Below are 113,232 nucleotides of genomic sequence, written 5' to 3'. Positions count from 1 at the left end.
CCTGCCGACTACCTCGTGCATTGTGGCGACATCACCACGCCTGACACTTGGTCCTATTTCATGCAGCACGACAACTTTTTGTGCGTGCGTGGCAATTGCGACTGGGACCCTCAGCTTGTGGACATGCTGGAGCCCATGCTCACCGCACAGGTCGGTCCCCTGACCCTTGGTGCAACGCACGGGTGGGGGCCCCGTTCGCAGGTGCCCGTCAAGGTGGCACAGGCCTTTGGCCCTGAATATGATCTGGTCTGCTACGGCCACACTCACGCCCGCGACTGGTCTGTCATCGAGGGTGTTCAGCTTATCAATCCCGGCTCTCTCGGAGAGTCCCGCTCCCTCGCCATCGTGACCGTTGAAGAAGACGGCTCCATGGCCTGCGAATTCATCGACGCCTAGTTCCCCGACGTAGTTTGAGACTCAGGAACGCTTGTTGCTGAGTACCCTGTGTCATGCCCGGGAAAGGGCGAAATCAGGGGTGGATTCGTCCACAAATTGCTCACGGTGCGCAATGGGTGCGCTTGGAGCCCGTCACACTCTCTCTGGTGGAGCCTTTCCCGGCGTGACAGGCGAACCTCATGAAGAAAGCAGGCACCCGGGAGGGGGGATACCTGCTTTATTCCACTATCCCGGGCCACTCCCGAGAAATTCATTTTTTGTTTATTTGCCCTTGGCCTCATCAATGAGAGCTTCTGTTGCCTCCATGGGCTGGGCGTGTCCTGCCATGACCTTGGCGGCCATGGCCCAGACTTCGAGCATCTCGTCTTTGGTCAGGTCGTAGCCTTTGGAAGTGATGTACGCCTCCATGGCTGCCTGATCCGTGATGCTCATGGCTTCAGCGATCATGGCCGGATTGGACATGACATCGCTCACGAGGCGCGAAAGTTCTTCTTTGCTCATCTTCTCTCCTGTCCGTCAGTTAGTGCCATTATTCAACCTTGACGACGGTGACGCTGTTTTTGGGGGAGCCTTCCACCACGCGGTCGCTGTAGACCATGTAAATGAGTACGTCGCGCTTCTTGTCATAGAAGCGGACCACCTGCATGGACTTGAACACGAGGGAGGTGCCTTTCTTGAAGACACGCTTGCCGTCGCGCTTGCCCTTGCGAATCTCATCCGGAACGCTGATGGGCCCGGTGCGGATACACTCGATGGAGGCGTCCGACGGGTCTTCGGCCACGCCGATCATGCCCTTGACGCCGCCTTTGCGTGCCCGGCTCAGATAGCAGGTCACGCCAGGAATGTCGGGATCGTCAAAGGCCTCAACCACAATGTCGTCGTCGCGCGAGAACATGTGGAACACGGTGTCGACAGTCCCTATGACTTCCGATGCTACAGGAGAAGGTACGATGGCGCAGAAGATGAACGCGAGAAAGAGAATGCGGGAAAATTGTCCAAGGGACGAACGCTGCTTTTTCGGGAAAAAGTCTAGAGAATTCATAATTACAGGTTTAGCAGGGGCTGACAGTTAATGCAAGGTTGTGCACAAATATCTATAAGTTGTCGTAAGGTGCCGAAAACATGTGCATCATTGTGCATTAACTGATTGGTTGATAACGAACATAGTGTGTTGTAGGTTTTGGCACCATGGCAATACAGACGGGGAATTTCAGTGATTTGGGGGTATCGTATGAGAGCGGTACCAATGCTGCGTTGCTCACGGCCATTGCCCGGAGCGCTGAATTGTTATCCGGCAAAGGGTGGCCCGATGGCGTGAACGACCTTTTGGAAGCGCTGGGGCGCGTGACCAATGTGAGCCGTGTGTGGATTTTTCAGACTGTCAGTCTGACTGACACCCATATCACCCAGAATTATACTTTTGAGTGGGCTGCGGCTCCCAAGTACAAGCAGATCGGCATGCCCATGTTCAGCATGTCCACCAACAAGATCGACCGACCCGAGTATCGGGCGCTTATCGATAGCCGCAAGCGTGGTGAGTGGCAGAAGACCATTGTTCACGAGCTCGAGTCGGGGTGGCTGCGCGATACGCTTGAGGTGCAGCGCATCAAGTCCATGTTGACTATTCCGGTCATGGTCGAAGGCGAGTGGTGGGGCACCCTCGGGTTCGACGATTGCGAGCGGGCGTATGACTGGTCGGATGTCGAGGTCGCCCTGCTCAAGACCGCAGGCTACCTTCTCTCCAATGCCGTCCTGCGCGATCGGTTGAATGCAAAGCGTAAGCAGTTCGACATCGTCAAGCAGATTACGGACAGCAGTCCATGGGCCTATGATTTCAGAACTGGACAGGTCTGGTGTGCGTCGGATCTGATCCATTCCGTTCCCATGCCCACCGATAATTTCCGTTTGTCATTGCGCAGTGCGCTGAAGTTGGTGCATCCCGAAGATCGCGCTCATCTGCTCGAGACTGTCCGCAGCTATCTGAGCCAGAAGCGAGATGTGTTTCGGTGCGACGTGCGTCTGTTCACCGACTGTGGTGATCTGCGATGGGTGGAGCTGATGGGCAACGTTCGCTGGAGTGAGGATGGTACGCCCAAACAGTTTGCTGGTATTGCTGTGGATATCCGTGCCCGCAAGCGAGAAGAAGAGCGGCTCAAGCAGGAGGCGACCACAGACCCGTTAACCGGGGTCATGAACCGCCGTATGTTCGAGCGGACGCTGCAACGACATATTGAACTGTCCGTTGACGAAGGCGTTCCCTTTGCCTTGTTGCTGCTGGATATTGATTGCTTCAAGGGGCTGAATGACAAATATGGCCACAGTCTCGGAGATCAGGTCCTGCGAAATTTCACATCCATATGTCGGCGAGTCTTGCGGGCCGACGACTGTCTGGCTCGCATGGGGGGGGACGAGTTCGCCGTGCTGTTGCCCGGGATGAGCTGGGATTCTGCCCGTGAAGTAGGAGAGCGGATTCGTCGTAATGTCCTGACTACCCCATATTACTTCGAGTCGACGCAGGTGCTTATGAGTACCAGTGTGGGTGTGACCGTACATGAAGGGGGCGTGACTTCCCCTACCCGCGTCTTGGATAACGCTGATATCGCTCTGTACGCCGCCAAAATGAATGGGCGCAATTGCCTCGTCACCACTGCTGATACGAATTGTCGGATGAAGGATGGTCGTGGTCCTGCAAGCTAGGGATTCGGGCGTTCTCTCTCAATGGTTTGCGGTTTTTTCGTCTCCCTAAATAACTCGACTTCCCACACCCCCCGTGCTACGGAATCCACAAAAAAAGAGGGGGGCTTTCCGGTTTCTTTCTTTTTTCCCGCCCGGCACCCTGACTATGTTGGTCAAGGCCATTTCCCACCGGGCGGTTTTTTCCGTTTATAAATGGGAGGTTATATGAGCGAGAAGTATCAGAAAGCGGCTCTTCAGGTCGCCAAGGAAGTGGTCATCAAATTTATTGAAGTCGGCCGCATTTCCCCCAGCAATTTCGGTCAGCATTTCGACGTCATCTACAAAGACGTTGTCCGCACCATCTCCGGCCAGACCATGGGCGACGGTTCCCGTGAGGAAGAGTTGGCTCAGCGAGAAGGCAAATAGGGCGGCGCCATGAGCAAACCCGAAATCAAGTCTGCCACCGGTGCCACGACTCATGATGAGCACGGCGAGCGCGTGGCCGCCATGTTCGGCCGTATCGCCAGTTGGTATGATTTCCTCAACCACGCCCTGAGCGCAGGACAGGATATCTACTGGCGCTATCGCCTTGCAAAGGCCGCTCGTCCCAAAGCGGGCGAAACCGTGCTGGATCTCGCCGCCGGAACCATGGACGTCTCCGTGGAGCTGCTGCGCCAGTATCCCGACTGCAAGGTTGCAGCCCTCGACTTCGCCCTTCCCATGCTGGAGAACGGCAAGGAGAAAAAGCTCAACCTCAGCCGCAGTAAAAAGATTTTCCCGGTGCAGGCCGATGGCCGAGCACTGCCTCTGCCCGATGAGAGCATGGGCGCCGCCACCATTGCCTTCGGCATCCGCAATATCCTGCCGCGCGAGGACGCCTACAAGGAGTTCTTCCGCGTACTCAAGCCGGGCGCACGCCTCTGCATTCTCGAGTTCGGCACCGGCTCCAAGCGGGTGTGGAAGGGATTCTACAATTTCTATCTCGACAAGCTGCTGCCGTTCATCGGTGATCGCATCTCCGGTGACCCGGGCGCGTACCGCTATCTTGCCGAGACCATCAAGACCTTCCCGGACGAAAAAGCACTGGCCACTGAGCTGTGGGATGCCGGTTTCGAGCGCATCTACCACGTCCCCATGATGTCCGGCATCGTCTATCTGCACGTGGCCGAGAAACCGCTGACGGCAGCCAAGCCTGCTGCACAGGTCAAGGAGGCAGCCCCGAAGAAGGCAGAAGCCGCCGAGACAGTTGCTGTCGAAAAGGTCGCTCAAGAAGAGCCCAAGGCAAAGAAGGCTGCATCCAAAAAGAAAGCTGCCCCTAAAAAGAAGGCCGCTGCCAAGAAAACGGTTGCTAAGAAAACCGTAGCCAAAAAGAAAGCCGCTCCGAAAAAGGCGGCTGCAAAGAAGAAGGCCGCTCCTAAAAAAGCGACCAAGGCGAAAGCCAAGAAGTAAAGAGCCGCCCATGCGGGCGGATGAAGAATAAACGAGCAGGGCTTCCCGCCCTGCACCCGGCCAAAGGCCGAGGGCCTTTGGAATCCCGTCTGCGCCTATCGGCGCAAAGGGTAATATAATTGAGAAGCACACCTTCTTGAGTTAGCTAAGCTTCGAGCGAAGCGAGCTACAAAAAGTTAAGGAGGGTGTCGAGCTTCAGCCGTTAGCGAGTCTGCGAGCTTTACGGATGTAGATAGCAGAGATAGACGCCTCCTCGACGAGGGGCCGCTGGCGGCAAAAACGCTACATGATCAATGATCGGCCCAGCGAGATGATCAACAGGCCGAGGATCATGGCGACGAGCCCGATGTAGCGCAGAAAGCGGGGCGGTTGTTCCGCGAGTTTGACAAGCACGAGCGGCATGCGCTCGGCAAAGAGAAAATAGGGTATTCCCTCGAAAACGAGAGCGAGTCCCACAGCACATATAAGAAGCGACCAATCTATGTTCATAGGGCTTTGATAGCCGGGATACAGGGTCGTGTCCACCCGATCGGGTGAATAGGAGTAGTGAATGAGCTTGGTTACGTTTGAGCAGTTGCAGAGCAAGGAAGACGCCGTTGCCGTTGTTGGCCTTGGTTATGTTGGCCTGCCGTTGGCAGTTGCCCTCGGCCGCCACTTCCGCGTGGTGGGCGTGGACGTCTCTCAGAAACGCGTTGATGAACTCAATGATCGGTTTGATCGCACCGGTGAAGTGGACTTCTCCACCGTTGGCGACGATGTTGATTTGACGTTCTCCGCGAATCTGGAAGACCTTGCCAAAACCCGTGTCATTCTGGTGGCCGTGCCCACCCCCATCGATGAATACCGTTCTCCTGACCTGCGTCCCGTAACCGGGGCCAGCGCCTCTGTTGGCGCGCATCTGCAGAAGGGCAGCGTGGTGGTCTACGAGTCCACCGTGTTCCCCGGCCTGACAGAAGATATTTGCGTACCCATCCTGGAAGAGAAATCCGGCCTGAAATGCGGTGAGGACTTCTGGGTGGGCTACTCGCCCGAGCGTATCAACCCGGGCGATACCGTTCACCGTCTGGAGACCATCGTGAAGGTAGTGGCCGGACAGGACGAGGCTTCCGGCGAACTGCTGCAGAAAGTCTACGGCTCTGTGGTCGAGGCTGGCATTCACGTGGCTGCGGATATCCGCACCGCCGAGGCCGCCAAGGTCATCGAAAACACGCAGCGCGACCTGAACATCGCCCTGATGAACGAGCTGGCCATGATCTTTGATCGTATGGGCATCGACACCCTCGATGTGCTGGAGGCGGCTGGCACCAAGTGGAACTTCCTGCCGTTCCGTCCGGGTCTGGTGGGTGGCCACTGCATCGGCGTGGACCCGTACTACCTGACCTTCAAGGCCGAGGCCGAGGGCTTTCATCCGCACGTCATTCTGGCTGGCCGCGAGATCAACGACGGCATGGGCAAGTTCATTGCCGAGTCCACGGTCAAGCGCATGATCCGTAACGATCGCAAGATCAAGGGCGCTCGTGTGGGCGTACTGGGCGTGACCTTCAAGGAAAACGTGCCCGACCTGCGCAATACCAAGGTGACCGACATCCTCGAAGAGCTGGAAGACTACGGGGTGGACACTCTGGTGCATGACGCCATGGCCGATCCCGAAGAAGCTCGCGAAGAACTGGGTGTGGAGCTGTGCTCCCTTGACGAGTTCAAGGAGCTGGACGCCCTGATCCTGGCTGTATCCCATGAGCAGTACCGTGAGCTTGGTCTGGCAGAGATCAAGTCCTGGTTCGCCAATCCGGATGCTACCCTGATCATCGACGTGAAGTGCTTCTTTGATCGCGCTCAACTCGAGGCTGAAAATATCGATTACTGGCGACTCTAGGTCGTCTTGACGAAAGGGAAGACATGTTCCTCATTACCACTGCCACGACCAAGGAAATGAAGGCCGCCTTCGGCCACGCCGGTGCTCCCGTAGTGGAGCAGCGCGAGGTCAAGGAATTCGAGCTGAATGGCCATCAACTGCTGCTGAGCGTCACAGGCGTGGGCCTGGTCAATACAGCTCTGGCCGCTGGCAAGCTGCTGGATACGCCGGGGCTCAAAGGCGTGCTCAATATGGGCATCGCTGGTGCCTATGACGTGGAAGAATTTCCGCTAGGAACGACCACCTATGCGTGGCAGGAGACGTGGCCTGAATACGGGCTGCTGGATGAGGAAGGACGCGTGGACCCCAAAGCCATCGGTTTTGCTCAGGGCAAGGTCAACGGTGAGATGGTCTGGAATCGCGTCAAACTCAACCCGACAAATGATGCTGAAACCATGGGATTGCCGCTGGGCGAGAAGTGGTGGCGGGCATCGAGTATTTCCGTGAGCGCCGTGACTGGCGACGCGCAGCGGGCCGGTTGGCTCAAGACCGCGTACAATGCGGATATCGAGAACATGGAAGGGTTCGCTATCGCCTTTGCAGCCATGCAGAAAGGGCTGCCGTTTTTGGAGGTGCGCACCGTGTCTAATTTGGTGGGCTCGCGCTACGAGGAGGACTGGGACCTCAAGGGTGCGCTGGCAGGCCTTGGCGAGGCTACGAAACAACTTTTCACCGACAGGTAGAAGCCTTTACTACCGCGCGGCAAACTGTAATAGTGATCGGATATGAACGAACTGCTTCGATACTTTCAGCGGGAACTTCCCGCCATCAATAATTTCCTCGACGCGGAAGCGGACCAGCTCAACGGGCTGGTGCGTGACGTCGCCAAGCACATCATCGGGTCCGGCGGAAAACGCATTCGCCCGATGCTGACCCTGCTCTTTGCTCGCGCCATGGGCTACAAGGAAGATGACTACCACGCCATCGCCTGTTCCCTGGAGCTGCTGCATTCGGCAACCCTGCTGCATGACGACTACCTGGACGACGCCGAGCTTCGTCGAGGCAAGGCCGCGTCTCATCTGGTGTTCGGCCGCACTGAGACCATCCTCGCTGGCGACGCGCTGCTGGCGCTGGCCAACGAGATGGGCGCCCGCTACGGCAATGCCCGCCTCTCCTGGCTGCTGGCCCGTGGCATCATGGAGACCGCTGTCGGTGAGATCGAAGAGATCGAATTTTCCAAGAATCCTTCCCTGGACCGCAAACGGTACATGGAGATCATCATCGGCAAGACCGCCAAGCTCATCGAGTGTGCCTGCCGCTGCGGCGCAGCCCTGGCCGGAGCCACTCCCGAGCAGGAGGACGCTGCCGGTGAATATGGCCTGAACCTCGGCATCGCCTTCCAGCTGGTGGACGATGCGCTGGATTACGCTTCCCCGACTTCCGAGACCGGTAAGCCCGAGGGCGGCGATCTCAAGGAGGGCAAGGTGACCCTGCCGTTGATCCTGCTCATGGAAGACGGCGACGAGGCCGGAGCCGAAGTGCTGCTGGAAGGTTTGAAGGACTGTTCGCTAACCGGCGACCAGTGCGAGGCCATTCTCAGCCAGGTCAAGGAAGGACGTTATTCCGAGAAGACCCGCGATGAAGCTGCGGCCTATGTTGAGAAGGCCAAGGCGTGTCTGGATGCCTTTACCCCCGGTGACGAGGTGACGGTACTCAAGCAGGCTGCGGACTTCGTACTGACCAGAACCAAGTAATTTCAGGCCGGTCCCTCGGGGACCGGCCTTCTGCTTTAGCAATATAAACATGCTGCCGGGAGTGAGAGCCGGGCAGTTGATGAGGAGAGAGAAATATGCTGTGCCGCGTGATCGTCGGATTGAAAGAAGGCGTTCGTGACGTACTGGGCGAAAGAGTCGCCCGTAAGATCAAGCATGAATTGGACATGGATGTGCGCGACGTGCGTATCGTCAATGTCTTCACCCTGGATGGTCTGGATCAGGAGCAGGTGGACCTCGCTCTTGAGCGTGCCGCCCTGCATGACCCGGTTCTGCACGATGTGGCGCTTCAGCCGCTGGCCCGTGACTTTGACTGGATTCTCGAAGTTGGTTTCCGCCCCGGCGTAACCGATAACGAAGGCCGTACCGCCAAGGAAACCCTCGGCGTGGTTCTCGGTCTGTCCAAGGCTGAGATGGAAAACGTCAAGGTCTACACCTCCAAGCAATACCTCATCAATGCCGATATGGACGAGGCTGGCATCCAGCACGTCGCCAAGGACCTGCTCGCCAACGAGCTGATCCAGCGTTACGAATACAAGTCCGCAGATGTCTGGGCGTCCGATCCCGGCTTCGAAGCCAAGGCTGCCCGTGTTACCGGTCAGGCTTCCGACGAAGTGGCCATCATCCCGCTGTCCACCATGTCCGACGAAGAGATGATGGACTTCTCCCGCGCCAACACCCTGGCCCTGTCTCTGAACGAGATGCACATCATCCGCGACTACTACGCTGACCCTGCAGTGTTGGCCGAGCGCAAGGAAATGGGCCTCACCGAGAATCCCACCGACGCGGAAATCGAAGTTCTGGCCCAGACCTGGTCCGAGCACTGCAAGCACAAGATTTTCTCTGCCAAGATCAAGTACAAGAACAAGGAAACCGGAAAGACCTCCGAGATTTCCAGCCTCTACAAGACCTTCATTCAGGGTTCCACCAAGCAGATTCGCGAGCGCAACGCTGCCAATCGCGAAGGCGGCGACTACTGCCTGTCCGTGTTCAAGGACAACGCCGGTGTCATCTCCTTCTCCGATACCATCAACGTCTGCGTGAAGATGGAGACACACAACTCTCCCTCTGCTCTGGACCCCTACGGCGGAGCACTGACCGGTATCGTCGGCGTTAACCGTGACCCCATGGGCACCGGTATCGGCGCGAACCTGCTCTGCAACACCGACGTGTTCTGCTTCGCCTCTCCGTTCCACGAGGGCGAACTGCCGCCTCGCTTGCTCCATCCCCGCCGCGTCTTCGAAGGCGTTCGTGAGGGCGTTGAGCACGGCGGCAACAAGTCCGGTATCCCCACCGTGAATGGCTCCATCGTTTTTGATGAGCGCTACCTCGGTAAGCCGCTGGTTTACTGCGGCACCATCGGCACCATGCCGGTGACTGTGGCAGGCAAGCCTTCTCAGGACAAATGCGCCATGCCCGGCGATGTCATCGTCATGTCCGGCGGCCGCATCGGCGCGGACGGAATCCACGGCGCAACCTTCTCTTCCGAAGAACTGCACGAAGGTTCCCCGGCCACCGCAGTCCAGATCGGTGACCCCATCACCCAGCGCAAGATGTACGACTTCCTGATGCGCGCCCGTAACATGGGCCTGTACAACGCCATCACTGATAACGGTGCAGGCGGCCTGTCCTCCTCCGTTGGTGAGATGGCCGAAGACTCCGGCGGTTTCGAGATGGATCTCGCCAAGGCGCCCCTCAAGTACGACGGCCTGCGTCCGTGGGAAATCCTCATCTCCGAAGCACAGGAGCGCATGACTTGCGCCGTGCCGCCCGAGAATCTCGAAAAATTCATGGCCCTGTCCGCGGAGATGGATGTGGAATCCACCGCCCTCGGCCACTACACTGACTCCGGCAAGTATCTGGTCAAGTACAACGACAAGATCGTCACCTGCCTCGACATGGAATTCCTGCACAACGGTGTGCCGCAGATGGAACTCGACGCCATCTGGGAACGCCCGGTCATCAAGGATGACGCCGTGCCGACTCCCGAGGATCAGGCCGGACTGCTCAAGTCCATGCTGGGTCGCCTCAATATTTGCTCCAAGGAATACGTGGTGCGTCAGTACGACCACGAGGTGCAGGGCCGCAGCGCGGTCAAACCCATGGTTGGCGTCAAGGCCGACGGTCCGTCCGATGCGGGCGTTGTCCGTCCCGAGCTCGGCACCGATCAGGGGCTGGTCATCTCCCACGGTATCTGCCCGCAGTATTCCGATCTGGACACCTACTGGATGATGGCCAACGCCATTGACGAAGGTATCCGTAACGCGGTGGCTGTCGGTGCCGACGTGAACTACATGGCTGGTTGCGACAACTTCTGCTGGTGCGATCCCGTCCAGTCCGAGTCCACCCCGGATGGTCACTACAAGCTGGCCCAGCTGGTTCGTGCCAATCAGGCGCTGGCTCACTACTGCCTCGGCTTCGGCGTTCCCTGCGTGTCCGGTAAGGACTCCATGAAGAACGACTACAAGGGCGGCGGTCAGAAGATCTCCATTCCGCCGACCGTGCTTTTTTCGGTCATCGGTGTGATCCCCGACGTCAACAAGTGCCTCACCTCTGACTTCAAGAAGGCTGGCGACAAGATCTACGTGCTCGGTCTGACCAAGCCGGAGTTTGGCGGCAGCGAAATCAGTCAGGAGCTCGGCTTCTCCAACTCCCGCGTGCCTCAGGTGGACCTGCTGTCTGCCAAGAAACGCTACGAGACCATGTTCGAGGCCACTCAGAACGGTCTGCCCAATGGGGCCCATGACTGCTCCGACGGCGGCTTCGCTGTTGCCGTGGCAGAAATGTGCCTTGGCGGTCGTCTTGGCGCGGACGTGGACCTGTCCAAACTCCCGGCCAATGGCGAGTTGAACGAGACCGGTCTGATGTACGCTGAATCCGCCAGTCGACTGGTGGTTTCCGTGCCTGCGGACAAGGCTGGGGCCTTTGAAGCCGCCTTTGCTGGCCAGGTTTGCGCTTGTGTCGGTGAAGTTACTGATTCCTCTAAACTTATTATCCGCATGGCCGATAAGACAGTGCTGGATGAGGGTGTGGAAGAGCTGGCAACGGCTTTCAAGTCCACACTGGATTGGTAGAGGGGAGGAAACACCCGTTTAAAAGCGACCAACCCCTTTACCTGTCTGTAAAAACCATTTATAGCTCATTACACGTCATAGGTAGAAAACTATGACAAAGGCATATGGTTTCATCGAATTACGGGGGTTGGTTCATGCTGTTTCAAACAAGTTGGTCAAAAGGCTGCCTGATGTTTTTCATGGTGGCCTTTTTTGTTGCCATCGGAATGACGTCCACGGGGCGGACGAATTCCGGGCAGTACGTAGGTTCCGAGGCGTGTGCTGATTGCCACGAATTGGAATACGAAAACTATAAGAAATTTTCCAAGAAAGCACATTCCGGTGACTCGGTGAAGATCATGGCCGGTGATCTTACCCGTCAGGAGCTGGAAGAGTGCTTCGAATGTCACATGACCGGTTTTGGCAAACCCGGCGGTTTCGTCAGTTTTGAGGAAACCCCGAACATGGCTGATGCTGGTTGTGAGACCTGCCATGGTCCTGGTTATGATCACATCGAAAACGATGGCGATACCGACCTGATCAAGGGCAAGCTGACTATTCAGGACTGTGAAGGGTGTCACAACCCCGAACGCGTGGACGCATTTGACTTCAAGCCGCTGCTCTTCGGCGGAGCCCACTAGGAGGTCCACGTGAATTTCATCAAACAATCGCTTGGCGTCAAAGTCATTCTCCTGTCCTCGCTGCTGACCATTATCGCGTTCACGGGACTCTTCGTTTACAATTCTTACTCCACCTATGAGCACACCTTGGCAGAAGTGGAACATGCCTCTGCCCGCGTTGCGGATATGCTCTACATGGCCATCGAGGACCCCATGGGTACCGGTGACAATGAGGGCACTGAACATAAGTTCCAGGAGATGGCAGAACGGTACAGCGATTCCATTGTGTATCTGACCGATTACAACGGAGAGATTACCTATTCCACCCAGGAAGAGACTGTGCGCAAGTCCATTTTCGACATCCGTACAGAAAATGGGCTGCCAGCCATGATCAAGAAAGGGCTGAAAGAAAAAATCGTTGAAGGCGAACTCATGGAAATCGACGGCAAGCTGCAGTTTGCCGAGGTGAAGACCATCCCCAACGAACCGTCCTGCTACCATTGTCATGGCCGGTCTCGTGAGATTCTGGGCGCCATGGTGCTGGCCGTTGACGTTAGCCCACAGTTCGCAGCTCTCAAGGAAAATCAGATCAAGTCCGCAGCCATCTCCGTCATTGGCGTGATGGCCCTGCTGACTGCGCTGATCATCTTCATGCGCCGTTCCGTCGTCAATCGAATCACCACCATCGCAGCCACCACCGAAGAAGTGAGCAAGGGTAACCTTGACGCCAAATTCTCGGTCAAAGGCTCTGATGAGCTTGGTTCCCTGTCTCGCTATCTCGGCGAGATGGTTGACCAGATCAAGGATCAGCTCCAATACAACAAGAGTGTGCTCGAAGGCATTTCCGTGCCCCTTTTCGTCACGGATGCCAGCGAACGCCTCAACTATGTGAACCCGCCGCTGCAGGCCATCCTCGGCTTTGACGAGGAAGAGGCCAAGGGCCAGACCGTGTCCTCCATTTTTGAATGTGATGAGGGCGACGATACCTGTGACGCAGCCCATGTTATCTCTGCTGGCGTAGCTATCTCCGGTAACTTCCACTACACCCGCAGTGACGGCGTAGTCATTCCACTGCACTTTGAGGCTTCTCCCTTGGAAGATGCCGAAGGCGACGTAGTGGGTGCCATCTGCGTGCTCATCGACCTCACCCGTGAGGAAGAGGACAAGCGCAACATCGAGGCCCAACGTCAGAACCTGCTGGTGGTTGCCAACGAAGTTACCGAAGTGGCCCAGAAGCTCAACGAGGCATCTGCCATTCTCTCCGATCAGATGAACAACCTGGCTCGCGGCGTGGACACCACTGCCGATCAGACCAGCCAGGTGGCCACTGCCATGGAAGAGATGAACGCCACCGTGCTTGAGGTTGCCAAGAACGCATCCGAAACTGCGGACGCATCCAACCGCTCCAACTCGGTAGCGGCAGAAGGCGGCGTGGTTGTTGGCAGAACGGTTGAAGAGATCAACTCCGTGGCCAAAACCACCGAGCATCTGGCAGAAGCTCTCGGCTCCCTGTCCAGCCGCGCTGAAAACATCGGAAAGGTCATGGCCGTGATTAACGACATCGCTGACCAGACCAACCTCCTCGCGCTCAACGCTGCCATTGAGGCCGCCCGCGCCGGTGAGGCAGGCCGTGGATTCGCGGTTGTTGCTGACGAAGTCCGCAAGCTGGCCGAGAAGACCATGGATGCCACCAAGGAAGTTGAAGGCGCCATCTCCCTGATCCAGCAATCCACCTCGGATGTTGTGAAGGAAATGGACCACGCCAAGGAGAGCGTGATCAACACCTCGGGCATGGCCCAGGAAGCGGGCAGCGTGCTCGATCAGATCGTGGATCACTCCAACTCTATCGCCGACATGGTGCGCGGCATCGCAACCGCTGCAGAGCAGCAGTCGGCCACCTCAGACGAGATCAACTCCTCTGTGACGCACATCAACGAGCTGTCTCAGGAAGTCCTCTCCGGCATCCGTGAGTCCAATCAGGGCATTCAGGAAGTGTCGGAAATGGCATCCCACCTCAGCGAACTGGTGGCCAAGTTCCGCAACTAATCTGCACTATAAGAAAACCAAAGGCGGCCTGACATTTGTCGGGCCGCCTTTTTTTTGCGTGATGATGTGGAGAAGGGGGGCTATTGGGATACTTCGCCTGCCAGCATGGCTGCTTCATTGAGTATGGTCCAATCCCTGGTATCAGGATTAATGACACCACATGAGACGAGTGCTTTTCGGATAAAGCCTTGGGCTTGAAGTTTTTGCAGTCCTGATTGTAATGCGTGGAAAACCTCTCTCCCGCGAGGATGGTTTTTGGAAACAAGGTAGTGTCTACTCTCCAGAAGCGACAGTTTGATTTGAGGTACTGGAACAAGAGTGACGCCATCGTAGGTGATGGCCTTGTCTTTTGTGTTGGGGATTTCGAGTGGCGCCCAGTCAGCCCTGCCCGCCCCAATCATTTTGATGATGGATTCGTATGTTGGTGTACGAATGATGTCTCTGACTCCCATGTCCTGCAGCACCTTGGCATCATTATTCCAATGCAAGCCAATGATTGCGGTGCCAGCGTCAGCCAGTTCTTTGGACGAGGTGACAGCCAGAACATTCAGGTTGTGAGGGAGGCAGTATATGCCTTTCTGAAATTCGCCAAATCGAGTGATCGCGTCTCTGACATAAAGCTTCTTATCGTAGCCTTGAACAATCAAAGTGTCCTTGTTCAACTGTTGAGCGAGGCCGATGACATGGCCTTCGGCCATGAGTTCGGTTCCGCGTCTGGCATTGGGGACAGGTTCGAACTCGATGGGGGCAGTGATGCCTCCCAGACGCATTGCTTTTATCTGAATAACGAGGTCCATGGCGCATCGGTTCAATGCCCCATTCGGGATCGCCTCTACCAGCGTCACGTCGCCATCATACGGTTTGAGAAACTTTCTGTATTCATAGATTGTATGTTGTCCTGCCGCAAAGGTTAGCGCGGACTCTGCTCGCACATTATTGGGCAGTATAAATCCGGACACCCCACATATAGTTGCGATCATTACAACGATCTGGCACAAGGATATGTTACATATATGCATGGTGGCTGCTTACATGTTTGTATGTAATGTGTCTACGCGAGACATTCTCATGTCATGAGCAGAATTCGGGATAAAGCGCCTAACAAGGGGATTTGCAGCAAATTGATTTCTGCGCTAGGAAGATTTTTGCGTTACATATTCGTTAATGCGAAGTCTTGACTTTAGGTCTGTTTTAAAATAGTAATTATTGTCATAAAGACATTTGGAGGTGGCCAATGGCTTCCGATATGGGATTCAGGCTTTCCAAACAGCGGAAAGTAATTCTAGAAGAATTGAGAAAGGTTAAGTCTCATCCAACGGCGGATGAGGTTTATGACATGGTACGCAAGATCATTCCTCGCATTAGCCTTGGAACCGTGTACCGTAACCTGGAATTCTTGAGCAACAAGGGGTTGGTCCTCAAGCTTGGCGCACCCGGTGAGCAGAAACGCTTTGACGGTACTCCCGAGCCGCATCCCCACATTCGTTGTGCAGTTTGCACTTGTGTTGTGGATGTGGACTTTGAAGTTGAAGTCCCTGCCATCCCCGCAGAGCATGCTGCAGGCTTCAAGATCCTCAGCACCAACGTGGAGTTCGTGGGTGTTTGCCCACAGTGTCAGGAGACACAGCAGTAACCCCTCGTTAGATTTTTAATGAAAGGCCCGGTAGCGATTGTCGCTGCCGGGTTTTTTCTTGTTTTTGAGGTAAAAATTCTTTGGTTACACTTGACATCAAGTCAATCTCTAAATAGTAATAGTTCTCACATTGGCCGTAACTGGCTAATTTAGTATACAAGATGTTACGTTAATGTCACATAGGGAAAATGTGAAAATAATTCGCCCCCGCCATAAGGATAATGTACAGTGTTGCAGCGTCTGTTATGGGTGGCGCGATGAATCGGAATCAAATTTCATACTCAACCTGTAAGGAGAGAATAGAATGTCGTTGAAAGGAACCCAGACCGAGAAAAATATTTTGACCGCCTTTGCCGGCGAATCCCAGGCCCGTAACAAGTACACCTACTTCGCAAGCGTGGCCAAGAAAGAAGGTTACGTCCAAATTTCCAAAGTTTTCGAAGAGACCGCCAACCACGAAAAAGAGCACGCCAAGCGCCTGTTCAAGTTCCTCGAAGGTGGCGATGCTGAAGTGACCGCTACTTTCCCGGCCGGTGTCATCGGTTCCACTCTGGAGAATCTTCAGGCAGCCGCTGACGGTGAGAACGAAGAGTACACCCATATGTACCCTGACTTCGCCCGTATCGCTCGCGAAGAAGGTTTCCCCGAAATCGCCGCAGTGATGGAAAACATCGCTGTAGCAGAAGCCTACCACGAAGAGCGCTTCAAGGCCTTCATCAACAACATCAAGACTGATAAGGTCTTCGTGAAGGAAGAAGAGATCACCTGGCGTTGTCAGAACTGCGGCTACAATCACAAAGGCACCACCGCTCCGGTGAAATGTCCTGCTTGTGATCACCCCCAGGCTCATTTCGAAAAGCGCGACTGCAACTGGTAAATCAATACTATTCTAAGGAGATACAACATGGCTATTACTCTTGGTGAAGTTTACAAATGTGAGGCTTGCGGCAACATGGTCATCGCTATCCACGAAGGCGGCGGCGATCTGGTCTGCTGTGGTTCCGAGATGGTACTGATGAAAGAAAACACCGTGGACGCCGCTGTTGAAAAGCACGTTCCGGTCATGACCAAAGACGGCGACAAGATCACCGTCAAGGTCGGCGATGTTGCTCATCCCATGGAAGAAAAGCATTACATCGAGTGGATTGAAGTCATGGTTGGCGACACCTGCTTCACCAAAATTCTCAAGCCCGGCGATGCCCCCGAAGCTGAGTTCTGCGCATGCGGTCTCTCCGGCGACATCACCGTTCGCGCCTACTGTAACCTCCACGGTCTGTGGAAGGCGTAAGCTCGGCTTGCGATAGCGGCGCATCTGCGTCGTTGGAAAGGTTGAGTCTGTCCTCGCTGTACTAGGATACAGCTGCGGGAGACTCGAAACTTTCCGCCTGGCAGCTACACCACTCTCAAAAGCCTCAAGGTGATGAGAGTGGAGGAGTGAAAGGCAAAAAAAACTGAAAAAAGTTGCAGGGGCGGGCTTGCCCGCCCCTGTTTTGAAAAGGATTGTTAACGTTTACAGTGAGGTTGTGGAGAAAGGTTCAAGTGCAAGGCGACAGCCACAAAGCAGCCGCAGGCGTAGCAGCGCTACGTCGAGGACTGGTTTGCGGCTGGCAACGAAGCAATTGGACCTTTATCCGCAACCGGCGTGAGGAGATATCATGGCTCGACCGGAAGACATGTGGCAATGTCAGACTGTAAACTGTGGATATATTTACAATCCCGACAAGGGAGATCGGAAAGGCAAGATCAAGAAGGGCGTTTTGTTCCAGGATCTGCCGGACGAATGGCGGTGTCCGATCTGTGGTGGCACCAAGAAATGCTTCCGTCCCTTGATGGGAGAAGGCTCCACTAAAGCGGATTGTGAACTCCCTGTGGAAACAGACCCAGATAAGTTGACAGCAGCCGTCTCTGCTGCAAAAGTGACCGATCAAAAGGAGAGAGACCCCATGCAGAAATATGTTTGCGAAATTTGTGGCTACGTTTACGACCCCGAGCAGGGCGACCCGGATAACGACATCGCACCCGGCACCAGCTTTGACGATCTGCCGGACGATTACGCCTGTCCCATCTGTGGCGCTCCCAAGGACAACTTTGTCCCTGAAGACTAAAAAAATATTTGGCCCGATCCCGGGCAGGGAGCGCGCGCCTCGGCCCGCGCTCTTTTTTGACACTTGGACTGATTGAAAAATCAATTTTTGGAGAAACACCATGAAGCCTTATGAACTTAAAGACGGAGTATTCTGGGTCGGCGCCATCGATTGGAACCGCCGCAACTTCCACGGCTACTCCGTGTCCCACAAGGGTACCACCTACAACAACTTCCTGATCAAGGACGAGAAGGTTACCCTGATCGATACCGTGCCCGAAGAATTCTGGGGCGCCCTGCAGTGCAACCTGGCCCACGCTCTCGATGAAGGTCAGAAAATCGACTACTTCGTCATCAACCACCTGGAACCCGACCACGCCGGTTGTCTCGCTCTGGCTGTTGAAAAATACCAGCCCGAGAAAATCTACACCTCTCCCATGGGCCAGAAGGCCATGAAGGCTCACTTCCACTACGAAGACTGGCCGGTAGAAGTGGTTCCTACTGGTACCGAAATTTCTCTGGGCAAGCGCACCCTGCAGTTCGTTGAAACCCGCATGCTGCACTGGCCTGATGCCATGCTGACTTACTGCCCCGAGGAAAAGATCGCCTTCACCAACGACGCCTTCGGCCAGAACTGGGCCACCTCCGAGCGTTGGGCCGACGAAGTTGATCGCTACCCCCTCGAAGACCTCATGAAGCAGTACTATGCCAACATCGTGCTGCCGTACTCTCCGGTCGTTCTCAAGACCCTCAAGGCTCTGGAAGAAATGAATCTGGACATCGAGATGGTCTGCCCCGACCATGGCCTCATGTTCCGCGGCGAAGACTGCGCATGGGCCATGAAAAAGTACGTCGAGTTCGCTGAGCAGAAGCCCAAGAACAAGGCTGTCATCGTGTACGACACCATGTGGCACTCCACCGAGAAGATGGCGCTGGCCACTGCTTCCGGTCTGGCCGATGCCGGTGTGTCCGTAAAGGTCATGTGCATGAAGAACAACCATCATTCCGAAGTCATGAGCGAAATCTATGATGCCGCTGCCGTGGTCGTCGGTTCCCCGACCCACAACAACGGCATCCTGCCCCTGATGGCTGACATGCTGACCTACATGAAGGGTCTGCGTCCTCAGAACAAGATCGGTGCTGCCATCGGTTCCTTCGGCTGGTCCGGTGAGTGCGTCAAGGTGCTCACCCAGTGGCTGGAAGACATGAGCATGGAGATCGTTGACCCTGTCAAGGTCAAGCACGTTCCTACCCATGACACCATGAAGCAGTGCTACGAGCAGGGTCAGGCCATCGCTGAAGCCATCAAGGCCAAGCTGGGCTAACTCACTGTTCGCCGGTTCGAAAAAGCAAGCGCTCCCGGCTGATGTCGGGAGCGCTTTTTTATGGTCACGATTTCTAATGGGATTGAGCCGCAGGTTTGTGTAGCAAGTGATGAAGATGCGTAAAAATGTATGCCATATCATTCTGGGCTTTTGGCTGCTGTGTATGGCTGCCGGACTTGCTCATGCGCAATCGTCAGGATCGGATTTTGCCGCGTCACGCCCACGGTTGGAGTTCTCCACTTTCAAAGGCGGGATGGGGCAGCTATTCGAGTCTGTAATCAGCGAAGCCTACAGTCGACTCGGTTATGATATTGTTATCGATCACTTCCCGGCCCAAAGAGCGTTGGTCATGGCCAATGAGGGTTTGGTGGACGGTGAAGCGGGTCGAGTCGCCGTCATTGAGGAGCACAACCACAATTTGATTCGCGTGCCCACGCCCATCTACATCAATACCGTGGTGGCCTATGGCCGCAAGGGTGCGTATGACCCGAAGTCGGGTTGGAAAGGGCTTGGAACCTGCAAGGTCGGCACGGTGCTCGGCTATAAATTTATCGAATCCAAAACCCGGGGAGTGCGCCGGGCACAGGTCACTTCATACACCCAATTATTCGACATGCTCATGGCCGATCGTGTTGATGTGGTCGTGGCTGAGCGGCTGGAAAGCCTGGAGGCGTACAAGGGGTGTGATCACAGTTGTATGCACATGCTGTCACCGCCCTTGGCGCAGAAACCCATGTATCATTATCTGCATAAGCGCCACGCGTCACTGGTTCCGGCCGTGAACAAGGTGCTCATGGAGATGTATGAAGATGGCACCATGGCCGCCATTCATGAGAAGCACGGTGTTCAGCTTTCTGCCCAGTAAATATCTCTTCCCTCTACGATTTGGCGTGTTGTGTCAGATACTTATCCAACTGATTGGTAAATTCCTGTTTGTCCTTCGGTCCGAACGGGGCCGGGCCACCTCCGGCCATGCCGCCGCTGCGTAGTTCTTCCATGAGGTTGCGCATGCGCAGGATGCCCTTGATGTTGTCCTCGGTGTAGAGTTCGCCCCGAGGATTCAAGCCCGTTGCGCCCTTATCGACAATAGCGTCGGCCAGCGGAATGTCCGCCGTGATGACCAGATCACCGGGGGAGACCTTCTCCGCAATGGTGTCGTCAGCTTCATTGAAGCCATTGCCCACCTGAATGGTGTCGATGAACGGAGATTGCGGAATGGAGAGGTAGGAGTTGGCCACCAGTGTCATCTTCACTTCGCGGCGAGCGGCGGCCTTGTACAGCACTTCTTTGATCGCCTTGGGACAGGCGTCGGCGTCGACCCAAATCTGCATTGGTTACCTCTATTCTGCCGAAAGGATTTCTTTCACACGACCGACCTGGCCGTCTTCCAGGCGCACTTTGATGCCATGGGTATGTGTCGGCGACTTGGTCAGCAGATTTTTGATCACGCCTTCGGTCAGTTTGCCGGTGCGCTGGTCTTTCTTGAGTACGATATTTACCCGCATGCCGGGCTTGAGGTCTTTTCTGGTACGTCCATCCATGGTGTTGTTCCTTGTTTTATGAGCAATAGAAGAAATAAGGATGCCGCTACGCGGCGTTGTCAGGTGATTTCGCCTCCGGCGGCCAAAGGGCTATACCCTTTGGAATCCCATCCTGCGCCTTCGGCGCAAAAATTCTTCGCGCCGAAGGCGCATATGAGGGTTCCAAGGGCGCGAGTCCTTGGCCGCCGGAGGCGAAGTCACCCATCAATGGAGCCGAAGGCGACTTCCCCTTTTGACTTTCACATAGTTCCCATCCCGTCAAAAACAAAAAGGGCAGACCGTGAAGTCTGCCCTTTTTTCTGTCGTGAAATTCGTTCTACTGCCAACGACCTTTCTTGAAACTGAAAATGTGGCGGTTGGGAATGATGGCCACCGGGATGAACTCGGCCTTGCGGCAGGCATCGGGGCTGGCTCCCACTGCTTCGTACACTTTCTCCTTGTAGGAGAGGATGGCTACGTAGGGAATGGTCTTGGACTTGGAGCGACGCACCTTGCAGACCAGAGACTGGTCATCGATGGAGTGGTAGCGTGCGCGATAGGTGCCGTCAGGCTGGGGGATAATCTGCATCCGGCTCTTGGAGAGACGGTGGTTCCGGTTCAGGCTGGAAACCTTGGTTTTGGCAAAGCTGGAAAAATCAGCGTGTTTGCTGGCCAGATCTTCATCCAGATAGAGCGGCAGATTTTTACTGGTGACGGGAGTTTTGGCATTGCCGGGAGCTGCCGCGGCCACATCAACAGGAGCCTGTTGGGCCTCCTGGGCCTGGGCGGACAGGGGTAGGCAAAGCGCAGCCGTGATGACGGCACAAATGATATATTTGGTCATGTTTTGATTCCTTGCTCGGAGCAGTCAAAGCAGCCCTGATAGTAGGTCCAAAAGTGGTCCCGGTCAACTCTCTGCTACCGGCTTGTAATCCCTGAATAATACGTCTGCCAACGGTTGAGCCGTCATGACGGACAATGAAAAATGAACAAAAAAAGGCCGGGCAACGTAAATTACCCGGCCTTGTATTCAAGCCTTACTTGGTCTGGATTTCGACGCGACGGTTCAGCTTGCGTCCTTCCTTGGTGTTGTTGTCATACTTGGGGCTGAGTTCGCCGTAGCCCTTGGCTTCCAGGCGGGAAGCGGGGACACCGTTGGCGACCAACCAGTTCTTGACGGAAGCGGCACGACGCTCGGACAGGCCCTGGTTGTAAGCTTCAGGACCGGTGGCGTCGGTGTGACCAGCGACTTCGAACATGGCGTTGGAATCTTCTTCGAGGATCATCTTGGCCTGCTCCAGAACCGGGATCATCTCGTCGGTGATCTGGTACTTGTCAAAGCCGAAGTGCAGGCTGAAGGTGATGGTTTCCTTGGCCATGGGGACCGGTGCTGCCTTGGGTGCGTCAGCAACTTCTTCGTAGAAGACGTCCTTGGCGTACTTGTCCATGGCACCGGGAGCCATCAGGGAGGCGTAGTCGGCAACCACGGTGCAGGAAGACAGGGCACGGATTTCATCGATGACCATCTTGCCATGCGGGGTGTCGGCGTAGCTGACAACGTGGATGCAGAGCTTGTCGCCGTACTTGGAGTACAGGGCCTTGGCCTGGGCGATGGGGTCTGCGCCGTAGTTGGCGTTACCGTCGGTGAAGATGATCAGACCGGTTTTGCCGGAGAGACCAGCGATGACCGGGTCGATGTCCATGAGGCCGCCGCCCATGTCGGTGCGGCGATTGAAAATGTCAAAGTCGGTGCCGATGCCACCAATGGCATTCATCATGCCGGACTGATTGTAGGCGCCGGGCTGGGAGACTGCCTGGAACGGGGCGAACAGGAACGTGCCAGCGGTGTAATCCAGCGCGGGAACGGCCTTGTTCATGGCTTGCATGGTCTCAATGGCCATGTCGATTTTCTTCTTTCCGGCATCTTGGTGCTTTTGGGCCATGGAACCGGACTGATCAAGGAAGAAGATAAAATTATCGACCTTCTTGACCATCTTTGCGCTGGCCGGACCGACCAGGGCAAAGGACAATGTCATTGCGGCAACCAGTGCCAGCAAAAGCAGCTTCTTGTTTTGTTTCATGATCTCACTCCTTTAGGGCTTGTTTCCAGAACATGTAAACGGCATTATGCTCTTACAGGCTGTTAATATACGCTAGCCGATGTACTGAGGCAAGGGGGTGATTAAAAAAAATATGATAAATATTCATGCGTTCCGTTTAGGAAATACCATGGCGCGCAGGTTGCTTCTCAGGCGCGAACACAGTATAAAGAAGCGTTTACCGTTCAGTTGAACGGTTTGATTTGCGAAATTCAAGGAGCATACATGTATATAGTCACCGGCGGCGCAGGGTTTATCGGCAGCGCCATGGTCTGGAAGCTCAACCAGATGGGCATCACCGACATTCTGGTGGTGGACAATCTTTCCACTAGCGAAAAATGGAACAATCTCGTTGGCTTGCGGTACGAGGATTACCTGCATCGCGACCAGTTCCTGAAGTACATTGTCGAGGGTGACGATGTCTTTGAGACTGACGCCATAATTCACATGGGTGCCTGTTCCGCCACCACAGAGCTGGATGCGGACTTCCTCATGGAGAACAACTACCGCTACACCCAGTACGTGTGCAAACACTGCCTGACCAACGACGCCCGTTTCATCAACGCCTCCAGTGCCGCCACTTACGGCGACGGTGAGTACGGCTTTGACGATGACCACGAGGGCATCGATCGTCTCCGTCCGCTCAACATGTACGGCTACTCCAAGCAGCTTTTTGATTTGTGGGCCAAGGACGGTAACATCCTCGACAAGATCGTCAGCCTGAAGTTCTTCAACGTCTACGGTCCCAACGAGTACCACAAGAACGATATGCGTTCCGTCATCTGCAAGGCGCACAAGCAGATCACCGAGACCGGCAAGCTCAAGCTTTTCAAATCCTATCATCCCGATTACGCCCACGGCGCATCCAAGCGCGATTTCGTCTACATCAAGGACGTGGTCAACATCATGGCCTGGTTGCTGGAAAACAAGGACGTCAACGGTATCTTCAACGTCGGCACCAGCACTCCGCGCTCCTGGAATGCGCTGGCCGACGCTGTCTTCTCCGCCATGGGCAAGGAGACCAACATCGAATACATCGAGATGCCCGAGTCCATCCGCGACAAGTATCAGTATTACACTGAGGCGAACATGAGCAAACTGGCCGCCGCCGGTTGCGACGTGGAGATGACCTCCCTTGAGGATGGCGCAAAGGATTACGTGCAGAACTATCTGGCTCAGGACAACCCCTATCTCAGGTCCCGGTAGACAGAGGTTTATTTGAAACGGAAGCGCACCATATTCGGGGTTGGGACCCTGGTCTTGATCTTTACCCTCTGCATCCCGCTGACGCTGTTGGGCAAGAATCCCCTGCTCAACAATGTCAGGAGGTATGTGCCCGATACGCCCAAGGAAACCCCTAAGCAGAACGAGTGGACTTTCACGGCAGACCGCGTGGTAGGAGACTATACCAGCGAGTATGTGGAGGCCTTTGGCAACTGCACACTGGCGCTGGGTAAGGATCAGTTGCGCGCTGATTTTGCCCGCTACTATCAGAACACTGGCTGGGTTTTCCTCAAGGGGAACATCCGCGCCCAGTGGGGTGGCGATTTCCTGCAGGCGGACGAAGGCGAGTTCGACCTCAACAATATGACCGGTTGGCTCAAGAACGGAAAACTGTTCATGGCCAAACCGCACATCTATGTCGAGGCCGAGCGCGTGGGCAAGGCAAAGGGCGACTCCTACACCTTCAAGAACGCCAAGGTGACGGCTTGTGAAGGCGAAACGCCTGCCTGGTCCGTGACCTCCGAAGAGGGTGACATCCAGCTGGACGGCAAGGTTCAGTTGTATCGCTCCGCCTTCCGTATCAAGGACGTGCCAGTCTTTTACTGGCCATACATGTCCCTGCCGGGTCGCCAGAAACGGGAATCCGGCTTCCTCATGCCCTCCATTTCCAACAGCAAGAAGCTCGGCTTCCAGATGAACCTGCCGTATTATTGGGTCATCAGTGAGGAAGCGGACATGACTCTCTATCAGAACTTCATGTCCTCCCGTGGGTATCAGCAGGGTATTGAGTTCCGTCACGCCAATGACTCCTCCACTAAAGGCTTGTGGATGGTGGATGTGATGAAGGACAAGCGTCGTGCCAAGACCGAGGCGCAGGAATGGGAAGATTACAACAGCGACGGACTGGTGAGGCCCAATAGCTCTCGCTGGTGGGTGCGCAGCAAATATGACGGTTGGCTCGGCAGTCCGCAGCTTCAGGTCAAGCTCGACCTCGATCTGGTATCCGATCAGAACTACCTGCGTGATTTCGAGAACGGCCCCAACGGATTTGACCAGACCCGCGAGAATTTTCTGGATACATTCGGCCGCGGCATCGACAATATTGACTCCACCACACGTACTTCCACAGCATTGCTTTCGCGTAGCTGGGATCGCTTCGGCCTGACCGGCAAGATCGAGTACATTCAGAATCTTGAGTATATGAACGGCAATGGTGATGATGAGGACAACACCACTGTCCAGACCTTGCCCGAGTTGGAGGCCTTTGCCTTCCAGCAGAAACTCGCAGGCACGCCGTTCGAAGTGGCCGCTGAGACCAAATATGATTACTTCGCCCGCAACAAAGGGCACACCGGCCATCGCTTCCGGGCTACGCCGGAACTCAAGATGCCCCTGTCCACTGATTACGTGACATTCACTCCGTTCGTGTCGGGTGATTACACCTATTACAATGTTGATTACGATGGATACGGCAACCAGACCTACGTGGATTCCGGTGGTCGCACGCAGAATATCGATACCAACGCTACCAAGAACGGCAGCCAGTCACGGTTTGCCTACACCACTGGTTTTGATGCTTTCAGCGAGATGACCCGTGTCTACTCCCTGTCTGACGAGGTGAAGGCCGAGCCTTCACTGGCCGGAACTTCGCGTTGGACGCGCCTCAAGCACTCCATCGTGCCGCGTGTGGCCTATAAATATACGCCCACCATCACTGGTCAGGATAAGTACGCATACTTTGACGAGTTTGACCGCATTCAGGCCAAGGACGAAGTGACCTATTCCATCACCAACGTGTTGGACCGTCGCCGTGAGACCGTGAAGCTGTCGCCCGGCAAGGAAGGTTCGCCCAAGGCTGCCGTTGTGTCGGATTACCTCGATTTCTTGATCTTCCGTCTGGAGCAGTCCTATGACAGGAATGAGGCGAATCGTAAGGATTCCCTCGGTGAATACGAGCGTCGTCCGTTCTCCGATGTCATGGCTGAACTGACAGTGCGGCCTGAGGATTATATCGATTTGATCTCCCGTACCTGGTTCTCGCCCTATAAGGCGGGGCTGACCAAGAGTGAGAGCACCATCAGGGTCTTCAAGGAAGGACTGGGTGAGTTCTCCATTGGCTACGACTATCTGGTCAAGATCGACGAATACAAACGCTATCGTGACAGCACCATGTCCATTATTGAGTTGGGTGGTAAATGGAACGTGAGCGAGGACTTTCTGCTCTCTGCCAAGTGGCGGCATGATTTCAACAAGGAACGGGATCTGGAACGCGCCCTTCGTCTTGAATGGTCCTCCGGTTGTTACGTCCTGAACCTTGGGTTCATCATGAAGCCCAACGATCAGCGTTTCGAGTTCGGTTTCAACCTCATGAATTTCTAAAGGAGGCAGTTGAAACGCATCCGATCGCGTCGTTGCCAGGCACAAATCCATCCTCGACGTAGCGTTGCTACGCCTTCGGTGAATTTGCACCTGTCGCCTAGCGCTCGAATGCGTTTGAACCGCCTCAGGTCAGCAGGATAATTTGCAAGAAGGAACTATGGATAATCTCCCTGTCATTCAGGTGCTGCCTCCGGGGCTGAAAAACCAGATCGCTGCGGGCGAGGTGGTTGAGCGCCCTTCGAGCGTGGTCAAGGAATTGGTGGAGAATTCGCTCGATGCCGAGGCTACCCGGGTGGACGTGACCGTGGAAAAGGGCGGGCGTTCGCTGATTCTGGTGCAGGATAACGGTGTGGGCGTGTCTGCGGACCAGCTCAATCTGGCCGTGACCCGTCATGCCACCAGTAAGATCCGTAGCTTCGAGGATATCGCTTCCATCGGTTCCTTTGGTTTTCGTGGCGAGGCGTTGCCATCCATTGCTTCGGTTTCCCGTTTCACCATGACTTCCTGCCAGAAAGGTGCTGACGAGGCCGCCTTCATCGAGGTGCGCGGAGGTGAGGTGGCTGAGGAAGGTCCGGCAGCGCTGGCGTCGGGAACACGGGTTGAAGTTCGTGACCTGTTCTCCAACACTCCGGCCCGGCTCAAATTTCTCAAGACAGAATCCACAGAAAACAAGCGGTGCCAGGACACGCTCATGCGTATCAGCCTGGCCCATCTCAAGGCGGGTTTCTCCCTGACCGTGGGCGGGCGCGAGATGTTTCGCCTGCCGCCCGGGCAGGATCTGGCCACCCGTCTCCAGACTTTCTGGCCTCCGGCAGTATGCGAAGGGCTCAATCCATTCGATTTCGAGCGCGAAGGCTATCGCGCCCACGGTGTTGCCGGGTCGCCTGCCACGGCACAGGGACGTGGCGACCGCATCCTGCTGTACGTGAACGGTCGTCCCGTGCAGGACAAGATGATGCTCAGCGCGGTGCGGCAGGCATATAAAGGGATGCTCATCTCCCGCGAGTATCCCCAGATCGTGCTTTTCCTTGAGTTGCCTAACGAAGAGGTGGACGTGAACGTGCATCCGGCCAAGCTGGAAGTGCGGTTCATCGAGGAGAGCCGTGTGTTCTCCACCATTCGTGGCGGTATCATGCAGGCCCTGTCTTCTATTAATGATGTAGATACCACTCCGTCCATGTCGTCCTTCTCTCCGTCGTCCGGAGGTTCGCCCATGGGGTCTCCTGTCGGAGTGAACACCGACAGCATCGGCAGTTCGTCTCCGGCCAAACGGAGCCATCAGCCTGCGAGTATGTCGAGCGGGTCCAAGTTCTCCACCTACCGGGAATATCAGTCCGAATACAATCCGCCCAAGGATATCCCGCTGCCCGTTGCGCCGTCGGTGCGATCCACTGGAATGGCAGATATGGGTGGCGCAGATATGGGTGGCAATGAAGATTACACCATCACTGAATCCGCAGCTTCTCAGCCCATGGCAGCACCCAGGCCGGGAGCCACGCAGGGCGTGACGCTTGCGGGAACGAATTTCACCTATCTCGGCCAGGTGGCCGATACCTATCTGGTCCTCCGACAGGACGATTCGCTGGTGCTCATCGACCAGCATGCTGCTCACGAGCGGGTACTGTTGGCCGCCATGCGCGAAGAACGCACCAAGGGCGACTCGCAGCCGTTGGCGCTGCCGCTGGAGATGAGCCTGCATCCCAGTGAAGCCGAAGTCTTGCGGGAGCTGTGGGACGGCCTGCGTTCCATGGGCTTCATGCTCGAGATGGACGGTGGCTCCAAGCTGCTCGTGCGGGGTATCCCGCCGACCCTCGACACGGGCAAGGCGCGGGAATATCTTACCGATGCGTTGGCCCAGAAGGCCAAGACCATCGATGATCTCTGGATCATGATGTCCTGCAAGACCGCCATCAAGGCGAACCAGCCGCTGGCCGTGGACGAGGCGTTGGCGCTGTTGGAGGTCTGGTTGCAGACTCCGGAGCGCGAATACTGCCCCCATGGCCGTCCCATTGTGGTGAAGTGGAATCCGCTGGACCTCGAAAAGCTCTTCAAACGGAAATAGACATGATCGACTACAACAAGATCGAGGTGCAGATCCGACTGGACAATCTGCGCCACAACCATCGCCTGTTCAAACGCATCTGCGACAACGTCATCCCGGTCATCAAGTCTGATGCCTACGGTCATGGCGTGGCCGAAGTGGCGCGGGCGCTGGATGACGAGGCAGGCACCTTTGCGGTTGGCTTTGTGAACGAAGCTGCCAAATTGCGTGAGTCCGGTTGCGACAAGCGCATCGTGGCGCTGCTCGGCCCCCATGATGACGGTGATTTCGAAGCGCTGTGGCAGCATCGTATTCTGGCAGCCATGGCGAATATGGGACAGCTGGAAAAGGCTGCGAAGATGGCCGAGACCAAGGGCGAACTGGAAGTGTCAGTCAAGTTCGACACCGGCATGCGTCGCCTTGGCTTCCGTCCTGAAGGCGTTGGCGAGGTCATCGAATTTTTCAAGGCCCACCCCAAGCTCAAGCCTGTGATGGTCACTTCCCATCTGGCCAAGGCGGACATGCCTGAACACAAGGCGCAGGTGCAGGAGCAGGGGACCCTGTTCCAGAGCATCGTGGACGCGTTCCGTGAGGCCGGATTCGCGGTGGAGGCGAACCTGTCCAACTCCGCTGGCTCCATGGCCCATGAATACTGTCATTACGACTCGTTGCGTCTGGGTATTTCCATGTATGGCGGGAACCCTTTCCACGGCACTGACTGGGCCGATCTGGGCAAGGAACTCAAGCCCGCCATGGACGTGTCTGCCCCGGTCATGCAGGTGCATCCCCTCAAGAAGGGCGAGGGCATCAGCTATGGCTGGACCCATGTCGCCGAGCGCGACTGCACCGTCGCCATCATCGGCGTGGGCTACGCGGACAACTACAGTCGCGGCCTGTCCAATACCGGCTATATGAACATCAAGGGACATCGTGTGCCCATCCTTGGCCGCGTCTGCATGCAGATGACGGCGGTTGACGTGACCGACGTTCTCGGCGTAGGGACCAAAGTCGAACCCGGTGATCGGGCATGGCTTCTCGGCGGACCTGAGCCGGGAATCATCACACCCGAAGACCTGGCCGGATGGTGGGGCACCATCACGTATGAAGCTTTTTGTCTGCTCGGAATGAATCCGCGGACATATATTTAATGGATAACGATTAAAGTGAGGCTGCTCAAAAGCGTGTGAGTGCAAGGCGACAGCCATAAAGGAACCGGAGGCGTAGCAGCGCTACGTCGAGGATTACTTTAAGGCTGGCAACGCAGCAATCACGCGGTTTTCAGCAGCCGGCGAGGAGAAGCGATATGCCTGCAGTACAAGACGATGAATGGACGATTGCCGAGAGCTATACTCGTAAGGAAATGGACGAGAACGGCGTGACCTCTGAGTGGTTGATGGGCAAATGGTTGAACGTGGCCGAAGATATGGCCCTGATTCCCGAGAACAACGTTCGCCTTGCCGAAGAAAACGGCGTGGTGCGCATTGAAGTCTCTGTCTACCTGATGGAGTGCATGCGCGGCTTCTAGCAGCGAATCGATCAAATGTTTTTTTAAGGGAGGTGTGCTTCGGCGCACCTCCCTTTTTGATTTTGACAGCTTGAACACTCTCGGTCGGTAGGCAGTGGGTGTACGGCGAACAATAGATTCGCCGTTCATTGCGTCGTTCATGAAATGAATTTTGTGAAATTATCATGGCGTATGAGAATGTTGTGATTCATATGCATGAAGGTTGGCTTGTCCCCGAATGTGTGGCTTTTGTCTGTGACACAATTGGGTGTAAAAGTGTCACATATCTGTTGCAATGGTTTGATATATTTGATGAATATCTATTGTAACAGAACCGTAACATTATAAATCGTTACATTTGCGGAACGATTATGTTACAGAGCCAACGCGTTGTGGGGAGGGGTGTTCGACCATGTCGAGCGCTCACAAGCTCACAACCGACAAGGAAACGAAATGAAATTGCGCTCCTTTCAAATGCGGATCCTGCTGTGGTCGTGGGGATTGATCCTGGCGGCTTTGGTGGTGGTCTTTTACTATTCCTCCGAACTGGTGGGAGATGACCTGTTGCAGGAAACCGAGCAGCGCTCCATGAGCGAGCTTGATTCCGTGCTATGGCTTATCAAGACTCACGGCCTGTTCGAGAATGAGCAGGATTTTGCCAAATGGGTGGATGGTTTGGGGCAACGCCTGGGAGCGCGCATTACCTATATTGCCAAGGGCGGCAAGGTGCTGGCCGATTCCGAAGTAGGATACACCGGCCTCGACACCATGGACGACCACAGTGAACGCCCGGAGGTCGTACAGGCGCATGTGGAAGGGCGTGGCATCAATATCCGTTACTCGGATACCCTGCGAAAGGAGATGCTGTACGCTGCCGTGAAGCTCAAGGGCGAGAAAAACGTGCCGGACGGCATCCTGCGATTGGCCGTTCCCATTTCCGCCGTGAGTGACCGCATCGACTCTCTCAAACTGAATTTTATCTGGATTTTCCTCATAGTGCTGGCGGCTGCCACGGTCATGAGCCTGATCATGTCGCGCAACATGAGCCGCGAAATCACATCCTTTTCCGAATTGGCCAAATCCATTGGCGACGGGGATTACTCCACCCGCATCCGCGTGCTGCCCGGTGGCGAGTTCATGTCCCTTGCCCAGTCCATCAACACCATGGCCAAGTCCATTGAGCGTAATGTCCGCCTGATTGAAGATCAGAAGGGACAGTTGCAGGCCATCTTTGAAGGCATGCGCGAAGGCGTCATGTCACTGGATTCCTCTGGGCGCATCGAATCTTTCAACTCCGCCCTCGATGAAATGTTCAATCTGGCAGAAAGCTCCATCGGCCGAACCCCTATCGAGGTGACGCGCCGGTTTGAGATACAGGATCTGGTGGATGAACTCATGGAGAATCCGGACGAGAGTGACAAGTCGATCCAGATTGACCTGATGGATTCCCGCACCGTGGAAGTGTCGGCCGTACCGTGCTTTGACCACAAGCGGATGCGCAAGATGATTCTGGTCTTCTATGACATCACGGAGATGAAGCGCAGTGAGAAGGGGCTGAAGGATTTCGTGGCGAACGCCTCCCACCAGCTCCGTACGCCGCTCACTTCCATTAAAGGATATACCGAGACCTTGCTGGACAATCCTCCGGCAAAGATGGACGATGCCCGCTTCTTTATGGAGATTGTGCTCAAGAACGCCGACCATATGGACAAGGTCATCTCGTCCATGCTGGCTTTGGCGAAATCAGAACAGATGGGCAAAAAGTTGCGTCTGGAGCCCATGTCCGGCAGAATGCACATGAGCCGGGCAGTGAATGACGTCACCCCGTGGGCCACGGAGCGTAATATCTCCATAAAAACCCGCACTCCAGATGACGAAATGATGGTCATGGCCGAAACAGACGGACTGCTTCACGTCTTCCACAATCTTCTGAACAACGCAGTGAAGTACAGCCCGGATGATGGGGTGATAACCGTCTCCGCCGAGGACGATGGCGAGTCCATCGTGTTCTGTGTGGAGGATCAGGGCCCGGGAATTTCCCGAGAGCACAGCACCAAAGTTTTTGAGCGGTTTTACCGCGTGGATGAGAATACCATTGACGGTTCAGGCAGTTCGGGGCTCGGCCTCGCCATCTGCCGTCGTATTGTGAAGAACTTCGATGGTGAAATATGGCACGATGGGTACGGTGAAGGGACGGTGGGAGCGCGTTTTTGCTTCCGCCTGAACAAGCCGCAGTCAGCCGACACGTAGCAACGTTTTAACCAACTCCCTCGGAAGAGGGGCCTAAAAATGGATATCTACGATCTGTTCTTTTACATGTCCCTGGGGGCCGGGTTTCTCATGGCCTTCAACCTCGGGGCCAACGATGTGGCCAACTCCATGGCCTCGGCAGTGGGCGCAAGAGCCATCACCGTGCGCCAGGCCGTGTTCATCGCCAGTATCCTGAACTTCGTAGGCGCGGTTTTCCTGGGCTCCCAGGTTACGTCTACTATCAGTAAAGGTATTATCAATCCGGCGGCCATCACCGATCCAAAGTTGATCATGATAGGTATGTTCGCAGCCCTGCTGGCTGCAGGTGTCTGGGTGCTTGTTGCCACTCTAACATCGCTACCTGTTTCATCAACACACTCAATCGTGGGTGCCATCACCGGTTTCGGACTGGTGGCAGGCGGTCCCTCCGTGGTTAACTGGCTCAAGATGGGCGGCATTGTCATGTCGTGGATCATTTCGCCGTTTTTGGCCGCAGGTATTGCGTTCTTTATCTTTTCTCACATCAGGAAATATATTCTATTCAAGCATCACTTCATTGAACAGGCGAAACGGTGGGCTCCCATCTGGATCGCCCTTGCCCTGTTCATGATCGCCTTGTCCTTCCTGTACAAGACGCCGGCAGGAAAAAGCCTGCACCTGCACTGGAGCCTGTCTCTGATGGTCGCTTTGGGCGTGGCCTTTGCCGCCTGGGCCATCGGTCGCTTGTTCACCTCCCGCATTGTTATTGATGAGGAGGAGGGAGCAGAAGGCGTTGAGCGTATCTTCCGAAAGATGCAGATCGGTACCTCCTGTTACGTGGCCCTTTCTCAGGGCGCCAACGACGTTGCCAACGCCATTGGTCCCGTGGCTGCCATCTACCTGATCGCCAAGGAGCATCAGCTGCTGGCAAAGGCCGATGTCCCCACCTCCATGCTGGTGCTGGGTGGCTTCGGTATCGCCGTGGGTATCAGCGTGCTCGGCCACAAGGTCATGAAGACCGTTGGTACCAAGATCACCACGCTGACCAACACCCGTGGCTTTGCCGTTGATATCGGCGCCGCCTCCACTGTATTGGTCGCTTCCAACCTTGGGCTGCCCGTATCCACCACCCATGCTGCTGTCGGTGGCGTGGTTGGCGTCGGTCTTGCCCGCGGCTTCCATGCAGTTGACTTCCGCGTGCTTCTGCGCATCGTGGCATACTGGATCGCCACTGTACCCATCGCCGCTCTGACCAGCATTGTTTTCTTTGTGCTGCTCAAGTGGTTGTGTTACAGCTAGAATACAAAAATTTAATAGAACAATACTCTCAAGAGGTTATAGATATGATTCTCAAGATTCCCTTTTTCGGTCTTCTGGCCAAGCGCAGCCCCATGGATGGTCTGGTTGAACACTACGACAAGATCGCTGAGTGCGTTGCCACTATTGACGAGTCTCTGGAGTGCTACGTCTCCGGCGGCGTGTGTCGCGAGTTCGAGGAACTGACCCGCACCATCGATGCAATCGAGAACCACGCTGACTCCATCAAGCGTAATCTCCGCAACCACCTGCCCAAAGGCCTGTTCATGGCAGTGGAGAAACCCTTGTTCCTGAACTACACCAAGTTCCAGGACAACATTCTGGACTCCGCACAGGATGCCCTGCACTGGCTTGCCATGCGTAAGGTTATCATCCCCGAGTCCATCCAGAAGGACCTCATCTACCTGCTGGACGGCGTGTCCCGCACCACGGTTCTCCTCGGCCCCGCGCTGAAGGCCACCATCGCACTGGTTCACGGCGAGTCCCTGGACCGCGAAGGCACCAAGGCCTGCTACCGCAAGGTCCGCGCCGAGCGCGACAGCGTCCGTAAGCTCAAGAACGCACTGCACCAGAAGCTGTACGCCATGGACCTTGACTTCAAGGATATCTACCAGCTCATGCACTTCATCGATTGTCTCGATGACATGTGCCACAACACGGAAAACTGCGCCGACCATCTCCGCGCCATGATCGCAAGATAGTCTGCTTTTCCCAAAGGCAATACAAAGGCCCGGTCCAACGAAAGTTGGGTCGGGCCTTTTCCGTTCACACAATTGGGAGCTCTGATTTTCGACTTCATTTCCCCAATATACCGAGATTGTTTGCCTCTGTGTTGCATGCGTGGTAATTAGAGCCAACTCCTGAATTTATATCCGGAAAGGTCGCGCCCATGTCTGACACCGCCACAGCCCTTGCACGCACACTGATGCCCCTTGGAGAACTGTCCAAGCCCGTGCCGCCCGGCGGCGACTTTGTTTCGTTGCCTCCTGCCGAATTGCTTGCCACCAAGGAGGGCCTTGAGGATATTTCGTATCCGCCTGTTGTGGCGGATAATCCCGGTTGCCGGTTCAACGGGCAAACGAGTGCGTTGCAGGCCACGGTCTGGGGACGGGTGGTGTTTACCAATGCCGGCATTCGGGTCAAGCCGTGTTGGATGATGTCCAAGGACAAGATGTCACTGTCCATGGAAGTGGATCATGAAGATTGCTTTGGCAAACCTGTGACCATGGATCGTTTGTTGAGGACGATACCTAAGGCGTTGGAGGGCATTCCCCTTGATCTGGATTACGGTGCGCTGGAAGAAGGGTTGAAGCAGGCCCAGGCGACAGGGGAAACCGTCACTGTGACACTCGCCCAAGGAAACTACCCCGGGGAAGGCCGGGATGCCATGCTCAGTCTGGCGTTCAGTGCCGGGACTTCCGCGGGCACGTTGCGCGACGACGGGAGCATGGATTTTCGCGAGCGGGCGGATATCTACTCCGTAGCCGAAGGGGATGTGATCGGTACACTGTATCCTGCCATGGTGGGCGATTATGGCAGCGACCTCTATGGGAACCCCATCAAGCCACCTGAAGTGAAGACCCTCAGACTCATAGTGGGCGACGGGATTGAGGCCACGCTTCAGGAAGACAACTCGGTGGTTTACACCGCCACGCGGGTTGGCGTGGCCCGCTTCCGCAATGATGTCCTTGAAGTGGTGGACATGCTTGAGATCCCGGGGGACGTCGATTTTTCTGTTGGAAACATTCGTGCGAAGGAAGGTTCCGTTCACATCAAGGGCGACGTCAAATGCGGCTTTGTCGTGGAGTGCGCCGGAGACGTCGTCGTGGACGGCGTGGTGGAGGAAGCGGACATCCTCGCGGGCGGTCTCGTCGTTGCCGGTGGCGTGATCATGAGCGGCAACAACGTCATCAAGGCAGAAGGTGACGTGTCCGCCCACTTTTTCCGCAATGCCATTGTGGAGGCGGGGGGCGATGTGCATGCCGATCAGGAAATGGCCCATTGTACGGTAACGGCCAAGGGTAAGGTGCAGGTCCTTGGCGAGCAGGGCATCATCAGCGGCGGGCATATCATCAGTTACGACTCCATCCACGCATCCGTCATCGGCAACAAGTCCGGCGTGGAGACCTGTGTGGAGATCCGGTTCGAGTGCCCCGAGTGCGACAAGCTCGATGCTGCACGGAAACAATTCAAGCAGGAACTGGCCGAGCTCGACAAAACCATTGGCGTGGACTTTGACCTGTCCAAGTTGATGAAGGCGCCGGAGGAGGATCGAAGAATTCTGGCGGAGCTCATCAAGGTGCGCGGCAGAATCCAGAAAGAAGAGCGCAGCATTGTCGAGGCCAAGCAGGCGCTGGTGGAGGACAATCGGACCAACATGGCCAAGAAGCGAGTGTCGGCAGATAAAATGGTTTATCCCGGAACAACCGTGGTCATCAGCGGCAGGCATGAGAAGGTGATCAAGGATATGGTGGCCCCCATATTCCGTCTTGATGCAGACACCAATGAGATAGTTTCGGACTAGCGGGAGCAGGAAATGTCTATACCCATCCTATTCGTGGATGACAGCGATGCGGAACTGAAGAAGCTGGAATGCAAGCTGCCGGTCAAGTGCAGGATGCTCCTTGCCGGGTCCTATGCAAAGGCCGTGGCCTTGCTCAAGGAACACAAAGAGTGCCCTGTCGTGATCGCCGAACTGGGGCTTGGTGGTGAGAACGGGCTGGATTTCCTTGAATACGTTCGCAGGAAGCATCCCCGGACTATGCGTATCATTCTTTCAAAGCGGGAGTCCTTCGAGGACGCCGTGGCTGCGATGAACAGTGACGTTTTTCGTTACTTGACCAAGCCGTGTGAGCCGAAGGCTCTTGCTGATGCCGTGACTCAGGCAATGCGGCGGCGACGGGATGAAGGGGGCCAGCGTAAGACGCTGCTCGGCAGCATTCGCGCCATGGTGGATATTCTGGACATGGTCAACCCGGTTGCCATGGGTTTTGCCAAGCGCATCCGACCCATGGTGGTGGATGCGGGCAATACGCTGGGCGTTTCTCCCATGTGGCATCTGGAGATGGCGGTCCTGCTCTCCCATATCGGTTGTGTGGCCCTCCCGGAGGAGATTGTGGCCAAGGTTGCCGACAACGAACCCCTGTCTCCTGAGGAGAAGCAGATTTTCGGAATGCATCCAGCCATTGCCTCCAACCTGCTGGAGAACATCCCTGGCCTCGAGCCCGTGGCAGGAATTATTGCGCACCAGCATGATACCGTGAACGATGATCAGCCGCTTGAGGCGAGGATCATCAAGGTCGCTCTCGATGTGGATCACTATGACCGCGGCGGGCATGACCCGGTGGATGTGCTTCTCAAGATGGAAGACAAGGACACCAAATATGACTCCAGAGTGGTGGAAGCCATGCTGGACAACCTGCGTAAGAAGGGTGTGTACATCGAGAGCAAGCAGGTCGCCGTTGAAGAGTTAAGAGAGGGTATGATTATCGCCCGAGATCTGGTGAACAAGGACGGTACGACATTGCTCTTGCGTGGACACGCCGTGAGTAAGGCCTCCCTCACACGGTTGCAGCGCTTCCACGTCGCCCTTGGTGTGGTCGATCCCATCCATGTGGCGGAGAGTGGCTAGAGCCTTTCACATGTGGTAATGAGGGAGTATGCACATGCGTCTTCTCCTTTCCATCCTGCTTCTTTTGTCCTTGACCCTTCCGGCCTTGGCAGGGGAGATGCGCGTCTATACCGAGCTTACCGGCAATGCACTGGTCAAAGCGAGAAAGGTTGCTTTGCCCAAGGGCGAGTCGCTGCCCATTGTGCAGGAACTGATGCGCCGAGCCGGTGTTGAGAGCGAGATAATGGTTGTACCGTGGAAGCGTGGGTACAACGCAGCCTTGAACGAAGCCGACGTGGCCCTGTTCCCCACCACCTATACCAAGATACGGGAAAAACTGTTCAACTGGGTGGGGCCGTTATTCCGCCTGAAGTGGCTTCTCATCGCCAAGAAAGGCTCCGGAATAACCATCAATTCGCTTGAGGACGCCAAGCATGTCGGCTCTATTGGTACTTACCACATGGACGCCCGGGAGCAGTTTCTGAAACAACAGGGCTTCAGGAACCTGCACAGCACAATCGGCAGTATCAACAACTACCGAAAACTGGTGGATGGGCGCCTCGACCTGATGGTCACGTCGTCGCTTGGCATTGTTTCTGCCGCAAAAATGGCGGGAGTATCCACGGACGAACTGGAGGTCGTGTATACCATTCGCGAGGTTGACCTCTACGTGGCTATCTCCAAGAAGACCGACCCGGAAGTGGTCCGCGTCTGGAAGGAAGCCTACCAGTCCATGATCGATGATGGGACGTATCAGCGACTATACAAAGAGTGGCAGCCCCTTGAAGAGCCGCCACTGAATCCGCTGCCGCCGCAATAATATTCTTGAGTCCTACCGCTCTACCGGTACCACTACTATCTCTACGGTCTCACCTGCCGGTCCTGTAAAAGGATCGATATGTGTGTCGCTGGTGAATAACAGGTTGTTGTTCTCAGTGATGCGTGCGCGCACCGCATAGCGAGCCGAGTCGCTCAGGCGGGAGGCGTCATAGGGTACGCTCACCATGAAGGGCGGCGGGCCTTCGGCCAGGATGGTTCCCTTGCCGAGCTCCACAGAAGGGGCGTCCATGCGGGAAACATCTTCCAGCGTGACGGTCAGGATTGCCTTGGGCGGCAGCACGATGCGCTGGGTGTAGGTGACAGATGTTTTCAGCTCATCCTGATAGCGCTGGTTCTTTCCGTACTTGCAGCCGGGCAAGGCGAAGATGAGCATGATGAGGAGGGCGGCGACAGTCAGCAGATGAAAGGGGCGAAAGGGCATGGTTGCTCCCGGTTAAAATCGTTGTACTCATGTTTATGATTCTCACATGGAATCATAGCTAAATCAGATCATTTGCAAAACCCGGTAGTTCCACCATTGTTGTAGCGAAAATATAGTGGTGGTGGAAATAAATTTGAAAAGCTGTAAAATAATCCTTGAAATTGAAATTCAATATCAATAAAGTCTGCCGATGCAGATCAGGACTGTCGATCGATCCTTCCGATGGGTTGGATACGTCAGGACTGACGGAACAGGAATCTCAAGGAGTACGATATGAGCCGTTTAAGAACGTTGGGTATATTGAATCGAGAAGGAATGAAGGCCGCCAATGCAGGCAGGGTTGCTGACGCCATGTTTCAGTTGGCGCAGGCTGCCCAGATCGCCGAGACCATGGACTCTCCCCTGCATATGGCCAAGGTTCGGAACAATATCGGGCTGGTGAATCAGCAGGCAGGCAAGTTCGATGAAGCAAAGGCCTGCTTCCTTCTGGCAGAGCAGTCTGCCGTGGAAGGCGCTGGTGAAGGTAACATCCTGCAGAGGGCCATCGTGCGCAATATGGCGCATCTTGATCAGGCACAGGCAGGGCTGGGTGCATAGATGCTGTTGGACAATCATTCCCCAGCAGCTGCCTCATCACGGGTGCCGGAGAAAAAAACGTGCTCTCCATCCCAGTTTGTAACCACGATTCTTCATCAGTTTGCTGAATCGTTGGGGAACGCCATCGATGCCAAGGATCCTCACACCTCTCGTCATTCAGACGAGGTCGCGCAAGTGGCCCACACGCTGGCTCTGGCCATGGGGCTCTCCCCCCGCGAGGCTGATATCATCCATGTGGCGGGCCATCTGCATGATATCGGCAAGATCGGTGTGCCGGATGCTGTTCTGCAAAAGCAGGGCCCGCTGAGCACCAAGGAGTGGCAGGCCGTGCGCAAACATTCCGAGGGTGGTGCCGCCATCCTTCGCCCCGTGGCCGCGCTGGAGAAACTGGGCATTGTGGACATGGTCCTGCACCATCATGAGCGCTATGATGGCAAGGGGTATCCCAAGGGATTGAAGGGAACGGAGATCCCCCTTGGGGCGCGTATCATCACACTCGCCGATGCTCTGTCTGCCATGTTGCAGAACCGCCCCTATCGTGGTGCCATGGATTTCGACGTTGCCTGCAAGGAGATCGAGCGGTGCTCGGGAACCCATTTTGACCCGCGCGTGGTGGAGGCGTTTCGTCGATCCGCTGAGCCTATTCGCGCTCTGGTCGAAGCACTGTCAGGCGATGACGCTGCAGCGTGATCGGGCATACAAATTTTTGGTCCTGAACAGCCCCAGATGGTGAGAAGTTAAATATTTTGTACCCAAAGGCATGTTTGGAGAGAGTGTTGGGTCAATGTTTACTCCACCGTAACACACTGAAATAATGCGAGTAAAAAATAATTTTGAAGTTGCACAATTCTTTGGCACGCCGAATGCTATAAAGAAAGCATCTTCCTTTTATTTGCACACGAGAAAACAACAAGCCTCCTCCGGGAGGCTTTCTCGTTTTTGGCGTCTGGAGCATTCACTGCATTCCTGTCCCGTCTTCAACATTTCGGTACTCGATCGGATCTGTCGATATGAAATTGGTCCGGTGTCACTTTCGACATTGTCGGTTGTATGATGATGGAACGGTGAAAGGGTATGCTTCTATTTTTTGGAATCACACTTTCCCCCCTGAGAGAATACAAATTTTCGGCCTCAACACTTCCTAATCGGCCGCAAGTACAATTGTTTGTACCAAAAGCCGTTTTTCATCTTGATGATGTTGTTGGTAGATCATCCTGTAAGTTGCTGAAAATATACTGTAAAAACATTTATCGAAATTCTGTGCGCGGTTGGCACGGCGTATGCTTTATAGAAATCATCTTCCTTTTATTTGCACACGAGAAAACAACAAGCCTCCTTCGGGAGGCTTTCTCGTTTTCTTGCCTACGATGAAATTTGGATCCACCTTTTCGTTTTGCCTCTACCGACTAGAATCACTTTTTGCGTCGCGTGGTGAGAATACAAATTTTTAGCCTCGACACCTCGTAATACGCTGGAAGTTCAATTGTTTGTACTTTTGGGCGTTGTTTTGATGTATCAAGAATGCAGAGAGGACATGTCTAAACTACTGAATTGATGCGATAAAATTTTTATTTGAAATTGTGTGAGTGTTTGGCACGACGTATGCTTTATAGAAAGCATCTTCCTTTTATTTGCACACGAGAAAACAATAAGCCTCCTCCGGGAGGCTTTCTCGTTTTCTGGGGTCAGTGTTCCGTAGAGAAAAAATATGCCCCTCGCGAATTTGAATCGCGAGGGGCTTTGTCTTGTCGATAGCGAAAGAGGATGACCTTAGCGGGTCGCCTGCTCAATGATCGCTCGGCAGAAGGCCGGGAGGTCGTCCGGCTTGCGGGAAGAGATCTGATTGCGGTCCACCACGACTTCTTCATCGACCCAGGTGGCACCGGCGTTTTCAAGGTCGTCCTTGATTCCGGGGGTGGCGGTGCAGGTGAAACCGTCCATGATCTTAGCGGAGATGGGGATCCATCCGGCGTGACAGATGTGGGCGACGATCTTTCCAGCTTCGAAAATTTCACGGGTGAGCTCCAGCACCTTGGGATCGCGGCGGAGCTTGTCCGGCGCAAAACCGCCGGCAATGACGAGCAGGTCGAAATCGCCAGCCTGCTGATCGGCAATGGCGGCGGTGGAGCGGAAAGGATAGCCATGCTTGCCCTTGTAGACCGCACCGGCTTCCGGCCCGGCCACGACAACTTCAGCGCCTTCTTCGATCAGGCGGTAGTAGGGATACAGCAACTCCATATCCTCAAATACATCGTCCACAAACATCAGGACGCGTTGACCTTTCATTTTCATGTGACCCTCCGTTCTTCAGAGTCATGTCGTTAATATTGTAGTGGATACTGCAACTGTGGCGTCCTCAGTACAATTATTAATTGTGAGGACAAAAAAGCGGGGCTGGCAGCATCAGCTACCAGCCCCGCTCGATTAATTGCTTCAGCGCTTACTTCTCGTACACGGCACCGCGGGAGGCGGAGGTGACGAGCTTGGCATAGCGGCGCAGGAAGGCAGACTTCACCGGCTTCTCAACCGGCTTGAAGGTCTTCTTGCGTTCTTCCAGTTCGGCATCGTCTACCAGCAGGTTGATCTTGCGGGCTGGGATGTCGATCTCGATCTTGTCGCCTTCCTGAATCAGGCCGACCGGGCCGCCAGCAGCAGCTTCCGGGGAGATGTGCCCGATGGCAGCGCCGCGGGTGCCGCCGGAGAAGCGACCGTCCGTGATCAGCGCAACGGATTCGCCCAGACCCATGCCGGAGATGGCAGAGGTGGGGGTGAGCATCTCGCGCATGCCGGGGCCACCCTTGGGGCCTTCGTACAGGACAACAACCACGTCGCCGGGCTTGATCTGGTTGCCCAGAATCGCCTCGACGCATTCTTCTTCCGAATTGAACACGCGGGCCACGCCGGTGTTCTGCATCATCTCGGGAGCCACGGCAGACTGTTTTACGCAGCAGCCCTCGGGAGCGATGTTTCCGTACAGGATAGCGATGCCGCCTTCCTCGGAGTACGGGTTGTCGATGGGACGAACAATGTTGGTGTCAGTGACCTTGGCGTCGAGGTCCTTGAGGTTCTCGCCCAGCGTCTTACCGGTGACGGTCATGACGTCGAGGTTGAGCAGGTCGCGTTTGACCAGCTCGCTCATGACGCCGGGGATGCCGCCGGACTCGTTCAGGTCCTCCATGAAGTGAGGGCCTGCCGGGGAGAGCTTGCACAGGTTCGGGGTCTTTTTGCTGATCTCGTTGAACATCTCGAGATTCAGGTCGAGGCCCGCCTCGGCGAACAGGGCCGGGAGGTGCAGGGTGGTGTTGGTGGAGCAACCCAGCGCCATATCCATGGTCACGGCGTTGTGCACAGCCTTCTCGGTGACGATGTCACGCGGGCAGATGTTGCGCTCCAGCATTTCCATGACCTGCATGCCTGCCTGTTTGGCAAGGCGCGTACGGGCGGACATGACCGCCGGGATGGTGCCGTTGCCGGGCAGTGCCAGGCCGATGGATTCGGAAAGACAGTTCATGGAGTTGGCAGTGAACATGCCCGCGCAGGAGCCACAGGTGGGACAGGCGGACTTTTCAAAGTCTTCCAGCTCTTCCATGGTCATTTTACCTGCTTTGACCTTGCCCACGCCCTCGAAGACGTTGATGAGGTCGGCGGTCTTCTTGCGACCGGCCAGCATGGGACCGCCAGAGACGACCACGGCCGGGATGTTCATGCGCAGGATGGCCATGAGCATGCCCGGGACGATCTTGTCGCAGTTGGGAATGCAGACGATGGCGTCGAACGGGTGCGCGGTCGCCATGATCTCCACGGAGTCGGCGATGATTTCGCGGCTGGGCAGGGACATCTTCATGCCCTCGTGGTTCATGGCCAGACCATCGCAAACGCCGATGGCCGGGAATTCCATGGGGGTACCGCCCGCGATGCGGATGCCGGTCTTAACGGCCTCGGTAATGGTGTCTAGATGCACATGACCGGGGATGATTTCGTTGGCGGCGTTACATACGCCGATGAGCGGCCTGTCCATTTCTTCTTTGGACAATCCGGTCGCGTAAAGCAGCGACCTGTGAGGGGCCTTTTCCAAGCCACCAGTCATTTTCTTGCTTCGCATCTATTCTCTCTCCTTAATGCGTAGATATGATTTGGAGGGGTAGTTCAACTCTATTGTCTGCGCCTGTCAACTCTTTTGGACTGGAGCAGCTGTTTGAATACCACGCCCCACGGGCTTTTCCCATGATAGATGCACCCTTTATCGCGATGTGTTAAAATACATCCAGATAGGTCTCTGTCAGGATTTTTCGGCAAAGGAGGCGGCTATGTCGAATGTATGCGGTGGTCAGGGGTGCGTCTGTTCCAAGGATCGGTATCGCGAACCCGAGGCAAAGATTGTTGCCCGTGATCCGGTGTGTGGCAAGAAGCTGGATTGCAATAGCGAAGGCGTGCGGCAGTTGAACTGGGAAGGGGCAGTGTTTTACTTCTGCGATACCCGGTGCATGACGAAGTTTGTGCAGAATCCCAAGAAGTATGTGGGGAAGAAGGGAATCTGGAATTTTCTCAAGTTCTGGTGATTGTGGGGATTTGAGGGAGTGGGGAGCCGCCCGGGGACGGGCGGCTTTTTTTTATGGAAGAGGCGCCTTTGGCACTGAAGGCAGTAAGAGAGCTGAGGTCGGCCTGCGGCCTCCGATTGCTGGCAAGATTCCTGCCGGGGGCGTCCTGCGCGGACGGCGGTTCTTTCTATCTCTGCTGTCCTCATCCGTAAGCCTCGAAGACTTGGCAACGGCTGAGGCTGCCTGAGCCGCCCCAAGAAAGAACCAAAGAAACGCGGCTTTTGTGTGATTCCCGCCTTATGAATCAAGGGCTGGTGCAGGGCTTCGTTTTGGGGAAGGGGGATTGAGCGATAGCCAAGTAATTAGTGGCCCCCCGAGCGAAGCGAGCGCAAAAAAGTTTAGGAGGGTGTCGGGAACCCTTTACAAAGGGTTCCTGACCCGTCGGAGACGCCCGCCCGGCGAGGGCACGCCGTAGGCATCTTCCTTCTATTTTCCCTTGTCTCCCAACCGTATTCGACGTAGAAGAGATTTGAGTCTCGACATTTTCTAGACTTGTTTTCGCAGGGCTAAAATTCGGCCCTTAAATTCAAGAGGTTGGCAGTTTTACGTATGGTCAAGCAATCCGTTTTTGCAGGCATTCCTGATGTATTGGATGAGCAGAAGTTCGCCCATGGTGGCAACTTGCGCAAGATGGCCGAGATGGCCGGATGCCTTCCCGAGGAAATCCTCGACTTCTCCGCCAATGTGAATCCGCTGGGGCCGCCGCCGTGGCTCGGGCAGGTGGTGGGGCAGGCGCTGCAGAGCGTGGACTCCTATCCGGACCCGGATTCGCATGACCTGCTCATGGCCGCATCCGAGGTCTACAAGGTGTGGCCTACGCAGGTGATCGCGGGTAACGGCGCATCGGAGCTGCTGTTCACCATCGCCGGACTGGGCGGATATGGACAGGCCATCATTCCTTCGCCTGCCTATGTGGATTACGCGCGCGCTTGCAAGGCGCACCGGGTGAAGACCGTGGAAATGCCCATGACCGAGGACTTTCACGTGGACTTCCCGGCCATGGGATCGCTGCTGCGCACACCGTCGCTGGTGTTTTTGTGCAGCCCGAACAATCCCACGGGCACGACCTTTTCCGCTGCCGACCTGCGCGAAGTGGCGGAGATGTTCCCGAAGTGCCGCTTCATCGTGGACGAATCCTTTGCGGACTTCCTGCCTGACGGTACGGACCGCCTCATCAGAAACAGGCCGTCCAATGTGATCACGGTCCTGTCCATGACCAAATTTTACGCCATCCCCGGCATCCGTCTGGGGCTGGCTTTCGCGGACCCGGACGTCATCCTCAAGATCAAGCAGGCCATGCCCGCGTGGTCGGTCAACGTGCTCGCCCAGAAGGTGGGCGCACGCTGCCTGCGCGATGTGCAGTATGGCAAATACACCCGCGAACAGACCGCGCTGCTGCGCGAAAATCTGGCGGCAGGACTGCGCGAAATCCCGGGCATCAAGGTGCTCCCCGGCACGGCGAACTACCTGCTCTGCCGCGTGGACCGCATCGGACAGGATGCAGTGCCACTCTATGAACGGCTGCTGGCCGAACACCACATCGCCATCCGTCTGTGCGGCAACTACGAGGGGCTGGACAACAACTGGTTCCGCGTGGCCGTGCGTAATGAGAAGGACAACGAGCGCCTCATCAATGCCATGGAAGCGGTGAGCGGCACGGCCCGCGCGCCCATCATCAAGCGCACCAAACGCACCCCGGCGCTGATGCTGCAGGGCACCAGCTCCAACGCGGGCAAGTCCGTGCTGACAGCGGCCTTTTGTCGAATTTTCCTGCAGGACGGCTACTCGGTGGCTCCGTTCAAGGCGCAGAACATGTCGCTCAACTCGTTCGTCACGGATACGGGCGGCGAGATGGGCCGTGCGCAGGTGACGCAGGCCATGGCCTGTCGCCTCAAGCCTGATGTGCGCATGAATCCGGTGCTGCTCAAGCCCGGCTCGGATGTGGGCTCGCAGGTCATCGTCATGGGCCAGCCCGTGGGCAACATGTCGGTGCAGGAATACGTGCGCTACAAACCGCGCGCGTGGGAAGCGGTCAAGACCGCCTACGACTCCCTTGCCAACGAGCATGACATCATCGTGCTGGAAGGCGCGGGCAGCCCGGCCGAAGTGAATCTCAAGCACCATGACATCGTGAACATGGCCATGGCCAAGTATGCTGACGCCCGCGTGCTGCTGGCGGGCGATATCGACCGCGGCGGCGTGTTCGCCTCCATTGTCGGCACCATGAACCTGCTCACCCCGCAGGAACGCGACCTTGTGGAAGGGTTTATCATCAACCGCTTCCGGGGCGACGCCAGTCTGCTGGACCCCGCCTTCGGGCAGATGTTCGAGCACACGGGCAAGCCGGTCATGGGCACCATTCCGTACATCCAGTCCCTTGGATTGCCCGAGGAGGATTCGGTTTCCTTCAAGGAAGGATTCCGCCCCGAGGGCAGCAAGATGCCCGAGGACGAGTGCGTGGATATCGTGGTCATCGACCTGCCGCGCATATCGAATTTCAATGACATCGACCCGCTCCATGCCGAGCCGGATGTGCGCATCCGCGTGGTGAGCGACGCCCATGATATCGGCAAGCCGGACGCCATCATCATCCCCGGTTCCAAATCCACGGTGCCGGACATGAAGGCGCTGAAAGGTTCCGGCATCGCCGCCGTGATCCGCGAGCTGTCCAATGGCGGCCACAAAACCAAGGTGGTCGGCATCTGCGGCGGCTTCCAAATGCTCGGCGAGATCGTGGACGACCCCTACGGGCTGGAGTCCGAAACCACCCGCGTGGACGGCTTTGGTCTGCTCCCGGTCCAGACCACGCTGCTGCCGCAAAAGACCCTCACCCGCACCTGGGGCCAGCACTCCAAATCAGGCCGCCGGGTCCACGGCTACGAAATCCACCACGGCGAAACCAAACCGCTGTCCGAGAATCTCCGCATCGCCCTGCGCGACAACAGCGGCGATCCCCTCGGCTTTGCCCGCCCCGACGGCCGCGTCTGGGGAACCTACCTCCACGGCCTGTTCGACGCCGACGAATTCCGCCGCTGGTTTATCGATCAGCTCCGAATGGACAAAGGCCTGTCGCCGTTAGAGGACGTACAGGTGCGCTTCGATCTGGAAGACGCCTTAGATCACTTGGCGGGCGTCGTCAGGGAAGCCGTGTGTATGGAAACGGTGTATAAATCGCTCGGCTTCAGCGGGTGTTGTACACAGGCGAGTTTGTTTTATCAGTTTGGCGGGTAGACGCTACGCTAGGTTTATTTGATTGAAGAGAAGAAAAGGCCGCTCCGATGGAGCGGCCTTTTTAGTTGGAAGAATTTAGAGGAGGTCGCCTTCGGCTCCGATTGATGAACCATCGCTGCCGGGTGGCGTCCTACGCAGACGGCGGTTCTTTCTTGGCTGAGCCGCCCCAAGAAAGAACCAAAGAAACTCGGCTTCCCTAGCTTGGCCGCTGCCATCCACGCCCAAGAATCTGATCCAATCGGCTCCGCTCCCCGAATCGATGGTGTGCGATCTCGTATGGCTCGTAACGATTCGAAAGAGTCGCTCCATCGATTGGTCAGCTTCTAAGGCTTTGGTGGTTTGATGCTATGCCTAGGGATTAATGGGAAGACGCAGATGTTGTTACAGCATTCTTTGCATCTTGTGTTTGATGCAAAGTGGAAGAATGGATCATCTCCTTTCGGATCGTGCATCTTACAGAGTTCGAAGTGGTCATTAGAGAAAAGGTCTTCTTTGCTATCTAGATCACACATGACTGACTTAAAGCACTTATGAGGAACAGTCATTTGTTTGCAGACTATTAAGAGTCTTCTGTCACAGCTAAAAATTTCACATGTCGTTTGTGCTGCATAGGCCACTGCTAATAAGTCATAGATGTCACCCGTCTTTGAGTCGACATCATAGATTCGCTCAAGTTGAACTTGATCATTGCAATTGATCCAAAAGTCGATTGCATCTTCCTCAGAAACTTTATCTTCTAAAACAGCACAGTAGTGATCTGATTGATTACATTTTCCTTTGTAAAACTGGTCCGTTGAAACTAAACATTCTTTTTCTAATAATGTGGGAATCCATGCTAGCAGTTCACAAGTATCGTCTACTCTATACAGCTGGGAAACAAAAGAAGAGTCTAAGAAGTGTTCTGTTGTCATAGTCATAGCTCAAGTTCAGATTCAATACGAGAATAGACAGATTCTGAGAAAGAGTCTTTATTGTCACTAATGATATTAGAAAATCTTTGTTTGTTCCGTTTTAGAAGAGTTAAGATGTCATCGTCACTACTTGAGTAAAGGTGAGAAAGTTTCTCTTTGATGTTCTTGTATTGTTCTGTTTTTCCAGAAATGTACAATAAATCATATAAAGCATTGATAGCTACATCAACACTGGTTTTGTTCTCAAAGATAGTTCTTTGTACATCATCGAGGTCAATATTATTAGGCCACTGCATGGCCCAACGATTAGCCTTTTCAAATGGAATCAAAAAGAATTGAGCAAACTTTGTTGCAAGGAATTCAGGAATATCTTTCTTGTCAATATTCTTTGAATATGGATTGAACTTCAGGTTGTCGGAGCTGACTGCGGCGTCATGGTCGAATAATAGGTGTGACAACTCATGTGCGATGGTGAAACGTATTCTGCACGGTGGATAGTTTGTATTTATGTATATTGCATTTTTCGAATTATCAGTAAGATAAAAACCGTCTACATCAATATCAGATTTGGAAGTGAAGAAAGTAACATTGAGCATCGTGCATGCCCAACTTAACGAATTGTTGTATTCTTTTTTTACTGCATTAACGTGATTCCTTGCAATAACGATAAGTTCTAGCCATTCAGTTGGATAGTTTTTCTGTGGCTTGATTTTTGATTCGTTGATGTTGGGGATCAGTTCTTTAACAATGTGAAAGGCGTTCTCTATTCCTGATGCAAATGTTTTGGCCTCGGAATCAATGTTTCTAAAGCTGACCGAAGTCGGTTGATAGTTCGATTTGAGTAAATAAAGGAAATTGAAGTTAAGGCATGAGCAGATTTCTTTTAATTCTGAAACCTTGAGTTCTGCTTTTGCGTTTAGGTAATTATCAACAAGAATCTCATCGATGTCACAAAGTTTGGCGACATCGTGTGATGAATAATTACGTTTGGAGAACTCAAAATTGAGTCTATCTGCTATTACTTTTCTGGAATTCAAATCGACTCACCTCAACTGTCTATTAAGATTCTTATACATTTTTATTGTTGATAACAAGTTGTCAATATTTGAGTTCAGAACAGGTCAACTTTCCCAGCCCTCAAGAGAGTGGCCTAGAAGCTGACCAAATCGAATGCCGCCCATGGCCGTAGGTTATCGGGCAGCGACGAACGTCGCGCAGCGCGGCTCAAGGCATTCTATTTGGATCAGATTCTCAGCCGCTCACGCCGGGCGGCCAAGCTAGAAAAGCCGCGCTTTTTTCGTTCTTTTTTGGGGCGGCTCAGCCAAAAAAGAACCGCCGTCCGCGCAGGACGCCTCCGGCAGGAATCTTCCAATAATCGGAGGCCGAAGGCCGACCTCCTCTATTGTCCAATAAATCCAGAAAAATCCCCACTCCCCGCCACCATTCCCAACGCAACCTCAATAACAACCTGTTTTTGCACAGCAGATTAAAATGGGTGTGATTTATGCATAAGTCGATAAAATTTTATCGGAGGACTTATGAAGCTCGTCTACACACTCATCGTTGCTGTCATTCTGGCAATCCCGTGCTCTGCGCAGGCCTACTATATTGAGTTCTCGGGGAACTCTCTTAATAGCGGAATCTTTTCAAGCAGGAGCATCGATAACGGGGTTTCCTTAGATGCGACCAATTTACAGGAATATATCATGTTTCGTGGGGCGCTGACGATTTTCTCTGATTATGGGAGAGATATCGAGCGCCTTGTGGATGTGAGTTTTTCTCAGTTTGTTACAGTAGCTGGTGTTTCTAGTGCGACTTCGACACTAATGATTGATGGTATGGTAAAGCTGGTCGATCATTACTGGCCTACTACATATGGGCTTGAGAGCTTCTCCAATGTTGACGATTTAGAGCCTCTTTACACTGGGACTATATATGAATTTATGTATGGTATAGGTCCGGGTAATATTTTGGATGCAGACATCGACATCGTCGTGACCTCGGCAGACGCCCCGGCTCCGACTCCTCTCCCCGGCGCTGTCTGGCTGCTGGGGTCCGGCCTTGTCGGACTCGTGGGTTTGCGTCGGAAGATGAACGCGTAATCGCTGCAACTTTGTGTTGATTGTTCAGGAGATATGTAGATGAAAATGTCACTGGTTCGGATTGTTATGTCGCTGGCTGTCGTGATGTCCATGGTAGGGAGCGCACACGCTACAATTTATGATTTCTCTGGGACGTTTACAGAGTATGAAACAAACCCGATTTCTGCTCCTTTTACCGGCTGGGTAACAGACTCTCCAGACATTGATAGTGATGGCTCCATATTCGGAGGAATATCGGTTAACACTGGCATCATGCAGCTGGAATACGTTTTCACCGACCTTTTGGTAGCCATTGACGACATGTCATATTTTTACCTTTACACACCAGAGCCTTTGATTAGCGGTGCTATGGATGCTGCTGTGTTTCAAAATTATGCTGGCCCCATGTATCTGTCTACACAATTGGGATTTCTGAAGAGTGCAAGTGGATTCAACTCGTTGGAAGAACGAACTTCACCGACTCCTCTCCCCGGTGCTGTCTGGCTGCTGGGGTCCGGCCTTGTCGGACTCGTCGGCCTTCGCCGGAAAGCTACGGCGTAGAGCTTTTCCCTCCGATTACAAAGAAGGCCTTTCGCTGGTGTATTCAGTGGGAGGCCTTCTTTGTCAGTGCGGCTTTTATGCAATCATGGCTTCATAAGCTCGCCCATATATATTAGACAACCACCCCCAAATCCTTTACAACCCACTCCACATGCCCGGCGATGGGGTCTTACCGTATTGCCTATGACATGAAACCTCTTAGCTATGAGAACTATGAGCAAAATAGATAAAATCCGCAATTTCAGCATCATCGCCCATATCGACCACGGCAAGTCGACCTTGGCGGACCGCATCCTCGAACTGACCGGCATGGTCGGCGACCGAGACAAGAAAGACCAGTACCTCGACAAAATGGAACTGGAACGAGAACGCGGCATCACCATCAAGGCCCAGACCGTACGTATTCCGTACACCGATAGCGACGGCGAGAAATACATTCTGAACCTTATTGATACGCCCGGCCACGTGGACTTCTCCTACGAGGTGTCCCGTTCGCTGTCGTCCTGCGAGGGCGCGCTGCTGGTGGTCGACTCCACCCAGGGCGTTGAGGCCCAGACGCTGGCCAACGTGTACCTCGCGCTGGACAACGACCTGGAGGTCATCCCGGTCCTGAACAAGATCGACCTGCCCAGCGCCGATCCGGAACGCATCAGCCACGAGATCGAAGAGGTCATCGGGCTGGACTGCTCCAACCCCATCTCCGTTTCTGCCAAGACCGGCCTGAACGTGCAGGATGTCGTGGACGCAGTCATTCACATGCTGCCGCCGCCCAAGGGCGATCCGGACGCGCCGCTCAAGGCCCTGATCTTCGACTCCTGGTACGACTCCTATCAGGGTGTGGTCGTGCTCTTCCGTATCCTCGACGGTACGCTGAAGAAGAAAGACATGATCAGAATTTTTTCCTCCGGCAAGGACTTCGAAGTCACTCGACTCGGTGCGTTCATGCCTGAGGCCGTGGACATCAAGTCCATGGGGCCCGGCGAGGTTGGATTCCTCTGCGCCTCCATGAAAGAGCTGGGCGATGCGCCCGTGGGCGATACCATCACCCATGCTGCCCGTCCGGTGACCGAGCCGTACCCCGGCTTCAAGCCGGTCAAGCCCATGGTCTTCTCCGGTCTCTATCCGGTGGAGCCGAGTGAGTACGAAACTCTCAAGGCCGCGCTGGAAAAGCTCCAGCTCAACGACGCCGCCTTCAGCTACGAGCCCGAGACTTCTCAGGCGCTCGGCTTCGGCTTCCGTTGCGGCTTCCTCGGTCTGCTCCACATCGAGATCATTCAGGAGCGTCTGGAGCGCGAATTCGAGGCCAAGCTCATCACCACCGCCCCCTCGGTTATTTACGAGGTGGAGGACGTGCAGGGCGAAGTCCTGACCATCGACAACCCGTCCAAGCTGCCTGATCCGACCAAGATCGGTCGCATCAGCGAGCCTTTCGTGCGCCTCGAAGTGCACGTGCCCAACGAGTTCGTTGGTGCGGTGCTCGCCCTCTGCGAAGAGAAACGCGGCATTCAGAAGGACATGGCGTACATCACCGAAAACCGCGTGGTCATCACCTACGAGATGCCTTTCGCCGAGGTCATGTACGATTTCTTCGACAAGCTGAAGTCTTCCACCAAGGGCTACGCCAGCCTCGATTACGAGATCATCGATTACCGCGACGCCGACCTCGTGCGTCTCGACATCCTGATCAACGGCGATCCCGTGGATGCCTTCTCCTGCATCGTGCACCGTGAGAACTCGCAGCGCATCGGTCGTTCTCTCGCCCTCAAGCTGAAGCGCTCCATCCCGCGCCAGATGTTCGAGGTCGTGATTCAGGCCGCCATCGGCAACAAGATCATTGCCAAGGAGCGCAACGCACCCTTCCGCAAGGACGTTACCGCCAAGTGTTACGGTGGTGATATTTCTCGTAAGCGCAAGCTGCTCGAGAAACAGAAGGAAGGTAAGAAGCGCATGCGTCGCATGGGCAACGTCGAGATCCCGCAGGAAGCATTCCTCTCTGTCTTGAAGGCAGACGAGGAATAAGAGAAGCCTCCGGCGGGTCCTCGCCGGACGGGCGTCTCCGACGGGTCAGGAACCCTTTGTAAAGGGTTCCCGACACCCTCATAAACTTTTTGTAGCTCGCTTCGCTCGAGGGTGGGGTGTGTGCAAAAAAAATGGGAACTTGATTTAACTGAGTATAAGCATAGACTGGCCCACGCCAAAGGCACGAAAGGGATTCCAAAGGGTATAGCCCTTTGGCCGCCGGAGGCGACGTCATCTGACAATGGAGCCGAAGGCGACCTCCGACTCTGATTTTATTCATCTGATTTTAGGACATATATACATGACACATGATTCCATGAAACAGTTCCGGGACACCATCGAGGCCGTAGTTGTGGCCTTGCTGCTGGCCTTTGTCATTCGCGCCTTCATCGTACAGGCATTCAAGATTCCGTCCGGCTCCATGCTGGATACCCTCCAGATCGGCGACCACCTGTTGGTGACCAAGTTCGCCTACGACGTGCGCCTGCCGTCGAATGTCTGGCTCGATACCACTGACGGCAAAGTGCTGTACAAGGTGGGCGACCCCGAGCGCGGCGATATCGTGGTCTTCAAGTTCCCCGAGGACGAGACCAAGGACTACATCAAGCGCGTCATCGGCCTGCCCGGCGACACCGTGGAGATCAAGAACAAGGTGGTCTACATCAACGGCGAGCCGCTGGATGAGCCCTACGTGCGCCACACCAAGGCAGACATGCAGCCCATCCGTGACAATTTCGGTCCCTACACCATCCCCGAAGGCCGCTACTTCATGCTCGGTGACAACCGCGAAGGCTCCTTCGACTCCCGCTGGTGGGGAACGGTCAAGCGCGAAAAGATCGTGGGTAAGGCTCTGATCATCTACTGGTCCTGGGGCTCCCTCACCGATATCCGTTTCAATCGAATCGGAACGATCTTCAACTAGGATCGTTGAGATAGAAATAGAAAAGGCCGTCCCGTTTGGGGCGGCCTTTTTTTTATTATTAAGAAGGCAGAATATTGGGCGGTTTGCGTAAAATGTAGAACTATGGCAGCAATCTGTTCTTGTTTAAATAAACCTGTGAGATTGAGCATGAAAAGATTTGCTTTAGTGTTGATTTGCTTTTTGGTTTTCGGTTGTACTTCCACGAAAAAAGGCTTGAATGCAGAGTACATAATTACCCCTTCAGACTTTTCAAGCATGAGCCCATCTGAAGTTGAAAGTGCACTGGTTAAAGGACACCCTGGGAATTATTTTACTCAAGCCTCAAAAGTGTTTTCAGAGGGGGATTTCCAGAAAGGTGTGATGTGGTTCTATGTAGGACAGATTCGCTTTAGAGCCTATCTGAAAGCAAATCCTTCGCTCAAAGCATCAGAAGATCCCGCCCTGTTTGCATCCTTAATACATACTGTCGGCCCGACCATGAATGGATACATCGGCGGGAATGTCGATGAATGGATTATGACGATTGATGAAGCAATTAAGTGGCATAACGAACATCCAGATAAATTTCTCGATAAAGAAGAGAATAAAGATATATATGCATCAGTTATATCTGGATTGGAAAAGTTGAAACGCCATGTTGACGAGAGCAGAGATTTAATTCGGGAAAAACGTCTAGAAAACGGTTTGGATAATCGCTCATAAGATGAAGATATCATAACTGTGTGGGGTTTTGTGTGTTGAGAAGAATGCGTTTCTTTTTAGAATGGATGTGTCATCCCATCTGGATAGATGATTCAGACGGCTGCGGTGAGCCAACCGATCCAGAAACATTGCCTATTAGTGACGACTTGAAGCACGACATTGCAGAGTGGGATAGAATTTTTCAGTCTACTTTGGACCAACGGTATCCACCCGATTCAGGCTTTTCCTCCAAACGTGCGGATAAGCTGTTATGGCAAGCTTTTCAATTGGAAGGAGAAAGTCTCTTTCGGAGACTTCGGGAAGAGTTGGGAGGGGCTTATGACGTTGAATCGGAGGATTATGACAAGGGTGTTTCGTGAAGTTCCTTTACATGTTGAATCCGAATAGATGCGATAGAAAATAAAAGGCCGTCCCGTTTGGGGCGGCCTTTTTTGTGGGCTTACTTTAAAGAGCACTTCAGGCGGTTGGAGCCGTCATAAAATGCAAACGTCCCCTTGCCGCCTCGTTTGGCCTTGTACATGGCCATATCCGCGGCCTTGATGATGGATGTGGCGTCGTGGCCGTCGGTGGGGAAGACGCTGATGCCGATGCTGGCGCTGACGCTGATGTCGTGGTCACAGAACGGCATGGGGCGTTCGAGTTCCTTGATCATCTTTCCGGCCAGATCCGCACAGTGGTCGCGGCAGCCGGTTTCGCCGAGGATGGCGACGAACTCGTCGCCGCCGATTCTGCTCACGGTGTCCATGCCTTGCCTGATCTGTTCGATCATGCGGTTGGCTGATTCCTTGAGCACGAAATCTCCTGCCGCGTGGCCGACGGAGTCGTTCACCTTTTTGAAGTCGTCCAGATCAATGAACATCAGGGAAAAGCTCCCGCCTGTCGTTTCTGCGAGCATCACCGCGGCCTCGAGCCTGTCGGCGAAAAGCACCCGGTTGGGTAGGCCGGTCAGGGCGTCGTAATAGGCGAGGTTACTGATCTTGTTGTAGTGGCTGACATCCACGATGACGCCGACAACCTGATTCTGGGTGCCGACCTGCATGGCGCTTCCCTGTACCTCCACCATGCTGTACGAGCCGTCTTTGAGGAGCCCGGTGAACGTGTAGTGCATCTCCCGCGTCCGGCCGCTACTGCGTTTGCGCAGATTCTCGGCCACCAGCTTCCTGCATTCCGGGGCGACGAGTTCGATGATCGGAATTTTCCCGACGATTTCCGAGGGGGAGTCATAGCCGAATGCCCGGGCAAAAGAACGGCTGACATAGGTGAACTGCTCGCCATCAAGGGCGTAGACCTTGGCCAGTGACTGGTCCAGCACCTCCTGCAGGAAATCAATTTTGCTGGAACGGTCAGACAGGTTCCGCCTGTATGATTCCAACTCATCCTCAAGGGCATGGATCTTTTCTTTCAGCGTGTCGATGTCGTGCTTCTGTGCCATGTGAGAGCCTGCTGCTGGTTCGCGTCTTTTGCTATAGAATAGGAGCTAAGTAGCAGGTTTCCATGATAGTTATATAAAGAAATGTTTAGATGGACCCAAAAATGTTTGATGAATATTGAGTGAGGGGATTTGACTCGTGGGGTTCATGGCCATATCTTTCTTCTCTAATCACAGGGGTTCTACCAATCGATGACCGTGACCGATTCACGGCAGAAACAATCAATGGGCGTGCTGTAATGACATTTCACTTTGTTCTTTTGTTCTCTGTAACGGTGTTTGTTGCCTCCATTATTCCCGGTCCCAGCATGCTGCTGGCGTTGACCCACGGGATGCAGTACGGGGCAAGGAAAACTGTTGCATCGGCCCTTGGCAATGTTGTCGTCACCTTGATTCAGGCCTCGATCTCCATTGCCGGTCTGGGAACCATTCTGGTTGCATCGGAGGCCGTGTTCCACTTGGTCAAATGGGCGGGCGCAGCCTACTTGGTGTATATCGGTGCGACACTTCTCCTGTCTTCAGGAGCATTGATTTCAGAAGACGAGACCGGGCAGGCCGGGGAGCGTGTTTCTTCGAGAAAAATGTTCATGCAGGGCGCCTTGGTGACAGCGGGAAATCCGAAAGCGATCGTTTTCTTCACCGCGATATTCCCCCAGTTTATTAACCCGGAAATGGCGTATATGACTCAGTCCAGTGTGCTGTTGGGAATTTGCGCTGTGATCGCATTTGTCTGCTTCATGATCTACGCCGTGAGCGGGCAGAAAGTGATCTCCGTCTTCTCCAAGGCAAAGGTCGGGAAGTATGTGAAGAAGGTCATCGGCGGCACGTTTATCGGCGCCGGGATCGGACTCGCAGCTAGTAACCGATAGTACCGGAAAATTTGAAGGCCGGACTTGCGGGAGAAATCCGCAAGTCCGGCCATTGTTATTGTTCAAGGGATTACGTACGCCCCGTGTATATTTTTAGCCTACTGTTCTTTTTCAACCCGACAGATGAGCGCGGAGTGTGGCCAACTGCCGATTTCCGGGCTGCAGAATTCATGAGCGTCAGGGCAGAGCATGTTCGCGTTGGATTCGAAGACGCCAAACAGGTCTGGCAGCTTTTCGTTGCGTTCGGGGAACCACCAGGAGTGCTGTGCGTCGACCATCTTCGGGTGCATCACATCCGTGATGTGGACCCGCTGGCGGATGGAACCGGACGGGGTTGAGATGACTGCCCAGTCTCCCTCTGCGAGGCCAAGCTCGGCAGCCGTGTCCGGGTGGATCGAAAGCAGGGGATCGGGCACTTTCTTGCGTGCCTTTTCGATTTGCCGCTGCTCGGAGTGATACATGGGCATGAAGCGACTGCCGGTGATGAGGATGAGCGGGTACTCTTCCGTCAGCTCAGGCTCCTTGCTCTCCGGGCTCCAGACAGGCTCGTGATACACGGGTAACGGGTCGGCGCCCAGCTCCTCAAAGATGGACGATTTGAGTTCCACCTTACCTGAGGGTGTACCGAATCCGTACTTTTCGTATCGACGGAACTCCATCTCCCCAAAAAGGCCATTCTGTTCGGCCAGCTTCTGGAATGTCAGTCCGACAGGTTCGAGGCAGTGGTCGTAAACGTCTTCGATGGTCTCCCACGGCCAGTGCTCTTCCTGACCAAGTCGCAGTCCCAATTGCCTGTAGAAGTAGTAGCTGTCCTTCCGTTCCTCAATTGGGTCGATCCCCTGCGGACAGGCGACGCAGAACCCGCTGGTCAACCAGATCTCCGGCTGTTCCACCGTGGTGGACGCCGGGAAAACATAGTCGGCCATGGCTGCCGAGGGGGTCATGTAGTATTCCATGACCACATAGAGGTCGAGCGCCTTGAGCGCCTCGAAGACCTGCTGCGTATTGGGCAGGGAGAGGAGCGGGTTGCTCGCCAGGGTGATGGCTGCCTTCACCGGATATGGCTTCCCGGTAATGATGGCGTTCATGACCTCTCTGGCGTGGGCCAGATTTGAATGCCACGCTTCAGGGGGCATGGCGTAGCCTTGGGGCAGCTTCTTGTTGGCGGCATAGTTGCGCTCCCAGCCGGGGAAGCCGAAGAACGGGTACTTATCCGCGCCGAGCTGCTTGGCCTTTTGGCCCTGGGGCATCATGTCGTTCAATTCAAGGTATTCCCAGTCGTGGACCTTGCCCACATTGGCTGCCTGACTGAAGATGTCGCCGCCGGGAACTTCGAGGTTGCCGGTGATGGCGCGCAAGATGGCTCGACCACGGGCACACTGTGTCGAGTTCACGCCCTGTTTGTCCAGACCGAGGCCAAAGGGAATCACGGCCGACGCGGCTGTCGCGTACATGGTGGCGGATTCGACCACGAGGGCCGCCGGAACCGAAGTGATCTCCTCGACCTTTTTCGGGGTGTAGGATTCCACGGCGTCCTTGAGCTCGTCAAAGCCGACAGTATGATTGGCAACGAAATCCTTGTCGTACAAATCGTTCGTAATGATGTGGCGAATCCAGCCCAGCATCAGAGCGAGGTCCGTGCCGGGGCGAATCTGCAACCACAGGTCGGCCTTTTCAGCCTCTTTTGTCCGTCGCGGGTCAACGACCATGAGCTTGGCGCCGTTCTTTTGTGCCGCTGCGATCATTGGAGTCAGGCCCATCGGGTTCGACTTGGATGCGTTGCATCCCCACATGACGACACATTGCGAATGGACGATGTCGCTTCCCATGACCATGCCGCCATAGGTGGCATATTCGGTGGCGTAACTCGGGCACATGCAGATGGTATTCACGCCACAGGTGTTGGGGGAGCCAAAGAGGTTGAAGAAACGGCGGCAGTCCCAGTGGTACGTCCGCTTTGTGCCGTGGGTGAACGTCAGCGTCTCGGCCCCGAATTCCTCGCGCAGCTTGGAGAGCTTCTCGGCCACTTCATTCAGAGCCTGCTCCCAGCTGATCCGCTCCCATTTGCCTTCGCCCCGTTCGCCGACGCGTTTCAGCGGATAATTCAGGCGGTCGGGGTGATAGATGTGGTCCAGCATCAGTCGGCCACGTTCACAAAGAGCGCCGCGAGAGATCGGATGGTCCGGGTCGCCAGTGATTTTCACGACCTTGCCGTTATCAATATGCAACAGCATGCCGCAGCGAGGGTGGCATAGCCCGCAATAGCTTCTTCGTACTTCCATGGTGTTCCTCCCTGAGATATTTCAAGGCAGTTGATTCGCTTTCCCTTTAAGAGGGGGCTTCTCCCGTTCATCGGGGAGGAGCGTGAGCCTTTGAACCTACCTTTCCATACCATGCCCATGGAGAAAATAAACCATGGTCAGCGAAAAACTCTTTTCTGTTCGTGAGCATAATAGAGCAGGGTGTCTGGGCCGCTGAAGCACAAACAAGAAAAGCCGTCTAAGAGACGGCTTTTTCGTTTATATGGCGAGAGAAGTTACGCCCCGTGTCTGTTCGCTTCCTGTTTCCACTCGGAAACCATGGCTCTTACCTCGTCGATGCGCGGGGAATCCGTTTTGAAATGCTCGGCAAAGACGTGCAGGTCGGTGGCTCCTCGCGGGGCGAAGATGCCTTTGACGCGGCACCAGAGGGGATCGAGGGTCTCGACGAAATCGTCGAGCATCTTGTTGGTCAGGGTCTCCATGAAGGACTGGTGATTGCGGTAGGCGAACATGTAGAGCTTGAAGCTCTTGGACTCCACGATCTTCTGGTCCGGCATGTACTCCATGACAATGGTGCCGAAATCGGGCTGGCCGGTCATGGGGCAGAGGGAGGTGTATTCCGGGAAGGAAATGGACACCACGTAGGGGCGGTCCGGATAGTTGTTGGGAAATGCTTCGAGGATGCCGGCGTGGGGCGAATCCATCTGATATTTGGTCTGACCGCCTTCACCGAGGGTCTTCAGGTGGCCGGTCTGGTCTTGGCTTTTGGACATGTTTTTCTCCTTGTTCCGATGTGGAAAAGCGGGGCGCATTTTGACTTTTCCGGGGGACAATGGCAAGTCCTGCGAAACACTATGGTGCCGCCGGGGACAGTCTTTCCCCCAAGCGGATGAATCGTATTAACTTTTGGACAGTTCAATCCAAGGGAGAAAACATGGAAACCTTCGAACGCAAGGTGTATGCCTTGCTGCTCAGCCTGTTCATCGGCGGGCTGGTCATTGCTGCTGTCATCTCCAGCAAAATCATCACCGTCTTCGGCCTCGCCGTTCCCGCCGGGGTACTGGCATATTCTCTGACCTTCGTGGTCTCCGACGTCATCAGTGAAGTCTGGGGCAAGGAGATGGCCAACGAAGCCGTGACCTGCGGGTTCGTCACCCTCATCTTCATCACTGCCATCGCATGGCTGGCCGTTGCCTGGCCTGCCGCCCCGTTCTGGCACAATCAGGAGGCCTTTGCTGGAGTCATCGGCAACACCCCGCGCATCGTGGCCGCCTCCCTCTTGGCCTATGTCGTCAGTCAGAAGCACGACATCTGGCTCTTCCACTTGCTGAAAGATCGCACCAACGGTCGCTTCCTCTGGCTGCGCAACAATCTTTCCACCATGGTCTCCCAACTCATCGACTCCACCATCTTCGTGACCGTGGCCTTCTATGGCATTCTCCCGGTGGGCGATGTCATCCTTGGCCAGTGGCTCGTGAAGCTGCTCATTGCCGCCTGCGACACGCCCATCGTGTACATGCTCGTGACAGCGCTCAAGGGTAAGGTTCGTCCTGTAGCTGCGTAACCTGATATCATCCAAAAAAAAGAGGCCGCCTTTAACGAGGCGGCCTCTTTTTTTGTTGTTTAGGGCAGGGGGAGTTTGAATTTGAAATTGGACCCTTCTCCACGGCGGGATTCCACCCATATGCTGCCGTTGTAGTGCTCGATGATCTCCTTGCAGATGGCGAGGCCAAGCCCGGTCCCGAGAGACGTGCCCGGGCGCTCCCAGTCATGCTGGCTTTGATAGAAGGTGTCGAAGATCCGTTCAACGTCTTCTTCCCGAATGCCGGGCCCGGAGTCTTCCACCGAGAACTCGAGCATGTTGTCTTTGGTCTGCCGCACGCTGAGTCTCACGATCCCCTCGTCCGTGAATTTGGCAGCGTTGTTTACGAGATTGGCCAGTACCTGATGGAGCCGGTCCTCATCGATGTGGAGTGAAGGAAGATCCGGAGAAGTGACAACGAAGAAGTCCACTGCAGGCAGGTCGTTGAACTGACCGGCCATGGTGTCACCCACATGGCGTACCAGCTTCGATACATCCACGTCGGTGTCACGCCATTCCACTCGCCCGGCCTCGATTTTGTTGAGGTCGAGCAGATCGTTGATCAGGCGGCCGAGGCGATCGGTTTCCTTGCGCACGATTTTGAAATTCTCAAGGAAGGTGCCCATGCGTTGGGTGGCTTCGTCCACATTGTTCAGGTGGGGCTGGAAGTGCTTGCGGAAGGTTCGCTCCATGAGCTTGATGAAGCCGAGTATCGCCGTGAGCGGCGTGCGCAGCTCATGGGAAGTGGATGAGAGGAATTGCGACTTTGCCTTGTCGAGGCATTGCAACTCCACATTCGCTTCTTCAAGCTCAAGGGTACGCTCGGCTACCTTGGCCTCCAGCAGGTCGTGGGCTTCGTGCAACTTCTTCTGGTCTAGCGCGAGGCGTTGCAGCATGGCGTTGATGTTGGTTCCCAACTGTGAGAGCTCGTCATCGCCGTCGGTATTGACGCGCATGGCGGTCTCACTTTCCAGATCCACCTCGCGGACCTGACTGTTCAGCCGTTCCACTCGCGAGATGACCCGGTACTGAATGAGGAAGTAGAGCATGGCGTTGAAGACCAGCAGCAGGGCGGCGAGAAATAGGGTGTTGTACATCGCCACAGAACGACCGTGGGCAGCGATGTGTCTTGGTTCGCTGATTTCGATCATAAGCGCGGGCTGCCCGGTAATGTCCTCAACAACGCCGTACCCGTTGATGATGTCGGCGTTTTGGGCGATGACAACCGCCTTGAGCCCCGTCGCCAATTCTCGTTTTACGGACCTTTCGTTCTGATGCTCGATGGACGTTGGGTGAATGCTCAGGGTGATCTCCATGCGGGCGGCTATGGCTTCGACTATTTCCGATGAGAGGAAACGTCCCATGATCATGGTACCAATGCTGGGCAGGTCTTCTTCAGATGTCAGAATCGGCCGGGTAAAGAAGATGAACGGGACATCATTGATAAGAACGATGCCTCCACGGCCGGCTTCTTCGGCCCGTTCCGGGAGCTCAACGCCTCTTGTCAGGCTGTTGAAGTCCCGAACCAGTTGTGGGTCGAATTCTTCATCAGCGTTGACTGCCTTTGCATAGACGTCAGTCCCTGCGTTGTCGCGAATGATGACGAGATTCAGGTTCTGGTCGAGAAAGGTGCCGATGGGAAGATTGGACTTGAGGTATTCCGGATTGCCGGTCTGCACGAAGTTATAGGTGTCATCCCATGAAGCCCAGTCCCACAGAAAGGTGTCGAGGCCTTCGGCTTCCCTTGCGATTTCATTTTTCACTCGCTGAACATCTGTCTCGACCTGTTGTCGTTCCAGATTGTTGAAGCCGTCCTGAACGATCAGGTGCGAGACCGTGAATTCCGTGGCCATTGCCACAAGGACTAATATGAAGATGCTCGTGAGAGCAATATTTCTCAGTTTCATGCGCGCTCCACTGCGTGGCATTTTACCAACCGAAGGAATCGTACTCTTTCAGGGATAACGGTGCAAGGTGGTTATATCTTTTGTGTAGAAACAGGCATGAAAAAAGGGCCGTCCCTCATCGGTAACGGCCCTCGATATTTTTGTTTTGGCAGAGCGGGAGGCTCTGTTGCGTGGCGTTATGCAGCCACGGCTTCGTTGAGTTTGCGGTAGGCGACGATGTCGTCCACGGTGCAGACGGGCATATCGTGCTTAAGGGCAAATTCAATGATTTCGGGCAGGCGCGCCATGGTGCCGTCCGGGTTGGTCAGCTCACAGAGCACGCCGCACGGAGCGAGGCCTGCCATGCGGGTCATGTCCACGGTGGCTTCGGTGTGGCCGCCGCGTTCCAGCACGCCGCCGCTGCGGGCGCGGAGCGGGAATACGTGGCCGGGGCTGGCGATGTCGGAAGGCTTGGCGCCTTCGGCAATGGCTGCCTTGATGGTGGTGACGCGATCAGCCGCGGAAACGCCGGTGGTGACGCCTTCGGCTGCTTCGATGGTGACCGTGAAGGCAGTCTGGTACTGGGAGTTGTTCTCCTCGACCATCATGGGCAGCTCCAGGGAGCGAACTTTTTCATCGGTCAGGCACAGGCAGACGATGCCGCTGCATTCGCGGATCAGCAAAGCCATCTGTTCGTCGGTAAGGGTCTCTGCCGCAAAGATGAGGTCGCCCTCGTTTTCGCGGTCTTCGTTGTCCGTGACAAGAATGCCCTTGCCCTCGCGGAGGGCCTGGAGCGCTCTTTCGACTCGCACGATGGAGTCGCCGAACTGTTCGAGTTGAGACTGATTCATCATGTTTCTCCTTTCGGTAGAGATGGTGAATCAGGGCGCAGGAAAGGACGCTCGCACACGCCACGCAAGGGCGCGTGGACGTACCGCACCGAAGCGCGGCCACGGCGAACCGTCGTATTCTCTTCCATCCGGACTATCACCGTCGGCCCCGGAATCACACCGGGTCTGCTTGACCCTCCCAACAGAGGGAGGCGCTCGCGGGCTTACCACTAATGGCTCACCGCCGGTGGGGACTTTCACCCCGCCCTGAGAACGGGGCGAACATCCGATATTTTGCATCGTTTGTCAATTGATTGCGTTGCTCCGGCTTGCGATAGCGGCGCATCTGCGCATTTTTCGTGCACCGCCCGGTCCTCTCCGTAGCTGGGCTACGCCTCCGGCCGATCGGCACCCGAGAAATGCACAGCTGCACCACTCTCACAAGCCTTGAAGGCGGGGAGGTGGCGTACGCTTGTTGGTAGTGTATGGCGTTAACACGGTGTTGGGTGCTGCGCACCCAAGGCCCTTGGGGTGTTTTTTGGGGGATATGGGGGAATCTGGGCTTTTTGCCTTTACACAAAGGATTGGACCAGCCCTTGAGCCTAAGCTGTAGAAGCTGACCAAATTGAATGCCGCTTGTTTACGAAGGCAAAATGAAGCGAACTCGTTCGCGAGGGGCAATACAAGGCATTCGATTTGGATCAGATTCTTGGCGAAAGCTCACGAGGCGGGGAGCACACAAAGCCGCGTTTCTTTGGTTCTTTCTTGGGGCGGCTCAGCCAGCCGTCAGCCGTTGCCGAGATTTTCGAGGCTTACGGATGAGGACAGCAGAGATAGAAAGAACCGCCGTCCGCGTAGGACGCCTCCGGCAGGGAATGAGTACAACAATCGCCGCCGATAGGCGGTCTTCCATTTTTGCCTTTCAAACTTTATCTCAATAAAATCGGAGCCGAAGGCGACTTCCTCTTTTCTTTTATCCGAAATGCCGAATCTCCCTTGCCGCACCCTTGAAAAAGGGGTAAGCCAAATTTCCATGCATGAAATGTCTATAGTTCAATCCATACTCGGCATCCTGCGCGAGGAAATGGTCAAGCACGACGGCAAGAAGCTCAAGAAAGTGGTCATCAAAAACGGCGCGCTCGCCGGTGTGGTCACTGAATCCCTGAAGTTCGCCTGGGATGCGCTGACACCCACTGAAGGCTTTGACGGAGCCGAGCTGGAGATTGTTGAAATCCCCATCAGAGTGGCGTGCGGTGATTGCGGCGAGGAATTTGTCCCTGAGCATTCGCGGTGCATGCCGTGTCCGAAGTGCGATCAGTTACTTGGACATAAGGTTTTGCAAGGGAAGGAAATGCTCATCGATTCGATTGAAATCGACGACGAGTAGTAACATATTGAGGAGTTATTCATGGCACAGGAAGTCACCATCGTACGCAATGTCCTCGAGGCCAACGATCGGCTTGCCGAGGAACTTAAAGCTAAATTTAAAGAGAAGAAGATTCTCTGCCTCAACCTCATGAGCTCTCCGGGCGCAGGCAAGACCACCTTGCTGGAACGCACCCTGACCGACCTCAAGGAAGAGTTCAAGATGGCGGTCATCGAAGGCGACCTCCAGACCGATAATGACGCACAGCGCGTGGCCGCCACCGGCGCCCAGGCCGTGCAGGTCAACACCGAAGGCGGCTGCCACCTCGATTCCGGCATGGTGCTGGATTCCCTCAAGGCACTCGACCTCGAAGGTCTGGACATCCTGTTCGTGGAAAACGTGGGCAACCTGGTCTGCCCCGCAGAATTTGAAGTGGGCGAAGATTACAAGGTCACCCTGCTGTCCGTTGCCGAAGGTGACGACAAGCCGGAAAAATACCCCCTCATGTTCCACATCTCCGCTGTCATGCTGCTCAACAAGGTGGACCTGCTCCCCTACGTCGACTTCGACCTCGACAAGGCCAAGGGCCACGCCACCAAGCTGAACAAGGACATCGAGGTCATGCCCATCTCCGCCCGCAGCGGTGAGAACATGGAAGAGTGGTACAAGTGGCTGCGTGAAAAGCGCGCTGAAAAGCTGTAAGCCAGCCCTCTATCGACATTCAGAGCGCCCACCCGCACATGCGAGTGGGCGCTTTTTTCGTCCATCGGGAGAAAATGCCGCCCGGAAAAGGCGTTTTCCCATTGGCAAGTTCCATTCGGGTGCGTAGTGTTTCGCCATGTCTTTCCCCGAGAATCTACCATTGAAGGATGTCTTCGCCTCCATTGCCGACGGTTTGTTTACCGTGGATGCGGACTGGAACATCACCTATTTCAACGAGTCTGCCGAGCGTATCACCGGCATCCCGGCCAGTGAGGCCGTGGGCAGCCAGTGCCGTGACGTGTTCCGGTCCAGCGTGTGCGACGGGCAGTGTGCCATTGGTGAGTGCATCCACGCGGGCAAGCGGATCATCAACAAATCCATCTTTATCATTCGCAGCGACGGCACCAAGGTCCCGGTGTCCATCTCGGCCTCGCCCCTGACCAATGCACAGGGCGAAGTGGTGGGCGGCGTGGAGATCTTCCGCGATCTGTCCGAGATCCATGTCATGCGGCGCAAGGTCAAGGACCTCTATCGGTTCGAGGACATCATCGGGCGCAGCACGGCGCTGGAAAAAATATTTCGCATCATGCCGCAGGTGAGCCAGAGTTCGGCCACCGTCCTGCTGCTCGGCGAGTCGGGAACAGGCAAGGAATTGTTCGCCCGCGCCATCCATAACTTGAGTCCGCGCAAGGACAAGCCGTTCGTGGCCGTGAACTGTGGCGCGCTGCCGGACACCCTGCTGGAGTCGGAGCTGTTCGGCTACAAGGCCGGGGCATTCACCGACGCCCGTACGGACAAGCCGGGGCGGTTGGAGATGGCCGAGGGTGGCACTGTGTTTCTTGATGAGATCGGCGACCTGCCCGGCGCATTGCAGGTGAAACTGTTGCGCTTCCTGCAGGAACGCACCTTCGAGCCCCTGGGCGGGCTTGGCGAGGTTCGGGCGGATGTGCGCATCGTGGCTGCCACCAACCGTAACCTGAAAAAACGGGTGGCGGACGGCCGGTTTCGGCAGGACCTGTACTATCGCCTCAACGTCGTGACTATGGACCTGCCGCCTTTGACCGAGCGACGTGAGGATATCCCGCTGCTGGTCGAGCACTTTGTCGGCGAGTTCAATACGGTGCAAGGTAAGGAGATCGAGGGCATCAGTGAGGACGTCCTGCATGTGCTGATGCGGCACGACTTTCCCGGCAATGTGCGCGAGCTGGAGAATATTCTCGAGTACGCCTTTATTCTCTGTTCGTCGGGCTTCATCCAGATGGAACACTTGCCTGACCATCTCCAGCCCGATGCCGCCGGAGGCGAAGGAACCAGCGGCCTCTATGGCACCATGGACGAGATCAAGCGCAGGGCCGCACGGGTGGCTTTGGCCCGTAATAAGGGCAAGCGCATGGCAACTTGCCGTGAACTGGGAATCTCCAAGGACACGTTGCGACGAATGCTCGCAAAGGATGACGAGGGCTAATAATTCGTCTTGAAAGTAGTCGCAGGGCGAACTGTGCGCCCGTTTTTGTGTGCTGCTTTTCAGTAACGCATTGAATTGACAGTGGTTGTTTTTTGGCACGTTCCATGCTCGATCAATCCGGCCGGTTTGGGTTCGCCGGACGGAGCGATTATGTGTGCAAGCAACAGAACGCTGCTTTGTCTGGCGTGCTATAGAGATCGGCTGGCTTCTGTCTGTGATACTGCAGACGAGCTAAGGCTGTTTGAAATACAAGATGACAATATTTACCCCGCAGGCCTCCTATCCCTTCCCTCAAAGGACCCTATGGACAGGACATCCGCCATATTGGCCTGCGGGGTATCCCTTTTGCTGTGCGGCGCGCTCAGTACACAGGCCCGGGCAAGGCTGGAGCTGAACGGCGTGACCGTATTCCCCTGGCTCAGCGGCGATGTGGAGTGCGTGCTGGATGCTTTCAAGGCAGACAATCTCGTCTCACTCGCCATGCCCGGCTGCCGGGCGGCGTTTGATCAGTGAGCCGGAATAGCAGACTTCACAACTCTGGTATTTGACTTTCCCACAACGGTGATTATTTGTTGCTGACCGCCCGGCATGGGCGGTGAATTTTGATACCCAACGGCGGCCGTTTGACCGTCATTTTTTAGGAGAAAAGATATGAGCGGATGCAGCGGTTGCTCCTCGGCAAATTCCGATGGCACTTGTGCCAGCTCCACTGGTTGCGATCAGCCGGTGGATGACAAGCTTCAGAAGACCCTCGGCCGGATCAAGCACAAGATCGTGGTCATGTCCGGTAAGGGCGGCGTGGGTAAATCCACCGTGGCCACCAACATCGCCGTGGCCCTGTCTCTGGCAGGCAAGAAGGTCGGCCTCCTCGATGTAGACGTTCACGGTCCCAGCGTGCCGCGCCTCCTCTCCCTCAAGGGTGAGAAGCCGCACATGGGCGTGGATTGCATGGAGCCGGTCCCCTGGAGCAAGAACCTCTCCGTCATGTCCCTCGGTTTTCTGCTGGAAGACGAGCGTCAGGCCGTCATCTGGCGTGGTCCCGTGAAAGTGGGCCTGATCAAGCAGTTCGTGGAAGACGTCATGTGGGGCGATCTGGACTACCTCATTGTTGACTGCCCTCCGGGCACCGGCGACGAGCCCCTGTCCACCCTGCAGACCCTCGGACCCACCGCAATGGCCGTGGTCGTGACCACCCCGCAGGGCGTGGCCATCGATGACGTTCGCCGCTCCCTTTCCTTCGTGGGTGATGTGGGCAACCGCGTCTTCGGCCTTGTCGAGAATATGTCCGGATTTGCCTGCCCCGACTGTGGCAAGGTGCACAACATCTTCAATTCCGGCGGCGGCGAAGACCTCGCCAAAGAAGCTGGCGTCCGTTTCCTCGGTCGCATCCCCATGGACCCGGCTGTCGCCCATTCCGGCGACGAAGGTTTCCCCTTCATGAAGGTGAAGGAAGATACCGCCACTGGTCAGGCCATGAAGGAGATCATCGCTCCCATGCTGGACCTCCCCGACCCGATCAAAATGGCGTAGGGCGGATAGTTACTGAAATAAAAAAGGCCGGGCGTTATGCCCGGCCTTTTTTTGTTGGTGCGCGGTGAAAAAACTATGTGATGGTCGGAAAGGTGATGTCGTCTGCTGTCAGGTCCACATCGCTGTCAAAAGTGACAAAGAGTTCGCCGTTAGTTCCGGCTCCGGTGCCGTCACTGCAGTAGTAGAGTCCCCATTGGGTTTCGCCTGCATCGATGGGGGCGTAGACGAACTTGTGGTCCGAATTGCCGCCTGATAATGCGCCGTAGCTGGGGTCATAGTCGCCGTAGTTCTCGAAGCTGGCGAAGTAATTTGAGTCCAGGACCCCGTCGCTGTTGTCGTCATGTACGAATTCAGTGACCACGTTGGTGAAACCGATCTTGTCGCCCTCGGCGCTGCTGAAATCGAGTACGGTGAAATTGAAGGTGCCGGCAGAAGCGCCGCCCACGCCAAATAGATCGCTGCCGGAGCCGCCCACGAGAGAGTCCCCATTGGTGCCGATCAGCGTGTCGTTGCCTGTGCCGCCAGACAGGACGCATGTGTCGCCGTAGCAGGAGAGCTCGTCATCGCCTCCGCCGCCGAAGAGCATGCAGTCATCGCCTATTGTTCCAGAAATGTCGTCGTCGCCGTCATGGGCAATGACCATGGTGCTGTCGGCAAGGCTGCCATCAAAGGTGTCGGCCCCGTCGGTCTTTTCATCCACGGTGAAGCCTGTCTGATCCACGTCTGTGCCGTCGGAGTCCCTGCCAAAGGAAGGCATGTCCTGAATGCTGATGAGCGTGGTGTCGCTATCGCTCCCTGTACCTGCATCGTCGTACTGGGTTTCTTCAATGGGTTGAATTGGTTGGGGGAGTGCAAAGTTGCCGGGCGTAGCGGGGAGTAATCCGCCGTTGGGCATCAACCCGAATTGCGCATGGAATAATTGGTGCGGACCGTCGGCATGCGGTTCGTCCCCTCCATCCGCGCCGAACAGCGTCAACTGCTCGCCGCCTTCGCCGGAGCCGCCTTGTTCTCCTGCGTCAGCCAGCTCGCCGGGCATCTCGCTTCCTGCTTCGTCTCCATCGACTCCGCCATCGTCACCCGTGTCGTCTTCGGATAACTCCTGCTGGGCCGGTGGGCTTTGGCGCAAACTGTCGGGTGTGAACTGATCGAAGAACTGGAACTGTTGCGGCGTCATCGGTTCTATCGGGCCGGGACCGGATGGCGTGATTGTAGTCAGGCTGCCAGATGTGGTCAGGATGACCGGAGCCCTTCCAGGAATGGTAGAGCCAACCACTACGGGTTTGCCGTCGAATTCCAGCAGGAAGACCTGATCCGGCTCTCCTCCGCCGGGGACGTTGACCCCGATGTCAGTGCCGCGAATACCCACGGTGGACAGCGGAGTTTCGAGCAGGAAACCTTCGGGATTCACATCCACCAGCGCGCCGGTGGTGGTGCGGAAGGTGCCTTCCACCATCTTGATGACCGCATCGCCCATATCGTCGGAGTAGACGTACTTGTCGAGCACCACTTCGCTTTCCTCGCCGAGGGCCAGGAGGGCGTTGTCGATGAATTTGATTTCAACGGAGCCGCCCTTGGCGGTCAGAATGGCGTCATTTTCATAGAGAGGAGAGCCTTCTGTGAGCTCTCGAGTGCCGTCTTCGCCGGTTGCCGTTGCCGCGCCGTGGCATACCGTAATGTGTCCGATGGGTTCCATGGGTGTCCCTTTGAGATGGCCCGAGGTGCATATCGGGCTGAAGATGAAAAATAACCAATATTAAGTTTGGATTAAGCCAGTTAACGTACGGTGACAAATTTGGCAATGGCCGCGGTGAAAAATGGGGGATTCTCCCGAATTTGTGCGGGATTATGCACACTACTTTCCCGGCAGGATGAAAATGGGTATTGTCCGCTCATGCCCAAATACATGAAAAATTTTATTACGCTGGCAGGCCTGATCATTATCGGGGCCTTTCTGGCGTTCCTCTATAATTGCGTTTCCGGTCTGGCCCTGTTTGCGGCCCGTTTCAATCCTGCCCTTGAGCCGTGGGTTTTCTGGTCCCTGCTTGGTGCGGTGGGCGCATGCCTCGCATGGGGCGGAGCCATCGCGTTCATGCGACCCAAACCCATGATGGTCTATGCCGATCCCTCAGAAGAAGATCTGGCAGCCTTCAGGCGCGAGCTCTATCGTCGCTTGAAGAAGAACAAGCTGTTGCGTGACGCCGAACTGGTCATCAACGAAGAGGCCGACATGGAGGCGGGGCTGGCCTATCTCCGCGAGCAGTCTGACATCGAAATTCGCGACACGGCCAAGCGTATTTTCATTGCCACGGGTATCTCCCAGAACGGGCGGCTCGATTCGCTGGTAGTGCTCTTCATGCTGGTGCGTCTGACGTGGCGCATTGCACACATTTACAATCAGCGTCCCCATTGGCGGGAGATGGTCAATCTCTTTGCCAATATCGGGGCGACCTCGTTCTTGGCCGGTTCCATCGAGGAATTTGGTATTGAGGAATATGTCCACGAACTCATGGGGCCGCTCATCGGCGGTTCTGCCATCGGGGCAGTGCCGGGCGCACAGGCCATTGCCGGGACCATCACTACGTCGGTGCTGGACGGTACCACCAACTGCCTGCTCACCCTGCGGTGCGGCATCGTGGCTCGCAACTACCTGAGCCTTGATCTCGACGCCAAGGGTGCCATGCGTCGTTCGGCTACGCTGGAGGCGTCCAAGGTTTTCATGACCATGTCCGGTGAGACCGTGACCTACGTCACCAAGGCGTTGGTCAAGGGTGCGGCTGGCGCGGTCAAGAAAGGTTCCAGCAAGGCAGCCCGTTCCGTTGGCAATACCATCTCCGGAACGGCTGAAGCTGTCGGTTCGGGCGCTCGTAAGGTCGGTGGTGGCGTGAAAGGCGCAGCCGGAGCGGTCGGCGGTGGTGTGAAGGATGCTGCGGGGGCCGTGGGAAGCGGTGTGAAAGGTGCGGCCGATGCCGTTGGCGGTGGAGCCCGGAAGGTGGGTGAAGGCGTCAAGGGAGCAGCCGGGACCGTGGGCAGCGGCGTGAAGAGCGCCGTGGATGCCGTGGGTTCCGGTGTAAAGGGCGCGGCCAATGCCGTGGGCGACGGTGCCAAGAAGGCCGGACTCGGTGTGAAGCAGGCCACTGCCAAGGTGGGGGACGGTGCGCGCAAGGCCGGGCAATCTGTTCGCGAAAAGGTCAATGCCGTGACCAGCAAGACCGCTGAAAAGGTGGCGGGTGCGCGAAAGAGCGTCGAGAAGAAAGCCGAGCAGGTGGTGAAGACCAGTCGCGAGGTTGAGGCCGAGACCGTGGAGGCGGCCCGTGAGACTGCAGGAAAGGGCAAACGCTTCCTTAAATCCTTTTCAAACTCCTTCCGTCGCATAAAAAAGAGAAAGCAGGACTAGACATAACTCGTTCAACCGTGTCTATATATTACTATTCGAGGCTAGAGGTGCGGAATTCCCTGCATCGGCGGATAGCCTCAAAAGGATAGACATGCGTCGAGTGCTGCTGATTGTTGCTCTTCTCGTGCTGATGTGTGCTGGGCATGCTCGGGGAGAGGCTATCATTGCGGTCACTGAAGAGTGGCCTCCTTATACCTTTACTGAAGACGGTGAGATCAAGGGCTTTGTGTCCGAGATCGTACACGAGGTATTGGATCGGTCCGGTCTGGAGCACAAGATCGAAGTCTATCCCTTTGCCCGGTCCTACGAGACGGCCCGCCAGCAGCCCTATGTCCTGCTGTATCCGGTTTTCCGCCTGCCCGTCCGAGAAGATGATTTTCAGTGGATCAAGATCGAGGGACTGGCTGTCACCATGTCCCTGTTCCGGCCCGAATGGCGCGACATCGAAATCAAGTCATTGGAAGAGGCCAAGCTCTACCGTATCGGTGTGACCCGGGAAACATCCACTCATCACTTTTTGCGTTCCAAAGGCTTCAAGGAAAATGTGAACCTCTTCCCGGTCAATTGCGAACAGCAGAACACCCTCAAGTCCGCCCCGGAAACCATGCGCATCGACATGACCACCGGCGATCCCCGATCCCTTGCCTGCTGGCTCCGGCACGCCAAACTCCCGGAGGATTACTGGGTGGAGGTCTTTCCTCTCTTCAAGGAAGATATTTACATGGCTTTCGGACACGCTACCCCTCCCGCCACCGTAGAGAAGGTGCGACGCGCTCTCCAAGCCCTCGAGGCCGAAGGCCGCCTTGACGAAATCATCGTCAAGCACTGCAAGATTTATCGCTAGTCTGTTTTTGGGATTCTGCCCTCAGAAAACGAGAAAGCCTCCCGGAGGAGGCTTGTTGTTTTCTCGTGTGCAAATAAAAGGAAGATGCTTTCTTTATAGCATTCAGCGTGCCAAACTTTTTGAACGATCAAAAATAAATTTTATATCCTTATATTTCAGGAACATGATGGCCAATTTTATTGGTGGCAAGAGTGGCGAGTTTTCGTGTCTTTGGTTCAAAAATTTCAACTTCCATCACAAAGGCAGGTTGAAAGGACAAATTTTTAAACCGGACAAAAAACTGAACCACAGTCTCTGTATGACGGTGGGCAAAAAAAAGAACCCGGAAGATCACAGATCTTCCGGGCTCCTTGAATGGGCGTGTCGCTATGCTTTGTCCATGGCGCGTTTGAAGGCGTCCTTGGCTCGCAGGATGACATCTTCGCCTACGCAGAAGGCGAGGCGGAAGTAGCCGGGGCAGCCGAAGCCGGTGCCGGGAACAGCCAGAATCTTCTCTTCCTGCAGCTTGGCGCAGAAGGCGATATCGTCGCCGCCCGGAGCTTCGGGGAAGAAGTAGAACGCGCCTTTGGGCATGGTGTATTTGAAGCCTGCGTTATCGAGGACTTCGGCCATGGCCTTGCGGCGGTTGTCGTAGATGGAGGCATCAACAGAGGTGCCGAGCGCCTTGCCGAGCAGCTTCTGAGCCAGCGCCGGGGCGTTGACAAAACCGAGGATGCGGTTGGCCATGATGATGGCACCCATCAGCGGTTCCTTGTTCTCGATGGCCGGGTTTACGCAGGCGTAACCGACGCGCTCGCCTGCCATGGACAGGTTCTTGGAGAACGAGGAGCAGACGATGGAGTACTTGTAGACGTCGAGCAGGCTCGGCACTTCCACGCCGTCAAAGGCGAGGAAACGGTACGGCTCGTCAGACAGAATGTAGATCGGACGATCACGCTTGGCGTTGTGCTTCTCTAGGATGGCGGCAAGGCCGTCCAGCTCTTCGCGGGTGTACACTGCGCCGGTCGGGTTGTTCGGCGAGTTGATGAGCACCACGCGGGTCTTGTCATTGATGGCGGCGTCAATGCCGTCGAGGTCCAGCTCGAAGGTCAGCGGTTTGGACGGGACAGTCTTGAGGGTGGCGGCGTGGTTCTCGGCGTAGAAACCGTACTCAACGAAGAACGGAGCCGGGGTCAGAATTTCATCGCCCGGTTCGAGCACGGCGCGGAACACGGAGTTCAGCGCACCGGCTGCGCCGCAGGTGATGACCAGACAATCGGCAGGCACTTCCACGCCCTGTTCCTTGGACACTTCCTCGGCCAGGCGTTGGCGAACATCAGGGTAGCCGAAGTTCGGCATGTATCCCAGGAAGAACGGCTGGTCGGCCTGATCGGCCAGTTCGGCCAGGGCGTCCTTGATGGCGGCCGGCGGCGGCAGGTCAGGGTTGCCGAGGCTGAAGTCGTGTACGTTATCTACACCGAATTCCTGTTTCAGCTTGATGCCCTCTTCGAACATCTTGCGAATCCAGGAAGCCTTTTCCATATATCCAGTCATCTGGGATGAAATAAGTTGCATGAGACTCTCCTTCTGGTTCTGATTTGAGCCGACACTGTACGGAAAAGAATGCGGCCCCGCAACAATGAGCTGCGAGGCCGTTTTGTTTTGGGAGAAGAGCCGCCCATGCGGGCGGATGAAGAATGAGCAAGCAGGGTTTTCAACCCTGCACCCGACCAAAGGCCGAGGGCCTTTGGAATCCCATCTGCGCCTGTCGGCGCAAGGTTTATCCATTTATGTCGGACGGCCTCGAGCGAAGCGAGCGATAAAAGGTTTAGGAGATTCTTAAGAACCCTTTTCCCAAAGGGTTCTTAAGCCGTCGGAGATGCCCGCCCGGCGAGGGCCCGCCGGAGGCAATCTTACTGACTCATGCCCTGCGGCCAGACATAATAGAACCCGGCCTTGGGCGGCATAAGGAAACTTGCATCCACGCCGAGCATGGTGATTTTGCCGGTGTCGGTGGCAGACATGGTGTTGTACGGGTTGTCATTGGGATAGGTGTCGCGACGATAGGTCACAATGCGGGCATCCTTGCCCAGCCCGGCCAGCTGGCGGGCCTTGGCAAAGGCGTCCTGCACATAGCCGACCTGATCCACGAGCCCGACAGCCTTGGCCTGATTGGCAGTGAATACGCGGGCGGTCTTGACCTGCTCCATGTCCTTGGCGGTGAGCTTGCGATGCTTGGCCACCAGCGTGTGGAAACGGTAGGCGTAGTCGTCAATGATGCCTTGGAACAGGGCGGCCTCTTCAGGCGTGGTTGCGCGGAAGGGCGAGCCCATGTCCTTGTCGCGGCCGGACTTGGACACTTCGACATCCACACCGACCTTGTCCATGAGATCTTGCACCTTGGGACGCATGAAGATGACACCGACCGAGCCGGTGACCGTGGTGGGATGGGCCAGAATCCAGTCGGCTGGCAGGGCTGCGTAATAACCGCCGGATGCGGCCACGTCGAACATGGCGGCGACGACTTTCTTGCCGGTGCGCTGCTTGAAGCCCATGAGCTCGTGATAGATGATGTCGGAGGCTGTGGTGGTGCCGCCGGGAGAATCAATGGCCACGACTACGGCACCGACCTCTTCATCCTTCTCGGCAATACGGAGCGCGCTGACCAGCTCCTGTACCTGACTGGGAGTGGGACGCATCAAGCCCTGCTTCGGCTGGGACGCGAGGAACCCGGTGAGGTAGATGAGCGCGACCTTGCCTTCCCCTTCTCCTTCAATGGTGAACTCCTGAAGCGGTTCTGTGGTTGGCGCGGCGAAAATTTTCAGCTTGGGCGCACATCCCGGCAGGATGAGGATGAGCGCGAGCAGAGTGAGTATATGGCGAAAATGCATAAGACCTCCGAAAGATAGGTTTCTGTTTCCGGGCAGGGTACGACGATCCCCCCACTTTGCCAAGGGGGTGCAAAAAAGAAAGCCGCCTCGTTTGAAGCGGCTTTCGGTAGGTTCGTTGTGAGGGCTAGGAGTTTCTGGCCAAGACTTCGGCGACCTTGTTTTCGATGAAGGCCTGAATCTCTTCCAACCTCTCCTGTGAGGCCGTGGGGATTGATTCAGCCAGCTGGGCAATCTCGCCTTCTTCCAATCCCATGGTGACGGAGACCATGAACTCTTCCAGTTCGTTGCCTTCTGGCAGGGGCCCACAGCCGCCGACTGCGCCGATCAGTTCATCGTTGACCACGACCGGTACGTTGATCTTGGCCAGACAGATGTCACATTCCTCGATGAAGGGCTTGCGCTCTTCGCGGGTCAGGCGGACGAATTCCTGTCCGGATGGGGCACAGATGCCGCCCACGCCCTTGTCGCTCTCGCGAATGGTCTTGCACAGGTCGTTACACCAGAGGCGTTTGCCAGTGACGCGCTTGCCGTCTTCCTCGACGACTTCGGCGTTGATCTTGAACTTTTCGTGAAGCTCCTTTTCCAGAGCCTGCCACTCTTCAACGGTCATCAGGTCCGTCATTTTCATTTCAATATCTCCTGAATGCTAAACACTTGCCCGGCCTAAAAATGGAGAACAGGTCGGAATTAAAACATAAGTCCGGTAACCGCGTATGTCCAGATGCGTCAGCCGCGGTACGGCTAAATGAAGAGCGCGAAGCCCAGTCCTGCTGCCAGTTCGCCCATGAGAATCGAGCAGCCGAGGAAGTCGCCGTTGGCCCCTTTGACGTGCTCTGCGAGCTTGTGAAGCGGGTACAGGGCGGCCGTGGTGAAGAGCATGGCGCCGATGGTGGGCAGCGGGCCTGCCATGAAGACGCCGAGCACAATGGTCGCGCCGGTGGTACCGAGCACTACGGGGAGCGATGCGCCGTCGATGTGCAGCTTGCCCAACCCGGGGCGGGTCAGGTGGCGGACGACGTAGCCGAAACCGACACAGGCGGTGCGGCCGAGGACAAAGGCCCATGCAATGGCGGCGTATGCGCCTGCTGCGGCCATCTCGTGAAAGAGGATGATCTGACCAACCGCAACGCAGATCAGGCCGACAATGCCGAACGCGCCGGAGCGGGAGTCCTTGATGACCTGCCAGAACTTCTCGGGGTCGGTGTGGGTGGTGACTGCATCGGACACGTCAGCCACGCCGTCAAAGTGGAGGCCGCGGGTGAGGTAGATGGAGAGCATCACCATCAGCCACGCCTGCACCCATGGGGCCGAGCCGAACAGGCCGAGGGCAAAGGGCAGTACCACGACTGCGCCGAGGGTCAGGCCCACGGCGGGCATGTAGGCCATGAGGCGGCCGAAATTTTCATCAGGAATGATGCGCGACGGGGCCAGACGGGTCATGAAGGCGAGGTTATCGAGATAGCAGCGGAAGGAGAGCATCTAGAGATCCCAGGTGAGGTTGATGGTGTCGCCCATGGACAGACCGAAGCGGCGGGCCGCCGAGCTCTGGTTGACAGCGATTTCGAGGAAACCCTGACTGCCTTCCAGCAGGCCGGGCGCGCCCTCGGGCATGTCGGCGTAGGTGGTGACATAGGCCAGCGGGCCGCCAGCCGGATTGATCAGGGTCAGGTTGGCTGGATTGCCGATATCCCCGGCCTCGAGATTGAGCACGCAGTTTCCGAAGCGGTCGATGTGCAGGACGTGGGCCGTGGCCTCGTTGCGTTTGATGGCGGGCTGTGACCAATCTTGCGTGAGCAGGTCGGACGGGTCGATCTCACCGCCAAGCCCCGCGGGATTACCGCCCAGCGCGAGCCATGCCGTGAGCGGCGCGAACACGTCGCGGCCATGAAAGGTGTGCGAGACCTTCTCTGGCGCATCCATGGCGCGGGAAAGATCAAAGGCGCGGATGGTATTGGCCCACGCCGTCTTGAGGGCCAGCGAGAGCAGACCGTTGTCCGGGGCGATGAGCAGGCGGTCGTCGAGCTTCAGACCCACGATGCGGCGGTCGGTGCCCACGCCGGGGTCCACCACGGACAGGATGACAGAGTCTTTGGGGAAATGCACATAGCTCGCGGTCAGAAAAAGGCCAGCCTGCGCCACGTTGAACGGGGCTACTCCGTGGGTGATGTCCACCACTTTACAGGCCGGGGCCTTGTTGGCGAACACGGCTTTCATCTGGCCCACGTAAGGGTCGGACAGGCCGAAGTCCGTGAGCAGACCGATGGTGCACGGCGGGGGCGACTCTTTCTTGGACTTGAACATCAATATACCTTCCTTGAGGAAAAGCCCTGCCCCAGAACGTGGAAGCCCGAGCCCATGATGAAAAACGCATCCGGATCAATCGTATACACCAACTCTTCCAGCCGCTTGAGCTGGATGGAAGAGATCATGGTCAGCACCACTTCCTTGGGGTCGCCGGAGTAGCCGCCCGTGCCCTTGAGCATGGTCACGCCGCGATCCAGCTTCACCAGAATTTCCTGACGGATCTCTTCGTGCTTCTCCGATACCACAATGACCATCTTGCGCTCACTGCCGAAGCCCATGACGTATTCGATGGCCACGGCGATGACAAAGGTCATGGCCACGGAGTAGAGCACGATCTGGATGTCCAGAAAGAGGAAACCGCCTATGAACCCGATGGCGTTGAACCAGAACTCGAAGGCCCCCATGGACATGTTGAACTTTTCCTTGCAGATGACGGCCAGAATATCCGCACCGCCTGTGGAGCCGAGGGACCGCAGTGCGATGCCCACGCCCGCACCCAGTATGCCGCCGCCTGTCATCACGGCCAGCCAGACATCCTGAATGGGCATGGAATAGGTGATCATGTCGATGAAGATCGACACCGCCACCATTCCATATAAGGAATAGAAGAAGAACCGTTTGCTGACGAACACCCAGCCCAGCACAAAGACCGGGAGGTTGAGCAGCAGGTACCACTGACCTGTGCTCAGTCCGCCAAAGGCGTAATAGAACAGCAGGGCGATACCTGACATGCCACCGGTGAGCAGTCCGTGCGGAACGGCCACGGCTTTGACGGAAAAGGCGATGAGGAACGACCCGAATGTCAGCAGCATCAGGTTCCACGGTACGCCGAAAGTGATGGCGCGAAATTTGTTTTTAGTCTCGAAATCAAACATGTAATATCTCTCCGACCACCGTTCTATCCATTTTCCCGAAGCCTGCAAACTAGAAATCGCGTGGCAATCGTTACGGCGGCGCGAGTTTGGTGGAATGTCTGGCAGAAAATGCGTGTTTTTTGTCATTGCTGCCATGTCAGTTTCTCTCTATTTTGGTTCCATGAAGAAGCGCATGGAATTTTTTCTGTACCCCGGCATGGTGGCCTTGGATGTTTCCGGTCCTTTGGAGGTCTTTCACGCTGCGGACGAGATGCTTTCACGAAACGGCAGGGAAGAGGACGGCTACGAGCTGATCTTCTCCGCCATCAGGCCCGGTCCGGTGCCGACGTCATCCGGGCTGCGGTTTCATGCGGACGTACGCCCCGGCATGGCCGAAGTGGATACCCTGCTGGTGCCGGGAGGCATGGTGGCAGAGGCTGTTTCCACCGAGCCCTCAGTAGCTGATGCCGTCCGTAAGGCCGCAGGGAAGGCTCGTCGGGTGGTGTCTGTCTGCACCGGAGCCTTTCTGTTGGCCGCTGCAGGCGTCCTTGACGGGCGCAGGGTGACGACCCACTGGATGATGACTGACAGGCTGGCCGAACTTTATCCCGATATTCAAATGGAAGCGGACGCCATCTATGTGCAGGACGGAGATGTCGCCACCAGCGCGGGGGTGACGGCGGGAATCGATCTGGCCCTTGCCATGGTGGAGGACGATTACGGTCCAGATCTGGCCATTGAGGTCGCCCGGCTCCTTCTTCTCTATCGCCGCCGTCCCGGCAGTCAGAGCCAGTTCAGTGCAACCCTTGCGTTGCAGGCCAAAGTGGGCAAGCGCTTCAAGCCCCTCATGGATTGGGTCGAAACCCATCTTGATCAAAAGCTGACCGTGGAGCAGCTCGCTGAAAAGGCGCACATGAGCCCGCGGACCTTTGCACGAATTTTTCCGTCGGAAACAGGCATGAGCCCGGCCCGGTTCATAGAGCAGATGCGGATCGATCGCGCGCGCGAACTGCTCGAATCAGGTGCCGAAGGCCTTGAACACGTCGCCCTTGAAGCCGGTTTCGGCCGCGAGGAGCGACTGCGCCGTGCCTTCCAGCGAAGGCTTGGCGTCAGCCCGGCTCAATATCGAGCCCATTTTACCAAAGGAGAATACTATGACCAAAGGTCTTACCTACGGGATATTCATCTATGAACAGGTCGCGGAACTGGATTTCGTCGGCCCCATGCAGGTGTTTCAGGCTTCGAATCACCTCCTGAACAGCGGGCAGGTTGTGACCATTGCTGCGGACACCCGGCCCATACGTGGTGTCGGCGGCTTGCAGGTGATACCCGACTACAGTCTGGACGATGCACCGCCGCTGGATGTGCTGCTGTTGCCCGGCACGGCGGAAGTCGACGAGTACGCCCTCGGCAATGACAAGGCCATCGAGTGGGTCCGGGAGCAGTATGACAAGGTCGACTACATGACCGCTGTCTGCACCGGAGGCCTCATCCTGCAGAAAGCTGGTCTACTCAAAGGCCGCAAGGCAACCACGCACTGGATGCTCATGGATTCCCTGACCAATGATCCCGAAGTGACCGAGTTGCCCGAGCAGCGGTATGTTCGTGACGGCAAGGTCGTGACCTCGCAGGGCGTGTCTGCCGGAATCGACATGGCGCTCTGGCTTGTGGGCGAAATCCACACTCCGGATCACGCTCGAATGGTCAGGAAGATCCTGCAGTACGATCCCGCGCCGCCTTACACGGCGGAAGTCTAGGAGAATCAAAGAGAAATCCTTCCGGCTCAACTCCCATGAACACTTGCACAGGCGTTGAAATGGGCGTAATCCCCCTTTGGTGTATCGCCGCTGAGGGGCTGGAGCGATATGCGAAACCATATCAAAGGAAGGATTTCTCGATGGAACTCACGGATTTCATGCCGGAAGAGGGATGGGTGGCATTGCAGAATGAATTGCACCAGCGGTTCAATCTGAATGCCGATGTCATGAACAAGGAAGGCAAGCGCCTGCGCGACAACACCTGGGGCAATGACCTGTGCAAGGCCATCCGTGAGGACGCCAAGGGATTCGGCGCCATCTGTGCGCCTGCGGGCCAGATGTTTCTGCAGCTGATGCAGAAGGGCCAGAAGCCGTTCGCAGAAGAATGTGACGCGGGAATGATGCGTGTGTGCGTGCCGGTCTTGAAAGATGGCGAGTTCCTTGGCGCAGTCGGCGGCTGCGGGCTCGTGGCTGATGAAGGTGAGGTGGACGGGTTCACCATCGAAATGATGAGTGATCTGGACGCTGAGCTCATCACTCAGGCTGCCAAAGGCGTGTCCGTTGCATCCGAGGACCGTGTGCAGGAAATCCAGGATTTCATTCAGGAGCGTGTCGCCGAGGCTCTGGCGTAGCGTACTGACATAGAAAAATGAGAAGGGCCGTTCTGTTGGACGGCCCTTTTTTATTGTTCAGGCGGTAGGGCGTATGCCCCCCGGTCCATGGCCTTGAACAAGCGGTGATATGTGCCGTCGGCGCGGAGTTTCTTGAGTCCGGTATTGAAGGCCTTGCGGAGCTGCTCGCTTTCAGGGCGGTTTTTGGGGAACAGGATGTACCCTTTGTGCGTAATGAGTGCTTTGGGAGTATAGGTGATAACGTCCCGCTCCTTTGGTGGGAATTCGTTTTTCAAAACCTCCTCACCCATGCGGCGGGCAGAGGGGAAAATGTCGATTCTCCTGCGCAGCAGCTTTTGGAAGTTTTCTTTTTCGGTGTTGGAGAAAAAGAGATGAAGAACTCCTGCGCTCTTCAACTCCCACAGTTGGTCCAAGTATGGAATGCCGTGGACCATGCCGATGCGGTATCCCATGAGTTCGGAGAGGTCCTGCCAGTCAGGGAGCTTTTTGCCCTTGAGATGAAAGAATACTACTTCCTCCTCGGACAGTGGCGCACTGTACAGGGCGAATTCCTGCCGACGTTTATTCATGTACCAGTATGAAGCCGCGTCAATCTCGCCATGCTCAAGTAGATGTATGTTGCGTGTCCAAGGGTAGAATTCGAAAGTGACAGTATAGCCCTCGCGCGCGAATGCTTCTTCGACAACGTGATTGATAAAACCGTAGTGGGGAAGCGCTTTTCCGGTCCATGGTGGCCACTCTCCGGAAGCAACGACGATCTCCCGGTCCATCGCAGAGACGAGACCGGGAAGCAGGAGCAGCACAAGGATCGAAAGAAATGTCTTCATGGTGCTTCTTAGTATTATGAATAGAGCGGGGCGTTTGAATTATTATTTAAGGTCTAACGACAATATGGCGAATAAGGCCGAATGGTTCTGCTGATATTGTGCAAATTGACGTAAGTCATTGCCTGTGCGGAATCAGAGGCGTAGACAGCCCGAAAAAGAGCACAGGTACTTATGAAAGATATATTGACCCCTTCACGTTTTCGTCTGGCCGTGCAGGCCGTATTCACTCTCTTCTGTGTTTACGTGGGATTCCGTTTTGTCGCCTTTCTTGACTGGGCCATGGGGCGGTCCGAGGTCTTTGTTCCCAAGCCGGGCGCGGTGGAAGGATTCCTGCCCATCAGCGCATTGCTGGGCCTTCGTCAGTGGATTTCGACGGGCGTATGGGACACGGTTCACCCGGCAGGTCTGACCATCTTTCTGGCCATCCTGTGCATGGCCGTCCTGTTCCGCAAGGGGTTCTGCGGCTACATCTGCCCGGTGGGATTTCTGTCCAACCTACAGGAACGACTGGGGCGCAAGCTCGGTCTGGCCATGGTGCCGCACAAATACATCGACTACCCGCTGACCGCCCTCAAATATGGCGGCCTCGGCTTCTTCGTATACATCGTCTTTTCCATGCCCGCCCGCGGTGTCTCCGAGTTCATCAACAGCCCCTACAACATGGTGGCCGATGCCAAGATGCTCGACTTCTTCCTCGCGCCCTCAACCCTTTCGCTGGGGGTTATCGCAGGACTGGTCGTGTTTGGTGTGGTGGTGCGCAACGCATGGTGCCGCTATCTCTGTCCGTATGGTGCGCTGCTCGGTATCGTTTCGTGGTTCAGCCCCACCTTCATCAAGCGCGATGCCGACACCTGTATCGGCTGCGGCAAGTGTACGAAGCAGTGTCCGTCAGGCATTCGTGTCGAGGGCAAGCTGGCCGTGCGCACACCTGAATGCATCGGTTGCGCCGAATGCGTGGGGGCCTGCCCGGTGGATGGTTGCCTCGGTTTCTCGGTTGCCGGGGGCGGCAAAGCCCCATGGCTGCTGGTGGGTATCGGCGTGGTGGCCGTGCTGTTGGGCTTCTATGTCTGGGCGCAGTTGACCGGGCACTGGGATGCGGATGTGCCGCCTTCCATGTTTCGAAAAATTTATCCCATGTTCCTGAAAATGTCGTAAGCGTTGCCAATTTTCAAAAATGAAAAATGTCCATGGGTTAAACCAGAAATTGAGTCATTGATTTGACAATCAGTCATTTTTTGGCTTGACGAAACCCGACTAAATTGGTTGTAAATTCCCCTTGCTGGCAGAACCCCTGCGGGCCGGGCCTGATTGCGCGTTTGTTGTAAAGCGTGTATGTTGCCCGGATACAAAACAATTGTCCTGCAATTAGGCGGATCTGCCGCACTCCAAGGAGGAATAGTCAATGTACGTCGGTCTCAAAATGCTTCGCGATTTCGTCAAGGTCACCCCACAGACCCTGGTCAAGGACGCTCAGAAACAGCTGGAAGACAGCAAACTCTGGATGCTCCTCGTGGTTGACGACGAGGGCAAGCTGGTCGGCTACGTGCGCAAGGAAGACATCTCCGCCGCGCTCCCCAGCATCATGACCTCCCTGGAGAAACACGAGCTCAACTACCTGATGAGCAAGCTCACCGTGGAAAAAATCTACCGTACCGACATCAAGACTGTGACCCCCGAGACAGAAATCGAGGGCGCGGCCGACATGATGTACGAGATGAACCTGGCCGGACTGGCCGTGGTCGATACGGACGGTGAGTTGATCGGGTACATTAACCGAAGCGTCATGCTCGACGTCCTGTCCGAAGAGATGGGATACCGTGAGGGCGGCAGCAGAATCACCATCGAAGTGGATGATCGCTCCGGCGTCCTTTACGAAGTCGCAGGCGTTATTGCCAATATGAAGATGTCCATCATCTCTACTGGCACATTCTTTTATAACGGACGCCGTGTAGTGGTCGTCCGAATTGATACCGAAGACCCGTCTCCTGTTGCCGCAGCACTCAAGGACCGGGGCTACAAGTTGGTCTCTCCCGAGGATTTCTCCGGGGAGTGGGCCTAAGAGCCACACGAACACCCGACCATCACAGGACCGGGGGCGGTGTTATGGGATTCACCGACCGGCCGTGATTTTGTCGCGCAGGAGCGTGCGCTCGAAACCATAATTGCAGGATTATGGCTTACCTCGACGTCAACGACGTGACCCTCACGTTCAAGGGCATTGCTGCCCTTATGGGCGTTTCCTTTACCGTGGAGCAAGGGACTATTGCATCCCTCATTGGCCCCAACGGTGCTGGTAAAACCTCCATGCTCAACTGTATCAGCGGTCGCTATACCCCGGATGGGGGCGCTTCCGGCCCATGTAAAATTTCCCTGGACGGCGAATGCCTTCTGTCTCTGCCCGCGCACAAACGCACGGAGCTGGGGCTGTCGCGCACCTTCCAAAACATCGCCCTATTCAAGGGCCTCTCCGTTCTAGACAACCTCATGGTTGGCCGCCACAGTCAGATGAATTACGGCATTCTGTCGTCCATCATGTACTGGGGCAAAGCTGTCAAACATGAGGACGCCCACCGTCGCCGGGTGGAAGATGTCATCGATTTCCTGAACCTATCGCCTTATCGGCACCAGCACGCAGGGCGTCTACCCTACGGGGTGCAGAAAAGGGTTGAACTCGGACGCGCACTAGCCGCGGAACCCAAGCTGATCCTCCTTGATGAGCCCATGGCGGGCATGAACCTCGAAGAAACCGAGGACATGGCACGCTATATACTCGACATCGCAGAAGAATGGGGCGTTACCGTCCTATTGGTCGAGCATGACATGGGTGTTGTCATGGATATCTCTGACAAGGTCGTCGTCATCGACTTTGGGCAGAAGATCGCCGAGGGCACCCCGGAAGAAGTGCAGGCCAACAAGGACGTCATTGCTGCCTATCTAGGCACCGAAGACGCAGCCTTTACGGGTAGGTAGGCTGGCAACAGCCAGCTAATCGGGAATCCAAAGGGCTCATCCCTTTGGCCGCGGAGGCGAAGTCTCATGACATCGCCACAACGCGGCAACCTTATCTGATTTTTCAAAGGACATCTCATGGCAAAGCCGTACAAAACGACACTGCCTCGACTGCTCATAAAACAGGCAGAAGAACGACCGGAAAAAACCGCGCTCCGCGAAAAAGAGTGGGGCGTGTGGCAGGCCGTCACCTGGCGCCAGAACCTCAGGATCACCGCGGAGTTCGCCTGTGGCCTGAAGGAGCTCGGCCTTGGCAAAGGCGACATCGTCATCCTCATCGGTGACAACCGGCCCGAATGGATTTGGGCGGAGCTCGCCATTCAGGGACTGGGCGGTATGGCGCTCGGACTGTATCAGGACTCTCCCGCAGAAGAGATCGAGTACATCTTCGATCTGTCCGAATGCAAACTCGTTATCGCCGAGGACCAGGAGCAGGTGGATAAGATCCTCTCCTTCCGCGATAATCTGCCCAATCTTCAGTACATCATCTACCACGACGCCAAGGGCCTCGTGGCCTACGAAAAGGATGTCCCCGGCCTGATGGATTTCGAGGCCGTGCGCCGCATCGGTCGCGAAGGACACTCCGAAGCCGTGGCCGACTACACCCGCTGGGCCCGCGAGTTGAAACCGGAAGATCCCACGTTGATCACCACCACCTCCGGCACCACCGGGCGGCCCAAGCTGGCCATGCTCTCCCACATCAACCTGCTCTCCATGGCGCACAACCTTGGGCAGTTTGACCCCAAGACCTCCAAGGACGAGTTTGTTTCGTTCCTGCCGCTGGCATGGATCGGCGAGCAGATGATGGCCGTGGCATCGGCCCTGCTGTTCGGGTTTTGCGTTAACTTTCCGGAAACTCCCGATACCGCATCGAGCGACTCCCGCGAGATCGGACCGCACTTCCTGTTCTCCCCTCCCCGTGTGTACGAATCCATGGCTGCCAAGGTGCAGGGCGACATCATGGAGACCACCAAGTTCAAGGCGGCCATGTACAATTATTTCCTGCCCATCGGCCATGAGTACGTGGACACCCTGTTCGCGGGCAAAGAGCCGTCAGCCATGCTCAAGCTCAAGTACAAGATCGCGGACATGTGCCTGTTCCGCGCTCTGCGTGATCGCCTCGGCTTCTCGCGGATGCGTTCCGCCACCACCGGTGGTGCGGCGCTGGGGCCGGACATCTTCCGCTTCTTCCACGCGCTGGGCGTGAACCTGAAACAGATTTACGGCCAGACCGAGATCGCGGGTATCTCCTGCATCCACAAAGAGGGCGAAGTGGACTTCACCTCTGTGGGCGCGCCCATTCCCGAGACCGAGGTCAAGATTACGGAAGATGGCGAGATCATCTCCCGCTCCCCGGCGGTATTCCTCGGCTACTACAAGAATGAGGAAGCCACCAAGGAGACCGTGGACGAGGACGGTTGGCTGCTCTCCGGTGATGCCGGTTACTTCGACGACAATGGCCGCCTCGTGGTCATCGACCGTCTGAAGGACGTCATGCATCTCAATGACGGCACCCAGTTCTCGCCGCAGTTTTTGGAGAACAAGGTCAAATTCTCTCCGTTCCTGCGCGAATCCGTGGTGCTCGGCGGCGGGCGTGACTTCGTCACCGCCATCCTCTGCATTGACATGGCCATCGTGGGGCACTGGGCCGAGACCCAGATGATCACCTACACCACCTATCAGGATCTGGCGGCCAAGGATGAAGTCTACGCGCTCATCAAGTCCGAGATCGCCAAGACCAACGAGACGCTGCCCGAGGAGACGCGCATCAAGCGTTTCTGCCTGCTCTACAAGGAGTTGGATGCGGATGACGGCGAGCTGACCCGTACCCGCAAGGTGCGGCGCAAGATAATCAATGAACGCTACGGCAGCCTGATCGAGGCGCTGTACACCGACGAATGTACCCTGAATCTGCAAACCGAGATCACCTACCAGGACGGCAGGGTGCGTGAGATGTGCGGCGATATCCGCATCGAGGACATGGAGGCCTAACCGTGGAATATTATCTGCAACTTATCGTTAACGGACTGGTTGTCGGCGGCATCTACTCCCTCGTGGCTCTCGGGTTCGTCATTATTTACAAGGCCACCAAGGTCGTGAACTTCGCCCAGGGCGAGCTGGTCATGGTGGGCGCCTACATCTGCTTCGCCCTGACCGTGCAGTACAACATCCCGTTCGTCTGGGCCTTCTTCATTACCCTCGGGTTTTCCATTCTGCTTGGTCTAGCCATCGAGCGGATGGTCCTGCGACCACTCATCGGTGAGGAGCACATCTCCGTCATCATGGTGACAGTGGGTATGAGCTCGGTTCTTAAATCTTTGGTTCAACTTTTCTGGGGCACCCAGATTCGGGTCTACCCGTCAGTGCTGCCCACGGAACCCATTGTTATCGCCGGGTTGCCCATCGCTCCGGTCTATATTGCGGCCTTTGCGCTCTCGGTGATCCTGTTCGCCGTCTTCTCTGCCTTCTTCAAATACTCGCGTACCGGTATCGCCATGCGCGCCACCGCGTTCGACCAGCAGGCAGCACAGTCCATGGGTATCGGCATCAAGAACATCTTTGCCATGAGCTGGTGCATCGCCTGCATCGTGTCTGCGGTGGGCGGCATCATCCTCGGCAACATCAACGGCATCAACTCACACATCGGTCACCTCGGCCTCAAGGTCTTCCCCGCGGTTATCCTCGGCGGTCTTGATTCGCTGCTTGGCGCAGCCCTCGGCGGCCTGATCATCGGTGTGTTGGAGAACGTGTGCGACGGCGCAGCCCGTCAGTTCCTCGGTCTGGGCGGCTTCCGCGAGGTGGCGGCCTTCATCATCCTCGTCATCATCCTGATGATCAAACCATACGGCCTCTTCGGCACCAAAGAGATTGAGAGGGTTTAATCATGCAGGGTAAATGCGGTCTCTTTTTCACGTCCTACCGGGGCGAGGCGCAGATCTTCCAGTCCGGCTTCCAGAAGCTGATGGTGGGCCTGTTCATCCTCGTGCTCCTGGCGGCTCCGGCTGTGCTCAATGTGCACCTGACCTCCATCATGAACCTCATCTTTATCGCGGTCATCGGCGCGGTGTCGCTCAACCTGCTCACCGGCGTGTGCGGCCAGATTTCACTCGGTCACGGCGCGTTCATCGGCGTGGGCGCATACGCGGCCGGTCAGTGCACCCTGCACGGCGTGCCGTTCCCCCTCGCCATATTGGTGGCGGGCCTGATCACGGCCATGGTGGGCATGGTCTTCGGCGTGCCGTCCCTTCGTCTGAAGGGCATCTATCTCGCCATCGCCACGCTGGCCGCCCAGCTCGTGCTGGAATACGTGTTTTTACACGGCGGCGTGCTGACCGGTGGCTCCAATGGCCTGTTGCTTGATCCGCCGACCATTCTCGGCTTTTCTTTCGATACGGATGCGCGGATGTACTATCTGCTCTTCTTCTTTGCCGCCGCGTCCCTGCTCATGGTATCCAACATCATGCGTACCAAGTACGGGCGCGCCTTTGTGTCTATCCGCGACTTCTACCTGTCGGCAGAGATCGTGGGCGTGAACCTCTTCCGCTACAAGCTGGCGGCCTTTGGTCTCAGCTCGTTCCTGGCGGGTGTGGCAGGCGGTCTGTGGGGGCATTACACCGGGTATATCTCGGCCGAGCAGTTCAATATTGGGCTGTCCATCTCCTATCTCGCCATGATCATCATCGGCGGGTTGGGAACTGTCCTCGGTTCGGTGTTCGGCGCGGTCTTCATCGTGCTGCTGCCCGAGGTACTCAATGTGTTGGCCAACAGCGTGGGCGGGTACTTCCCGGATATTGCCCAGTCCATCGTGGCGCTCCGCGAGGGCGTGTTCGGGCTGGTGCTCATCCTGTTCCTGATCTTCGAGCCCGAAGGACTGGCGCACCGTTGGCGTCTGATCAAGGCGTACTGGAAGCTCTATCCGTTCGCCCATTAATATCGTCCGTTCATCCACGAATGGATGCGGCGGCGCAGCTTGCGCCCCATTCTACAATGGAACCAACGCTTCTTTGTGAGGAGGCGTGCAAACCTTATATCCCTTAGGAGACAACATGAGGGTAGGTAAGATCATAACCGCAGTATGCACCGTCATCTTGGCCGGTATGGTGCTCATGGGCTGTGGAGGCGAGGAAAAGAAACCGGCAGCAACCGAAAACGCAAAAGACACTTCCCCCATCAAGGTGGGCGGCCTGACTGACTTGTCCGGTCCCACTTCCTCGGTGGGCGTGCCGTACTCTGCCGGTCTGAAAGACGCGGTAAAGTACATCAACGAGAACGGCGGCATCGATGGCCGCATGATCGAATTCGATCTGCAGGATACCGCCTACAACGTGCAGCAGGGCCTCTCTCTCTACAAGAAGATGGTCAACACCGACAAGGTCGTCTGCATTCAGGGTTACGGTTCCGCAGTCACCGAAGCTCTGATCCGCAACCTGTCCAAGGACAAGGTGCCCAATTTTTCTGCTTCCTATTCGGCTCACCTGACCGATCCGAAGAAGGCTCCCTACAACTTCTTCATTGCAGCTGACTACACCACCCAGCTGCGTGCGGCCCTCAAGTACTTCCGTGATAACTGGAAGGAAGCCCGCGCCCCCAAGCTGGCGTTCATCTACCCGGACCATCCTTACGGCATCGGTCCCATCAAGGGTGGTAAGGCCTACGCCGAAGAACTCGGCTATGAAATCGTGGGCGACGCCAACGTCTCCCTCAAGGCCATCGACGCCACCACCGAGCTGCTGCCTCTCAAGGAAGCCGCTCCCGACTTCTGTTGGATCGGCGGTACCACTCCGTCCACTTCCGTTATCCTGAAGTCTGCCAAGAACATCGGCATGGACACCGTGTTCTTCACCAACATCTGGGGCTCTGACGAGAACCTGTTCAAGTTGGCCGGCGACGACGCCAACGGCGCCTACTCCAACCAGGCTGCCGCGGTTTACGGTCAGAACGTGCCCGGCATGAAGGTCATTGAAAAGCTCACCAACGGCGAGCACCAGATGACCCACTATGTGCGCGGTTTCGTTTCCGTCCTCGTTATGGCTGAGGGCATGAAGCGCGCTGCCGCCAACGGTCCGATGACCGGCGAGGCGATCAAGAACTCCCTCGAGACCATGCGTGATTTCGATCCCATGGGCCTCGCACCGCTTATCTCTTACTTCCCGGATGATCACCGTCCGAACATGGCTGTATTCATCTACACCGTGAAGAATGGCGAACTCACCTTCGTCAAGGAAGAGATCCTCGAACGCCGCGCCGACTGGCTCGGTCACTAGAAAGAATGAAGACTGGGGGAAACCTCTTGAAAGAGGTTTCCCCCATCCCCCCCTCCTAAACTTTTGGGTCTACGCCGCAAGGTAAAGTGAAGGGGAAATAGCGTCGGATAGCGCCGTAGGGGACAGGTAGCAGCACGAGTTGCGTTGCTTTTCCTTACGAGGTTCAATCGGCGCATATGGATTGAAGGCGTTGGTAGATATTGCCAGCGCCGCGATAAAAAGTTTTGGAGATTCTCAAGAACCTTTTCCAAAAGGTTCTTGAGCCGCCGGAGGCATCCCTTGAACGATGTATTGAAGGTCGAGAACCTGGAAGTTGTCTACAACGATGTTGTCCTTGTCTTGAAAGGACTTTCACTGGCCTGCCCGAAAGGGGAGATCACGGCTTTGCTGGGTGCCAACGGCGCAGGCAAATCCACGACCCTGAAGGCCATTTCCGGTCTATTGGAGACAGAGGACGGCGAGGTTACGGACGGCTCCATCATCTATCAGGACCAACCGATCCAGGGCATCATCCCGGAGAAGATCGTGCGCAAGGGCATCTTTCAGGTCATGGAAGGCAGGCGTATCTTCGAAGACCTGACAGTGGAAGAGAATCTGAAATGCGGTGCCTTCACCAGACCGCGTTCGGAGATCAAGGACTCCATGGAAAAGGTGTACGAGTATTTTCCACGCCTCCGTGAACGCCGCACCCAGTTGGCCGGGTACATGTCCGGCGGCGAACAGCAAATGTGCGCCATCGGCCGTGCCATCATGGCCAAGCCGGAACTGCTGTTGCTTGATGAACCATCCCTCGGCCTCGCGCCGCTGCTGGTGGAAGAAATTTTCGACATCATCAAGAAGTTCAATCAGGTGGAGGGCGTCACCGTCCTGCTGGTGGAGCAGAACGCACGCGCCGCACTGTCCGTGGCCAAGAACGCCTACATCATGGAGAACGGCCGCGTTGTGATGGAAGGCACCGCCGATGATCTGCTCAATAATCCGGACGTGCAGGAATTTTATTTGGGAATGGGCCATGGCGGTGATAAAAGAAGCTATCGTGATGTGAAACACTATCGTCGAAGAAAACGTTGGTTGGGATAATGGAAGCACGAATTAGCATTATTACACTAGGCGTAAGAGACTTCGATCGTTCCTATGAATTTTATAAACATGGTTTGGGTTTTCCTACTCAGCAGGAACCGGAATCCGGCATAGTCATGTTTCAGACAGGTGGGACGTGTCTCGCTCTATATCCTCTGGATAAGCTGGCGGAAGACATCTCAGAGGATCTGGAGCCAAGTGCAAAGCCTTTTTCCGGTATTACGCTCGCCCATAATACCAGGACCAAGGAAGAGGTCGATCAGATACTCCTTATGGCGGAAAAGGCCGGGGGAAAGATCGTCAAACAGGCGGCCGATACATTTTGGGGTGGATACAGCGGCTACTTCACAGACCTTGATGGATATCATTGGGAAGTGGCCTATGCGGATTTTTGGAAATTTCATCCGGATGGAAGTTTGGTTATCGAGTAGTTAGATTGCAGTTGCGGTGGAGCCGGGAATCACACGGTAAGGGCCGGGGAGGCATGTATGTATTACACCGAATACGAGACAGAGCCGCGCGAAAAGCGGATGAAGCGGAAATGGAAGGGCGTTCGTGAGGTCCTTTGGGAAGCCGAAAAATCGTCCGGCGAATTTCAGTCGCGTCTGCGCGATCTGGGTGCATGCGTCAAAGATATCAAAGACTGGGACGACTTCGTAAAGATCCCACCGCTGCGCAAGAAAAACATCATCAAGTGGCAGGCCGAGCACGGCCTCGGCTGGTTCCTGAACTGCGAACCCGGGAAGCTGGGGCGCATCTATCAGTCTCCCGGCCCCATCTATGACCCGGAAGGTGTGGAGAGCGATTACTGGGCATGGTCCGAGGGGTTTTTCGCTGCGGGATTCCGTCCCGGCGATCTGGCGCAGATGACTTTTTCCTATCACATGACTCCGGCTGGCCTGATGCTGGAGGAACCGCTGCGTGACATCGGTTGTGCGGTCATCCCTGCTGGTCCGGGCAACACCGAGAAGCAGATCGAATTTCTGACCCAGCTGCCTGTTACCGCCTTTGTGGGCATGACCAGCTATCTCAAGGTGATCGGCGAGAAGGCCATCGCCATGGGCTATGATCTGGAAAATGATTTCAAACTGGAGAAGGCCTACGTGGCTGCCGAACCGCTGCCGGAATCCCTCCGTCAGGATGTGGAAGAGATGTTCGGTATTACTGTCCGTCAGGGCTACGGCACAGCCGATGTGGGCTGCATTGCCTACGAATGCTCCGAGCTGGGCGGCATGCATCTTTCCAACTATCGTCACGTAGAGATTTGCGATCCGGCCACAGGCTTGCCTTTGCCCGATGGTGAGATAGGCGAGGTGGTGGTTACGCCGTTTTTCCTTGATTACCCGCTGGTACGTCTGGCTACTGGCGACCTGTCATCCATTGACGTGTCCATGTGCGGCTGCGGTCGTACGGCCCGGAAACTCACGGGCTGGAAGGGGCGCGCCGACGACACCGCCAAGGTCAAAGGGCAGTTCATTTACCCGTCCCAAGCCGCTGCTGTCTTTCAGAAATATCCCGATGTTGCCAATTGGCAGATCCAAGTTAAGAATCCCGATGGACGAGACGTGTTGGTCGTGTTATTGGAATCAGCAATAGAGGTGGACCAGAATGGTTTTGCAGCCGATTTCCAAGCCTCTATGAAATTGAAGCCTGTCGTCGAGGTGGTAGAGCCCGGGACCATTCCCGCAGACGCTCCCAAGCTCGTCGATGAAAGGACTTTCGATTAACCCGGCTTTTAGCTGGGGTTGCGGTCCTAATCGAGTGGGCTGGTGCGGAAGCACCAGCCCTTTTCTTTTTTTTGTGCGGCTGTGGATAGTGGCGCATCTGCACATTTTTCGTGCACCGTCTGGTCCTCATCGTAGCTAGGCTACGCCTCCGGCCAGCCGGCACCCGAGAAAATGCACAGCTGCACCACTCTCCCCAGCCTTGCGGCGTTGGGAAGAGTATGAACTGCTACTCGCGACGGTAATACTGCGCACTCGTTGCAGAAAATAATTTCAAATTTCTGATTTTTTTTTGTCCCTCATTGGAGACAAGGTTGGGCCCGTTTTATGTGTCTTCGGAAGAGGGCTTCCACTACGGCTGGAACACAAGGCTTGGATCGTGGATTATTTTTCCAGATCCTCAGAAAGATTCCAGCCGCTGCGAGCACGGCCAAACTGAGGTTTGTCTTGTTCTTCCAGATCAAACACAATGGGAGTGGCTGGTTGTTTGGGCTGGGTCTGCTCAACGTATAAATCGTTAATGCGGTGTGCGACATCTGGTGGGACACATTGCTTGGAGTTGCGTTCACACATCGATGGAGTGTCGATCAAGGCATGGATGTACTGAACCATTTGCCGAGCAACTTTCAAATCGGGATTGAGACGAAATACATTGTCGAGGGCATCTGTACACTTATGCCAGTCTGAACGCTCAAAGTGGACCCGAGCCAGATTGTAGAAAAGATTTTCATCTTCTGTCGTATACTCGAGCGCCTGGGAATAGTAGGAAACGGCTTCATCAAGCAGGCCGCATTTGCGCAGGGCAATGCCGAATTCATTGAACAGGTGCTGGTTTTTGCCATCAAAGGCGGATTTGATATTGAGCAACTCCCGCACCATGTCGCGAGCCTTGTCCAGATCGTGAAGCTCCATGTAGATCAAACCGAGGTTGAACAGGGCGCGGACATTCTGTTCATCTATAGCCCGTGCCCGGTTGAAACAGTCTTGTGCGCTGTAGAGTTTCCCTTCTGCCTGATAGGTCTCCCCTTCTTTCAGATGGGTACTGAGTTCATCCATGGCCGGAAGCACCTTGTCTTCGAAAAACTCAAGCTCTGGCACATAGTCTCTCATGAGATCCGTGAACGTGAGGAGTTTGCCGTCGCCGGAAGGAACGTGGCTTTCATTGATCTGATACGCCTGGAATTCTCTCGGTTCAATTTCTTCGATGTACCAGTATATTTTGGTCACGTGTTTGCGTGTCGTGGTTCCTGTGCCTACTTTTATGGTCTCGGATGTTGAAAAGACGCATTGCACAGCTCCATCACAGCGAATTCCTTCGCTAAAGACACCGTTCAGTTGTGAATCGTCAAATGGTTGATTGGTCATAATAAATTACGTTGTGTTGAATGCACGCTGTTGGCTGCCGTTATGCCCTTTCAATTAGATTGATAGCTTGGTCGTGTTGTCGAAAACAATTATTAACCACTGGTGAGTCCATTGATGGCCGTTTTGAAGCCACGCGGCTGGGGCTTTGTCTCGGGTTACCACGACAGGGTGTCGTCCAGATGTAGCTGGCTACTTTCCACTGCGCGCACGTCCCACTTGTGGGGCGCTTCCCTTGTTGTGTTGGATCTGGATGACACCACGCAGCTGCGGTGCATTGACGTGGGTGGCGTACAACGTATTGATGCGCCGGGCGATGTCAGATGGAATACATCGCTTGGATTTTCGGGAACAGAGTCCGGAATCGCCGCTGAGGGTGTGGACGATCTCCACCAGCTCCTGTGCGATCACCAATGACGGGTTGAGTTTGAAGATTTGCTCCAAAGCATCGGTACAGCCCTGCCAGTCAGAACGCTCGTAGTGGGCGCGGGCGAGGTTGTAGAAGAGGTTCTCGTCGTCTGTCGTATAGTCAAGGGCTTGCGTATAGTAGGCCACGGCCTCATCGAAGAGCCCTGACTTGCGCAAGGATATGCCGAATTCATTGAACAGGTGCTGGTTCTTGCCGTCAAAGGCGGACTTGACGTGGAGCAGGTTGCCCATCATGTCCCGGGCCTTTCCCATGTCCTCAAGCTCCATGTAGATCATGCCGAGGTTGAACAGGGCACGGACATTCATCTCATCCATGGCCAGCGCCTTGTTGAAGCATCCTTCCGCGCTGTAGAGTTTGCCCTCTTCCCGTTGATGTTCGCCCTCGTCCAGATGGTCTTCCAGTTGCTCCATGGCCGGGATGACTTTTTCTTCAAAGAATTCGATTTCAGGGACGTATTTGTTCATGAGCTCTTTGACAGTAGTCGTCTTGCCGTCGCCGGAAGGAACATAGTTGGCATTGATCTGACGCGCGTGAAAAGCGCGTGGCTCGGCTTCCTCCACGTACCAGTATATCTTGCTGACATGCTTGCGTGTGGTGGTGCCGGTGCCCACTTTAGTGGATTCGGACGATGAAAAGGCGCAGCGGACTGAGCCGTGTCGGCGAACGTCGTCACCGAAATCGTCGTCGAGGTCCAGGTCCATGAATCGTTGTTCAGTCATTGATACTCTATTGTTTGTCTGTAGCTAATCAGTCGTCGTCAAAACCGTCAATATCCATTTCGAAACCGAACTCGTCCATGAGCTGGGCGCCGGAACGGGCGCGTCCCTGTGCCACGTCGCTGACTCCTCCATGCAGGATCGGATTTTCGTCCAAGGGTAGACGTCCGGTTTCCACCGCCAGAATCTGCCGGGCGCGCGCTGCGACATTGGGCGGTACAGGGGGTTTGCCATACTGGTTGAGCCGTTCTTCGTCTTCGGCCAGCCCCACGATGACCTCAAACAGGTCGTGTGCCACTTCCAGACGTGGATTGAGGCGGTGAGACATGATGAGGGCGTCCAGACAATCACTCCAGTTGCCTTCCTCATAGTGGGCGCGGGCCAGATTGTAATACAGGTTTTCATCGGTGGTGACGAAATCGAGGGCGCGGCGATAATAGACCACCGCCTCGACAAACAGCCGGGATTTGCGCAGGGCGATACCAAACTCATTGAACAGGTGCTGGTTCTTGCCGTCAAAGGCCGCCTTGACCTTGACCAGCTGGGCCAGAAGCTCCCGGGTGCGCTGGTGTTCGTTGCGGGCAGCGAAGATCAGGCCCAGGCCGAACAGGGCGCGTACATTGCGCTCCTCAATGGCAAGGGCGCGGTCGTATTCCATCTCTGCGCTGTAGTGTCGTCCGTCCTCACGGTGCTCGTCGGCCTTATCAAGGATGTCTTCAAGGGCCTCCATGGCCGGAAGCACCACTTCTTCATAATAGGTCAGTTGCGGAGTAAAATCGTTTACCAGCGTGTGCAGGAGGAGAGTTTCGGCGTCGCCTTCGGGGACATTGCGCTTGTTGAGCTTACGCCCCTCATATTCGCCATTTTCTGTCTGTTCGACATACCAGTAAATGACGCTTTCATGCTTGCGAGCGTTGGCACCCATGCCCATTTTGATGGTTCTGGAAGTGGAAAAGGCGCAGCGCAGTTCTCCAGACCCGCACAGGAAATCGTATCCTGACACTTGCGGAGTGGTCTCTTCGGGCTCGTCGCCCAGATCGAGCTTGCGCCGCTCTTCGGTCATAATGGCATCCGCCGTCATGTTACTTTGTGCAGTACGTGCTTCCTCGAATGGAGTATCGGGGGTTTTCCGTTCTCCTTCCATCGTCCTGCGTTCCCCTGCCATGTGACGTCCATGACCAGGTCGAAGGAACGCTTGCGCCCCATGAGTAGGGCCAGACTGTCGTATACCAGTGTCACATCTTCCTGTACCAGATGCTCCACGTCATCCCAGCGAAAGAACATCGCGTTGTTGCACTGGGCCCAATATACGCCGAGGATGTCCCCCGGTTCGCCTTTGGGCATCAACTCCTTGGGCTTGACCGTTCTGTTTTCCGCTTCCACCACTTCGACGGGAGAGAACTCGCCGCCCAGAAAAACTTCGATGCCGAATCCGTCGGCCTGCAGGCTGATACCTTTTGTCTTGTAGCCCGGCTTCAGCGGGTGGCCCACCACGCCGCTTGCTTCCCGGATCGTTTTGGAATCCGCTTCGCCCAAAGCAATGTCACCCACCAGCGAGTGCCACCGTCTTTGTCCGAAGGCGCTCACGCCGGTCTTGATGATCTGCCGGGGTAAATATATCGCGCCTATGACGTACATGGTGCCGAAGAGGGTTATCTCAAGTCGCTTGTTCATCTGGTCGCTATCCTTCCTCGGGTGTTTCACCCATGGGCGAGCCTTGAACCGGCAACTCCACCCCCAGTTCTTCCATGCCGAAGTCGTTTTTGCCCGATACGGTTGCGGCCTCGAATGATTCGTTGTTGTCCATTGAAATGTGACATGCGGCCTTTGCCGCGAGTTCCTTGGGCACTGGCGGCTTGCCATGCTTTTGCAGCAGCTTGTCGCTTTCCGACAGGGCCACCACAAAACGGCACATGGCCAGAGCATACTCGTGTGAGGGCTCCATGGTCAGTGTCCGTGAGAGGAATTCCAGACAATTCTCCCAATCTGCTTTTTCGTAGAAGACCCGGGCCAGATTGTAGAAGAGGTTCTCGTCGTCCTTGGTCAGTTCCACGGCACGGGTGTAGTACTGGATGGATTCTTCGTAGAGTTGGTTCTTGCGCAGGTTGATGCCGAATTCGTTGAACAGGTGCTTGTGCTTGACGTCAAAGGCGGCCTTCATGCCCACGAGCTGTTTGAGGACGGCGCGGCTCTTTTCCCGGTCGTTTCTGTCGAGATACACCAGCCCGAGGCCGAAGATGGCGCGGACGTTGGACACATCCACTTCCAGCGCTTTGTTGTATTCCATCTCGGCGGAAAGGGATTCGCCTTTTTCGCGGTGCTTGTCGCCCGTGGCCAGCGCCTTGCTGAGTCCCTGCATGGCGGGTTCCACCTGCGTGTTGTGGATTTCCACTTCAGGTGTGTAGTCGGCCAGGAGGGTTTCGCGGTCGATGATTTCCTCATCGCCCACCGGGACGAACTGCGGATTGATCTTGCGCACGCCAAAAGCGTCGAGGTCCTGCTGCTTCACATACCAGAGCAGGCAGCTCTTCTGCTTTTTGGCTGTGGTACCGGTCCCGACCTTGATCTCGGACACAGTGGAGAAGACGCACTTCAACGGCTCGTCTGGATTGTCGAGTCCGGTGCATCCTCTACTTTTCGTCACACGGGTATCCGCCCCTCTAATTCGCGCATCTTCCATAAGATTATTCGGAGAAGCGCACTCCTCCTCCCCCTCAAAAAAATATGTCGGACAGCATCTTGATGCGGGCCGACTGTGCTTGACCGCTGGATTAATGCAGTACAACATTATCGTCTCTCTTTCTATTGGTCTTTTATAAAACCACTATGGACTTTTGGTGACGAAGCATTAGTTATGGCCAGCGCCTCTGGCGGAAACCCCGTCCGAGCGTTGCCACCGTACAGGTTTTCCGCTATTGAGACCGTCTGCCGGGCTAAAACCGGCAGGGCGAACAACAACCCATCGGAGCAGACCATGCCGATATTTGAATATAACTGCAAAGCATGCGGAGAAGAATTCGAAGAGCTCGTTTTCGACCGCGACGAATGCCCCCCGTGCCCCAAATGTGGCTCGGAAGACACCGGTAAACTCATGAGCGCCGTGCGTTCCCGCATCGGCGGTGGCGCGCCCGACATGGGCGGTGAAGCCGCAGCCCCGGCCCCGGCCGCATCCAGCGGTTGTGCCGGTTGTTCCGGTGGCGATTGCTCCAGTTGCGGCAGCTAGGCAGGCCCGTTTTTCACCCCGCAGCAAATATTTATAAGGTAAACCATGAAGAAACTCGTCATCGCTACCCGTGGCAGCGCCCTGGCCCTCTGGCAGGCCAATCACATCAAGGACTGCCTTGAGGCCGAGCATTCCGGCCTGGAGGTCGAACTGCTCAAGATCAAGACCAAGGGCGACAAGATTCTGGACGTGCCCCTGGCCAAGGTCGGCGGCAAGGGCCTCTTTGTGAAAGAGATCGAAGAAGCACTCCTCGATGGCCGCGCCCACCTCGCTGTCCACTCCATGAAGGACGTGCCCACTGTACTGCCCGAAGGCCTTGAAGTCGGCATCATCCCCGAGCGCGAGGAACCCACTGACACCCTGCTGTCCGTCAAGTATGACGGTCTCGACGGTCTGCCCGAAGGCGCCCTCGTCGGTACTTCCAGCCTGCGACGTCAGTCCCAGCTTGCCGCTCTGCGTCCTGATCTCAAGATCACCTGGCTGCGCGGCAACCTCGACACCCGCGTGCGCAAGCTCATGGATGGCGAGTACGACGCCATCATCCTCGCCACTGCCGGTCTGAACCGTCTGGGCATGACCACTCCCAAGATGGAAGTGCTCGGTCCCCCGAATTTTCTGCCCGCAGTCGCACAGGGTGCACTCGGCATCGAGTACAACGTGAACAACACCGAAGTTGTGGAGATGCTCCAGTTCCTGAACCACCAGCCCACCAAGTACCAGGTGCTCGCCGAGCGCGGCTTCCTCACCGGTCTGGACGGCGGTTGTCAGGTGCCCATCGCTGCCTGGTCCGAGATTGAAGGCGACCAGATTCGTCTCACCGGTTTCGTTGCCGACGTGGACGGCTCCCGTCCCATCCGCAAGATGGCCGAGGGCCACGTGGACAACGCATGGGACATCGGTATGATTCTCGCCGGTCAGGTTCTTGAAGCCGGCGGCAAAGAGATTCTCGAAGAAGTGTACGCTCGCGAGTCCGAGTAGCTGATATCAACGTTTATTCGGGACAAACAGCTCTGAATCTGTGCTGTTTGTCCCATATTCGATAAATATTTCGTGAATAAAATACAGAAAGTCCGCATTGTTGGCGACCGCAGGCCTCGCGGTCCCTTAAGAAACCTAAAGATATCCTCGTTTTCTCCGATAAGAGCTATAAGTCTTACTTATAAAGCTCCATGGAAGGAGGTACGAATTATGGAAGTTGGTGGTTTCGAAGTTAAGGCATTTAACGCAGCGGATCAGATGAAGTCCATCCGCAAGGTGCGCCTGCAACGTGAGGTTTTGGAAAATCCAGAAATGGCCCGGCAGTTAGTTAAGGTTGAATCAACTGGTACCTACAACGCCAAGGGTGAAGTCATCCAGGCTGTTTCAGGAGATCTCGGTGACGCGTAGCAAAGAGAAGCTCAAAAAAGAATAGGCCCGGTGCTGAATGCATCGGGCCTATTCTTTTTTGAGCTTCTCTTTAGTGGGCGGTTGGCGATAGCGGCGCATCTGCGCATTTTTCGTGCACCGTCTGGTCCTCACCGTAGCTAGGCTACGCCTCCGGCCAGCCGGCACCCGAGAAAATGCACAGCTGCACCACCCTCACCAACCTTGTGTGGTCGGGGAGGGGAGTGTGCTCCGTTAGGCACTGTGGGCGGTAGGTCGGTGTTGGGTGCTGCGCACCCAAGGCCCTTTTAGGTGAGATTATTTGGGGTTGGCGTGGGCGATAGTGTGTTGCTTTGTCTCTTACGAAGACCTGCATCAGCCCTTGAGAATGAGCCTTAGAAGCTGACCCAATCGAAGGCCGCCGATCAAAGACATTCTTTCCACAGCGACAAGTCGCGCAGTACAGCCTAAGGCATTCTATTGGGATCAGATTCTCGGCGAGAAATCACGAGGCGGCTGAGCTACTCAAGCCGCGTTTCTTTGGTTCTTTCTTGGGGCGGCTCAGCCAAGAAAGAACCGCCGTCCGCGTAGGACATGGAGGAGCAAAGCGACAGCTCTCGCGCTTGAAAAGCGCGCATCTTTCCAAATAAAAAAGCCGCCCAAAAGGGCGGCCTTCCTTATCTCTTCTCTATAAAAACTACTTGAACCTTGGTGGTCCCAACACGATCATCTCGGCAATCGTGTGGTCGACCTTGGGCATTTGGCGCAGCTTCTTGCCGACGAACTGCATCTCCAGCATGACCAGATCCTTGTACAGGTTGGTGCGGTTGACCACCGGGGCCAGCTTGCCGTCCTTTTCATACTCTTCGGTGAGTTCCTGACAGCGGTAGCAGCCCGGGAACTGGATCTGTTGGCCGTTTGGCTTCACCAGCATGTTGGGGACGCCGTGCATGCGGCAGATCATCAGGCGGTGCTTGTAGAGACCGCAGATGCCTTGCTTTTCATCGATGTTGAGCGGGCACATGACGTGGGGACGCTCGCCGCGGGCCAGTGCCTGCTGGGCTTCGTCCACGTACTGCTGGGCCTTTTCCTTGATGGCTTCCAGCTGATCGGCGGGGAGCTGGTTGAGCCCTTCCCACATGTACGCCCACTCGATGTAGGTGTGATGCTGGAAAAAGGAGAGGCAGCAGTTGTCGGTGCAGCCGTCGCAGGTCATGCCGATGGCTTCGGCAGCTTCGCCGTACTGGGCGACCATTTTTTCGTATATGGCGGCCAGCTTGCGGAAAGCGGCCTTGGGAGTCAGCTTGTTCATATCAGGTCTATGGCTTGGATGATCTGTTCCACGCATTCTTCCGGCGTGGATTTGTCGGTGCGGACAACGATGTCAGCCGCGGCACGGTACAGCGGCTGCCGCTCATTGTAAAGATCGCTCAGGCTCTTGCCCGGAGCAATGGCGAGGCCACGGTTCTCGGCGTCGCCCACTCGTTCGAGAAAGGTGGACTCGTCGATGTCGAGGAGCACCATCTTGCCGAGGCTCTTGAGCTGGGTAACGGCCTTGTCGCTGTAAATGACGCTGCCGCCCGTGGAGATGACGGTGCGGGTCAGGTTCAGCTCGCTGACCAGATGCTCTTCGATGCGCAGGAACTCTTGGAGCCCGTAAGTGTCCATGATCGTCTGCAACGGCATGGCGTAGTAGGACTCCATGTAGCGGTCGGTGTCGAGCTGGCCCCAGTCGAGGCGCTCGGCGAGCATCTCGCCCAGAGTGGATTTGCCGGCGGCGGCCATGCCCACCAAGGTGATGCAGGGCTGCGGGATCGGGTCCGGCTGAATGGGAGTAAAGGCCATCTAAAACTACTCCTCAACGAGGCAGACGCGGTCTTCCTGATCCCGTTCGGTGACCAGCACGTTGACATGCTGCTTGCCGGAGGTGGACACCTTCTTGCCAACGTAGTCGGCCTGAATGGGCAGCTCGCGGTTGCCGCGGTCAACCATCACCAGCAATTCGACGCGCTGCGGGCGGCCGTAGTCGAGGATCGCTTCGAGGGCAGCACGGATGGTGCGGCCGGAGAACAGTACGTCGTCCACCAGCACGATGGATGCGCCTTCGATATCGAACCCGATTTCGGAACAGTTGATGGTGGGAGCAAGCTCCAGATTGGTGGTCCAGTCGTCCCGGTACAGGTTGATGTCCAGCTTGCCCAAGGGGACCTTGCGGCCCAGACGTTCGTCCAGCAGCTTCTTCAGCCGCTCGGCCAGGTCTGCTCCGCGCCGCTGGATGCCGATGATCGCCAGAGTCTCATTGTCTCCGCGACGTTCGATCACTTCAACGGCCAGCCTTTCCAGGGTCCGGCTCATTTCCTTGTCATTCAGGATGGTGCCGCATTCTTTCATAATGTATTGCCTCTCAGGTCACGTGTAGCCAAGTTTGCAAACCTTGGAATTATCCCATGAACCAAGGTGGGTCAACATTCCTGGAAGAAATGTGCGTTTTTCGATTTGACAAACATTACTATTGGTCTTACCTCTTCAATTCCCGACCATTCATAGGAGGCAATTTAATGTTTGAACTGACTGAAGCTGCACAGAAGCAGCTTGAAGGCTACTTCCAGGACAAAGAACCTTCTCCGGTTCGTGTCTATCTCGCAGCCGGAGGCTGAGCAGGCCCTCGCCTGACTCTGGCTCTGGATGAGCCTAACGATAAAGACGAAGTGTTTGAGGCCGGTGGATTCACCTTCCTCATTGACAAGGAACTTCTTGGCCAGACCGGCAAGGTAAAGATCGACATGACCTACTATGGTTTCGTCGTCGAATCCGAAAAACCGGTCGGCGGTGGCGGTGGCTGCTCCGGCGGCTCCTGCGGCACCGACAGCGGCGGCTGCTCCAGCAGCGGTTGCTCCTGCTAAGACGATCCAGTCTGGCACCAAATGCGGCGTCTCTACTTGAGACGCCGCTTTTTTTTGTCCTCATACACTTCCCTGAATAGACAACCATTCCGCTCGACGGAATTCAAAAACAAGGAGTTTGTATGATTAGTGTCACTCCCCCCGCTGCCCAGGCTTTCAGCGATTACTTCAAAGACAAGACTGCCAGCCCCATCCGCATTCACCTCATCGACGGCGGTTGCTCCGGCATGCGTCTGTCTCTGGCTCTGGACGAGAAACGTGACGATGATCACGCTATTGATCAGGAAGGTTTCCAGTTCCTCGTCAACAAGGAGCTTGCCGAAGCCACGGGCAAACTCTCCATTGATATGAGCGAATACGGTTTTACGATAAATTCCGAAAACCCCGTGGGCGGTGGCGGTTGCGCCAGCGGTTCCTGCGGCTCTGCCGGCGGCTGCTCCAGCAGCGGTTGTGGCTGCTAATTCAGGCCCCTATCAACAGTCGCGGCGTCTCCCTGTGGAGACGCCGTTTTTTTGTTGTTGCGAGCGGGTTTCGTAGGGTTACAGTTAAGTTAATAATAGTACTTTTCCACTTTTCGGAGCAATTGTTCACAGGACTGTTGTTTTTCGTGGACGAATCCTTTATATAGTCCCAGAAATTTCATCCCTCAGGAGTCTGTATGATTAACGTGACTGAGTCTGCCAGGCAGGGATTGGCCTCTTTCTTCGGAGATAAAGAGGTTCGTCCTATCCGCATCCACCTTGCCAACGGGAACCTTAAAACCCGACAACTACTTTTGGCGTTGGATGACCAGTGTTCAGGCGATCAGGCAGTCACGTGTGAGGATTTCACCTTCATCATAAATAAGCGCCTCGCCGAATGTACAGGCGACTTATATATAGACAAGACCCCCGTCGGCTTTTCCATTAATTCCGAAAAACCCATCGTCGACGATTGCGGCATCTACCCCAAAGGCGGCTCCCGAGGCTGTGGCGGTTAGAGCCGTTTTTTTGTATCTGAGAACCAGAAAGGCCTGCTGAAAAGCAGGCCTTTCTTGTTGGCTGTGGTTGGGAAGTGAGAGGCAGATCTTACACGGAAAGAGTGAATCCGGCCTTGGCAAAGGTATACTGGCCTGCCTGCAGCAGGGCGATCTCGTTCTCCTTGGAGGAAATCTGGCGATACTTCTCGTCGTCGGGCAGGGCGGAATTCCAGACCTGGGCGATCTCTCCGCGTACCACGTTGATACGCTTCTCAATGGAATCCAATGAGAAGGTCCCGGCCTTGATAGGCTCAATGGCCGCTTCCTTGAAGGCGGCTATGGCTTCTTCGGAAAACTCGACCATGTCGCCGAGTACCCGGGCAGCTTCGTTCTGCGCCACTTCCTTGAGGTGCATCTCGAAACTCTGCCCACCCTTGTGGGCCTGATCCAATTCGATATACATGGGCCAACCCTCCGTGGTTTGCCTGTGCAAGTCATATCGGTAGCATCTGAATATTTCTTTATGGAATCTTAACCCGCTGCTCTTGACAGTTGGCTAACGCTTGGCTATTTTGCCAAATGAAAGGAGACGACATGAACAATGCAATCCCGCATGAAATAGTATCGCCCCGGCAGTTCGAGGAGCGGGCCAAGGTCATGAAGGCCATGGCACACCCGTCCCGACTGATGATGGTGGACGAGCTGTCGCGCGGGGAGCGGTGCGTGTGTGATCTTCAGGAGCTGGTGGGACACGACATCTCCACGGTGTCCAAGCACCTCAACGTACTGAAGAAGGCGGGCATCGTCGTTGACGAGCGGCGCGGCAAGCAGGTTTTCTACAGCCTGAAGGTGCCGTGCATCCTCAATTTCTTCGAGTGCGTCGAGTCTGTCATTTCCGCCAACCGAAAATAATATTTTTTTACTGATACATTTGGCGAAATTGCCAAAGGAGTTTGATATGACAACCGAAACCAAAGTCCAGGCTGCACAGGAGCGCGAACCCGGCATGGGCAAATACCTCGCCCTGACCGGTCTGGCCCTGATCGTTTGGTACGCCATCTACAGTCAGCTTTTACCGTTTTCCGAGTGGTTCGCTTACTCCCTTCTTGGGATGACCCCGGAAAGTCATCTCGGTGCGGCCATCCAGTTCTTTGTCTACGATACGCCCAAGGTGCTGATGCTCCTGTTGTTGGTCGTGTTTGCCGTGGGCATTCTGCGCTCTTTCGTAACTGTGGAGTGGACGCGTAAGGTGCTGGCCGGAAAGCGCGAGTCCGTGGGTAACGTGCTCGCCGCATTGCTGGGTGTGGTCACCCCGTTCTGTTCCTGTTCGGCCGTACCGCTGTTCATCGGTTTCATGACCGCAGGCGTGCCGTTGGGTGTTACCTTTTCCTTTCTGATTTCCGCTCCCATGGTCAATGAGATCGCGTTAGTGCTCCTGTACGGTCTGCTCGGTTGGGAAGTGGCTGCGCTCTACTTTGTCACGGGCATCACCGTGGCCGTCGTTGCGGGCTGGACCATGGGGCGCATGAAGTTGGACAACCACGTCGAAGACTGGGTTCGTCAGATTCGCGCTGGTGAGAGTGGTCTGGAAAATCAAAAGTTGTCCTGGCCCAACCGGTTCGATTACGCGCTCGATTCCGTCAAGGACATCGTTGGCCGTGTGTGGAAGTTCGTGGTCATCGGCATCGCAGTCGGCGCAGGAATCCACGGCTATGTGCCCGAGGGGTATCTTGCAGGTATCATGGGCGACTCCACTTGGTGGTCCGTCCCCTTATCCGTGCTCATCGGTATCCCCATGTATACTAACGCTGCCGGTGTCATCCCGGTTGTTGAAGCCCTGCTGGGTAAGGGCGCAGCGCTCGGTACAGTGCTCGCCTTCATGATGAGTGTCATCGCCCTGTCGTTCCCGGAGATGGTCATTCTGCGCAAGGTGCTCAAGCCCAAGCTCATCGCCGCTTTCATCGGTGTGGTCGGTTCCGGTATCCTGTTGGTGGGGTATCTGTTTAACGCGATTATTTAGACGGGAAAGAAGGCTGGAACCGCCCTAGCGGGCGGGATGAAGAATGGACTAGCAGGGCTGCCTGCCCTGCACCCGGCTCAAGGCCGAGGGCCTTAAGAATCCCGTCTGCGCCTTTGGCGCAAGGGTGAGTTTATAAAAAAGAAGGCCTTAAAAGGTCGCTCAGCCTCGAGCGAAGCGAGCGATAAAAAGTTTTGGAGATTCTTGCTTTAGCCGTTCCCGAGTCTTCGAGGGTTACGGATAAAGACAGCAGAGATAGACGCCCCACCGGCGAGGTGCCGCCGGAGGCAATAAGCAATCAATTTAAGGAGACATATCATGAAGATCCAAGTGATGGGCCCTGGCTGCCCCAAATGCGATGAGGCTGAAAAGACTGTCCGTGACGCCGTTGCCGAAGCTGGCATTGTTGCTGAAATCGTCAAGGTGAAGGACTTTCAGGAGATCGCCAAATACGGCATCTTTTCCACCCCGGCTGTTGTCATTGATGACGAGGTAAAAGTGGTGGGCAAGGCTCCGAGTAAAAAGGAAGTTCTCAGCTGGATCAGCTAGAACCAAAAGGAGTACCCATTGAAAATCGCCAGACAGTTCCCTGTTCTTGTTCTGCTCGTCCTCATCGGCGTATTTGCAACGGCCTGCTCAACAGAATCGACCGAAGCGGAGGGTAAGGCGCCATCCGCTTCGGATCTTATCTCCGGCAGCCCTCAACAGGTGCCGGTCCCGGATATGGTCACCATGGTGGATATCGGGGCGCATGAATGCATCCCGTGCAAAATGATGACTCCCATTATTGAGGAATTATCTGTTGAATACGAGGGGCGGGCTGCCATCGCCTTCATCGATGTGTGGAAACATAAGGAACAGGCTGCCAAGTTTGGTATCAGTTCAATTCCCACACAGATATTCTATGACGCCAAGGGACAGGAACAATTCCGGCACGTAGGTTTCTTAAGCAAGGAAGCCATTGTCAGCACTCTGGCAAAGCTCGGCGTGGAGTAGCGCATGAATCAGCTCTTCTTCGCCGTTAATGAATGGCTGGTAAGTGGCACAGGACTGGCCGCCCTTGGGGCGTTCTCATGGGGCATGATCAGTGTCCTGTTCTCGCCGTGCCACCTTGCCTCCATCCCGCTGATTGTGGGGTACGTGGGCGGACAGAAGGAGCTGGTCCGGGGCAAGCAGGCCGCGGTCTATGCGAGCCTGTTCACATTGGGCCTGTTCCTGACCATTGCCGCTGTGGGCATTGTTTGTTCCATGCTGGGCCGCATGCTCGGCGATATCGGTTCGTGGTGGACAGTGCTGGTGGGCGGCATACTCGTTTGGGTGTCACTGGACATGCTCGGCGTGTCCAAATGCGGTATGCATGGGAACCTTTTGGGTAAATTGCGCCTTAAAGGATATTGTGGCGCGTTCATTCTGGGGCTGGCTTACGGCATTCTGTCTGGTTCCTGCACCTTTGGCTTCATTGCTCCCATTCTTGCCATCATTACGGTGCAGGGCGAGGTGGTTGCTGGAACGGGCATGATCCTGCTGTTTGGCATCGGTCATTGCCTGCCCATTGTTGTGGCGGGGAGTTCCACCTCTTTCGTGCAGAAATTGATGGAGAGCAAACAGTGGCAAACAGGCGGAGCCGTGTTTCGAAAGATGGCTGGCGGCGTGATCGGCCTGCTTGGTCTCTATTTTATTCTTCAGCCGTTGCTGGATATCTGATCTGTTTACATGGAAGAATTTGTTCTTCCTTTTCTCTTCCGGAATTCGTTGACTTCCAATTCGGCTGGCGATACTCCTGCCGCCATGTACTCCTAGGCCCACCATATCGGCTTCGGTTCGCGTCAACTCGGCGCGCTATCGCTTACACGCCTCCTTGGCGTGGTCTTACCGCTTTTACGGAGTACATCATGAATAAAAATATATTCGACACCCTTACCACCACACCTCGTCCTGACAACCTGTGGGACGGCAGTCATAAAATCCCGTGGAATGATCCCGCGTTCAGTCAACGCATCCTCAAGGAACACCTGTCGCAGGACCACAATCTGGCCAGCCGCAAGGCGGAGTTCATCAGCCGTCAGGTTGAATGGATTCACTCCCGCTGCCTGACCGGTGACAACATGTCCATCCTCGACCTCGGCTGCGGCCCCGGTCTGTATGCCGCGTCTCTCGCGGGCGACGCTCATCGCTACCAAGGCATCGACTTCAGCCCTGCGTCCATTGAATATGCCACGCATCAGTTCGGCTCCAATTGTTGCAGCTTCCGCCTGGGAGATGTGACCACTACTGAGTTCGGTGGGCCGTATGATCTCACAATGATGTTGTACGGCGAGCTGAATGTCTTCTCACCGGACAACTGCAAGGCGATCCTGCGCCGGGCGTGGAAATCCCTGAATCCCGGCGGACGACTGCTGGTGGAATTCCAGAATCCGGATGCCATCAGAGGGTTGGGGCAATCGCCCAATTCGTGGACACGCGCTGAAGAGGGCGGCCTGTTCTCGGATGAGCCGTACGTGAGCCTGACAGAGAACCACTGGTTCGAGGAGCAGGGCGTGACTCTGCAATGCTTCCATGTCCTCGTCAGCGGGGCCGCCAAGCCTGTGACCTACCGCAGCACCACCAAAGCGTGGTCGCGTGAGGAGATGAAACGCCTCCTTGATGAAACCGGATTTACTGAAGTCCGGTTCCATGAAGACTGGCCTCTGCCGGATGACAGCCTGATGCTTGTTTCCGGACTCAAGAAGTAAAAAGGAAAGGGCCCCGTACTTGCGTGCGGGGCCCTTGTTGGTAGTGAGGTTCGCCACTTCAGGCGGGATACTTTCGTCGGCCTAGTCCGGAGCGGTGGACATTACGTGTGACAGCTCTTCGATCTTGCCGGTCTTGAGGCGGTAGTCGTAGAGCGCTTCCATGTCGTAGAACACCTGGAATACCTGGAAGAAACCATGCCAGTGAGCATAGTCCGGGCCGTTCATGGCGGCACCGTGACGTGCGCGGCGGCCGGCGTGGTGCCACAGGAAGTACATGAGTTCCTGGTAGCCGTCCTTCCACGGGTTATCACCGAGGAGGTTCTTCTCCTTCAGGGTGTTCTTCATCTCGACAGCCTTATCCCAGTACGCATTGTACAGGGCAACGGTGTTGTCGAGCAGGTCACGCTGAGCGTTGGTGTGGGTGCTGGAGTGGCAGTTCTTACAAACCATGCGCATCTTCTTGTCACCTTCAACACCATTGCCGCGAGTGCCGGAACGGATTTCGGAGCGGGCGTGAACCAGGTCCCACTTGAGGCGGTCAGCCACGTTGTGGGTGGTGGTCAGCTCGCCGATGCCGGACATGTGGCAAACGGCACAGGTGGGAGCATCGTAATCGCCGGGTTCCCAAGTGTCGGGAGCGGCTTCGAAGTTCCACTTTTCGCTGTGAGCGTTGTAGATCTGGCCGTGCTTGGACTCTTCGTAGATTTCGATCTGCGGATGGTCCGGGCCGAGGTGGCAGGAAGCACAGGCTTCGGGCTTGCGGGCTTCGGAGACCGCAAACTGGTGGCGGGTGTGACAGACGGTACAGGTACCGACGGATCCGTCGGGGTAGCGGGTGCCGACGCCGCCGGGCCAGGTTTCCTTGATGGGCTTGTTGTCCGTGCCGAGTTCAACCTGGGTGCCGTGACACATCTGGCAACCGGAAGCGCTAGCGGCGCGGTTGGGGCCGGAACCCTTTTCGATGCCGAGATGGGTACCACCTTCATGGGTGTACATCAGGGCCTGGAACTTGGGTACTTCCAGCAGCGGACGGCTGGCGCCCATTGCGTGGTTGGACTTCAGGAACTGCTCGACTTCACGCGGGTGACACTTCGAGCAGGTCTTGGAGGATACCATGGGGGAGGTGTAGATGTTCGTTCCGCGAACACCTTCACACTGGCTCGCCATGGGAGAATCCTTTTCCACGACGTGACAGTCGTAGCAAGAAACCGTGGCGTGACCCATCTTACCATTCTTCCAGTTTTCAACGATGCCGGGTGTCTTCTGTGAGTGACACTCAATGCATGCTTTGGCTTCTTTGGTGTAGCCGCGATGCACAACGAGCTGCTTCTTCTCAAGGCTAATACCTTCAAGCTCTGCGGCGGCCTGAGCGGGCCCCGCGAGCATGAGAGTCATGCAGCAAATGAATCCGGCGACGGCTAACGTACCGAAAACTTTTTTCATAACCTCTCCTACTTCTTGCCTGCGACTTGCGGGCTCTGTTTGAAATAGTTGTTGATTTCCGTGACCATGTTCTTGTGGCCGACATGCTCGTGGCAATCCACGCAACGTTTGTCCAGATCGCCGATGAGGTACTGCCTGTGCGCCAGAATGCCGCTTGTCCTCATGCCTTTCGGCTCGAGGTTAACGTGACATTTGCGACAGGCATTGTCGTAGGTGAATTCGCGCCGGAATTTGGCGCGGCCAGCCCAGTCGTACGTGTAGGGGTCGATAATCATGTTCATGATAATGTCCCGAGTCCCGGTGTACGCCTTGGCCGTCACGAACTCCACAAAACCGCCATGCGGCAAGTGACAGTCCACACACTGCGCTTCAAGGCCTTTGGGATTGGCGCCTCCGTGCGTCTCTTTCTTCCACGCAACCCTGAAGGGTTTCATTACGTGACAAGTGACGCAGAATTCGTCGGTGTTCGTCACCTGGAGCATATAGCCCGAGGCGAGGATCAAGCCGACGGTCAGGAGAATGCCGACGAGCATGCCTGGCAACAGCTTTCTGCTAAAACGCTTCTCACTGTTTGCCATTCATACATCCCTTTCCTTGCAGTTGAACGTGTCTTAATGCGGCCGAATATGCCGCCTGCCCCCAGCCAACCTCACTGTACGGACCGCCAAACCAAAACGGCCCGAATACAATTTTGTGCTGAGCATACAACAATATTCATGCCATTGGGAGGAAATCTTATTATATTTTTAAATCGTTGCGAGAAGGGCCTTTGCGGGGCGATAGGGATGACCTGAGAAAACGGAATCAGAAAAAAGTGTCCTCTTTTTATGACTTGTGTCATGTATTGCTGACAGAGTGTATGGTATCCATGACACGTTCCGCTCCTGAATCCATTTGTCGAGGCGCGGCATGGGGGAAACATGAAAGAGAAGATATCGTTGCGTGGCCGATTGCTGTGGCCTTTGGGAATCGGATTTCTGTGGCTTCTGTTCCTGCTGGTGCTGGCCGTGTGGTCAGCCCGTTCCGAACGGTCGCATGTGGCCACCATGGCCGAGCGCGAAGCCAAGGCTTTTTTCCAGCAGGTGGTCATCACCCGCGCCTGGAACGCAGCACATGGCGGTGTCTATGTTGTCTCCACGCCGCAGAATCAGCCCAACCCCTATCTCAAGGAAAAGGGGCGAACCGTCGAGACGGTGCAGGGTGTCACCCTGACCAAGATCAACCCCGCGTACATGACGCGCCAGATCTCCACCATTGCCCGCAGCGATCATGACGTGAATTTTCATATCACCAGCCTCGATCCCATCCGTCCCGGTAACAAGGCGGATGAATGGGAGGCCGAAGCCCTCAAGGAATTTGACCGGGGCGCCAAGGAGAAATTCGATCTGGTGGCCACTCGTTACGGTCAGTTTTTCCGTTACATGGCTCCGCTCATGGCAGAGAAACGGTGCATGCGTTGTCACGCCGAATACGGCCATTCGGATAAAACCATCCTCGGCGGCATTTCCGTCACCTTTGCGGCTGAACCGCTCATCCATACGCGAAAGAGTTCCGTGGCCCAGACCCACCTCGCCTTCACCCTGATTTTTCTCGTCGGTTTCGTGGGTATCTGCGGGTCTACCTATCTGATTCAGAAGAAGCGTGAGGAGGCGGAGCGCGCCAACCGGACCAAGTCCGTGTTTCTGGCCAACATGAGCCATGATATGCGCACGCCGCTTAACGGTATCATGGGCATGACCGAGTTGATGCAGAAGAAGGGGCTGGCCCACACCCAGAACCGCTACGCCGAGATGGTTCGCCATGCGGCTTGGACCCTGCTGGAGATCATCACCGATATTACCGACTTTTCCCGTCTCGAGTCCGGGCGGCTGGAGCTGTCCGAGAAGGTCTTTGACGTGCGCGGCATGTTGGAGGAGGCCCTGTCCGTGTTCCGCTTCGAGTCCGAGAACAAGGGCGTGGCTCTGAGCATTGAGGTGTCCCCGGACGTGCCGCGCGTCCTCAAGGGCGATGCGTTTCGTCTTAAGCAGGTGGTCACCAATCTGGTGGGCAATGCCATAAAGTTCACGCAGGACGGCCATGTCTACGTGCGCATGTCTCTGGGCGAACCGCCAACAGGCAAGGCTGCGGCCGGCTTGTGCAATCCGGTTCGTGTTCGAGTGGAGGTCGAGGATACCGGTATGGGCATCCCTGAAGAGGAGCAGGCAGAGATTTTCGAGTCCTTCCGTCAGGTGGATGAGTCCTATGCCAAGAAGCACGAGGGTTCCGGCCTCGGGTTGGCCATCTGCAAGCAGTTAGTTGCCATGATGGGCGGAACTATTTCCGTGGATTCCGTACTGGGCAAGGGGTCGATCTTTGCCTTTGACGCGCTGCTCTGCACTCCCGGTTCGGGCGAGGCAGAAGAAGATGTTCTGGAAACTTCCGCCGAAGCCCCCGACACGCCGCGCCGTCGAATTCTGGTGGCCGAAGACAATCCCCTGAACCAGACTTTTGCCCGGACCATTCTTGAAGAAGCCGGGCATGAAGTAACCTTGGCCGAGAACGGCATCGAGGCCCTCAGGCTCTTGAGCGAGAGCGAATACGACATGGTGTTCATGGACGTGCAGATGCCCGAGATGGACGGGCTGGAGGCGACCCGCCGGGTCCGCGAAGGACAGGCCGGGACGCACTCCCAAACCATCCCCATTGTGGCGGCTACTGCCTTTGCCGTTCCCGGTGACCGGGACAAGTGTATGGAAGCAGGCATGAATGGCTATGTGGTCAAGCCCCTTGAGAGCCGTGACCTGCTACAGGCGGTGGCCTCATTTACCGGACAAGCTGAAGATATGGAGACTGTTGATATGGCCCCCGCACCGCAGAAGAACGACATCGTCATCGACGTGGAACTCGCCCTTGAACGACTGGGCGGCCGTCGCGAACTCTTTGACAAGCTGGTGGCAACCTTCCTCGATGATTCGCCTCGCAAGCTGGCGGCCCTGTCCGAGGCCGTCACTTCCGGTAACACGGAAGAAGTGTTGCGCCTGTCTCATGGGTTGAAGAACTCTGCAGGCATGGTGCAGGCGCCCGAGATGGCCGCTGTGGCGCTGGAGCTGGAAATGGCTGTGCGCGAAGAGCGTTTGACCGAGATTCCGGAATTGACCGATTCGCTCATGGCTGCTTCGGACGCGACCATGCTGGCACTCAGGAAATTGGTGGAGGCATAGATGGCCAAGATTCTTCTCATCGACGACGAACAGATGATGCACGTCCTGTTTGCGGATGTTACCGCCGGGCTCGGCCATCATTTCGAGGCTGCCGAGTCGCTGGCCGAAGGGTGGGCCAAGGCGGAGTCCGGTGATCACGACGTGGTCTTTCTGGATGTACTTCTGCCTGATGGCAACGGAATCGAGGAACTCAACCGTTACAAGGACTTGCCCGGCTCGCCCGAGGTCATTGTCATCACCAGCCATGGCGACTCCACCGGCGCAGCCACCGTGTTGGAGCAGGGCGGCTGGGAATATCTGACCAAGCCCCTGACCGTGGACAAGATCGAGCAGTCGGTGCGCGACGTGGTCACATACCGACAACATCAGGCACCCGCCAGGAGCAGGGAGAATCGACCTTCCGGGATTATCGGGGCCAGCCCGCTCCTGATGCAGTGCCTTGCCAAGATCGAGGATGCCGCCCGCATGGATGTGCCCACCATGATCCATGGCGAGACCGGTACGGGTAAAGAGTTGTTCGCCAAGGCCGTGCATGAGCGGGGTAACCGCGCGGCGCGTCCCTTTGTCACCCTCGACTGCGCTGCTTTGTCGCCCACTCTGATCGGGTCACAACTTTTCGGCCATGTGCGTGGCGCGTTCACTGGCGCCGACCGTTCCCGCGATGGCGTGATCGCGCAGGCGCACACCGGGACGCTG

General features: G+C 55.9%; 108 protein-coding genes, 1 pseudogene and 1 riboswitch (2 of these 110 only partly in view). Of the genes and pseudogenes, 73 read left to right on the top strand and 36 right to left on the bottom strand.

The annotated features are described in order from the left end of the window. Positions 1 to 396, top strand: partial view of a metallophosphoesterase family protein gene (locus HFN16_RS03665; protein ID WP_168889411.1) — the 3' portion only. Its footprint begins 81 nt before the window's first position; only the last 396 of its 477 coding nucleotides appear in the window; the start codon falls outside the window, past its left edge; it ends in the stop codon at positions 394 to 396. Between the two features lie 261 nt (positions 397 to 657). Here HFN16_RS03665 and HFN16_RS03660 read toward each other — a convergent pair whose 3' ends face one another. Next, the gene (locus HFN16_RS03660) at positions 658 to 897 is read right to left on the bottom strand and encodes a Nif11 family protein (protein ID WP_168889410.1); all 240 of its coding nucleotides are present in this window, start codon (positions 895 to 897) and stop codon (positions 658 to 660) included. Positions 898 to 925: 28 nt separating this feature from the next. Further along, positions 926 to 1,438: a CreA family protein gene (locus HFN16_RS03655; RefSeq protein ID WP_168889409.1), complete on the bottom strand. Its 513-nt coding sequence runs from the start codon at positions 1,436 to 1,438 to the stop codon at positions 926 to 928. A 146-nt stretch (positions 1,439 to 1,584) separates the two neighbouring features. On the opposite strand from HFN16_RS03655, the gene HFN16_RS03650 reads away from it, so the two are divergent. From HFN16_RS03650 to HFN16_RS03640, 3 genes are all read left to right on the top strand, one after another. Further along, the gene (locus tag HFN16_RS03650) at positions 1,585 to 3,093 is read left to right on the top strand and encodes a diguanylate cyclase (RefSeq protein ID WP_168889408.1); all 1,509 of its coding nucleotides are present in this window, start codon (positions 1,585 to 1,587) and stop codon (positions 3,091 to 3,093) included. A 204-nt stretch (positions 3,094 to 3,297) separates the two neighbouring features. Further along, positions 3,298 to 3,498: a hypothetical protein gene (locus HFN16_RS03645; protein ID WP_168889407.1), complete on the top strand. Its 201-nt coding sequence runs from the start codon at positions 3,298 to 3,300 to the stop codon at positions 3,496 to 3,498. 9 nt (positions 3,499 to 3,507) lie between these two features. Next, positions 3,508 to 4,521, top strand: a complete 1,014-nt coding sequence (locus HFN16_RS03640) for a ubiquinone/menaquinone biosynthesis methyltransferase (RefSeq protein WP_168889406.1) — start codon at positions 3,508 to 3,510, stop codon at positions 4,519 to 4,521. Positions 4,522 to 4,803: 282 nt separating this feature from the next. Here the strand turns inward: HFN16_RS03640 and HFN16_RS03635 are convergent, their stop codons facing one another. Beyond that, complete coding sequence (locus tag HFN16_RS03635; RefSeq protein WP_168889405.1) at positions 4,804 to 5,010, bottom strand: DUF2065 domain-containing protein; 207 nt, start codon at positions 5,008 to 5,010, stop codon at positions 4,804 to 4,806. A 61-nt stretch (positions 5,011 to 5,071) separates the two neighbouring features. Here HFN16_RS03635 and HFN16_RS03630 point away from each other — a divergent pair, with 61 nt between their 5' ends. The 6 genes from HFN16_RS03630 to HFN16_RS03605 all read left to right on the top strand — a co-directional run bounded on the left by HFN16_RS03630 (position 5,072) and on the right by HFN16_RS03605 (position 13,864). Next, positions 5,072 to 6,394, top strand: coding sequence for a nucleotide sugar dehydrogenase (locus HFN16_RS03630; RefSeq protein WP_168889404.1), 1,323 nt, complete (start codon positions 5,072 to 5,074; stop codon positions 6,392 to 6,394). 23 nt (positions 6,395 to 6,417) lie between these two features. Then, complete coding sequence (gene mqnB, locus HFN16_RS03625; RefSeq protein ID WP_168889403.1) at positions 6,418 to 7,116, top strand: futalosine hydrolase; 699 nt, start codon at positions 6,418 to 6,420, stop codon at positions 7,114 to 7,116. Between the two features lie 42 nt (positions 7,117 to 7,158). Beyond that, positions 7,159 to 8,127 carry a polyprenyl synthetase family protein gene (locus HFN16_RS03620; RefSeq protein ID WP_168889402.1) on the top strand — a complete coding sequence of 323 codons (969 nt, stop codon included), beginning with the start codon at positions 7,159 to 7,161 and terminating at the stop codon, positions 8,125 to 8,127. A 95-nt stretch (positions 8,128 to 8,222) separates the two neighbouring features. Next, complete coding sequence (locus HFN16_RS03615) at positions 8,223 to 11,219, top strand: phosphoribosylformylglycinamidine synthase subunit PurS (protein WP_168889401.1); 2,997 nt, start codon at positions 8,223 to 8,225, stop codon at positions 11,217 to 11,219. Positions 11,220 to 11,398: 179 nt separating this feature from the next. Continuing rightward, on the top strand, positions 11,399 to 11,839 hold the full coding sequence (locus tag HFN16_RS03610) for a cytochrome c family protein (protein ID WP_247648492.1): 441 nt from the start codon (positions 11,399 to 11,401) through the stop codon (positions 11,837 to 11,839). Between the two features lie 9 nt (positions 11,840 to 11,848). Then, the gene (locus HFN16_RS03605; RefSeq protein WP_168889399.1) at positions 11,849 to 13,864 is read left to right on the top strand and encodes a methyl-accepting chemotaxis protein; all 2,016 of its coding nucleotides are present in this window, start codon (positions 11,849 to 11,851) and stop codon (positions 13,862 to 13,864) included. Positions 13,865 to 13,944: 80 nt separating this feature from the next. Here the strand turns inward: HFN16_RS03605 and HFN16_RS03600 are convergent, their stop codons facing one another. Next, positions 13,945 to 14,844, bottom strand: coding sequence for a hypothetical protein (locus tag HFN16_RS03600; RefSeq protein ID WP_168889398.1), 900 nt, complete (start codon positions 14,842 to 14,844; stop codon positions 13,945 to 13,947). Positions 14,845 to 15,098: 254 nt separating this feature from the next. On the opposite strand from HFN16_RS03600, the gene HFN16_RS03595 reads away from it, so the two are divergent. From HFN16_RS03595 to HFN16_RS03570, 7 genes and pseudogenes are all read left to right on the top strand, one after another. Further along, entirely contained in the window at positions 15,099 to 15,497 is a 399-nt protein-coding gene (locus HFN16_RS03595) for a transcriptional repressor (RefSeq protein WP_168889397.1), read from the top strand. A 304-nt stretch (positions 15,498 to 15,801) separates the two neighbouring features. Then, positions 15,802 to 16,374 (top strand): rubrerythrin, encoded by a 573-nt coding sequence (gene rbr, locus HFN16_RS03590; protein WP_168889396.1) that lies wholly within the window; start codon positions 15,802 to 15,804, stop codon positions 16,372 to 16,374. Positions 16,375 to 16,401: 27 nt separating this feature from the next. Then, complete coding sequence (locus HFN16_RS03585) at positions 16,402 to 16,785, top strand: desulfoferrodoxin (protein ID WP_168889395.1); 384 nt, start codon at positions 16,402 to 16,404, stop codon at positions 16,783 to 16,785. Between the two features lie 367 nt (positions 16,786 to 17,152). Beyond that, positions 17,153 to 17,368 (top strand): annotated as a pseudogene (locus HFN16_RS18995) (rubredoxin); the annotation flags it as partial. A gap of 72 nt (positions 17,369 to 17,440) precedes the next feature. Continuing rightward, entirely contained in the window at positions 17,441 to 17,602 is a 162-nt protein-coding gene (gene rd, locus HFN16_RS18875; protein WP_247648491.1) for a rubredoxin, read from the top strand. Positions 17,603 to 17,702: 100 nt separating this feature from the next. Next, positions 17,703 to 18,905, top strand: coding sequence for a flavodoxin domain-containing protein (locus tag HFN16_RS03575; protein ID WP_168889393.1), 1,203 nt, complete (start codon positions 17,703 to 17,705; stop codon positions 18,903 to 18,905). A gap of 115 nt (positions 18,906 to 19,020) precedes the next feature. Beyond that, a complete protein-coding gene (locus HFN16_RS03570; protein ID WP_168889392.1) occupies positions 19,021 to 19,770 on the top strand; it encodes a transporter substrate-binding domain-containing protein in 750 nt (249 codons plus the stop codon). Positions 19,771 to 19,783: 13 nt separating this feature from the next. On the opposite strand, the gene HFN16_RS03565 is transcribed toward HFN16_RS03570, so the two are convergent. From HFN16_RS03565 to HFN16_RS03550, 4 genes are all read right to left on the bottom strand, one after another. Beyond that, positions 19,784 to 20,236 (bottom strand): YaiI/YqxD family protein, encoded by a 453-nt coding sequence (locus tag HFN16_RS03565; RefSeq protein ID WP_168889391.1) that lies wholly within the window; start codon positions 20,234 to 20,236, stop codon positions 19,784 to 19,786. Between the two features lie 9 nt (positions 20,237 to 20,245). Next, entirely contained in the window at positions 20,246 to 20,446 is a 201-nt protein-coding gene (locus tag HFN16_RS03560) for a YwbE family protein (RefSeq protein WP_168889390.1), read from the bottom strand. 316 nt (positions 20,447 to 20,762) lie between these two features. Then, positions 20,763 to 21,269: a hypothetical protein gene (locus HFN16_RS03555; RefSeq protein WP_168889389.1), complete on the bottom strand. Its 507-nt coding sequence runs from the start codon at positions 21,267 to 21,269 to the stop codon at positions 20,763 to 20,765. 193 nt (positions 21,270 to 21,462) lie between these two features. Beyond that, on the bottom strand, positions 21,463 to 22,506 hold the full coding sequence (locus tag HFN16_RS03550; protein WP_168889388.1) for an OmpA family protein: 1,044 nt from the start codon (positions 22,504 to 22,506) through the stop codon (positions 21,463 to 21,465). 243 nt (positions 22,507 to 22,749) lie between these two features. Here HFN16_RS03550 and rfaD point away from each other — a divergent pair, with 243 nt between their 5' ends. From rfaD to HFN16_RS03495, 11 genes are all read left to right on the top strand, one after another. After that, a complete protein-coding gene (gene rfaD / locus HFN16_RS03545) occupies positions 22,750 to 23,730 on the top strand; it encodes an ADP-glyceromanno-heptose 6-epimerase (RefSeq protein WP_168889387.1) in 981 nt (326 codons plus the stop codon). A gap of 12 nt (positions 23,731 to 23,742) precedes the next feature. Further along, entirely contained in the window at positions 23,743 to 26,127 is a 2,385-nt protein-coding gene (lptD, locus tag HFN16_RS03540; protein WP_168889386.1) for an LPS assembly protein LptD, read from the top strand. Positions 26,128 to 26,284: 157 nt separating this feature from the next. Next, positions 26,285 to 28,189, top strand: coding sequence for a DNA mismatch repair endonuclease MutL (gene mutL / locus HFN16_RS03535; RefSeq protein ID WP_168889385.1), 1,905 nt, complete (start codon positions 26,285 to 26,287; stop codon positions 28,187 to 28,189). A gap of 2 nt (positions 28,190 to 28,191) precedes the next feature. Further along, a complete protein-coding gene (alr, locus tag HFN16_RS03530; RefSeq protein ID WP_168889384.1) occupies positions 28,192 to 29,316 on the top strand; it encodes an alanine racemase in 1,125 nt (374 codons plus the stop codon). Positions 29,317 to 29,471: 155 nt separating this feature from the next. Further along, positions 29,472 to 29,693: a hypothetical protein gene (locus tag HFN16_RS03525; protein WP_168889383.1), complete on the top strand. Its 222-nt coding sequence runs from the start codon at positions 29,472 to 29,474 to the stop codon at positions 29,691 to 29,693. Between the two features lie 432 nt (positions 29,694 to 30,125). Continuing rightward, a complete protein-coding gene (locus tag HFN16_RS03520) occupies positions 30,126 to 31,922 on the top strand; it encodes an ATP-binding protein (RefSeq protein WP_168889382.1) in 1,797 nt (598 codons plus the stop codon). 39 nt (positions 31,923 to 31,961) lie between these two features. Continuing rightward, the gene (locus HFN16_RS03515) at positions 31,962 to 33,200 is read left to right on the top strand and encodes an inorganic phosphate transporter (protein ID WP_168889381.1); all 1,239 of its coding nucleotides are present in this window, start codon (positions 31,962 to 31,964) and stop codon (positions 33,198 to 33,200) included. A 44-nt stretch (positions 33,201 to 33,244) separates the two neighbouring features. Continuing rightward, entirely contained in the window at positions 33,245 to 33,919 is a 675-nt protein-coding gene (locus tag HFN16_RS03510) for a DUF47 family protein (RefSeq protein ID WP_168889380.1), read from the top strand. 188 nt (positions 33,920 to 34,107) lie between these two features. Further along, positions 34,108 to 35,742, top strand: a complete 1,635-nt coding sequence (locus tag HFN16_RS03505) for a FapA family protein (protein ID WP_168889379.1) — start codon at positions 34,108 to 34,110, stop codon at positions 35,740 to 35,742. Positions 35,743 to 35,754: 12 nt separating this feature from the next. Next, the gene (locus HFN16_RS03500) at positions 35,755 to 36,849 is read left to right on the top strand and encodes an HD domain-containing phosphohydrolase (protein ID WP_168889378.1); all 1,095 of its coding nucleotides are present in this window, start codon (positions 35,755 to 35,757) and stop codon (positions 36,847 to 36,849) included. A 34-nt stretch (positions 36,850 to 36,883) separates the two neighbouring features. Further along, on the top strand, positions 36,884 to 37,648 hold the full coding sequence (locus HFN16_RS03495) for a transporter substrate-binding domain-containing protein (protein WP_168889377.1): 765 nt from the start codon (positions 36,884 to 36,886) through the stop codon (positions 37,646 to 37,648). Between the two features lie 12 nt (positions 37,649 to 37,660). Here the strand turns inward: HFN16_RS03495 and HFN16_RS03490 are convergent, their stop codons facing one another. After that, on the bottom strand, positions 37,661 to 38,089 hold the full coding sequence (locus HFN16_RS03490; RefSeq protein WP_168889376.1) for a YbaY family lipoprotein: 429 nt from the start codon (positions 38,087 to 38,089) through the stop codon (positions 37,661 to 37,663). 273 nt (positions 38,090 to 38,362) lie between these two features. On the opposite strand from HFN16_RS03490, the gene HFN16_RS03485 reads away from it, so the two are divergent. Beyond that, positions 38,363 to 38,686 carry a tetratricopeptide repeat protein gene (locus tag HFN16_RS03485; protein ID WP_168889375.1) on the top strand — a complete coding sequence of 108 codons (324 nt, stop codon included), beginning with the start codon at positions 38,363 to 38,365 and terminating at the stop codon, positions 38,684 to 38,686. Next, on the top strand, positions 38,687 to 39,376 hold the full coding sequence (locus HFN16_RS03480; RefSeq protein ID WP_168889374.1) for an HD-GYP domain-containing protein: 690 nt from the start codon (positions 38,687 to 38,689) through the stop codon (positions 39,374 to 39,376). Positions 39,377 to 40,456: 1,080 nt separating this feature from the next. Here the strand turns inward: HFN16_RS03480 and HFN16_RS03475 are convergent. Together HFN16_RS03475 and ilvD are read right to left on the bottom strand one after the other, a co-directional pair. Beyond that, entirely contained in the window at positions 40,457 to 40,978 is a 522-nt protein-coding gene (locus HFN16_RS03475; protein ID WP_168889373.1) for a type 1 glutamine amidotransferase domain-containing protein, read from the bottom strand. 148 nt (positions 40,979 to 41,126) lie between these two features. Next, the gene (ilvD, locus tag HFN16_RS03470; protein ID WP_168889372.1) at positions 41,127 to 42,788 is read right to left on the bottom strand and encodes a dihydroxy-acid dehydratase; all 1,662 of its coding nucleotides are present in this window, start codon (positions 42,786 to 42,788) and stop codon (positions 41,127 to 41,129) included. Between the two features lie 205 nt (positions 42,789 to 42,993). Here ilvD and HFN16_RS03465 point away from each other — a divergent pair, with 205 nt between their 5' ends. Continuing rightward, positions 42,994 to 43,245, top strand: a complete 252-nt coding sequence (locus HFN16_RS03465) for a YHS domain-containing protein (protein ID WP_168889371.1) — start codon at positions 42,994 to 42,996, stop codon at positions 43,243 to 43,245. Positions 43,246 to 43,833: 588 nt separating this feature from the next. After that, entirely contained in the window at positions 43,834 to 46,515 is a 2,682-nt protein-coding gene (locus HFN16_RS03460) for a cobyric acid synthase (protein ID WP_168889370.1), read from the top strand. 913 nt (positions 46,516 to 47,428) lie between these two features. On the opposite strand, the gene HFN16_RS03455 is transcribed toward HFN16_RS03460, so the two are convergent. Further along, positions 47,429 to 48,463, bottom strand: coding sequence for an ImmA/IrrE family metallo-endopeptidase (locus tag HFN16_RS03455; RefSeq protein WP_168889369.1), 1,035 nt, complete (start codon positions 48,461 to 48,463; stop codon positions 47,429 to 47,431). A 501-nt stretch (positions 48,464 to 48,964) separates the two neighbouring features. Here HFN16_RS03455 and HFN16_RS03450 point away from each other — a divergent pair. From HFN16_RS03450 to HFN16_RS03430, 5 genes are all read left to right on the top strand, one after another. Continuing rightward, positions 48,965 to 49,528 carry a VPLPA-CTERM sorting domain-containing protein gene (locus HFN16_RS03450; RefSeq protein ID WP_168889368.1) on the top strand — a complete coding sequence of 188 codons (564 nt, stop codon included), beginning with the start codon at positions 48,965 to 48,967 and terminating at the stop codon, positions 49,526 to 49,528. A gap of 39 nt (positions 49,529 to 49,567) precedes the next feature. Beyond that, the gene (locus HFN16_RS03445; RefSeq protein ID WP_168889367.1) at positions 49,568 to 50,068 is read left to right on the top strand and encodes a VPLPA-CTERM sorting domain-containing protein; all 501 of its coding nucleotides are present in this window, start codon (positions 49,568 to 49,570) and stop codon (positions 50,066 to 50,068) included. A 213-nt stretch (positions 50,069 to 50,281) separates the two neighbouring features. After that, positions 50,282 to 52,087, top strand: a complete 1,806-nt coding sequence (gene lepA / locus HFN16_RS03440) for a translation elongation factor 4 (protein WP_168889366.1) — start codon at positions 50,282 to 50,284, stop codon at positions 52,085 to 52,087. Positions 52,088 to 52,388: 301 nt separating this feature from the next. Beyond that, on the top strand, positions 52,389 to 53,009 hold the full coding sequence (lepB, locus tag HFN16_RS03435) for a signal peptidase I (RefSeq protein WP_168889365.1): 621 nt from the start codon (positions 52,389 to 52,391) through the stop codon (positions 53,007 to 53,009). 147 nt (positions 53,010 to 53,156) lie between these two features. Continuing rightward, on the top strand, positions 53,157 to 53,711 hold the full coding sequence (locus HFN16_RS03430; RefSeq protein ID WP_168889364.1) for a hypothetical protein: 555 nt from the start codon (positions 53,157 to 53,159) through the stop codon (positions 53,709 to 53,711). 439 nt (positions 53,712 to 54,150) lie between these two features. Here HFN16_RS03430 and HFN16_RS03425 read toward each other — a convergent pair whose 3' ends face one another. Then, positions 54,151 to 55,143, bottom strand: coding sequence for a sensor domain-containing diguanylate cyclase (locus HFN16_RS03425; protein ID WP_168889363.1), 993 nt, complete (start codon positions 55,141 to 55,143; stop codon positions 54,151 to 54,153). A gap of 236 nt (positions 55,144 to 55,379) precedes the next feature. On the opposite strand from HFN16_RS03425, the gene HFN16_RS03420 reads away from it, so the two are divergent. Continuing rightward, positions 55,380 to 56,009: a LysE family translocator gene (locus tag HFN16_RS03420; RefSeq protein ID WP_168889362.1), complete on the top strand. Its 630-nt coding sequence runs from the start codon at positions 55,380 to 55,382 to the stop codon at positions 56,007 to 56,009. 98 nt (positions 56,010 to 56,107) lie between these two features. Here HFN16_RS03420 and HFN16_RS03415 read toward each other — a convergent pair whose 3' ends face one another. Both HFN16_RS03415 and queF read right to left on the bottom strand, forming a co-directional pair. Continuing rightward, positions 56,108 to 58,291, bottom strand: a complete 2,184-nt coding sequence (locus HFN16_RS03415; RefSeq protein WP_168889361.1) for a molybdopterin-dependent oxidoreductase — start codon at positions 58,289 to 58,291, stop codon at positions 56,108 to 56,110. A gap of 254 nt (positions 58,292 to 58,545) precedes the next feature. Continuing rightward, positions 58,546 to 59,043 (bottom strand): preQ(1) synthase, encoded by a 498-nt coding sequence (queF, locus tag HFN16_RS03410; protein ID WP_168889360.1) that lies wholly within the window; start codon positions 59,041 to 59,043, stop codon positions 58,546 to 58,548. Positions 59,044 to 59,204: 161 nt separating this feature from the next. Between queF and HFN16_RS03405 the strand changes: the two genes are divergently transcribed. Then, complete coding sequence (locus HFN16_RS03405) at positions 59,205 to 59,834, top strand: queuosine precursor transporter (protein ID WP_168889359.1); 630 nt, start codon at positions 59,205 to 59,207, stop codon at positions 59,832 to 59,834. Positions 59,835 to 59,893: 59 nt separating this feature from the next. Here the strand turns inward: HFN16_RS03405 and HFN16_RS03400 are convergent, their stop codons facing one another. Next, entirely contained in the window at positions 59,894 to 61,759 is a 1,866-nt protein-coding gene (locus tag HFN16_RS03400; protein ID WP_168889358.1) for a CHASE4 domain-containing protein, read from the bottom strand. Positions 61,760 to 61,935: 176 nt separating this feature from the next. Next, positions 61,936 to 62,589, bottom strand: a complete 654-nt coding sequence (gene ribB, locus HFN16_RS03395; RefSeq protein WP_168892247.1) for a 3,4-dihydroxy-2-butanone-4-phosphate synthase — start codon at positions 62,587 to 62,589, stop codon at positions 61,936 to 61,938. A 112-nt stretch (positions 62,590 to 62,701) separates the two neighbouring features. After that, positions 62,702 to 62,847, bottom strand: a riboswitch (FMN riboswitch). Between the two features lie 763 nt (positions 62,848 to 63,610). Here ribB and HFN16_RS03390 point away from each other — a divergent pair. From HFN16_RS03390 to HFN16_RS03370, 5 genes are all read left to right on the top strand, one after another. After that, on the top strand, positions 63,611 to 63,955 hold the full coding sequence (locus tag HFN16_RS03390) for a hydrogenase maturation nickel metallochaperone HypA (RefSeq protein ID WP_348771068.1): 345 nt from the start codon (positions 63,611 to 63,613) through the stop codon (positions 63,953 to 63,955). A 21-nt stretch (positions 63,956 to 63,976) separates the two neighbouring features. Then, complete coding sequence (gene hypB, locus HFN16_RS03385; protein WP_168889356.1) at positions 63,977 to 64,636, top strand: hydrogenase nickel incorporation protein HypB; 660 nt, start codon at positions 63,977 to 63,979, stop codon at positions 64,634 to 64,636. A gap of 136 nt (positions 64,637 to 64,772) precedes the next feature. Next, positions 64,773 to 66,101 (top strand): sigma 54-interacting transcriptional regulator, encoded by a 1,329-nt coding sequence (locus HFN16_RS03380; protein WP_168889355.1) that lies wholly within the window; start codon positions 64,773 to 64,775, stop codon positions 66,099 to 66,101. Between the two features lie 303 nt (positions 66,102 to 66,404). Then, positions 66,405 to 66,614, top strand: coding sequence for a NifB/NifX family molybdenum-iron cluster-binding protein (locus tag HFN16_RS18870; protein ID WP_247648427.1), 210 nt, complete (start codon positions 66,405 to 66,407; stop codon positions 66,612 to 66,614). 138 nt (positions 66,615 to 66,752) lie between these two features. After that, on the top strand, positions 66,753 to 67,631 hold the full coding sequence (locus HFN16_RS03370; protein WP_168889353.1) for an Mrp/NBP35 family ATP-binding protein: 879 nt from the start codon (positions 66,753 to 66,755) through the stop codon (positions 67,629 to 67,631). Between the two features lie 73 nt (positions 67,632 to 67,704). Here the strand turns inward: HFN16_RS03370 and HFN16_RS18960 are convergent, their stop codons facing one another. After that, the gene (locus HFN16_RS18960) at positions 67,705 to 69,324 is read right to left on the bottom strand and encodes a FecR domain-containing protein (RefSeq protein WP_168889352.1); all 1,620 of its coding nucleotides are present in this window, start codon (positions 69,322 to 69,324) and stop codon (positions 67,705 to 67,707) included. A 210-nt stretch (positions 69,325 to 69,534) separates the two neighbouring features. Between HFN16_RS18960 and HFN16_RS03360 the strand changes: the two genes are divergently transcribed. Beyond that, complete coding sequence (locus HFN16_RS03360) at positions 69,535 to 71,025, top strand: DUF697 domain-containing protein (protein ID WP_247648426.1); 1,491 nt, start codon at positions 69,535 to 69,537, stop codon at positions 71,023 to 71,025. Positions 71,026 to 71,116: 91 nt separating this feature from the next. Beyond that, on the top strand, positions 71,117 to 71,869 hold the full coding sequence (locus tag HFN16_RS03355) for an ABC transporter substrate-binding protein (protein WP_168889350.1): 753 nt from the start codon (positions 71,117 to 71,119) through the stop codon (positions 71,867 to 71,869). Between the two features lie 366 nt (positions 71,870 to 72,235). Here the strand turns inward: HFN16_RS03355 and HFN16_RS03350 are convergent, their stop codons facing one another. The 6 genes from HFN16_RS03350 to HFN16_RS03325 form a co-directional block, all read right to left on the bottom strand. Continuing rightward, entirely contained in the window at positions 72,236 to 73,423 is a 1,188-nt protein-coding gene (locus tag HFN16_RS03350) for a pyridoxal phosphate-dependent aminotransferase (RefSeq protein WP_168889349.1), read from the bottom strand. A 338-nt stretch (positions 73,424 to 73,761) separates the two neighbouring features. Further along, on the bottom strand, positions 73,762 to 74,739 hold the full coding sequence (sppA, locus tag HFN16_RS03345; RefSeq protein WP_168889348.1) for a signal peptide peptidase SppA: 978 nt from the start codon (positions 74,737 to 74,739) through the stop codon (positions 73,762 to 73,764). Positions 74,740 to 74,863: 124 nt separating this feature from the next. Next, the gene (locus tag HFN16_RS03340; protein WP_168889347.1) at positions 74,864 to 75,367 is read right to left on the bottom strand and encodes a PocR ligand-binding domain-containing protein; all 504 of its coding nucleotides are present in this window, start codon (positions 75,365 to 75,367) and stop codon (positions 74,864 to 74,866) included. Positions 75,368 to 75,480: 113 nt separating this feature from the next. Continuing rightward, complete coding sequence (locus HFN16_RS03335) at positions 75,481 to 76,218, bottom strand: adenosylcobinamide-GDP ribazoletransferase (RefSeq protein ID WP_168889346.1); 738 nt, start codon at positions 76,216 to 76,218, stop codon at positions 75,481 to 75,483. Further along, positions 76,219 to 77,040, bottom strand: a complete 822-nt coding sequence (locus HFN16_RS03330) for an SAM-dependent chlorinase/fluorinase (RefSeq protein ID WP_168889345.1) — start codon at positions 77,038 to 77,040, stop codon at positions 76,219 to 76,221. Then, positions 77,040 to 77,918, bottom strand: coding sequence for a YitT family protein (locus tag HFN16_RS03325; protein ID WP_168889344.1), 879 nt, complete (start codon positions 77,916 to 77,918; stop codon positions 77,040 to 77,042). Before HFN16_RS03325 ends, HFN16_RS03330 begins: the two co-directional genes overlap by 1 nt. A 94-nt stretch (positions 77,919 to 78,012) precedes the next feature. On the opposite strand from HFN16_RS03325, the gene HFN16_RS03320 reads away from it, so the two are divergent. The 3 genes from HFN16_RS03320 to HFN16_RS03310 all read left to right on the top strand — a co-directional run bounded on the left by HFN16_RS03320 (position 78,013) and on the right by HFN16_RS03310 (position 80,286). Further along, positions 78,013 to 79,089 (top strand): GlxA family transcriptional regulator, encoded by a 1,077-nt coding sequence (locus tag HFN16_RS03320; RefSeq protein ID WP_247648425.1) that lies wholly within the window; start codon positions 78,013 to 78,015, stop codon positions 79,087 to 79,089. Next, positions 79,052 to 79,654 (top strand): DJ-1/PfpI family protein, encoded by a 603-nt coding sequence (locus HFN16_RS03315; RefSeq protein ID WP_168889343.1) that lies wholly within the window; start codon positions 79,052 to 79,054, stop codon positions 79,652 to 79,654. The genes HFN16_RS03320 and HFN16_RS03315 overlap by 38 nt, the downstream gene beginning before the upstream one ends. 140 nt (positions 79,655 to 79,794) lie before the next feature. After that, positions 79,795 to 80,286, top strand: coding sequence for a PocR ligand-binding domain-containing protein (locus HFN16_RS03310; RefSeq protein WP_168889342.1), 492 nt, complete (start codon positions 79,795 to 79,797; stop codon positions 80,284 to 80,286). A gap of 50 nt (positions 80,287 to 80,336) precedes the next feature. Here the strand turns inward: HFN16_RS03310 and HFN16_RS03305 are convergent, their stop codons facing one another. Then, positions 80,337 to 81,113, bottom strand: a complete 777-nt coding sequence (locus HFN16_RS03305; RefSeq protein ID WP_168889341.1) for a transporter substrate-binding domain-containing protein — start codon at positions 81,111 to 81,113, stop codon at positions 80,337 to 80,339. Positions 81,114 to 81,284: 171 nt separating this feature from the next. Between HFN16_RS03305 and HFN16_RS03300 the strand changes: the two genes are divergently transcribed. From HFN16_RS03300 to HFN16_RS03255, 10 genes are all read left to right on the top strand, one after another. Beyond that, positions 81,285 to 82,268 carry a 4Fe-4S binding protein gene (locus HFN16_RS03300; RefSeq protein ID WP_168889340.1) on the top strand — a complete coding sequence of 328 codons (984 nt, stop codon included), beginning with the start codon at positions 81,285 to 81,287 and terminating at the stop codon, positions 82,266 to 82,268. A gap of 247 nt (positions 82,269 to 82,515) precedes the next feature. Next, positions 82,516 to 83,172 carry a CBS domain-containing protein gene (locus HFN16_RS03295; RefSeq protein WP_168889339.1) on the top strand — a complete coding sequence of 219 codons (657 nt, stop codon included), beginning with the start codon at positions 82,516 to 82,518 and terminating at the stop codon, positions 83,170 to 83,172. 113 nt (positions 83,173 to 83,285) lie between these two features. Further along, positions 83,286 to 84,083 carry an ABC transporter ATP-binding protein gene (locus tag HFN16_RS03290; protein ID WP_168889338.1) on the top strand — a complete coding sequence of 266 codons (798 nt, stop codon included), beginning with the start codon at positions 83,286 to 83,288 and terminating at the stop codon, positions 84,081 to 84,083. A 117-nt stretch (positions 84,084 to 84,200) separates the two neighbouring features. Next, positions 84,201 to 86,114 carry an AMP-binding protein gene (locus HFN16_RS03285; RefSeq protein WP_168889337.1) on the top strand — a complete coding sequence of 638 codons (1,914 nt, stop codon included), beginning with the start codon at positions 84,201 to 84,203 and terminating at the stop codon, positions 86,112 to 86,114. A 2-nt stretch (positions 86,115 to 86,116) separates the two neighbouring features. Then, on the top strand, positions 86,117 to 87,004 hold the full coding sequence (locus HFN16_RS03280) for a branched-chain amino acid ABC transporter permease (RefSeq protein WP_168889336.1): 888 nt from the start codon (positions 86,117 to 86,119) through the stop codon (positions 87,002 to 87,004). A 2-nt stretch (positions 87,005 to 87,006) separates the two neighbouring features. Next, entirely contained in the window at positions 87,007 to 88,053 is a 1,047-nt protein-coding gene (locus tag HFN16_RS03275; RefSeq protein ID WP_168889335.1) for a branched-chain amino acid ABC transporter permease, read from the top strand. Positions 88,054 to 88,168: 115 nt separating this feature from the next. After that, positions 88,169 to 89,386, top strand: a complete 1,218-nt coding sequence (locus tag HFN16_RS03270) for an ABC transporter substrate-binding protein (RefSeq protein ID WP_168889334.1) — start codon at positions 88,169 to 88,171, stop codon at positions 89,384 to 89,386. A 279-nt stretch (positions 89,387 to 89,665) separates the two neighbouring features. Then, a complete protein-coding gene (locus HFN16_RS03265) occupies positions 89,666 to 90,466 on the top strand; it encodes an ABC transporter ATP-binding protein (RefSeq protein WP_168889333.1) in 801 nt (266 codons plus the stop codon). Further along, the gene (locus HFN16_RS03260; protein ID WP_168889332.1) at positions 90,466 to 90,897 is read left to right on the top strand and encodes a VOC family protein; all 432 of its coding nucleotides are present in this window, start codon (positions 90,466 to 90,468) and stop codon (positions 90,895 to 90,897) included. The genes HFN16_RS03265 and HFN16_RS03260 overlap by 1 nt, the downstream gene beginning before the upstream one ends. A gap of 57 nt (positions 90,898 to 90,954) precedes the next feature. After that, positions 90,955 to 92,193 carry an AMP-binding protein gene (locus HFN16_RS03255; RefSeq protein WP_168889331.1) on the top strand — a complete coding sequence of 413 codons (1,239 nt, stop codon included), beginning with the start codon at positions 90,955 to 90,957 and terminating at the stop codon, positions 92,191 to 92,193. Between the two features lie 381 nt (positions 92,194 to 92,574). Here the strand turns inward: HFN16_RS03255 and HFN16_RS03250 are convergent, their stop codons facing one another. From HFN16_RS03250 to HFN16_RS03230, 5 genes are all read right to left on the bottom strand, one after another. Beyond that, a complete protein-coding gene (locus HFN16_RS03250) occupies positions 92,575 to 93,555 on the bottom strand; it encodes a tetratricopeptide repeat protein (protein WP_168889330.1) in 981 nt (326 codons plus the stop codon). Between the two features lie 189 nt (positions 93,556 to 93,744). Further along, on the bottom strand, positions 93,745 to 94,701 hold the full coding sequence (locus HFN16_RS03245; RefSeq protein WP_168889329.1) for a tetratricopeptide repeat protein: 957 nt from the start codon (positions 94,699 to 94,701) through the stop codon (positions 93,745 to 93,747). A 28-nt stretch (positions 94,702 to 94,729) separates the two neighbouring features. Continuing rightward, on the bottom strand, positions 94,730 to 95,761 hold the full coding sequence (locus HFN16_RS03240) for a tetratricopeptide repeat protein (RefSeq protein WP_168889328.1): 1,032 nt from the start codon (positions 95,759 to 95,761) through the stop codon (positions 94,730 to 94,732). Positions 95,762 to 95,775: 14 nt separating this feature from the next. Continuing rightward, positions 95,776 to 96,372, bottom strand: a complete 597-nt coding sequence (locus HFN16_RS03235; protein WP_168889327.1) for a hypothetical protein — start codon at positions 96,370 to 96,372, stop codon at positions 95,776 to 95,778. Positions 96,373 to 96,379: 7 nt separating this feature from the next. Next, a complete protein-coding gene (locus HFN16_RS03230; RefSeq protein ID WP_210772229.1) occupies positions 96,380 to 97,342 on the bottom strand; it encodes a tetratricopeptide repeat protein in 963 nt (320 codons plus the stop codon). A gap of 330 nt (positions 97,343 to 97,672) precedes the next feature. On the opposite strand from HFN16_RS03230, the gene HFN16_RS03225 reads away from it, so the two are divergent. The 3 genes from HFN16_RS03225 to HFN16_RS03215 all read left to right on the top strand — a co-directional run bounded on the left by HFN16_RS03225 (position 97,673) and on the right by HFN16_RS03215 (position 99,307). Further along, on the top strand, positions 97,673 to 97,921 hold the full coding sequence (locus HFN16_RS03225; RefSeq protein WP_168889326.1) for a zinc ribbon domain-containing protein: 249 nt from the start codon (positions 97,673 to 97,675) through the stop codon (positions 97,919 to 97,921). A 45-nt stretch (positions 97,922 to 97,966) separates the two neighbouring features. Beyond that, positions 97,967 to 98,899, top strand: a complete 933-nt coding sequence (gene hemC, locus HFN16_RS03220; protein WP_168889325.1) for a hydroxymethylbilane synthase — start codon at positions 97,967 to 97,969, stop codon at positions 98,897 to 98,899. Positions 98,900 to 99,109: 210 nt separating this feature from the next. Further along, positions 99,110 to 99,307 carry a hypothetical protein gene (locus tag HFN16_RS03215; protein ID WP_168889324.1) on the top strand — a complete coding sequence of 66 codons (198 nt, stop codon included), beginning with the start codon at positions 99,110 to 99,112 and terminating at the stop codon, positions 99,305 to 99,307. Positions 99,308 to 99,980: 673 nt separating this feature from the next. Here the strand turns inward: HFN16_RS03215 and HFN16_RS03210 are convergent. Genes HFN16_RS03210 through pyrR form a run of 3 tightly spaced genes read right to left on the bottom strand, consistent with a single transcriptional unit; the run spans position 99,981 to position 101,674 of the window. Further along, positions 99,981 to 100,595, bottom strand: coding sequence for a hypothetical protein (locus tag HFN16_RS03210; RefSeq protein WP_168889323.1), 615 nt, complete (start codon positions 100,593 to 100,595; stop codon positions 99,981 to 99,983). Further along, complete coding sequence (gene thrB / locus HFN16_RS03205) at positions 100,592 to 101,128, bottom strand: homoserine kinase (RefSeq protein ID WP_168889322.1); 537 nt, start codon at positions 101,126 to 101,128, stop codon at positions 100,592 to 100,594. Before thrB ends, HFN16_RS03210 begins: the two co-directional genes overlap by 4 nt. Before the next feature lie 6 nt (positions 101,129 to 101,134). Beyond that, positions 101,135 to 101,674: a bifunctional pyr operon transcriptional regulator/uracil phosphoribosyltransferase PyrR gene (gene pyrR / locus HFN16_RS03200; protein ID WP_168889321.1), complete on the bottom strand. Its 540-nt coding sequence runs from the start codon at positions 101,672 to 101,674 to the stop codon at positions 101,135 to 101,137. A gap of 167 nt (positions 101,675 to 101,841) precedes the next feature. Here pyrR and HFN16_RS18855 point away from each other — a divergent pair, with 167 nt between their 5' ends. From HFN16_RS18855 to HFN16_RS03185, 3 genes are all read left to right on the top strand, one after another. Continuing rightward, positions 101,842 to 102,186, top strand: coding sequence for an IscA/HesB family protein (locus HFN16_RS18855; RefSeq protein WP_247648424.1), 345 nt, complete (start codon positions 101,842 to 101,844; stop codon positions 102,184 to 102,186). 122 nt (positions 102,187 to 102,308) lie between these two features. Next, entirely contained in the window at positions 102,309 to 102,647 is a 339-nt protein-coding gene (locus HFN16_RS03190; RefSeq protein ID WP_168889319.1) for an IscA/HesB family protein, read from the top strand. Between the two features lie 197 nt (positions 102,648 to 102,844). Continuing rightward, a complete protein-coding gene (locus HFN16_RS03185; RefSeq protein ID WP_168889318.1) occupies positions 102,845 to 103,165 on the top strand; it encodes a heme biosynthesis protein HemY in 321 nt (106 codons plus the stop codon). An 88-nt stretch (positions 103,166 to 103,253) separates the two neighbouring features. Here the strand turns inward: HFN16_RS03185 and HFN16_RS03180 are convergent, their stop codons facing one another. Continuing rightward, the gene (locus tag HFN16_RS03180) at positions 103,254 to 103,607 is read right to left on the bottom strand and encodes a hypothetical protein (RefSeq protein WP_168889317.1); all 354 of its coding nucleotides are present in this window, start codon (positions 103,605 to 103,607) and stop codon (positions 103,254 to 103,256) included. A gap of 131 nt (positions 103,608 to 103,738) precedes the next feature. On the opposite strand from HFN16_RS03180, the gene HFN16_RS03175 reads away from it, so the two are divergent. The 6 genes from HFN16_RS03175 (at position 103,739) to HFN16_RS03150 (ending at position 107,893) form a co-directional block, all read left to right on the top strand. Then, the gene (locus HFN16_RS03175) at positions 103,739 to 104,056 is read left to right on the top strand and encodes a metalloregulator ArsR/SmtB family transcription factor (protein ID WP_168889316.1); all 318 of its coding nucleotides are present in this window, start codon (positions 103,739 to 103,741) and stop codon (positions 104,054 to 104,056) included. Positions 104,057 to 104,150: 94 nt separating this feature from the next. Continuing rightward, positions 104,151 to 105,164, top strand: a complete 1,014-nt coding sequence (locus HFN16_RS03170) for a permease (RefSeq protein WP_247648490.1) — start codon at positions 104,151 to 104,153, stop codon at positions 105,162 to 105,164. Positions 105,165 to 105,479: 315 nt separating this feature from the next. Next, positions 105,480 to 105,710 carry a thioredoxin family protein gene (locus HFN16_RS03165; RefSeq protein WP_168889314.1) on the top strand — a complete coding sequence of 77 codons (231 nt, stop codon included), beginning with the start codon at positions 105,480 to 105,482 and terminating at the stop codon, positions 105,708 to 105,710. A gap of 18 nt (positions 105,711 to 105,728) precedes the next feature. Continuing rightward, the gene (locus HFN16_RS18850; protein ID WP_247648423.1) at positions 105,729 to 106,157 is read left to right on the top strand and encodes a thioredoxin domain-containing protein; all 429 of its coding nucleotides are present in this window, start codon (positions 105,729 to 105,731) and stop codon (positions 106,155 to 106,157) included. A gap of 3 nt (positions 106,158 to 106,160) precedes the next feature. Continuing rightward, positions 106,161 to 106,865, top strand: coding sequence for a cytochrome c biogenesis protein CcdA (locus HFN16_RS03155; protein ID WP_168889313.1), 705 nt, complete (start codon positions 106,161 to 106,163; stop codon positions 106,863 to 106,865). Between the two features lie 188 nt (positions 106,866 to 107,053). After that, positions 107,054 to 107,893 carry a class I SAM-dependent methyltransferase gene (locus tag HFN16_RS03150; protein ID WP_168889312.1) on the top strand — a complete coding sequence of 280 codons (840 nt, stop codon included), beginning with the start codon at positions 107,054 to 107,056 and terminating at the stop codon, positions 107,891 to 107,893. 81 nt (positions 107,894 to 107,974) lie between these two features. On the opposite strand, the gene HFN16_RS03145 is transcribed toward HFN16_RS03150, so the two are convergent. Beyond that, the gene (locus HFN16_RS03145) at positions 107,975 to 109,336 is read right to left on the bottom strand and encodes a multiheme c-type cytochrome (RefSeq protein ID WP_168889311.1); all 1,362 of its coding nucleotides are present in this window, start codon (positions 109,334 to 109,336) and stop codon (positions 107,975 to 107,977) included. A gap of 8 nt (positions 109,337 to 109,344) precedes the next feature. Further along, on the bottom strand, positions 109,345 to 109,914 hold the full coding sequence (locus tag HFN16_RS03140) for a NapC/NirT family cytochrome c (RefSeq protein ID WP_168889310.1): 570 nt from the start codon (positions 109,912 to 109,914) through the stop codon (positions 109,345 to 109,347). 342 nt (positions 109,915 to 110,256) lie between these two features. Between HFN16_RS03140 and HFN16_RS03135 the strand changes: the two genes are divergently transcribed. Continuing rightward, positions 110,257 to 112,536, top strand: coding sequence for a response regulator (locus tag HFN16_RS03135; RefSeq protein WP_168889309.1), 2,280 nt, complete (start codon positions 110,257 to 110,259; stop codon positions 112,534 to 112,536). Further along, positions 112,537 to 113,232 carry the 5' portion of a sigma-54 dependent transcriptional regulator gene (locus HFN16_RS03130; RefSeq protein ID WP_168889308.1) on the top strand. Its footprint extends 681 nt past the window's final position, so only the first 696 of its 1,377 coding nucleotides appear in the window; the start codon lies at positions 112,537 to 112,539; its stop codon lies off the right edge, out of view.

Origin of the sequence: Pseudodesulfovibrio sp. zrk46 (assembly GCF_012516435.1) — a bacterium.
In the GTDB taxonomy this organism is placed as follows: Bacteria; Desulfobacterota; Desulfovibrionia; order Desulfovibrionales; family Desulfovibrionaceae; genus Pseudodesulfovibrio.
The sequence above is the reverse complement of the archived record's forward strand: the minus strand, read 5'-3'. Positions and strand labels throughout refer to the sequence as shown.

What these genes read in the sequence shown, in the direction of transcription:
- HFN16_RS18870 (WP_247648427.1), top strand. Translation starts at nt 66,405, where the DNA reads ATGGACAGGACATCCGCCATATTGGCCTGCGGGGTATCCCTTTTGCTG.
- HFN16_RS03655 (WP_168889409.1), bottom strand. Translation starts at nt 1,438, where the DNA reads ATGAATTCTCTAGACTTTTTCCCGAAAAAGCAGCGTTCGTCCCTTGGA.
- ilvD (WP_168889372.1), bottom strand. Translation starts at nt 42,788, where the DNA reads ATGCGAAGCAAGAAAATGACTGGTGGCTTGGAAAAGGCCCCTCACAGG.
- HFN16_RS03340 (WP_168889347.1), bottom strand. Translation starts at nt 75,367, where the DNA reads ATGAAAATGACGGACCTGATGACCGTTGAAGAGTGGCAGGCTCTGGAA.
- HFN16_RS03555 (WP_168889389.1), bottom strand. Translation starts at nt 21,269, where the DNA reads ATGACCAAATATATCATTTGTGCCGTCATCACGGCTGCGCTTTGCCTA.
- HFN16_RS03450 (WP_168889368.1), top strand. Translation starts at nt 48,965, where the DNA reads ATGAAGCTCGTCTACACACTCATCGTTGCTGTCATTCTGGCAATCCCG.
- HFN16_RS03485 (WP_168889375.1), top strand. Translation starts at nt 38,363, where the DNA reads ATGAGCCGTTTAAGAACGTTGGGTATATTGAATCGAGAAGGAATGAAG.
- HFN16_RS03290 (WP_168889338.1), top strand. Translation starts at nt 83,286, where the DNA reads ATGGCTTACCTCGACGTCAACGACGTGACCCTCACGTTCAAGGGCATT.
- HFN16_RS03640 (WP_168889406.1), top strand. Translation starts at nt 3,508, where the DNA reads ATGAGCAAACCCGAAATCAAGTCTGCCACCGGTGCCACGACTCATGAT.
- HFN16_RS03430 (WP_168889364.1), top strand. Translation starts at nt 53,157, where the DNA reads ATGAAAAGATTTGCTTTAGTGTTGATTTGCTTTTTGGTTTTCGGTTGT.
- HFN16_RS03355 (WP_168889350.1), top strand. Translation starts at nt 71,117, where the DNA reads ATGCGTCGAGTGCTGCTGATTGTTGCTCTTCTCGTGCTGATGTGTGCT.
- ribB (WP_168892247.1), bottom strand. Translation starts at nt 62,589, where the DNA reads ATGAATCAGTCTCAACTCGAACAGTTCGGCGACTCCATCGTGCGAGTC.
- HFN16_RS03575 (WP_168889393.1), top strand. Translation starts at nt 17,703, where the DNA reads ATGAAGCCTTATGAACTTAAAGACGGAGTATTCTGGGTCGGCGCCATC.
- HFN16_RS03145 (WP_168889311.1), bottom strand. Translation starts at nt 109,336, where the DNA reads ATGAAAAAAGTTTTCGGTACGTTAGCCGTCGCCGGATTCATTTGCTGC.
- HFN16_RS18960 (WP_168889352.1), bottom strand. Translation starts at nt 69,324, where the DNA reads ATGGAACCCATCGGACACATTACGGTATGCCACGGCGCGGCAACGGCA.
- sppA (WP_168889348.1), bottom strand. Translation starts at nt 74,739, where the DNA reads ATGCATTTTCGCCATATACTCACTCTGCTCGCGCTCATCCTCATCCTG.
- HFN16_RS03210 (WP_168889323.1), bottom strand. Translation starts at nt 100,595, where the DNA reads ATGAACAAGCTGACTCCCAAGGCCGCTTTCCGCAAGCTGGCCGCCATA.
- HFN16_RS03510 (WP_168889380.1), top strand. Translation starts at nt 33,245, where the DNA reads ATGATTCTCAAGATTCCCTTTTTCGGTCTTCTGGCCAAGCGCAGCCCC.
- HFN16_RS03610 (WP_247648492.1), top strand. Translation starts at nt 11,399, where the DNA reads ATGGTGGCCTTTTTTGTTGCCATCGGAATGACGTCCACGGGGCGGACG.
- HFN16_RS03250 (WP_168889330.1), bottom strand. Translation starts at nt 93,555, where the DNA reads ATGACCAATCAACCATTTGACGATTCACAACTGAACGGTGTCTTTAGC.
- thrB (WP_168889322.1), bottom strand. Translation starts at nt 101,128, where the DNA reads ATGGCCTTTACTCCCATTCAGCCGGACCCGATCCCGCAGCCCTGCATC.
- HFN16_RS03155 (WP_168889313.1), top strand. Translation starts at nt 106,161, where the DNA reads ATGAATCAGCTCTTCTTCGCCGTTAATGAATGGCTGGTAAGTGGCACA.
- lepA (WP_168889366.1), top strand. Translation starts at nt 50,282, where the DNA reads ATGAGCAAAATAGATAAAATCCGCAATTTCAGCATCATCGCCCATATC.
- hemC (WP_168889325.1), top strand. Translation starts at nt 97,967, where the DNA reads ATGAAGAAACTCGTCATCGCTACCCGTGGCAGCGCCCTGGCCCTCTGG.
- rbr (WP_168889396.1), top strand. Translation starts at nt 15,802, where the DNA reads ATGTCGTTGAAAGGAACCCAGACCGAGAAAAATATTTTGACCGCCTTT.
- HFN16_RS03615 (WP_168889401.1), top strand. Translation starts at nt 8,223, where the DNA reads ATGCTGTGCCGCGTGATCGTCGGATTGAAAGAAGGCGTTCGTGACGTA.
- HFN16_RS03565 (WP_168889391.1), bottom strand. Translation starts at nt 20,236, where the DNA reads ATGCAGATTTGGGTCGACGCCGACGCCTGTCCCAAGGCGATCAAAGAA.
- HFN16_RS03500 (WP_168889378.1), top strand. Translation starts at nt 35,755, where the DNA reads ATGTCTATACCCATCCTATTCGTGGATGACAGCGATGCGGAACTGAAG.
- HFN16_RS03300 (WP_168889340.1), top strand. Translation starts at nt 81,285, where the DNA reads ATGAAAGATATATTGACCCCTTCACGTTTTCGTCTGGCCGTGCAGGCC.
- rfaD (WP_168889387.1), top strand. Translation starts at nt 22,750, where the DNA reads ATGTATATAGTCACCGGCGGCGCAGGGTTTATCGGCAGCGCCATGGTC.
- HFN16_RS03255 (WP_168889331.1), top strand. Translation starts at nt 90,955, where the DNA reads ATGTATTACACCGAATACGAGACAGAGCCGCGCGAAAAGCGGATGAAG.
- HFN16_RS03370 (WP_168889353.1), top strand. Translation starts at nt 66,753, where the DNA reads ATGAGCGGATGCAGCGGTTGCTCCTCGGCAAATTCCGATGGCACTTGT.
- queF (WP_168889360.1), bottom strand. Translation starts at nt 59,043, where the DNA reads ATGTCCAAAAGCCAAGACCAGACCGGCCACCTGAAGACCCTCGGTGAA.
- HFN16_RS03490 (WP_168889376.1), bottom strand. Translation starts at nt 38,089, where the DNA reads ATGCCCTTTCGCCCCTTTCATCTGCTGACTGTCGCCGCCCTCCTCATC.
- HFN16_RS03285 (WP_168889337.1), top strand. Translation starts at nt 84,201, where the DNA reads ATGGCAAAGCCGTACAAAACGACACTGCCTCGACTGCTCATAAAACAG.
- pyrR (WP_168889321.1), bottom strand. Translation starts at nt 101,674, where the DNA reads ATGAAAGAATGCGGCACCATCCTGAATGACAAGGAAATGAGCCGGACC.
- HFN16_RS03305 (WP_168889341.1), bottom strand. Translation starts at nt 81,113, where the DNA reads ATGAAGACATTTCTTTCGATCCTTGTGCTGCTCCTGCTTCCCGGTCTC.
- HFN16_RS03635 (WP_168889405.1), bottom strand. Translation starts at nt 5,010, where the DNA reads ATGAACATAGATTGGTCGCTTCTTATATGTGCTGTGGGACTCGCTCTC.
- HFN16_RS03630 (WP_168889404.1), top strand. Translation starts at nt 5,072, where the DNA reads ATGAGCTTGGTTACGTTTGAGCAGTTGCAGAGCAAGGAAGACGCCGTT.
- hypB (WP_168889356.1), top strand. Translation starts at nt 63,977, where the DNA reads ATGGCACAGGAAGTCACCATCGTACGCAATGTCCTCGAGGCCAACGAT.
- mutL (WP_168889385.1), top strand. Translation starts at nt 26,285, where the DNA reads ATGGATAATCTCCCTGTCATTCAGGTGCTGCCTCCGGGGCTGAAAAAC.
- HFN16_RS03380 (WP_168889355.1), top strand. Translation starts at nt 64,773, where the DNA reads ATGTCTTTCCCCGAGAATCTACCATTGAAGGATGTCTTCGCCTCCATT.
- HFN16_RS03350 (WP_168889349.1), bottom strand. Translation starts at nt 73,423, where the DNA reads ATGCAACTTATTTCATCCCAGATGACTGGATATATGGAAAAGGCTTCC.
- alr (WP_168889384.1), top strand. Translation starts at nt 28,192, where the DNA reads ATGATCGACTACAACAAGATCGAGGTGCAGATCCGACTGGACAATCTG.
- HFN16_RS03165 (WP_168889314.1), top strand. Translation starts at nt 105,480, where the DNA reads ATGAAGATCCAAGTGATGGGCCCTGGCTGCCCCAAATGCGATGAGGCT.
- HFN16_RS03525 (WP_168889383.1), top strand. Translation starts at nt 29,472, where the DNA reads ATGCCTGCAGTACAAGACGATGAATGGACGATTGCCGAGAGCTATACT.
- HFN16_RS03415 (WP_168889361.1), bottom strand. Translation starts at nt 58,291, where the DNA reads ATGGAAGTACGAAGAAGCTATTGCGGGCTATGCCACCCTCGCTGCGGC.
- HFN16_RS03150 (WP_168889312.1), top strand. Translation starts at nt 107,054, where the DNA reads ATGAATAAAAATATATTCGACACCCTTACCACCACACCTCGTCCTGAC.
- mqnB (WP_168889403.1), top strand. Translation starts at nt 6,418, where the DNA reads ATGTTCCTCATTACCACTGCCACGACCAAGGAAATGAAGGCCGCCTTC.
- HFN16_RS03315 (WP_168889343.1), top strand. Translation starts at nt 79,052, where the DNA reads ATGACCAAAGGTCTTACCTACGGGATATTCATCTATGAACAGGTCGCG.
- HFN16_RS03260 (WP_168889332.1), top strand. Translation starts at nt 90,466, where the DNA reads ATGGAAGCACGAATTAGCATTATTACACTAGGCGTAAGAGACTTCGAT.
- HFN16_RS03660 (WP_168889410.1), bottom strand. Translation starts at nt 897, where the DNA reads ATGAGCAAAGAAGAACTTTCGCGCCTCGTGAGCGATGTCATGTCCAAT.
- HFN16_RS03215 (WP_168889324.1), top strand. Translation starts at nt 99,110, where the DNA reads ATGGAAGTTGGTGGTTTCGAAGTTAAGGCATTTAACGCAGCGGATCAG.
- HFN16_RS03320 (WP_247648425.1), top strand. Translation starts at nt 78,013, where the DNA reads ATGTCTGGCAGAAAATGCGTGTTTTTTGTCATTGCTGCCATGTCAGTT.
- HFN16_RS03460 (WP_168889370.1), top strand. Translation starts at nt 43,834, where the DNA reads ATGGTCAAGCAATCCGTTTTTGCAGGCATTCCTGATGTATTGGATGAG.
- HFN16_RS03520 (WP_168889382.1), top strand. Translation starts at nt 30,126, where the DNA reads ATGAAATTGCGCTCCTTTCAAATGCGGATCCTGCTGTGGTCGTGGGGA.
- HFN16_RS03650 (WP_168889408.1), top strand. Translation starts at nt 1,585, where the DNA reads ATGGCAATACAGACGGGGAATTTCAGTGATTTGGGGGTATCGTATGAG.
- HFN16_RS03495 (WP_168889377.1), top strand. Translation starts at nt 36,884, where the DNA reads ATGCGTCTTCTCCTTTCCATCCTGCTTCTTTTGTCCTTGACCCTTCCG.
- HFN16_RS03240 (WP_168889328.1), bottom strand. Translation starts at nt 95,761, where the DNA reads ATGACCGAAGAGCGGCGCAAGCTCGATCTGGGCGACGAGCCCGAAGAG.
- HFN16_RS03505 (WP_168889379.1), top strand. Translation starts at nt 34,108, where the DNA reads ATGTCTGACACCGCCACAGCCCTTGCACGCACACTGATGCCCCTTGGA.
- HFN16_RS03645 (WP_168889407.1), top strand. Translation starts at nt 3,298, where the DNA reads ATGAGCGAGAAGTATCAGAAAGCGGCTCTTCAGGTCGCCAAGGAAGTG.
- HFN16_RS03310 (WP_168889342.1), top strand. Translation starts at nt 79,795, where the DNA reads ATGGAACTCACGGATTTCATGCCGGAAGAGGGATGGGTGGCATTGCAG.
- HFN16_RS03550 (WP_168889388.1), bottom strand. Translation starts at nt 22,506, where the DNA reads ATGAAACAAAACAAGAAGCTGCTTTTGCTGGCACTGGTTGCCGCAATG.
- HFN16_RS03390 (WP_348771068.1), top strand. Translation starts at nt 63,611, where the DNA reads ATGTCTATAGTTCAATCCATACTCGGCATCCTGCGCGAGGAAATGGTC.
- HFN16_RS03475 (WP_168889373.1), bottom strand. Translation starts at nt 40,978, where the DNA reads ATGAAAATGAAAGGTCAACGCGTCCTGATGTTTGTGGACGATGTATTT.
- HFN16_RS03235 (WP_168889327.1), bottom strand. Translation starts at nt 96,372, where the DNA reads ATGAACAAGCGACTTGAGATAACCCTCTTCGGCACCATGTACGTCATA.
- HFN16_RS03600 (WP_168889398.1), bottom strand. Translation starts at nt 14,844, where the DNA reads ATGATCGCAACTATATGTGGGGTGTCCGGATTTATACTGCCCAATAAT.
- HFN16_RS03180 (WP_168889317.1), bottom strand. Translation starts at nt 103,607, where the DNA reads ATGTATATCGAATTGGATCAGGCCCACAAGGGTGGGCAGAGTTTCGAG.
- HFN16_RS03190 (WP_168889319.1), top strand. Translation starts at nt 102,309, where the DNA reads ATGATTAGTGTCACTCCCCCCGCTGCCCAGGCTTTCAGCGATTACTTC.
- HFN16_RS03465 (WP_168889371.1), top strand. Translation starts at nt 42,994, where the DNA reads ATGTCGAATGTATGCGGTGGTCAGGGGTGCGTCTGTTCCAAGGATCGG.
- HFN16_RS03275 (WP_168889335.1), top strand. Translation starts at nt 87,007, where the DNA reads ATGCAGGGTAAATGCGGTCTCTTTTTCACGTCCTACCGGGGCGAGGCG.
- HFN16_RS03175 (WP_168889316.1), top strand. Translation starts at nt 103,739, where the DNA reads ATGAACAATGCAATCCCGCATGAAATAGTATCGCCCCGGCAGTTCGAG.
- HFN16_RS03585 (WP_168889395.1), top strand. Translation starts at nt 16,402, where the DNA reads ATGGCTATTACTCTTGGTGAAGTTTACAAATGTGAGGCTTGCGGCAAC.
- HFN16_RS03405 (WP_168889359.1), top strand. Translation starts at nt 59,205, where the DNA reads ATGGAAACCTTCGAACGCAAGGTGTATGCCTTGCTGCTCAGCCTGTTC.
- HFN16_RS03270 (WP_168889334.1), top strand. Translation starts at nt 88,169, where the DNA reads ATGAGGGTAGGTAAGATCATAACCGCAGTATGCACCGTCATCTTGGCC.
- HFN16_RS03570 (WP_168889392.1), top strand. Translation starts at nt 19,021, where the DNA reads ATGCGTAAAAATGTATGCCATATCATTCTGGGCTTTTGGCTGCTGTGT.
- HFN16_RS03185 (WP_168889318.1), top strand. Translation starts at nt 102,845, where the DNA reads ATGATTAACGTGACTGAGTCTGCCAGGCAGGGATTGGCCTCTTTCTTC.
- HFN16_RS03325 (WP_168889344.1), bottom strand. Translation starts at nt 77,918, where the DNA reads ATGTTTGATTTCGAGACTAAAAACAAATTTCGCGCCATCACTTTCGGC.
- HFN16_RS03335 (WP_168889346.1), bottom strand. Translation starts at nt 76,218, where the DNA reads ATGCTCTCCTTCCGCTGCTATCTCGATAACCTCGCCTTCATGACCCGT.
- HFN16_RS03330 (WP_168889345.1), bottom strand. Translation starts at nt 77,040, where the DNA reads ATGTTCAAGTCCAAGAAAGAGTCGCCCCCGCCGTGCACCATCGGTCTG.
- HFN16_RS03595 (WP_168889397.1), top strand. Translation starts at nt 15,099, where the DNA reads ATGGCTTCCGATATGGGATTCAGGCTTTCCAAACAGCGGAAAGTAATT.
- HFN16_RS03170 (WP_247648490.1), top strand. Translation starts at nt 104,151, where the DNA reads ATGGGCAAATACCTCGCCCTGACCGGTCTGGCCCTGATCGTTTGGTAC.
- HFN16_RS03420 (WP_168889362.1), top strand. Translation starts at nt 55,380, where the DNA reads ATGACATTTCACTTTGTTCTTTTGTTCTCTGTAACGGTGTTTGTTGCC.
- HFN16_RS03480 (WP_168889374.1), top strand. Translation starts at nt 38,687, where the DNA reads ATGCTGTTGGACAATCATTCCCCAGCAGCTGCCTCATCACGGGTGCCG.
- HFN16_RS03445 (WP_168889367.1), top strand. Translation starts at nt 49,568, where the DNA reads ATGAAAATGTCACTGGTTCGGATTGTTATGTCGCTGGCTGTCGTGATG.
- lepB (WP_168889365.1), top strand. Translation starts at nt 52,389, where the DNA reads ATGACACATGATTCCATGAAACAGTTCCGGGACACCATCGAGGCCGTA.
- HFN16_RS03135 (WP_168889309.1), top strand. Translation starts at nt 110,257, where the DNA reads ATGAAAGAGAAGATATCGTTGCGTGGCCGATTGCTGTGGCCTTTGGGA.
- HFN16_RS03140 (WP_168889310.1), bottom strand. Translation starts at nt 109,914, where the DNA reads ATGGCAAACAGTGAGAAGCGTTTTAGCAGAAAGCTGTTGCCAGGCATG.
- HFN16_RS03225 (WP_168889326.1), top strand. Translation starts at nt 97,673, where the DNA reads ATGCCGATATTTGAATATAACTGCAAAGCATGCGGAGAAGAATTCGAA.
- HFN16_RS03560 (WP_168889390.1), bottom strand. Translation starts at nt 20,446, where the DNA reads ATGGATGGACGTACCAGAAAAGACCTCAAGCCCGGCATGCGGGTAAAT.
- HFN16_RS03400 (WP_168889358.1), bottom strand. Translation starts at nt 61,759, where the DNA reads ATGAAACTGAGAAATATTGCTCTCACGAGCATCTTCATATTAGTCCTT.
- HFN16_RS03620 (WP_168889402.1), top strand. Translation starts at nt 7,159, where the DNA reads ATGAACGAACTGCTTCGATACTTTCAGCGGGAACTTCCCGCCATCAAT.
- rd (WP_247648491.1), top strand. Translation starts at nt 17,441, where the DNA reads ATGCAGAAATATGTTTGCGAAATTTGTGGCTACGTTTACGACCCCGAG.
- HFN16_RS03425 (WP_168889363.1), bottom strand. Translation starts at nt 55,143, where the DNA reads ATGGCACAGAAGCACGACATCGACACGCTGAAAGAAAAGATCCATGCC.
- HFN16_RS03360 (WP_247648426.1), top strand. Translation starts at nt 69,535, where the DNA reads ATGAAAAATTTTATTACGCTGGCAGGCCTGATCATTATCGGGGCCTTT.
- HFN16_RS03295 (WP_168889339.1), top strand. Translation starts at nt 82,516, where the DNA reads ATGTACGTCGGTCTCAAAATGCTTCGCGATTTCGTCAAGGTCACCCCA.
- HFN16_RS03245 (WP_168889329.1), bottom strand. Translation starts at nt 94,701, where the DNA reads ATGACTGAACAACGATTCATGGACCTGGACCTCGACGACGATTTCGGT.
- HFN16_RS03515 (WP_168889381.1), top strand. Translation starts at nt 31,962, where the DNA reads ATGGATATCTACGATCTGTTCTTTTACATGTCCCTGGGGGCCGGGTTT.